The 85,652-nt window shown below is 73.2% G+C and carries 85 protein-coding genes and 1 other RNA gene; 35 read left to right on the top strand and 51 right to left on the bottom strand.

Annotated elements, in window-relative coordinates; translation table 11 throughout:
* Positions 1–444 precede the first annotated feature (444 nt).
* From ABH937_RS30590 to ABH937_RS30580, 3 genes are all read right to left on the bottom strand, one after another.
* Positions 445–1,263, bottom strand: a complete 819-nt coding sequence (locus tag ABH937_RS30590; protein ID WP_280687298.1) for an SAM-dependent methyltransferase — start codon at positions 1,261–1,263, stop codon at positions 445–447.
* A 152-nt stretch (positions 1,264–1,415) separates the two neighbouring features.
* A complete protein-coding gene (locus ABH937_RS30585) occupies positions 1,416–1,643 on the bottom strand; it encodes a DUF397 domain-containing protein (RefSeq protein ID WP_280686797.1) in 228 nt (75 codons plus the stop codon).
* Between the two features lie 3 nt (positions 1,644–1,646).
* A complete protein-coding gene (locus ABH937_RS30580; protein ID WP_280686798.1) occupies positions 1,647–2,507 on the bottom strand; it encodes a DUF5753 domain-containing protein in 861 nt (286 codons plus the stop codon).
* A gap of 255 nt (positions 2,508–2,762) precedes the next feature.
* Between ABH937_RS30580 and ABH937_RS30575 the strand changes: the two genes are divergently transcribed.
* The 3 genes from ABH937_RS30575 (at position 2,763) to ABH937_RS30565 (ending at position 4,121) form a co-directional block, all read left to right on the top strand.
* Complete coding sequence (locus ABH937_RS30575) at positions 2,763–3,191, top strand: ATP-binding protein (RefSeq protein ID WP_280686799.1); 429 nt, start codon at positions 2,763–2,765, stop codon at positions 3,189–3,191.
* Positions 3,192–3,241: 50 nt separating this feature from the next.
* Entirely contained in the window at positions 3,242–3,529 is a 288-nt protein-coding gene (locus ABH937_RS30570) for a hypothetical protein (RefSeq protein ID WP_280686800.1), read from the top strand.
* 358 nt (positions 3,530–3,887) lie between these two features.
* A complete protein-coding gene (locus ABH937_RS30565; RefSeq protein ID WP_370220123.1) occupies positions 3,888–4,121 on the top strand; it encodes a hypothetical protein in 234 nt (77 codons plus the stop codon).
* Positions 4,122–4,266: 145 nt separating this feature from the next.
* Here the strand turns inward: ABH937_RS30565 and ABH937_RS30560 are convergent, their stop codons facing one another.
* A complete protein-coding gene (locus tag ABH937_RS30560) occupies positions 4,267–4,935 on the bottom strand; it encodes a lytic transglycosylase domain-containing protein (protein WP_370220122.1) in 669 nt (222 codons plus the stop codon).
* 443 nt (positions 4,936–5,378) lie between these two features.
* On the opposite strand from ABH937_RS30560, the gene ABH937_RS30555 reads away from it, so the two are divergent.
* On the top strand, positions 5,379–5,639 hold the full coding sequence (locus ABH937_RS30555) for a hypothetical protein (RefSeq protein WP_280686803.1): 261 nt from the start codon (positions 5,379–5,381) through the stop codon (positions 5,637–5,639).
* A 57-nt stretch (positions 5,640–5,696) separates the two neighbouring features.
* Here the strand turns inward: ABH937_RS30555 and ABH937_RS30550 are convergent, their stop codons facing one another.
* Positions 5,697–6,401, bottom strand: coding sequence for an SDR family oxidoreductase (locus ABH937_RS30550; RefSeq protein WP_370220121.1), 705 nt, complete (start codon positions 6,399–6,401; stop codon positions 5,697–5,699).
* A 198-nt stretch (positions 6,402–6,599) separates the two neighbouring features.
* Between ABH937_RS30550 and ABH937_RS30545 the strand changes: the two genes are divergently transcribed.
* The 3 genes from ABH937_RS30545 to ABH937_RS30535 all read left to right on the top strand — a co-directional run bounded on the left by ABH937_RS30545 (position 6,600) and on the right by ABH937_RS30535 (position 8,813).
* A complete protein-coding gene (locus ABH937_RS30545) occupies positions 6,600–7,559 on the top strand; it encodes a zinc-binding dehydrogenase (protein ID WP_370220120.1) in 960 nt (319 codons plus the stop codon).
* Complete coding sequence (locus ABH937_RS30540) at positions 7,559–8,203, top strand: uridine kinase (protein ID WP_370220119.1); 645 nt, start codon at positions 7,559–7,561, stop codon at positions 8,201–8,203. Before ABH937_RS30545 ends, ABH937_RS30540 begins: the two co-directional genes overlap by 1 nt.
* Positions 8,204–8,315: 112 nt before the next feature.
* Positions 8,316–8,813: a hypothetical protein gene (locus ABH937_RS30535; RefSeq protein ID WP_280686807.1), complete on the top strand. Its 498-nt coding sequence runs from the start codon at positions 8,316–8,318 to the stop codon at positions 8,811–8,813.
* A 120-nt stretch (positions 8,814–8,933) separates the two neighbouring features.
* Here the strand turns inward: ABH937_RS30535 and ABH937_RS30530 are convergent, their stop codons facing one another.
* The 3 genes from ABH937_RS30530 to ABH937_RS30520 all read right to left on the bottom strand — a co-directional run bounded on the left by ABH937_RS30530 (position 8,934) and on the right by ABH937_RS30520 (position 11,703).
* The gene (locus ABH937_RS30530; protein WP_370220118.1) at positions 8,934–9,434 is read right to left on the bottom strand and encodes a hypothetical protein; all 501 of its coding nucleotides are present in this window, start codon (positions 9,432–9,434) and stop codon (positions 8,934–8,936) included.
* 173 nt (positions 9,435–9,607) lie between these two features.
* On the bottom strand, positions 9,608–10,855 hold the full coding sequence (kynU, locus tag ABH937_RS30525) for a kynureninase (RefSeq protein ID WP_370220117.1): 1,248 nt from the start codon (positions 10,853–10,855) through the stop codon (positions 9,608–9,610).
* Positions 10,852–11,703, bottom strand: a complete 852-nt coding sequence (locus ABH937_RS30520) for a tryptophan 2,3-dioxygenase (RefSeq protein WP_370220116.1) — start codon at positions 11,701–11,703, stop codon at positions 10,852–10,854. The genes kynU and ABH937_RS30520 overlap by 4 nt, the downstream gene beginning before the upstream one ends.
* Positions 11,704–11,858: 155 nt before the next feature.
* Here ABH937_RS30520 and ABH937_RS30515 point away from each other — a divergent pair, with 155 nt between their 5' ends.
* A complete protein-coding gene (locus ABH937_RS30515) occupies positions 11,859–12,299 on the top strand; it encodes an Lrp/AsnC family transcriptional regulator (RefSeq protein ID WP_280686811.1) in 441 nt (146 codons plus the stop codon).
* 13 nt (positions 12,300–12,312) lie between these two features.
* On the opposite strand, the gene ABH937_RS30510 is transcribed toward ABH937_RS30515, so the two are convergent.
* Positions 12,313–12,954: a MarC family protein gene (locus ABH937_RS30510; RefSeq protein ID WP_280686812.1), complete on the bottom strand. Its 642-nt coding sequence runs from the start codon at positions 12,952–12,954 to the stop codon at positions 12,313–12,315.
* 52 nt (positions 12,955–13,006) lie between these two features.
* Positions 13,007–13,279 (bottom strand): barstar family protein, encoded by a 273-nt coding sequence (locus ABH937_RS30505; protein WP_280686813.1) that lies wholly within the window; start codon positions 13,277–13,279, stop codon positions 13,007–13,009.
* Positions 13,280–13,394: 115 nt separating this feature from the next.
* Between ABH937_RS30505 and ABH937_RS30500 the strand changes: the two genes are divergently transcribed.
* The 3 genes from ABH937_RS30500 to ABH937_RS30490 all read left to right on the top strand — a co-directional run bounded on the left by ABH937_RS30500 (position 13,395) and on the right by ABH937_RS30490 (position 15,755).
* Positions 13,395–13,937 (top strand): DoxX family protein, encoded by a 543-nt coding sequence (locus ABH937_RS30500; RefSeq protein ID WP_280686814.1) that lies wholly within the window; start codon positions 13,395–13,397, stop codon positions 13,935–13,937.
* A 164-nt stretch (positions 13,938–14,101) separates the two neighbouring features.
* The gene (locus tag ABH937_RS30495; protein ID WP_280686815.1) at positions 14,102–15,013 is read left to right on the top strand and encodes an undecaprenyl-diphosphate phosphatase; all 912 of its coding nucleotides are present in this window, start codon (positions 14,102–14,104) and stop codon (positions 15,011–15,013) included.
* Positions 15,014–15,110: 97 nt separating this feature from the next.
* Positions 15,111–15,755 (top strand): hypothetical protein, encoded by a 645-nt coding sequence (locus ABH937_RS30490; protein WP_370220115.1) that lies wholly within the window; start codon positions 15,111–15,113, stop codon positions 15,753–15,755.
* Positions 15,756–15,767: 12 nt separating this feature from the next.
* Here ABH937_RS30490 and ABH937_RS30485 read toward each other — a convergent pair whose 3' ends face one another.
* The 5 genes from ABH937_RS30485 to ABH937_RS30465 are packed head-to-tail and all read right to left on the bottom strand — an operon-like array spanning position 15,768 to position 20,673.
* On the bottom strand, positions 15,768–16,865 hold the full coding sequence (locus ABH937_RS30485; protein WP_370220114.1) for a low specificity L-threonine aldolase: 1,098 nt from the start codon (positions 16,863–16,865) through the stop codon (positions 15,768–15,770).
* A gap of 17 nt (positions 16,866–16,882) precedes the next feature.
* The gene (locus tag ABH937_RS30480; RefSeq protein WP_280686818.1) at positions 16,883–17,551 is read right to left on the bottom strand and encodes a response regulator transcription factor; all 669 of its coding nucleotides are present in this window, start codon (positions 17,549–17,551) and stop codon (positions 16,883–16,885) included.
* Positions 17,551–18,858 carry a sensor histidine kinase gene (locus ABH937_RS30475; protein ID WP_280686819.1) on the bottom strand — a complete coding sequence of 436 codons (1,308 nt, stop codon included), beginning with the start codon at positions 18,856–18,858 and terminating at the stop codon, positions 17,551–17,553. Before ABH937_RS30475 ends, ABH937_RS30480 begins: the two co-directional genes overlap by 1 nt.
* A 43-nt stretch (positions 18,859–18,901) precedes the next feature.
* Complete coding sequence (locus ABH937_RS30470; protein ID WP_370220113.1) at positions 18,902–19,732, bottom strand: ABC transporter permease; 831 nt, start codon at positions 19,730–19,732, stop codon at positions 18,902–18,904.
* Positions 19,729–20,673 carry an ATP-binding cassette domain-containing protein gene (locus ABH937_RS30465; protein ID WP_280686821.1) on the bottom strand — a complete coding sequence of 315 codons (945 nt, stop codon included), beginning with the start codon at positions 20,671–20,673 and terminating at the stop codon, positions 19,729–19,731. Before ABH937_RS30465 ends, ABH937_RS30470 begins: the two co-directional genes overlap by 4 nt.
* 468 nt (positions 20,674–21,141) lie before the next feature.
* Between ABH937_RS30465 and ABH937_RS30460 the strand changes: the two genes are divergently transcribed.
* Positions 21,142–22,956, top strand: a complete 1,815-nt coding sequence (locus tag ABH937_RS30460) for a glycosyl hydrolase family 18 protein (protein WP_280686822.1) — start codon at positions 21,142–21,144, stop codon at positions 22,954–22,956.
* Between the two features lie 86 nt (positions 22,957–23,042).
* On the opposite strand, the gene ABH937_RS30455 is transcribed toward ABH937_RS30460, so the two are convergent.
* The gene (locus tag ABH937_RS30455) at positions 23,043–23,825 is read right to left on the bottom strand and encodes a VOC family protein (protein ID WP_280686823.1); all 783 of its coding nucleotides are present in this window, start codon (positions 23,823–23,825) and stop codon (positions 23,043–23,045) included.
* 87 nt (positions 23,826–23,912) lie between these two features.
* Entirely contained in the window at positions 23,913–24,443 is a 531-nt protein-coding gene (locus ABH937_RS30450; protein WP_280686824.1) for a MarR family winged helix-turn-helix transcriptional regulator, read from the bottom strand.
* Between the two features lie 114 nt (positions 24,444–24,557).
* Between ABH937_RS30450 and ABH937_RS30445 the strand changes: the two genes are divergently transcribed.
* From ABH937_RS30445 to ABH937_RS30430, 4 genes are all read left to right on the top strand, one after another.
* Positions 24,558–25,844, top strand: a complete 1,287-nt coding sequence (locus ABH937_RS30445; RefSeq protein WP_280686825.1) for an MFS transporter — start codon at positions 24,558–24,560, stop codon at positions 25,842–25,844.
* 73 nt (positions 25,845–25,917) lie between these two features.
* Positions 25,918–27,480, top strand: coding sequence for a dolichyl-phosphate-mannose--protein mannosyltransferase (locus tag ABH937_RS30440; RefSeq protein WP_280686826.1), 1,563 nt, complete (start codon positions 25,918–25,920; stop codon positions 27,478–27,480).
* 71 nt (positions 27,481–27,551) lie between these two features.
* On the top strand, positions 27,552–28,271 hold the full coding sequence (locus ABH937_RS30435; protein ID WP_280687299.1) for an ABC transporter permease: 720 nt from the start codon (positions 27,552–27,554) through the stop codon (positions 28,269–28,271).
* A 189-nt stretch (positions 28,272–28,460) separates the two neighbouring features.
* Positions 28,461–29,045: a TMEM165/GDT1 family protein gene (locus ABH937_RS30430; protein ID WP_280687300.1), complete on the top strand. Its 585-nt coding sequence runs from the start codon at positions 28,461–28,463 to the stop codon at positions 29,043–29,045.
* Positions 29,046–29,052: 7 nt separating this feature from the next.
* Here the strand turns inward: ABH937_RS30430 and ABH937_RS30425 are convergent, their stop codons facing one another.
* On the bottom strand, positions 29,053–29,988 hold the full coding sequence (locus ABH937_RS30425; RefSeq protein ID WP_280686827.1) for a peptidoglycan-binding protein: 936 nt from the start codon (positions 29,986–29,988) through the stop codon (positions 29,053–29,055).
* Between the two features lie 194 nt (positions 29,989–30,182).
* Here ABH937_RS30425 and ABH937_RS30420 point away from each other — a divergent pair, with 194 nt between their 5' ends.
* Positions 30,183–32,246 (top strand): MFS transporter, encoded by a 2,064-nt coding sequence (locus ABH937_RS30420; protein ID WP_280686828.1) that lies wholly within the window; start codon positions 30,183–30,185, stop codon positions 32,244–32,246.
* 67 nt (positions 32,247–32,313) lie between these two features.
* On the top strand, positions 32,314–32,634 hold the full coding sequence (locus ABH937_RS30415; protein ID WP_370220112.1) for an antibiotic biosynthesis monooxygenase: 321 nt from the start codon (positions 32,314–32,316) through the stop codon (positions 32,632–32,634).
* 18 nt (positions 32,635–32,652) lie between these two features.
* On the opposite strand, the gene ABH937_RS30410 is transcribed toward ABH937_RS30415, so the two are convergent.
* From ABH937_RS30410 to ABH937_RS30390, 5 genes are all read right to left on the bottom strand, one after another.
* Positions 32,653–33,480, bottom strand: coding sequence for an ECF transporter S component (locus ABH937_RS30410; protein WP_280686830.1), 828 nt, complete (start codon positions 33,478–33,480; stop codon positions 32,653–32,655).
* The gene (locus tag ABH937_RS30405; RefSeq protein ID WP_280686831.1) at positions 33,477–35,090 is read right to left on the bottom strand and encodes an ABC transporter ATP-binding protein; all 1,614 of its coding nucleotides are present in this window, start codon (positions 35,088–35,090) and stop codon (positions 33,477–33,479) included. The genes ABH937_RS30410 and ABH937_RS30405 overlap by 4 nt, the downstream gene beginning before the upstream one ends.
* Positions 35,087–36,202: an energy-coupling factor transporter transmembrane protein EcfT gene (locus ABH937_RS30400; RefSeq protein ID WP_280686832.1), complete on the bottom strand. Its 1,116-nt coding sequence runs from the start codon at positions 36,200–36,202 to the stop codon at positions 35,087–35,089. The genes ABH937_RS30405 and ABH937_RS30400 overlap by 4 nt, the downstream gene beginning before the upstream one ends.
* Positions 36,199–36,852, bottom strand: a complete 654-nt coding sequence (locus ABH937_RS30395; protein ID WP_280686833.1) for an SCO2322 family protein — start codon at positions 36,850–36,852, stop codon at positions 36,199–36,201. The genes ABH937_RS30400 and ABH937_RS30395 overlap by 4 nt, the downstream gene beginning before the upstream one ends.
* Before the next feature lie 158 nt (positions 36,853–37,010).
* On the bottom strand, positions 37,011–38,270 hold the full coding sequence (locus ABH937_RS30390) for a terpene cyclase/mutase family protein (protein ID WP_280686834.1): 1,260 nt from the start codon (positions 38,268–38,270) through the stop codon (positions 37,011–37,013).
* 318 nt (positions 38,271–38,588) lie between these two features.
* Between ABH937_RS30390 and ABH937_RS30385 the strand changes: the two genes are divergently transcribed.
* The 3 genes from ABH937_RS30385 (at position 38,589) to ABH937_RS30375 (ending at position 41,861) form a co-directional block, all read left to right on the top strand.
* Positions 38,589–39,920 carry a glycosyltransferase family 4 protein gene (locus ABH937_RS30385; protein ID WP_280686835.1) on the top strand — a complete coding sequence of 444 codons (1,332 nt, stop codon included), beginning with the start codon at positions 38,589–38,591 and terminating at the stop codon, positions 39,918–39,920.
* A gap of 121 nt (positions 39,921–40,041) precedes the next feature.
* Positions 40,042–40,776, top strand: a complete 735-nt coding sequence (locus ABH937_RS30380; protein ID WP_280686836.1) for a class I SAM-dependent methyltransferase — start codon at positions 40,042–40,044, stop codon at positions 40,774–40,776.
* Positions 40,777–40,823: 47 nt separating this feature from the next.
* Entirely contained in the window at positions 40,824–41,861 is a 1,038-nt protein-coding gene (locus tag ABH937_RS30375) for a prenyltransferase/squalene oxidase repeat-containing protein (RefSeq protein ID WP_370146074.1), read from the top strand.
* A 71-nt stretch (positions 41,862–41,932) separates the two neighbouring features.
* Here ABH937_RS30375 and ABH937_RS30370 read toward each other — a convergent pair whose 3' ends face one another.
* From ABH937_RS30370 to lanL, 10 genes are all read right to left on the bottom strand, one after another.
* A complete protein-coding gene (locus tag ABH937_RS30370; protein WP_280686837.1) occupies positions 41,933–43,027 on the bottom strand; it encodes a hypothetical protein in 1,095 nt (364 codons plus the stop codon).
* Between the two features lie 87 nt (positions 43,028–43,114).
* Complete coding sequence (locus ABH937_RS30365) at positions 43,115–44,032, bottom strand: N-acetylmuramoyl-L-alanine amidase (protein ID WP_280686838.1); 918 nt, start codon at positions 44,030–44,032, stop codon at positions 43,115–43,117.
* Between the two features lie 6 nt (positions 44,033–44,038).
* A complete protein-coding gene (locus ABH937_RS30360) occupies positions 44,039–45,451 on the bottom strand; it encodes a hypothetical protein (RefSeq protein WP_370220111.1) in 1,413 nt (470 codons plus the stop codon).
* 239 nt (positions 45,452–45,690) lie between these two features.
* The gene (locus ABH937_RS30355) at positions 45,691–46,344 is read right to left on the bottom strand and encodes a class I SAM-dependent methyltransferase (RefSeq protein ID WP_280686840.1); all 654 of its coding nucleotides are present in this window, start codon (positions 46,342–46,344) and stop codon (positions 45,691–45,693) included.
* A gap of 249 nt (positions 46,345–46,593) precedes the next feature.
* Entirely contained in the window at positions 46,594–46,749 is a 156-nt protein-coding gene (locus ABH937_RS30350) for a hypothetical protein (protein WP_280686841.1), read from the bottom strand.
* A gap of 186 nt (positions 46,750–46,935) precedes the next feature.
* Positions 46,936–48,783 (bottom strand): ATP-binding cassette domain-containing protein, encoded by a 1,848-nt coding sequence (locus tag ABH937_RS30345; protein WP_370220110.1) that lies wholly within the window; start codon positions 48,781–48,783, stop codon positions 46,936–46,938.
* Positions 48,783–50,423, bottom strand: a complete 1,641-nt coding sequence (locus ABH937_RS30340; RefSeq protein ID WP_370220109.1) for an ATP-binding cassette domain-containing protein — start codon at positions 50,421–50,423, stop codon at positions 48,783–48,785. The genes ABH937_RS30345 and ABH937_RS30340 overlap by 1 nt, the downstream gene beginning before the upstream one ends.
* A 134-nt stretch (positions 50,424–50,557) precedes the next feature.
* Positions 50,558–50,692 (bottom strand): VenA family class IV lanthipeptide, encoded by a 135-nt coding sequence (locus ABH937_RS30335; protein WP_280686844.1) that lies wholly within the window; start codon positions 50,690–50,692, stop codon positions 50,558–50,560.
* Positions 50,693–50,863: 171 nt separating this feature from the next.
* Positions 50,864–52,864: an alpha/beta hydrolase family protein gene (locus tag ABH937_RS30330; protein WP_370220108.1), complete on the bottom strand. Its 2,001-nt coding sequence runs from the start codon at positions 52,862–52,864 to the stop codon at positions 50,864–50,866.
* Positions 52,861–55,734 carry a class IV lanthionine synthetase LanL gene (lanL, locus tag ABH937_RS30325; RefSeq protein ID WP_370220107.1) on the bottom strand — a complete coding sequence of 958 codons (2,874 nt, stop codon included), beginning with the start codon at positions 55,732–55,734 and terminating at the stop codon, positions 52,861–52,863. Before lanL ends, ABH937_RS30330 begins: the two co-directional genes overlap by 4 nt.
* A 339-nt stretch (positions 55,735–56,073) precedes the next feature.
* Between lanL and ABH937_RS30320 the strand changes: the two genes are divergently transcribed.
* The 3 genes from ABH937_RS30320 to ABH937_RS30310 are packed head-to-tail and all read left to right on the top strand — an operon-like array spanning position 56,074 to position 58,946.
* A complete protein-coding gene (locus tag ABH937_RS30320) occupies positions 56,074–56,964 on the top strand; it encodes a Nif3-like dinuclear metal center hexameric protein (RefSeq protein ID WP_280686847.1) in 891 nt (296 codons plus the stop codon).
* Positions 56,965–57,021: 57 nt separating this feature from the next.
* The gene (locus tag ABH937_RS30315; protein ID WP_280686848.1) at positions 57,022–57,765 is read left to right on the top strand and encodes a zinc ribbon domain-containing protein; all 744 of its coding nucleotides are present in this window, start codon (positions 57,022–57,024) and stop codon (positions 57,763–57,765) included.
* Between the two features lie 2 nt (positions 57,766–57,767).
* On the top strand, positions 57,768–58,946 hold the full coding sequence (locus tag ABH937_RS30310) for a bifunctional RNase H/acid phosphatase (RefSeq protein ID WP_370220106.1): 1,179 nt from the start codon (positions 57,768–57,770) through the stop codon (positions 58,944–58,946).
* 64 nt (positions 58,947–59,010) lie between these two features.
* Here the strand turns inward: ABH937_RS30310 and yaaA are convergent, their stop codons facing one another.
* Positions 59,011–59,802, bottom strand: a complete 792-nt coding sequence (gene yaaA / locus ABH937_RS30305; RefSeq protein ID WP_370220105.1) for a peroxide stress protein YaaA — start codon at positions 59,800–59,802, stop codon at positions 59,011–59,013.
* 212 nt (positions 59,803–60,014) lie between these two features.
* Here yaaA and ABH937_RS30300 point away from each other — a divergent pair, with 212 nt between their 5' ends.
* Both ABH937_RS30300 and rnpB read left to right on the top strand, forming a co-directional pair.
* Positions 60,015–61,490 carry an MFS transporter gene (locus ABH937_RS30300; protein WP_370220104.1) on the top strand — a complete coding sequence of 492 codons (1,476 nt, stop codon included), beginning with the start codon at positions 60,015–60,017 and terminating at the stop codon, positions 61,488–61,490.
* Between the two features lie 13 nt (positions 61,491–61,503).
* Positions 61,504–61,903: RNase P RNA component class A (rnpB, locus tag ABH937_RS30295), an RNA gene on the top strand.
* A 158-nt stretch (positions 61,904–62,061) separates the two neighbouring features.
* On the opposite strand, the gene ABH937_RS30290 is transcribed toward rnpB, so the two are convergent.
* Complete coding sequence (locus ABH937_RS30290; protein ID WP_280686852.1) at positions 62,062–62,541, bottom strand: macro domain-containing protein; 480 nt, start codon at positions 62,539–62,541, stop codon at positions 62,062–62,064.
* Between the two features lie 114 nt (positions 62,542–62,655).
* Between ABH937_RS30290 and ABH937_RS30285 the strand changes: the two genes are divergently transcribed.
* Positions 62,656–63,513: an ATP-grasp domain-containing protein gene (locus tag ABH937_RS30285; protein WP_370220103.1), complete on the top strand. Its 858-nt coding sequence runs from the start codon at positions 62,656–62,658 to the stop codon at positions 63,511–63,513.
* Here the strand turns inward: ABH937_RS30285 and ABH937_RS30280 are convergent.
* The 4 genes from ABH937_RS30280 to ABH937_RS30265 form a co-directional block, all read right to left on the bottom strand.
* On the bottom strand, positions 63,507–63,767 hold the full coding sequence (locus ABH937_RS30280) for a Txe/YoeB family addiction module toxin (protein ID WP_280686854.1): 261 nt from the start codon (positions 63,765–63,767) through the stop codon (positions 63,507–63,509). The two genes, ABH937_RS30285 and ABH937_RS30280, sit on opposite strands and share 7 nt — an antisense overlap.
* Positions 63,764–64,036, bottom strand: coding sequence for a type II toxin-antitoxin system prevent-host-death family antitoxin (locus tag ABH937_RS30275; protein ID WP_280686855.1), 273 nt, complete (start codon positions 64,034–64,036; stop codon positions 63,764–63,766). Before ABH937_RS30275 ends, ABH937_RS30280 begins: the two co-directional genes overlap by 4 nt.
* A gap of 144 nt (positions 64,037–64,180) precedes the next feature.
* Complete coding sequence (locus ABH937_RS30270; RefSeq protein ID WP_370220102.1) at positions 64,181–65,215, bottom strand: NAD(P)-dependent oxidoreductase; 1,035 nt, start codon at positions 65,213–65,215, stop codon at positions 64,181–64,183.
* 62 nt (positions 65,216–65,277) lie between these two features.
* Complete coding sequence (locus ABH937_RS30265) at positions 65,278–65,793, bottom strand: hypothetical protein (RefSeq protein WP_370220101.1); 516 nt, start codon at positions 65,791–65,793, stop codon at positions 65,278–65,280.
* Between the two features lie 110 nt (positions 65,794–65,903).
* Between ABH937_RS30265 and ABH937_RS30260 the strand changes: the two genes are divergently transcribed.
* Positions 65,904–66,530: a DinB family protein gene (locus tag ABH937_RS30260; RefSeq protein ID WP_280686858.1), complete on the top strand. Its 627-nt coding sequence runs from the start codon at positions 65,904–65,906 to the stop codon at positions 66,528–66,530.
* 359 nt (positions 66,531–66,889) lie between these two features.
* Positions 66,890–67,057: a hypothetical protein gene (locus tag ABH937_RS30255; RefSeq protein WP_370220100.1), complete on the top strand. Its 168-nt coding sequence runs from the start codon at positions 66,890–66,892 to the stop codon at positions 67,055–67,057.
* Positions 67,058–67,069: 12 nt separating this feature from the next.
* On the opposite strand, the gene hemC is transcribed toward ABH937_RS30255, so the two are convergent.
* The 5 genes from hemC to ABH937_RS30230 all read right to left on the bottom strand — a co-directional run bounded on the left by hemC (position 67,070) and on the right by ABH937_RS30230 (position 72,693).
* The gene (gene hemC, locus ABH937_RS30250) at positions 67,070–68,014 is read right to left on the bottom strand and encodes a hydroxymethylbilane synthase (protein ID WP_280686861.1); all 945 of its coding nucleotides are present in this window, start codon (positions 68,012–68,014) and stop codon (positions 67,070–67,072) included.
* Positions 68,015–68,150: 136 nt separating this feature from the next.
* Positions 68,151–69,227 (bottom strand): lytic transglycosylase domain-containing protein, encoded by a 1,077-nt coding sequence (locus tag ABH937_RS30245; protein ID WP_280686862.1) that lies wholly within the window; start codon positions 69,225–69,227, stop codon positions 68,151–68,153.
* Positions 69,228–69,313: 86 nt separating this feature from the next.
* A complete protein-coding gene (locus ABH937_RS30240; protein ID WP_280686863.1) occupies positions 69,314–69,712 on the bottom strand; it encodes an ACT domain-containing protein in 399 nt (132 codons plus the stop codon).
* 53 nt (positions 69,713–69,765) lie between these two features.
* Positions 69,766–70,224: a helix-turn-helix transcriptional regulator gene (locus tag ABH937_RS30235; protein ID WP_370220099.1), complete on the bottom strand. Its 459-nt coding sequence runs from the start codon at positions 70,222–70,224 to the stop codon at positions 69,766–69,768.
* 69 nt (positions 70,225–70,293) lie between these two features.
* The gene (locus ABH937_RS30230; RefSeq protein ID WP_280686865.1) at positions 70,294–72,693 is read right to left on the bottom strand and encodes an excinuclease ABC subunit UvrA; all 2,400 of its coding nucleotides are present in this window, start codon (positions 72,691–72,693) and stop codon (positions 70,294–70,296) included.
* 281 nt (positions 72,694–72,974) lie between these two features.
* On the opposite strand from ABH937_RS30230, the gene ABH937_RS30225 reads away from it, so the two are divergent.
* Positions 72,975–73,622: a PadR family transcriptional regulator gene (locus tag ABH937_RS30225; RefSeq protein WP_370220098.1), complete on the top strand. Its 648-nt coding sequence runs from the start codon at positions 72,975–72,977 to the stop codon at positions 73,620–73,622.
* A 1-nt stretch (position 73,623) separates the two neighbouring features.
* Here the strand turns inward: ABH937_RS30225 and ABH937_RS30220 are convergent, their stop codons facing one another.
* Complete coding sequence (locus tag ABH937_RS30220; protein WP_280686867.1) at positions 73,624–73,896, bottom strand: hypothetical protein; 273 nt, start codon at positions 73,894–73,896, stop codon at positions 73,624–73,626.
* A gap of 312 nt (positions 73,897–74,208) precedes the next feature.
* Between ABH937_RS30220 and ABH937_RS30215 the strand changes: the two genes are divergently transcribed.
* On the top strand, positions 74,209–74,916 hold the full coding sequence (locus tag ABH937_RS30215; protein WP_370220097.1) for a bifunctional DNA primase/polymerase: 708 nt from the start codon (positions 74,209–74,211) through the stop codon (positions 74,914–74,916).
* A gap of 37 nt (positions 74,917–74,953) precedes the next feature.
* Here the strand turns inward: ABH937_RS30215 and map are convergent, their stop codons facing one another.
* On the bottom strand, positions 74,954–75,802 hold the full coding sequence (gene map / locus ABH937_RS30210; protein WP_370146057.1) for a type I methionyl aminopeptidase: 849 nt from the start codon (positions 75,800–75,802) through the stop codon (positions 74,954–74,956).
* A gap of 93 nt (positions 75,803–75,895) precedes the next feature.
* Here map and ABH937_RS30205 point away from each other — a divergent pair, with 93 nt between their 5' ends.
* On the top strand, positions 75,896–76,129 hold the full coding sequence (locus ABH937_RS30205) for a hypothetical protein (RefSeq protein WP_280686869.1): 234 nt from the start codon (positions 75,896–75,898) through the stop codon (positions 76,127–76,129).
* A gap of 7 nt (positions 76,130–76,136) precedes the next feature.
* Here the strand turns inward: ABH937_RS30205 and ABH937_RS30200 are convergent, their stop codons facing one another.
* Positions 76,137–77,489 carry an MFS transporter gene (locus ABH937_RS30200; protein WP_280686870.1) on the bottom strand — a complete coding sequence of 451 codons (1,353 nt, stop codon included), beginning with the start codon at positions 77,487–77,489 and terminating at the stop codon, positions 76,137–76,139.
* A 71-nt stretch (positions 77,490–77,560) separates the two neighbouring features.
* Positions 77,561–78,166, bottom strand: coding sequence for a hypothetical protein (locus tag ABH937_RS30195; RefSeq protein WP_370220096.1), 606 nt, complete (start codon positions 78,164–78,166; stop codon positions 77,561–77,563).
* A gap of 45 nt (positions 78,167–78,211) precedes the next feature.
* Here ABH937_RS30195 and npdG point away from each other — a divergent pair, with 45 nt between their 5' ends.
* On the top strand, positions 78,212–78,901 hold the full coding sequence (gene npdG / locus ABH937_RS30190; RefSeq protein WP_370220095.1) for an NADPH-dependent F420 reductase: 690 nt from the start codon (positions 78,212–78,214) through the stop codon (positions 78,899–78,901).
* 161 nt (positions 78,902–79,062) lie between these two features.
* Positions 79,063–79,248, top strand: a complete 186-nt coding sequence (locus ABH937_RS30185) for a hypothetical protein (RefSeq protein WP_280686873.1) — start codon at positions 79,063–79,065, stop codon at positions 79,246–79,248.
* Between the two features lie 22 nt (positions 79,249–79,270).
* Here ABH937_RS30185 and ABH937_RS30180 read toward each other — a convergent pair whose 3' ends face one another.
* Positions 79,271–80,050 (bottom strand): site-2 protease family protein, encoded by a 780-nt coding sequence (locus ABH937_RS30180; protein WP_280686874.1) that lies wholly within the window; start codon positions 80,048–80,050, stop codon positions 79,271–79,273.
* 198 nt (positions 80,051–80,248) lie between these two features.
* On the opposite strand from ABH937_RS30180, the gene ABH937_RS30175 reads away from it, so the two are divergent.
* Positions 80,249–83,599: a BTAD domain-containing putative transcriptional regulator gene (locus tag ABH937_RS30175; protein ID WP_370220094.1), complete on the top strand. Its 3,351-nt coding sequence runs from the start codon at positions 80,249–80,251 to the stop codon at positions 83,597–83,599.
* Positions 83,600–83,625: 26 nt separating this feature from the next.
* On the opposite strand, the gene ABH937_RS30170 is transcribed toward ABH937_RS30175, so the two are convergent.
* Both ABH937_RS30170 and ABH937_RS30165 read right to left on the bottom strand, forming a co-directional pair.
* Complete coding sequence (locus tag ABH937_RS30170; protein WP_280686876.1) at positions 83,626–84,450, bottom strand: ABC transporter permease; 825 nt, start codon at positions 84,448–84,450, stop codon at positions 83,626–83,628.
* The gene (locus ABH937_RS30165) at positions 84,447–85,496 is read right to left on the bottom strand and encodes an ATP-binding cassette domain-containing protein (protein WP_280686877.1); all 1,050 of its coding nucleotides are present in this window, start codon (positions 85,494–85,496) and stop codon (positions 84,447–84,449) included. The genes ABH937_RS30170 and ABH937_RS30165 overlap by 4 nt, the downstream gene beginning before the upstream one ends.
* Between the last annotated feature and the right edge of the window lie 156 nt (positions 85,497–85,652).

Raw genomic sequence — 85,652 nt, 5'->3', positions numbered from 1 at the left:
CACCTACCGACGATCACGCCTCCGACCCGCACGAGCACCCCAGCCCCGACCCACACCAGCCCCGCGACCAGCGACTTCAGGATGAAAACTGCTCACTGGGGTCGGAGCAGGTCTCGGCCTCGCCACCGCGCGTGAGTACTGTCCCCGTGGTGATATGGCCGTTCAGGCCGTGATCCAAGGTCATGATCGTGACCCTACCGATCAGGTATGACAGGAGCAGCGCGCGCGAGCACGCTGTCGCCGCCGAGCGCGCGCAACGGCCTCAAGCTCGTCGTGAGGGCACTGTGCTCATCGTGGACGGAACCTCGTCCCCACCCGCTGGCGTTCGGCGCCTGAAGCAGTGGTGGGGCCCGGCCGCCAGATACGACAAGAGCGCCGTGTCTACCGAGCAGCCGCCACCCTCGCCCCACTCCTCCTGTGGGCCTGATCCTTTGACGACACTGCCTAGGGCTTGCGGCCCACCGCGGCCCAGATCCCGGTGAAGGCGTCATCCTCCTGCTCCGGCCGCTCGGGCCGCCAGAGCGGGGCGGTGACGATCCCCGGCTCGACCAGCTCCAAGCCGTCGAAGAACCGTGAGACCTGCTCCCTGCTGCGCAGCGTGAGCCGCTCGGTGGCAGCGCAGTAGACGGCAGGGCCGCGGCCGGCCTGCGCAGGGCTGATGAAGTCGGCCGTACCGTGCGAGAGCGCCAGGTAGCTGCCCGAGGGCAGCGCGTCGACCAGGGTGCGCACGATGCCGTACGGGTCGGACTCGTCGTCCACGAAGTGCAGGATCGCGAAGAGCAACAGCGCCACCGGCTGCCCGAGGTCCAGCAGTTCGTGGACCCGCGGCTCGGCCAGGATCCCCGCCGGGTCCCGCAGATCGGCCTGCACCACGGTCGCGCTGCCGTGGCTGGCCCCGGCCAGCAGCGCGCGGCTGTGCACCAGCACGATCGGGTCGTTGTCCAGGTACGCCACCCGGGCGTCGGGATGGACCTGCTGGGCGATCTCGTGGGTGTTGCCGGCGGTCGGGATCCCGGTGCCGATGTCCAGGAACTGCTTGACACCCTGCTCTGCCAGGTACCGCACGGCCCGCTGCAGGTACGCCCGGTTCGCCTGTGCGCTGAGCCGCACCCGCGGGCTGATCGCCATGACCTTCTCGGCGGCGGCCCGGTCGGCGGGGAAATTGTCCTTGCCACCCAGGTAGTAGTCGTACATCCGAGCCGGGTGGGGCACGTCTGGCCGCAGGTCGGTGGGCTCCTGGCCGTCCTCCTCGGAGGCGGACATCCAGTCCAGGGCGATCTCCTGATCATCAGTCACGCGGCGAAGCATATAGTCCGGTCAACGGCCTGGGGAGGGGCGGCGACCGTGCAGGTGGGAGACGCAGCGGCCCCACCAGGGTTCTCCCTGGTGGGGCCGCTGAGCTGAGTGACTGTGGGTCAGAAGGCGATGGGCAGTGCTGCCGTCTGCACGCCGGTGACGAAGGCCTGCCAGGCCTCGGCTCGGAAGACCAGCGCGGGACCGTGCGGGTCCTTGGAGTCCCGGACGGCCATGCCGCCGGTGACCACGCGCCCGGTTTCCACGCAATCGCTCTGGGCGCCTGAGTAGGAGGATTTGTACCAGGCAAGCCGGGCTGCAGCTGAGGACGGGGGGAGGTTGCTCGTCATGATCTAGACCATTCCTTTTGCGATGCGCTCGATCAGCGCGATTGACTCGGTGCGTGGCAGCGATTCGGCAAGAGCACGGCGGAACAGGTTGGAGTACTTGAACACCTCGTCCGGCTCTTCGATGTAGAGCGTGCTGAGCAGGCTGTCCACATAGGCCACGTCCGTCTCCGTCGTCTCCGGGAAGCTCAGGATGACAACCGGCCCGAACAGAGCGGCGTGCACGTCCGAGGCTTCTGGCAAGACCTGGATATTGATGTTCGGGTTGTCGGAGGCCGAAGTAAGGAAATCGAGCTGACCGCGCATCACCGACGGGCCGCCGATCTGATGCTTGAGCACGGACTCCGAGAGAACCACCCACAGGCGCAGAGGTGCGTTCCGCGTCAGCACCGAGCGGCGTTCCTGGCGGACTTTGGTAAGGGTCTCAACCTGCTGGGGCGTCGCATCCTCTATCTGGGCACGGACCACGGCCCGCGTGTAGTCCTCGGTCTGCAAGAGCCCGGGCACGAGAAGGGTCTGGATGCTGTACGCGTCCGAAGCGTCAGCTTCCAGCGCGATGTAGTCGGCATAAAGCGGAGAGAGCGTCTCGGAGTACCGGTCCCACCAGCCGCGCAGCCGCCCCTCGCGGGACAGTGCCTCCAGTCCTGCTCGCGTGCCTGAGTCATGAACGTCATAAAGATCGAGGAGCAGGCGCAGGTCGACAAGTCGGACCCCTGACTGTGCCGCCTCGATCCGGCTGATCTTGCTCTCGGCGCAGGCAAGCTGCTGCGCTGCCTGGGCAAGAGTCATCCGCTTGGCCGTCCGTAGCTCCTTGAGCGTTCGCGCGAGCCGCCGCTGACGGACAGTCGGATTCCTGTTCACCGGCACGTTGGACCTCCCCTCGGGTGTGGCTCGTAAGTCTGCCCTCCTCCGAGCGGGACAACAATCTTTAACGGCTTCCAAAGTGGGGACTTGCACCATAGGAACATCCAGGAGGATGCTACGGGGAGTGGAGAACTCCACGACAGACCGTGATCATGACGGTTCGTCACCGGGCATCCCTGTGCCCGCGCCGGCCGTCACCCCAGGGCGCGTCATCCCGCGCCGCTTCCTCAACCAGCCGCGCCGCAAGGGAGCTTCGCCATGCCCGAACCGCTCACCACCCCGCCCGCCCCCAGCGGGCGCGATCACTGCTGGCTGCCGCGCAGCCCCCGTTCCCCGGCCCTGGCGCGGCACCTGCTGCGCGAGTTCCTGTCGCGTGTCCCGAGCGGCGAACGCTTCGTGGAGGATGGGGTGTTGGTGCTCACCGAATTGGTCGGCAATGCCTTCCGTCACGGCACCCCGCGCGGCAACCTGATCAAGATGGGCCTCGAAACCGACGGCGAGCTGCTCTGGCTCTGGGTCGAGGACGTGTCCCGCAAAGCGCCGCAGCTGCGCGTCACGGCCGACGGCGAAGCCGGACGCGGCCTGCTCCTGGTCGACAAGCTCTCCCACAAGTGGGGCTGGGGCCCGCGCGGCGGGCACGGCAAGCGCGTCTGGGCAGTCATCGAGCCCGGACCGGCGGTGGCGTAGTGGGCCCGGATCCCGTGGTGGAAGGCAGTCTTGAGACTGAAGAGCAGTGCATGGCACGCGAGCTGCGCGAGTGGGCGGAAGCCGCCCTCGACCAGCTCGACGACGCCTTCAAGGTGGCCGAACTGCCGCCCCTGCTGGGCGTCCGGATCACCACCCTGATGCGCGAGGGCGTTCATGTCGAGCTGGGCGGCTGCAACATCCGCACTGTTCAAGCGCTTACGGCCTTCGTCCTGGCGCACGCGCGGTGCCTGGGCCGGGTCCAGCGAGGTGAGATCGTGCCCACTGGGCTGGCCCAGCTGCCCCGTGTGCGCGGTGAGATGAGACCCGGCGATGAGTAGCCGCGCGTCGGCCGGGCCGATCCCGTTGCCGCCCCGGCACCAGTGGCGACTCGGACGGTGCGCCTGCTGCGATCGGCACACCTTGGTCGCCCCTGGGCCGCAAATCACCGTTGACGACGCCAAGTTGATCACCCTGCCGTACTGCGTCGACGGCTTCGAGCGAGCATCACGCTACGTCCACCGGATGAGGATGCGCGCGATGCTCCGCCAGGACCAGGGGGCCCCGTGAACCCCCACTCGCGCACGGCGTTCCTGGCCCGCACGGCCCGCACGGCCCGCACGGCCCGCGCGTCGGCCATCGACATCCCAGCTGAACGGAGCACCTGAAGTGCCCAGTGAGCCCCCCACCCTTGCCGCCATGATCGAGCTGCCCAGCACCGAGCCGAGTGACGGGCCCCGCGGCAGCCTCGACCGCCCGTTCGACCGACTCGAAGCGCTCGCCGGCCTTGCCGCGCTCGGTCGGCAGCTCGACCATCAGGCGACTCGTCCAGGGGGCGCCACGGTCGCCGAGTTGGACACCACGCTCACCGTGATGCGCGCCGTTCACGGCCGGATCGTGGCCGAGCTGGGCGCGGCGCTGAAGATCAGCTGACCGAGGGCGCTCACCGTTCGCCAGGACCTGCGCACCCGCGCGCCGGCCGCCGCGTCACCGGAGGGGTCCTTCGAGTCGCGGACGGGCAGGGTGTCGGAGAACCCGCCCGCGACCTCATGGAAGGCGCGATAGCTTGAAGATCAAGCTAGTACGCGTGGTGGACCTGCCAGAACGACCAGGCGTCACACGGACTGCCGTAGGTGGTGTTCATGTAGCCCAGGCCCCACTTGATCTGGGTCGCAGGGTTGGTCTGCCAGTCCGAGCCGACCGAGGCCATCTTGGAACCGGGCAGTGCCTGCACCAGGCCGTACGCGCCGGAGGAGGGGTTGCGGGCGGTGACGTCCCAGCCGCTCTCGCGCGTGACGATGTTGCTGAAGCACTGGAACTGGGTGCTGTCCATCATCCCGGCCGCGATCGACTGCGGCGAGCCCCCGGTGGACGAGCCGACGGGCGGCGCGGAGTTCGTGGTGGCGAGCTGCGACGTGGCCGCGGCGCGGGCGGCAGCCTGCTGAGCGGCGGCGGCAGCGTCGGCCTTGGCCTTCGCGTCGGCGGCGGCCTTCTGCGCCGCGGCGGCGTCGGCGGCCGCCTTGTCGGCGTCGGCCTTGGCCTTCGCGTCGGCGGCGGCCTTCAGCCGGGCGGTCTCCTGCGCGGCCTTCTGCGTGGCGAGGTCGGCCGCCTGCTGCTGAGCCGAGGACTGGACGGCGAAGTTGTCGCTGATGGTCTGCGCCTGGGTGGCCGACGGCACGTCCGCGAGCAGGGTGGACCCCGCGACGTCGACCGACTGAGCGGGCGCGGCCTCGCTGCTCGACGACACACCCACGACGGCACCGACTGCGGTGACTGCGGTGGCGGAGGCCACAGCAACTCCCCGGACCGAGATCCGAGTCACATGGTTTCCTTCCAGCGTCGACCCCGCGTGACCGTGAGGACGCAACATGCCCTGGTCACTGGCCTCCACCTGGTACTGGTCACGGGAGACACTGGCCCGGCGCCCGAGTGCCGGACGAGCCGGTGCGGGCAAGGAATTCGGGCGGCGTACGGACCATCGGTATTCAGTTGACGCCCAACACACGGGCCGTACGCGGGGCCTGACAGAAGTTTCACCATGCCGCAACCGGGCAAGGGTACGCAATTCCCGGCTGCGTGGCGAAGCTCACACCAGCCCCGAAGTGAAGATCGGTCGCACGGCCGCGAGCGGGACCATCGCGACCCTCTGCCAGGGGTGTAACGGCGCAGGTACCAAGGAACACTGACCGCATGAGCGATGACGAGCAGGAGCCATCAAGCCCGGGATTCGTCCAGTTCCGCATGCAGTGCCCCAACTGCAGCCAAGGGGTTCGCACGCGGGCCCGGATGGGGATCAGGTCCTCCGTCCGCCACGAGGGAGAGAACATCGTCGCGGTCGGCACGAGCTTCGTACCGGAGACGTGCGCCGACTGCGACGGCGACGGCTGGCTGCCGCTCGGGTCGGGGGAGTGGAAGCGGCGGCCCAAGTCGGCACCCGACACTGCCTCCTGATCAGCCCGGCCCTGCTCGAAACAGCTGGACTCCTGTGGTTTCCGGGCGGGGGAACGGTCAGCGCTCCTGCCCGATCGGCCGGACGATCACCGTGTTGACGTCCACCCCCTGCGGCTGCCCGAGCGCCCACACGATCGAGGACGCGACCTGGTCCTCCGTCAGCAGCGAGGTGGCCGGCGTCCCGCCTTCGCGCTGGTCCCAGAACGCCGTCTCCACCCGTCCGGGGGCGATCAGGGTGACGCCCACGCCCGAGTCGGTCACCATCAGCCGGGTGTTCTCGGCCAGGCCGCGCACCGCCCACTTGGTGACGCCGTAGAGGTTGCCGGGCGAGTTGATGAAGCCGGCGACGCTGCCGACCAGCACGATCCGCCCGCGCGACCGCGTCAGTTCGGGCAGCGCGGCCTGGACCAGCAGGGCCGGCCCGAGCACGTTGGTGAGCACCATCTCGCGCCAGCCGGCCGGGTCGCCGTCGGCCAGCGTGTCGTGGGTGGAGAAACCGGCGTTGGCCACGGCATGGTCCAGCCGGCCGAACCGTTCGACGGTGGCCGCCACTGCCGCGCGCACGGCGGCGGGGTCGGCGGCGTCACCGGTGATCGTCAGCAGCGCCGCCGGTTGCCCGACCTCCTCGGCGAACCGGCGCAGCCGCTCCTCACCGCGTGCCGTCACCGCCACCCGGTGCCCCAGCTTGAGCAACTGCCGGGCCGCCGCGGCGCCGATGCCGCTGCTGCCGCCGGTGATCAGGGTGACTGGAGAGTCCGTCATCTTCATCAGCTCCTGCGTGTGCGTGTACGTGTGCGTGTGCTTGTGAAAGCCCGTCAGGAGTTCGAGTCCACCACTTGAAGTGCACTCCATGTCAACCGCCGCGCCGCCGACCGGCCCGCGCCATGCGTGCCTTGACCTCAAGCGGGCTTGATGAGCGAGGATGCTGACGAGAGCTCGAGTCGATCAAGGAGCGTCAGCATGCGCGCAGTCTGGTTGAAGCGGTTCGGTGACCCCTCCGTCCTCGTCCCCGGCGAGGCACCCGACCCTGTCCCCGGCCCGGGCCAGGTGCTGATCGACGTCGCGTACGCCAACATCACCTTCGTGGAGACCCAGTTCCGGGCCACCGGCGCGGGCCCGCTCCGCGCCACGCCGCCGCTGATCCCCGGCAACGGCGTCGGTGGCACGGTCGGCGCGCTCGGGGACGGTGTCGACCCGGCGCTGCTCGGTCGGCAGGTGGTGACCGGAACCGGGGGCTCCGGTGGCTATGCCGAGCAGGCCGCCGTCCCCGCCGAGGGGCTCTTCGCCGTCCCCGACGGCCTGGCGCTGGACGTGGCGGTCGCGTTGCTGGCCGACGGGCGCACGGCCGTGATGCAGCTGCGGGCCGCCGAGGTGGGCCCCGGGGACCGGGTGCTGGTCGAGGCGGCCGGGGGTGGGGTCGGCAGCCTGCTGGTCCAGCTCGCCAAGGCGGCCGGCGCCACGGTGGTCGCGGCGGCCGGTGGTGCCCGCAAGCTGGAGCTGGCCCGCGAGTTGGGCGCGGATCATGCCTTCGACTACCGCGAGTCCGACTGGGTCGAGCGGATCGAGCGGGAGGTGGGCGGCGTGGACATGGTCTTCGACGGCGTGGGTGGCGCGATCGGGCGGGCCGCCTTCGGGTTGCTGCGGCCGGGCGGCCGGATGGACAGCTTCGGCCTGGCCGGCGGCGAGTGGTCGGCGATCCCCGAGGAGAGGGCCGCCGCCCGTGGGGTGCGCCTGGTCGGCGCCGACCGCAGCCCCGAGCAGCTGCGCGCCTGCACCGAGTACGCCTTCGCCGAGGCCGCCGCCGGCCGGCTGCGCCCGGTGATCGGCCAGCGCTTCCCGCTGGAGCGGGCCGCCGAGGCGCACGCGGCGATCGAGTCCCGGGCCACCCTGGGCAAGACCCTGCTGGAGACGGGCCGCTGATGGCCGGCACCCGACTGCACCCGATCAGCCGGGCCCGGCTGACCACTGAACTCGCTGACCGGATCGAAGGGTTGAGCCCGGCGGACGGCGGCGTCTGGCCCCGGATCGCGGTGGACGGCGCGCCGGCGACCAGTCCCGGGCAGCTGGCCGACGCCCTCGCCGAGGAGCTGATGCTGCGCGGTCGGCCGGTGCTGCGGGTGCGGTCGCGCTCGTTCCTGCGCCCCGCCTCGCTGCGGCTGGAGTACGGGCATCAGGACGCCGACGCCTACCTCGATCTCTGGCTGGACGACAACGCGCTCTTCCGCGAGGTCTTCACCCCGCTGGACCCGGGCGGCACCGGCCGGGTGCTGCCCGATCTGCGCGACCCGGAGACCGACCGCGCCACGCGCAGCCCGTATGTCGAACTCGCGCCCGGCACAGCATTGCTGATGGACGGTCAGTTCCTGCTCGGACGCTGGTTCCCGTTCGACCTGGTGGTGCACCTGCGGATGTCCGAGGCGGCGCTGCGGCGACGCACCCCGCAGGAGGAGCAGTGGACGCTACCGGCCTTCGTCCGCTACGAGGAGGAGGTGCGCCCGGAGGAGGCGGCCGAAGTCCTGGTCCGGTCCGATGATCCGGCCCACCTGGCGTGGAACCAGGGCTGACCGGGGGCGAGTTGGTGGGACGGCTGCGAACCATCACTCCTGTGGGTGATGGTCGTGGCCGAACTGTCATGCCACGCTGGATGCCTGAGCCACACCGCTGAAGGGACGTCACATGTTTCTCGGCAAAACCATGTCCGGCCTCGGCCTCACCCTGCTGACCGTGACCCTCACCGCGTTCGCGACGATCATGCCGGCCGCCGCCGCGAGCGGCCCGGCCGCCCGGCCCATGCCCCGCGCAGCCGGCGCGGTCCTGACCGGCGCCAGCGTCAGCTTCCACTCCGACCACGACCAGAAGGACCGTGACACGCTGGTCACCGTCACGGTTCGCGACATCAACGGCACCACCGACGCCCGGATCTCCAGCACCTTCGGCCAGTTCGACCAGTACAGCGACGTCGGTCCGTTCCAGCTCACCGTGCTCAACCACGGCTCGTGGGAGTCGCTCAAGGGCTCCGCCACCACCCTGCGGATCGACCCGCACGGCAACAACCACTGGGAGCCGAGCCTCTACGTCGACCTGGTCTTCAGCGACGGCTCCCACCTCTCCTCCGACTGCCCGTTCCTCGACCTCGACCAGGAGTCGCGCCAGGTGTCCTGCGGCATCTCCTGAGCCATGAGCCATGAGCCCTGACTGACGATTCGTCAGATCTGCCACTCGATGGGAACTCGGCCGGGCGCGTCACCAGGGGAGCGGCCGGCCGGGGCCGGTGGCAGCGAAGCTGACGGTTCGTCAGGCGTGCGTGGTCGAGCCGGGACGCAGCACCATCAGCACCGTCACCACGGCCCAGAGCAGCGCGAACAGCCCGGTGCTCATGGTCAGCAGCTTCAGGCCGCCGAACGCGCGGACCGGATCGGCGTCCGCCTCGCCCGCGAGCGCGCTGACCACCGCCTCCTGCCGGGGCAGCACCAGGACCATCAGCACCAGGGCGGCGATCGCCGTGAGCACCAGCGAGGTGATCAGCCAGGGGCTGCCCATGACCCCCATCACCTGCGCCGTGCCGATCCCGAGCACCGGCACCGCGAGCCCGATCACCGCGTAGACCTGGGTGATCCGGTACAGCAGCCGTACCGACGCCGCCGCCTCCGGATCGGCCGCGGCGGCGGTCCCGCCGTCCTCGGCCACCGCCAGGGCGGCCTTCGCCTTGCGTGGGAACATGCTCGCCGCCACCGTCACCGGACCGATCGCGATGATCGCGGCCAGGACGTGCAGGCTCAACAGAAACTTGGCCATGGTGATCGACAGCCTTCGTGCTTTTTCCCGAGCGGCGGGCGGAGCCCGGGGGCCACGAGTCGCGGCGGCCCCGCCCGGCACGCTAACACCCGCCCGCTCGGCCTCGGACGGGCGGTCCACTTGAACGCTGTGCCGACCCGACCAGTCCGCACGCACCGGTCGGGCCGCTCGGCTCAGGTCACCGCACCGCGCACGCTGAACCGCTCGGCTCGCCACTCGCCGCTCGCCAGCACCTCGCGCAGCGCCTGCGCCGCGTCCCAGACCTCGGTGTAGGAGAGGTACAGCGGGGTGAAGCCGAACCGCATCAGGTCCGGCGCCCGGAAGTCGCCGATCACCCCGCGCTCGATCAGTGCCTGGACCACCGGGAACGCCTCGGGGTGCCGGACCGCCACCTGGCTGCCGCGCAGCTCCGGCTGACCCGGCGTCACCACCTCCAGCCCGTCGGCCCGGCACTGCTCGATGAAGAGCCCGGTCAGCGCCAGGCTCTTGGCCCGCACCAGCTCCAGGTCGACCCTGTCCCAGATCTCCAGGGTGGCCCGCAGCCCGGCCAGCGCGAGCAGCGACGGGAAACTGGTGAGGAACCGCCCGATCCCCTGGGTGGGCCGGTAGCCGCTCTCGAAGGCGAACGGCGCCGCGTGCGAGAACCAGCCGGTCAGCGGCTGCTCGACGGTGTCGTGGTGGCGCGCCGCCGCGTACAGGAAGCCCGGCGCGCACGGCCCGGCGTTCAGGTACTTGTAGGTGCAGCCGACCGCGAAGTCCACCTCGCAGGCCGTCAGGTCGATCGGCAGCGCGCCCGCCGAGTGGCACAGGTCCCAGATCATCAGCGCGCCGGCCCGGTGCACCTTGGCGGTGATCGCGGCCATGTCCAGCAGTCGCCCGGTGCGGTAGTCCACCTGGGAGAGCACCACGACGGCGACGTCGTCGTCCAGGTGCGCGTCCAGGTCGTCCACCGAGGGCAGCAGCACGCTGCGGCCGCCCTCGAAGAGCCCGGTGACCCCCTCGGCGATGTACAGGTCGGTCGGGAACGAGTCCCGCTCGCCGAGCACGGTGCGCCGCCCGGGGCGTAGCCGCAGTGCGGCCGTCAGCAGCTTGAACAGGTTGACCGAGACGCTGTCGCAGACCACCACCTCGCCCGCGCCGGCGCCGACCAGCGGTGCGATCCGGTCGCCGAGCCGGTAGGGCAGGTCGATCCAGCTGTGCTTGTTCCAGCTGGTGATCAGGTCCTTGCCCCACTCCTCCTCGACGGTCCGCCGGACCACCTCGGGAGTGCGTACGGGCAGCACGCCGAGCGAATTTCCGTCCAGGTAGGTCCCGTTGGCCGGGAGCGTGTACTCGGCGCGGAAGGCCGCCAGCGGGTCGGCCGCGTCCAGCGCCAGGCACTGCTCGCGCGAGCTCGGGATCGTCGCCAGGTCAACGCTCACAACTCACCTCGTACGGTCCACAGTTCCGGGAAGACATCCTGATCGGCCGCGGCCTTGAGCCAACTCAGGCCGCTGGAACCGCCGCTGCCGGGCTTGGCGCCCATCGAGCGCTTCACCGAGGCGTAGTGGCGCTGCCGCCACCGGGTGACCCGCTCGGCGGTGTCGAGCAGGGCCTCCGCCAGCACCACGAGTTCGGCGTGCGCGGGGTCGGTGTAGACGGTGCGCCAGGCGGCCTCCAGCTGCGGGCTCGCGGTGTACCGCTCGGGGCCCACGTTCGGCGCGACGGCGAAGCCGCGGCGGGCCAGCAGCGCCACCACGTCGTCGTACAGTCCGGGTCGGGCCAGCGCGTCGGACAGCTCCCGGTGCGTCTCGGGTGCGCCCTGGTACATGGCCAGCAGCCGGTCGGACTTGTTGCCGAGCAGGAACTCCAGCCGCAGGTAGGCGGAGGACTGGAAGCCCGAGGCCTCGCCGAGCAGCGGGCGGAAGGCGCTGAACTCGACCGGGGTGAGCGTGGCCAGCAGGTCCCAGGAGCTGTTCAGCACGTCCTGCGCGTTGGCCCCGCGGCGCAGCGCGGCCAGCGCGCCCGGCAGGTCGTCGGCCCGCAGCGCGCGCTGGGCCAGCTCCCACTCGTGCCGCAGCAGGTCGAAGAGCAGCTCCATGACCTGGGTGGTGACGATGAACGACAGCTCGGCGTCCACGGTGCTGCGCGGCTGCTGCAGGGTGTGCAGCACGTCCAGCCGGGCGTATCGCTCGTACGGTGTCGCGCCGCTGGTCAGCGGGTCGGCGATGGCGTCCTCGCGGACGGGGTCGAACGCCAGGTTCGGCGTCTGGACGGTGGACCGGGACATGATCGTGCTCCCCCTCGATGGCAGGTGGGGACTATTGTGCGGCGGGCCACCGCGGCTCTTGAATGGGCGACGGAGACCCGATCGGTGAGTCGGCCTTGCGTTCGCAAGGTCTTTTCTCCGTCGGCCTGCCGCTCGGAAAGGAACCCGGAAACATCATGGCCCTGGATGCCCTGGACCGCCGCCTGCTCGCCGAGCTGCAGGCCGACGCGCGGCTCTCCTACAACGAATTGTCCCGCCGGGTGAGCCTCTCCGCCCCGGCCGTCGCCGAGCGGGTACGCCGACTGGAGGCGGAGGGCGTGATCGACGGCTACCACGCGCACGTCGACCTGGCCCGGGCCGGACTGCCGATCACCGCGCTGGTGCAGGTGCAGTGCTACGGCCCGCGCTGTCTGCTGCGCGATCCCTCGGTCGCCGCCTGGCCCGAGGTGCTCCAGCTGCACCGGGTGACCGGCGGGGCCTGCTGCGTGCTGCTGGTGGCGGTGGCGGAGATGGCGAGCTTCGAGGAACTGGTCGACCGGCTGGCGGCCTACGGGCAGCCGAGCAGCTCGATGATCCTCTCCAGCCCGGTGCCCTGGCGCCCGGTCACCGCGCCCTGAGCCACCTGAGCCATCAGTGCCCGCCGGAGGTGGGCAGGTGCACCCCCAGCCCCTGCAGCCCGTTCAGGAACAGCTCCACGCCGACCGCCGCGAGCAGCAGCCCGAGCAGTCGGGAGAGCACCTCCAGCGAGGTCCGGTGGGTGAGCCGCAGCAGCGGGGCCAGCGCCAGCACGCAGACGGTGTTGATCGCCACCACCGCCAGGTAGGCGCCCGCCACGGTGAACCGCCAGCCCCAGTCCTCCTTGGTCAGCGACTCCACCAGCACCGCCGTCATCGCCAGCGGGCTCGCCACGTACGGCAGCAGCAGCTCGCGCACCCCGTCGGCCATCGGGTTGTTCAGCGTCTCGTCGTCATCATCGCTCGCACCGCCCAGGTGCAGGCCGAGGACCAGCCCGACCGCGTAGAGGAAGAAGATCACCCCACCGGCCAGCTGCAGCGACTCGTCGCTGATGTGGAAGAAGTTGGTGAGCGCGTCCGCGCAGAACGCCATCAGCACCCCGACCAGCGCCGCCAGCAGGGAGCTGAGCACCACCAGCTTGCGCATCTCCGACACGCTGCGGGTGCGGGTCAGCTCGGCGTAGGCCAGCAGCACCTTGGGCGGGCCGACCACGGCGAAGAAGGTGACGAACGTGCTGCTCAGATCCAGGGTCGACATTCCCCCAGGATGCTCGAGACCCGCCGCGCCGCACCGGCGCCGCACCGGCGGGTCAGCGCAGCCGGACCGTGACGCCCGTCTCACCGAGCAGCTCGACCACCGCCCACGCGTACCCGGGCGGCAGCTGCGGCGAGTGCTCGGCCGTCGCCCAGTCGTGCCAGACCAGGGTGAACGGCGGCACCGGGCCGAAGCCGCCGCGCAGGCAGTCGGCGAGAGCGTCCAGGTTGCTCCCGTAGTAGCCGTCCGGACCGTTCAGTGCCGTGCCGAGCGCCGTGTACAGCCCGGACCGGTCGGTGGCGGTGGCGCCGTCCAGGTGGAACTCCATCGCTGACTCCCTCGGGTGCTCTGCTCCAGCGTCCCCCGGATGGCCTGCCCCGGTCGAGGAGCCGTGCCGGGTCGGCTGGGATGGAAGGCGGGGGCTGAGAGATGAGGACACCACCATGGGCTGCGTCAACCGCACGGACCTCGGGCTGCTCGCCCTGCGCACCGCCGTGGGCGGTGTGCTCTTCGCACACGGTACCCAGAAGTTGTTCGGCTGGTTCGGCGGCGGAGGCCTGGAGGGCACCGCGGCCGGCATGGAGGCGATGGGGTTCAAGCCGGGCGGGCAGAGCGCGCTGGCGGCCGGCCTCGGTGAGGCGGGCGGCGGCGCGCTGCTGTTCGCCGGGCTGGCCACGCCGGTGGCCGGGCCGATCGTGGCCGGCACCATGCTCGGCGCCAGCGTGGTGCACTTCCCGCACGGCTTCTTCGCCGTCAAGGGCGGCTACGAGTACCCGGCGCTGCTCGGCGTCTGCGGCCTGGCACTCGGCCTCGCGGGCCCGGGCCGGCTCTCCCTGGACCACCTCACCGGCCACCGGCTGAACCGGCCGTGGCTGGGCGCGGTCGCCTTCGCCGCGGCCGCGGCGGGCGCCTTCCAGGTGGTCTGCAAGCGCGAGCGCGGCATCCGCGAGTCGGCGGCGCGGGCGATGGAGGGCGAGCCCGAATAGCGGTGCGAGCACCGCAGATGACCAGCAAGTGAATTCGGGCCCCTGCCCGCTTGGCGTCTACAGATCTGTAGTACGTTCTCGCGGGGAGGGGCTTGAGGCGCTCTACGCACGCCTCGGTACGCTGTCGCCCTCCGACGATTCCGTACCAGTGCTGAAGGTGTGCGATGTCCCTGACCTACCCGGAATCGATCGGCGTGGGGCTGCTGCAAGGCGTCACCGAACTCTTCCCGGTCTCCAGCCTGGGACACAGCATCCTGATCCCCGCGCTGATCGGCGGCAGCGTCCAGAAGGACCTGAACGTCACGACCGCCACCTCGCCGTACCTGTCGGTGCTGGTCGGCCTGCACCTGGCGACCGCGCTGGCGCTGGTGCTCTTCTTCCGCAAGGACTGGGCCCGGGTGATCCGCGGGCTGTTCACCTCCATACGCGAGCGCCGAATAGAGACCTCCGAGCAGCGGCTGGCCTGGCTGCTGATCGTCGGCACCATCCCGGTCGGCCTGGTGGGCCTGGTCGCCGAGAAGGCACTGCGCGACGCGCTCGGCAAGCCGGTGGTCGCGGCGGTCTTCCTGGCACTGAACGGTTTCGTCCTGCTCGGCGCCGACCGGCTGCGCCGCGGCGGCGGCGGGCGCCGCCGGGCCGGCGCGCAGGGCGCGCACACGCCGGGCGTCGACCCGGCCATCGAGTCGGACCGCCGGCTGGCCCGGCTGAGCTTCCGCGAGGGCATCTGGATCGGCGCCGCGCAGATCATCGCGCTGCTGCCGGGCATCAGCCGCTCCGGCGTCACGATGAGCACCGGCATCCTGCGAGGCCTCAACCACGAGGACGCGGCCCGCTTCTCCTTCCTGCTGGCCACCCCCGTGATCGGCGCGGCCGCCGTGCTCAAGATGCCCGAGCTGCTCAAGCCGGAGAACGCCGGGATCCGTGGGCCGCTGCTGGTCGGCTCGATCTGCGCCTTCGTGGCCGGCTACATCTCGGTGAAGTTCCTGACCAAGTACTTCGAGAACCGCAGCCTGACCCCGTTCGCGATCTACTGCCTGCTGGCGGGCGTCGGCAGCGCGGTCTACCTGAGCATCTGACGCCCTCAGCGGGTGACGGCGAGTCGCGGCTGACGGTGTGTCACCTGGATGCGTCCGCCCGCTGGCGGCGGGCCGGGTCGGCGCCGAAGGTGAGGCCATGGACCACCGCCACACTCCGCCGCTGCGCCAGCTCGCCCCCCGCCGTCCGCGCGCCCGTCGGGCACATCTCGCCCCGATCACCCTGGTGATCGGGGCGGCGCTGTGCGTGGGCGGCGCGCTGGCCGGCTGCTCCTCCAGCTCCAGCAAGCCGGCCACCTCGACCGTCTCCGCCGCCGCCAGCGCGGCCCAGTCGCTCGCCTCGCAGGCCGCCTCCGCGGCGCAGTCGATCGCCTCCCAGGCCGGCTCGGCCGGCAGTTCCGTCTTCTCCCAGGGCGCCTCCGCGGCCAGCAGCCTGGCCACCGCCGGATCCTCCGCGCTCGCCTCCGCCCAGTCCGCTGCCGCCTCCGCGCTGGGCAGCGCCACCGGCGGCTTCGACGCGAGCGGCGACGTCTCGCTCGGCCAGGTCACCGTCGACTCCGCCAGCCGTGCCCAGGTCCCGGTCACCGTCGTCAACCACCAGTCCCAGGCTGAGCGTTACACGATCCTGATCAACTTCAAAGACGCCACCGGCACCCTGCTGGACACCGTGCCGGTCAACGTCGGCCCCGTTCAGCCGGGCGCCACCGCGGCTGTGACGGCGACCAGCGTCCAGGTGGTCTCGGGCACCGTGACGGCGAGCGTGGGGAGCGCGCTGCGGTACTGAGACGCGGCCTGCTCAGCACCGCTCCACCAGCGCCAGGAACCGCCGCCCCGTCCGCGTGACGTCCGCGGCGGTCCACTCCAGCGCCTCGGCGGCGATCATGACCTCGGACATGGCCAGCCCCGGGGCGCGGTCCTCCCAGTAGTCGACGAACCAGAGGCCCTCGGTCTCCGCGAGGGTGAGGGCGGCCCGGTTCAGGGCGGCCGCCGGGTGGGGGAGCCAGAGCTGGAACTCGTGGGTGTGCGGGCGCTCGGGGTTGATCCGGGCGCCGGGGAGCTCGGCCAGCGCGGCGGCGACCGTGCCCGCGTGGCGGACCTGGTCGGGCAGCCGGGGCAGCTCGCGGTCCAGGCCGTCCAGCGCGGCGAGGGCGGCGGGCCACTGCTGGTAGAGGTTGCCGCCGTGGCGGTGACGCCAGGCGCGGGCGTAGGCGGTCAGCTCGGTGTCCCCGGCCAGTGCCGCGCCGCTCAGGCCGCGCAGGGTCTTGTAGAAGGAGACGTAGACGCTGTCGGCGAGTGTCGATATCTCGTCAAGTCCCTTGCCGAAGTGGCTGGTCGACTCCCAGAGCCGGGCTCCGTCGAGGTGCACGCGGGCGCCGGCGGCCCGGGCCGCCCCGGCCAGTGCGACCAGCTCGTCCCAGCTCGGCAGCAGGTAACCGGCGTCGCGCAGCGGGAGTTCGACCGCCAGGGTGCCGAACGGCTCGCCCAGCGCGGTGAGTTCCTCGGCGGTGAAGTGGCGCGGTTCGCTGGTCGGCCACAGTCCGCGCAGCCCGGTCAGCTGGCTGTAGGCCTGGCGCTCCCAGCGCTCCAGGTGGGCCAGCGGGTGCAGTGCGACGGCTCGGCGTCCGGTCAGCTCGGCGCCGTGGCGCAGCGCGATCTGCTGGGCCATCGTGCCGGTCGGGAAGAAGACGGCGTCCGGCTTGCCGAGCAGCGCGGCGACCCGCTCCTCCAACCGCCGGACCGGGCCGTCGCCGTAGAAGTCCGGCTGGTCGTCCAGACCCTCCAGCGCGCCCAGTGCCGCCAGCCGCTCGCGCATGGTGGCCGGCCGGGTGCCGGAGAGGATGCGGCGGCTGGCGCGTCGGGCGGCCAGGCGGCGGGCCCCGAGATCGTCGTTCATCCGCCGATTGTCGGTGGTCAGGTCGGGCGGACCAAGCGGTTTTCGTAGGCGAAGACCACCGCCTGGACCCGGTCCCGCAGGCCGAGCTTGAGCAGGATCCGGCTCACATGGGTCTTCACCGTGGCCTCGGCGAGGAAGAGTTCGGCGGCCACCTCGGCGTTCGACAGGCCGCGGGCGACCTGGACCAGCACGCTGCGCTCGCGGGTGGTCAGCGCCTCGATGGCGCTCTCGGCGCGGTCCGGCGAGCCGCCGTCGGCGGGCAGTTGGGAGGCGAAGGTGTCCAGCAGCCGGCGGGTGATCCGGGGCGCCACCACCGCGTCGCCCGCCGCCACGCTGCGGATCGCGCTGAGCAGTTCGGCCGGCTGGGCGTTCTTCAGCAGGAAGCCGGAGGCGCCGGCCCGCAGGCCGGCGAAGGCGTACTCGTCCAGATCGAAGGTGGTCATGATGAGCACCTTGGTGTCGGGGGAGTCCTCGACGATCCGGCGGGTGGCCTCGATGCCGTCCATCCCGGGCATCCGGACGTCCATCAGCACCACGTCCGGGCCCTGCTCCAGGGTCAGGCGCACCGCCTCGGCGCCGTCCGCGGCCTCGCCGACCACCGTCATGTCCGGCTGCGAGTCGAGGACCAGGGTGAAGGCGACGCGCAGCAGCGGCTGGTCGTCCACCAGCAGGACGCGGATGGTCATCAGGTGGCTTCCTGGAGGTCGGGGACGGTGTCGGCGGCCGGGTGCGGATCGGGGCCGAGGTCGAGCGTGGCGGCCACCTGCCAGCCGCCCTGCGGCAGCGGCCCGGCCAGCAGGCCGCCACCGTACGCGGCGACCCGCTCGCGCATCCCGGACAGGCCGTGCCCCGGCTCGCCGAGCAGCTCGGCCGGTCCGAAGGGGGCGCCGGGCGGGCGCAGCGCGATGCCGTCGTCGCGCACCTCCACCGTCACCAGGTCCGTCGTGCAGTCCACGGTGACCTGGGCCCGGGCGCCGGGCGCGGCGTGCTTGAGGGTGTTGGTGAGCGACTCCTGGACCAGCCGGTAGACGGTCAGTTGGGCGCCGGGGGAGAGGCCGGCGGCCTCGCCGGTCAGCCGCAGCTCGGTGGGCAGGCCGGCGGCCCGGACCTGGGCGGCCAGTGCGGCGAGCTGGCCCAGGCCCGGCTGCGGGTGGCGCAGCGCGTCGGGCTCGTCGGCCCGCAGCACGCCCAGGAACCGGCGCATGTCGGTGAGCGCCTGGCGTCCGGTCTCGGCTGACTGGCGCATCGCGGCGGTGGCCTTCTCCGGGGCGATCGGGTTGGCGTAGACGGCGCCGTCGGCGAGCGCGACCATCACCGAGAGGTTGTGCGTGACGATGTCGTGCATCTCGCGGGCGATCCGGGAGCGCTCCTCGGCGACCGCGAGGGCGGCCTGCTGGTCGCGCTGGCGCTCCAGCTCGCGGGCCCGGGCGCGCAGCGCGCGCAGCTGGGACCTGCGGGCCCGGACGTTGAGGCCGAGCACGGCGGCGGCCGTGGTGGCGCCGGAGAGCATGAAGGCGGCCTTGAGCCAGGTCTCCACCGGGTCGACCAGGGTGACCGCGTGGCGCAGGTCGGAGACCGCCAGCAGCACGCCGAGCTCGGCGATCAGATACCCGAGCACCGTGCGGCGACGGGTGCAGTGCGCCGCCACGCTGTAGAGCGCGAGCAGCACCGCGATGTCGGCGGGCATCGGCTGGTAGACCAGCCACTGGAGGAAGGCGACCCCGGCGATCACCCCGAAGACCGTCAGCGGGGCCCGGCGGCGGAAGGCGAGCGGCAGGATCAGCGCGAGCTGCAGGATCCAGACCCACGGATGGACCCGCAGCTCCCGTCCGTGCGCCGCGCTGGCCAGCGCCAGCACGGCCAGCGCGAAGGCGAGGTCGACGGCGATCGGGTAGCGCTCGTCGAGCATCCAGCCCCGCAACGCGGCCAGCCCTCGGGCGGCGCCGGGAAAGCGCCGCCCGAGGGCTGCCGGGAGCTGGTCGAGCGAAGTCATCGCGTCATTGTGCAACGGATGCGGCCCGGCCTGTCGTGCGTGGTCACGCGTCGCGCCGCTTGAGCACCGTGGCAGCCCCGATCAGGGCGAGGACCACGTAGATCCAGAGCACGCCGTAGCCGGTCCACGGCGCGAGCGTGCCCGGGTCCGGGTTGAGCGTGGCGACCGCCTGGCCGGCCGCGCCGGGCAGGTACGGGCTGATGTGGCTGCTCCAGTTGGACGGCAGCACCTCGACCAGGGTGGGCAGCACCAGCAGCATGCCGAAGATCGAGGCGATGCCGCCGGCGGTGTTGCGGATCATCGTGCCGACCGCGACCGCGAAGATGCCGATCGCGGTGAGGTACAGCGAAGTGCCGACGACGGTGCGGGCCACCCCGGCGGCCGACAGCGAGGTCTGCACGTTGTGGCTGGAGAGCACCGCCTGGCCGCCGAAGAAGGCGACGAACGCGGTGATCAGGGTCACCACGAAGGTCACCGCTCCGAAGACGCCCGCCTTGGCCCAGAGCACCGGCAGGCGGCGCGGCACGGCGGACACCGAGGCACGGATCATGCCGGTGCTGTACTCGCCGCTGACCACCAGCACGCCGAGCACGCCGACGGCCAGCTGGGCCGCCAGGTAGCCGCGCAGGCTGCGGTCGGCGGCGTTGATCGAGAAGCCGTGGTCGCGCACGTCGGGGTGGTTCAGGTGGTCGATCGCGCCGTAGCAGGCGAGCAGGCCGAAACCGACCATGAAGACCACCGCGGCCAGCAGCGTGAAGTAGCTCGAGCGCAGCGTACGGAACTTGATCCACTCGGAGTGGAGCACCCGCGGCAGCGTGACCGGGCCGCCGACCGACGGGCGGGCCTGGACGGCGGTGGGGGTGGCGGTGCTCATGCTGCGTGCTCCTCGACCAGCGTGCGGGGGGCGACCACGGCGTCGTACTCGACGGCGTCCTTGGTCATTTCCATGAAGGCCTCCTCCAGCGAGGCCTTCTGCGGCGTCAGCTCGAAGAGCGTCAGGCCGTGTTCGGCGGCCAGCCGGCCGACCCGCTCGCTGTCGACGCCGTCCACGGTCAGCACCTGGACGTCCTCGCCGTCGGTCACGCTCACGCCGGGCAGCTCACCCAGCAGTTCGGCCAGCCGCACCGAGTCGGGGGTGCGCACCAGCACACCGCCGCGCGAGGCGCGCTCGGTGAAGTCGGCCACCGAGGTGTCCGCGATCAGCTGCCCGCGGCCGATCACGATCAGGTGCTCGGCGGTCAGCGCCATCTCGCTCATCAGGTGCGACGAGACCAGCACCGTGCGGCCTTCGACCGCAAGGGACTTGAGCAGGTTGCGGATCCACAGGATGCCCTCGGGGTCGAGGCCGTTGACCGGCTCGTCGAGGATCAGCGTGGCCGGGTCGCCGAGCAGCGCGGAGGCGATGCCCAGCCGCTGGCCCATGCCGAGCGAGAAGCCGCCGGCCCGCTTCTTGGCGACCTGGCGCAGCCCGACCAGGTCGATCACCTCGTCCACCCGGGAGCGCGGGATGCCGTGGGTGGCGGCCAGCGACAGCAGGTGGTTGAAGGCGGAGCGCCCGGTGTGGATCGCGCGGGCCTCCAGCATCGCGCCGACCTCGCGCAGCGGCGCGGCGTGGTCGGCGTAGCGGCGGCCGTTGATGGTGGCGTGGCCGGCGCTCGGGGTGTCGAGGCCGAGCAGCATCCGCATGGTGGTGGACTTGCCGGCCCCGTTGGGGCCGAGGAAGCCGGTCACGATGCCGGGGCGGACCGTGAAACTCAGGTCCTGGACGGCGGTTTTGGGGCCGTAGCGCTTGGTGAGGCCGACGGCTTCGATCATTTTGATCCTCGTGCGAGGGGGCGGACAGGCGACGCTGTCCACGCTAGGCGGCCGAACCGGCGGCCACGAGCCGCGCAGGGAGGAGTCGAACGGCGCAGGGTTGCGACGCCAGATGCAGCGCGACTACATCTCAAGACGGACCTTGCTCCGGATACGGACGTCAGACCGGCCGGTCTTCGTCGCAGGCCGCGCGGCCGTGCAGCGGCCCGGTGTGCGGAACCTTAACGGCAGCTCAAGGGCGGTGGTCGACCCTTGACGTCGCGGTTGGTCTAGTCCATTTTAATCGACAGGTGCAGGGAGCTCCTGAGTCACCGTCAGAGCCCTGAATCTCTGGCGGTGGCCCTGGGGCGCTCTGCGCCCGCCCGGTTCCGCGCACGACCCCATGTCATGCCCATGGCGGAGCGGTCCCACCCGCCCCGCCGACCCCCACGGGCCTGACGGTCCCCCACAACCAGGAGTCACGCACCCATGTTGACCCGCACACTCGCCCGGGGAGCCGAGAGCTCGCCGGCCGGCCGCCGCCGCCCCCGGGGCCTGGCGGCGCTCGCCCTCGGCGCCGGTGCCTCGTTGCTGCTCGGCGCGACCCTCTCGCTGAGCGCCGGCGCCACCGCCCAGGCCGCCGCCACCAACACCACCGGCGCGGCCGCCACCAGCGGCGGCCTCAAGGTCGCCTACTTCGACCAGTGGTCGGTCTACGCCAACGGCTACTACCCGAAGACCATCCAGGACACCGGCGTGGCCGGGAAACTGGACTACCTGATCTACGACTTCGAGAACATCGACCCGACCAGCGGGAAGTGCTTCGAGGCCACCAAGGCCGCCTCGCAGGACGACAACAACCCGAACGCCGGTGACGGCGCGGGCGACGCCTTCGCCGACTACGAGAAGTCCTACGACGCCGGCACCAGCGTCAGCGGCACCGCGGACACCTGGAACCAGCCGATCGCGGGCAACTTCAACCAGCTCAAGGAGCTGAAGGCGAAGAACCCGAACCTCAAGATCCTGCTGTCGATCGGCGGTTGGACCTACTCCAAGTACTTCTCCGACGTGGCGGCCAGTGACGCCTCGCGCAAGGCCTTCGCCTCCTCCTGCATCGACATGTTCATCAAGGGCAACCTGCCCACCGACGCCGGCTTCGGCGGACCGGGCTCGGCGGCCGGCATCTTCGACGGGTTCGACATCGACTGGGAGTACCCCGGCGGTGGGGGCCACACCGGCAACCACGCCGCCCCGGCCGACAAGCAGAACTACACCGCCCTGCTCGCCGAGTTGCGCTCCGAGCTGGACGCCCAGGGCAAGGCGGACGGGAGGACCTACGCGCTGAGCGCGGCGGTCGGCGCGGGCCAGGACAAGATCCAGAACTACGAGACCGACAGGATCGGCCAGTCGCTGACCTTCCTGGACCTGATGAGCTACGACATGCACGGCGCCTGGGACGCGCAGGGCCCGACCAACCACCAGGCCGCGCTCTACTCGGACCCGAACGACCCGATGACCCCGGTCGCACCCGGCACCGCCAAGTACTCGATCGACGAGGCGGTCAAGGCCTGGACGGCCGGCGATCCGCAGTACGGGATCAAGGGCGGCTTCCCGGCCGGCAAGATCAACATGGGGGTCCCGTTCTACTACCGCGGCTGGACCGGAGTACCGGCCGGTGGCGGCAACGGCCTGTTCCAGACCGCGACCGGCCCCGCGACCGGGGCCGCGATGTCCGGCAACGTGAACGGCATCCGGATGTACAAGGAGCTGAACGGCGTCGTCGACAACCCGGCCGACACCTTCTGGGACCCGGTGGCGCAGGCCGCGTACTTCTACGACGGCAGCAACTTCTGGTCCGGTGAGGACGCCCGGTCGATCCAGGCCAAGGCCGACTACCTGCACTGCAACGGCCTGGGCGGGTCCTTCGCCTTCTCGCTGTACGACCTGGGCACCCAGACCGGGCTCTTCGACAAGATGGTGGACGCGACCAACGGCTCCGCCGCGAACTGCCCGGCGCCGCCGACCTCGGCGAGCCCGACCACGGCCGGCCCGAGCGCGTCGAGCAGCGCGAGCCCGACCTCCTCGGCCACCGGCAGCCCGACCACCCTGCCGACCAGCACCGCCAGCGTCACCCCCACCGGCGCCTGCACCGCGCCCGGCTGGTCGGCATCGGCGGTCTACGCCACGGCCGGCACCAAGGTCTCCTGGAAGGGCCACGCCTACACCAACAAGTGGTGGACCACCGGCGACGACCCGACCCTGAGCGGCGCCTGGGGCGCCTGGACCGACAACGGCCCCTGCTGACCGCCGCGCCACCCCGAAAAGCACCGCGGCCCGGACCCGATCACATGATCGGTCCGGGCCGCGGCCCATGCTGTAGGCCCTGAGTCCTACTGCGGCGCCTTCGGCGCGATCACCGAGAAGATCGCGCCCTGCGGGTCCTTGATCGCCGCGATCCGGCCCACCGGCGTGTCCATCGCCGGCACCAGCACGTCGGAGCCCTTGCGGACGGCCGCGTCCACGATGCTGTCCACGTCGTCCACCGCGAAGTAGGTGCCCCAGTGCGAGGGCGTGCCGGGCGGGTGGTTCTGCAGCCCCTGCGCGCCGCCGACGTCCTTGCCGCCGACCTTGAGCATCTGGTAGTCCGGCATCTCCGGCGCCGGGGTGAGCTCGATGCCGAGGGCCTTCTGGTAGAAGCCGGCCGCGGCCTTCAGGTCGGAGGTGGACAGCTCGTTCCAGATCACCGCGCCGGGCTCGTTGACGATCTCCGCGCCGCCGAACTCCACCGTCTGCCAGATGCCGAAGACCGCGCCGGTCGGGTCGGCGGCGGCCGTCATCCGGCCGATCGAGCCGACGTCCATCACCGGGAAGAGCAGCGAGCCGCCGTTCGCGGTGATCTTCGCCGCGGTGGCGTCCGCGTCGGCGGTGGCGAAGTAGGTGGTCCAGACGGTGGGCGGCGGCGGGTTGTCGTCCATCGCCATGGCCGTCATGATGCCGGCCACCGGCTTGTCCTTCAGGGTGAGGACCGCGTAGCCGCCGAACTCCTCGGGGCCCGGCTGGCCCTGCCAGCCGAACAGGTCGCGGTAGAAGTCGATGGCGGCCTGCTGGTCGGGGGCCATCAGGTCGACCCAGCACGGGGTGCCGGGCGGGTACGGGGTGCTGACCACGGGCATGGTTGTCGCCTCCGGGGCGCAGAGTGTGGTGGGGTCCCTCCCGGGTCTCACCTTCACTCCTGACGGAGGCTCGCGCCACTCAACGCGCTAGGGGTTGGTCTGCTCGATCCGGGTCAGCATCCGCAGCAGCAGCTCGGAGAGCACCGTGCGCTCCTCGGGACCGACGTCCTGGAGCAGTTCCTCCTCGAAACCGGCGGCCATCCGCATCGACTCCAGCCACTTGTCGCGGCCGTTCTCGGTGAGCTCGATGATCACCCTTACCCGGTTGGCCTCGTCGCGCTCCCGGGTGACCAGGTCCTCGGCCACCATCCGGTCGATCCGGTGGGTCATCGCCGCCGGGGTCAGCCCGAGCCGCTTGGCCAGCTCGCCGGGTCCCAGCTGGTACGGGCTGCCCGCCACCACCAGCGCCTTGAGCACCTCCCACTCGGCGCTGGTGATTCCGAGCACAGTCAGCTGGCGGCCGTAGGCGGTGCCCAGCCGCCGGGCGACCCGGGACAGCGAGGACACGATGGTCTCCACCTGCGGGTCGACAGTGGGGAACTCCCGCTGATAGACGGCCACTTGCTCGGCGATGTCCAGCTCGGTGCGGGCCTGTGGCGCGGGCCTCGGTGCGCTCATGGCCCCAGTCTCCCATGCTCGGCTGCCTCAGTTAAGCCTTTGACACGACACTCTTCCAGATCTTAGAGTTTAGCTCTGAAATCTTGCAGCCTAAAAGTTCTAAGGGGTGTCTCCATGAAGCAGCAGAAGTACGGCGCGGGTGGCACCCTGCGCCGGGTCCAGCTCGGCAACGCGCTCAGCGCCTTCGGCAGCGGGTTCACCATGCCGTACATGTTCGTGTACGTGGACCAGGTGCGCGGGCTCGGTTCGCTGGCCGCCGGTCTGGTCTTCACCGTCTTCGCGCTGGCCGCGCTCGTGGTGCTGCCGTTCGCGGGGCGCGGCATCGACAAGTACGGGCCGCGTCCGGTGCTGCTGGCCGGCTGCGCGCTGGCGGCCACCGGCGCCTTCTCCTTCGGGCAGGCGAGCGGCACCACCGGGCTGCTGATCGCCTCCTTCCTGTTCGGCGGCGGCGTCACCACCTGCCAGCCCGCGCTGGCCACCATGATCGTGCGCTGCTCCACCGCGAAGACCCGCTCGCACGCCTTCGCGCTGCAGTTCACCCTGGTCAACCTGGGCATGGGCATCGGCGCGCTGGTCGGCGGGCAGATCGTCAACGTGGCCGACCCGGCCAGCCTGACCCGGCTCTTCACCATCGAGGCGCTGACCTTCCTGGGCCTGGCCGCCGTCACGGGCTTCGCAAAGATCCCGGGCCCGGCGCCGATCCTGGTCGCCGACGCCGGGCAGCCGCAGCGCTCCGGGCTGCGCGCGCTGACCGCGGACAAGGCGATGCTGCGGCTCTGCCTGCTGGCCGGGCTGATCTTCTTCACCTGCTACGGCCAGTTCGAGTCGGGCGTGGCGGCCTTCGCCACCGACACGGTCAAGACCGCTCCGGCCACCCTCGGCATGGCGATCGGCGCCAACGCGTTGACCATCGTGGTGCTGCAGATGTTCATGGTGCGGATCACCGCGCGCCGTCGGCGCACCACCGCGATGGCCGCCACCGGCGTGGTCTGGCTCGGCGCCTGGGGCGCGGCGCTGCTGGCGGGGCTGATCCGCGGCGAGGCCGCGGCCGCCACCGTCGCGATCGTCTCGATCTACGTGCTGTTCGGCGTCGGCGAGTCGATGCTGGCCCCGACCCTGGGCCCGATCGTTGCCGACCTGGCCCCGGCCCGGCTGCTGGGTACCTACAACTCGGCCTTCGCGCTGGTCAAGCAGACCGCGATCGCGGTCGGCCCGGCGGTCGGCGTGCTGCTGGTCGGCTCCGGCACCTGGCCGCTCTACCTGGCCGCGATGACCGCCTGCACGCTGCTGATCATCGTCCTCGCGCTGCGGCTGCGTCCGCACCTGACCCCGGCCCAGGACAACGCCGAGGCGCCCGCTCCGGTGACCGTGCCGGTCCGCGAGCTCCAGACGGCGGCATGAGAGGGTGACGGGTGAGACCGCCACACCCTAAGGTCGTCGGCGATCAGGTCATCCAGTCGACAGCGGTGGGGTCATGGCACAGACGGCAGTCACCGAGCGGCCGGCGGCGCGGGAAGCGCCGCCGGCCCGTCCGTCCCTGCTGCTCGAACTGACCGCCCGGGTGCCCTGGGCGGTTCGCCACGCGGGCTGGCTCGGCCCGATCGCGGTGGCGCTCTTCGCCGGCGTGCTGCGGTTCTGGAACCTCGGCCACCCGCGCGCCTTCGTCTTCGACGAGACGTACTACCCCAAGGACGCCTGGTCGCTGCTCCACCAGGGCTACGAGGGCGTCTGGTCGCCCACCGCCAACGACCTGATCCTGGCCCACCCGCCGACCATCCCGCTCGACTCGACGCCCGCGTTCGTCGCCCATCCGCCGCTCGGCAAGTGGGTGATCGCGCTCGGCGAGGCGGCCTTCGGGCTGAACCCGTTCGGCTGGCGGGTGATGGTCGCGCTGCTCGGCACCCTCTCGGTGCTGATGCTGGCCCGGATCGGGCGCCGTCTCTTCGGCTCCACCCTGATCGGCTGCACCGCCGCGCTGCTGATGTCGGTGGACGGCCTGCAGTTCGTGATGAGCCGCACCGGGCTGCTGGACGGCGTGCTGATGTTCTTCGTGCTGGCCGCCTTCGGCTGCCTGCTGATCGACCGCGACCGGACCAGGGCCAGGCTCGCCGTGCCGGGAGTGGACGGCGACCGGCTGCGGCTGGGCCTGCGGCCCTGGCGGCTGGCCGCCGGGCTGCTGCTCGGCGCGGCCTGCTCGGTGAAGTGGAACGGCGCGCAGATCCTGGCCGCCTTCGGCCTGCTCACCGTGCTCTGGGACCAGGCGGGCCGCCGGGCGGCCGGCGCCCGCTACCCGATGCGCAGCATGCTGCGGCGTGACGCGCTGCCGGCCTTCGGCTCACTGGTGGTGGTCGGCGCGCTGACCTACCTGGCCTCCTGGTCCGGCTGGTTCGCCACCTCGGGCGGCTACGACCGGCACTGGGCGGACGGCCGGTCCGGCCTGCTGCCCGCGCCGCTGCGCAGCTGGTGGCACTACCAGTCCGAGATGTGGCACTTCAACACCACGCTGACCACCCCGCACATGTACCAGTCCAACCCGTGGAGCTGGCTGGTCCAGGGCCGCCCGGTCAGCATGTACTGGCAGCAGGTGCCGGTCGGCCAGCAGGGCTGCACCGCCTCGGGCGGCTGCACCACCCAGATCCTGGCGCTCGGCACCCCGCTGCTCTGGTGGACCGCCTGCTTCGCGCTGGCCTACCTGCTGTACCGCTGGTTCTTCCGGCGGGACTGGCGTTCGGGCGCGGTGCTCTGCGCGGTGGCCGCGATCTACCTGCCCTGGTTCCAGTTCCAGCAGCGCACCATCTTCTCCTTCTACATGGTCGTGCTGGTGCCGTTCCTGTGCCTGGCGGTGGCCCAGATGCTCGGGGCGATGCTCGGCCCCGCCGGCAGCACGGTGGTGCGACGGGCGGTGGGCGGCGCCGCCGCGGGCGGCATCGTGCTGGCGATCATGGGGTGCTTCCTCTACTTCCTGCCGCTCTACACCGCCCAGGTGATCCCGATGAGCGACTGGCAGGACCGCATGTGGTTCACCAGTTGGATCTGATCGGGCTGGCTTCGGGGGGATCGTCCGGCTCGAGCCAGCTGCTGCCGGTCACCCCGCTGCTCGGGGTGGCCATGGCCGTGCTGCTGCTGGCCGCGATCGCGGTGGCCGGGTGGGGGCGGCTCGGGCACGGCAGGGCGGTGCTGCGGGCCGGGGTGCGGGCGGTGGTGCAGCTCGCGGCGGTCGCCTTCGTGATCACCTGGGTGGTCCACTCGCTCTGGCTGACCGCGCTCTTCGTGCTGGTGATGTTCACCGTGGCGGTGCGCACCGCCGGACGCCGGATGACCGACGCGCCCGGCTGGAGCTGGGCCTGGGCGGCGGCGCCGATCGGCGCGGGCGTGCTGCCGGTGCTGGTGCTGCTGCTCGGCAGCGGGCTGCTGCCGCTCAAGGGACTCTCCATCGTGCCGGTGGCCGGGATCATGATCGGCGGCGCGCTCAGTGCCACCTCGCTGGCCGGCCGCCGGGCGCTGGACGAGCTGACCCAGCGGCACGGCGAGGTGGAGGCGGCGCTGGCGCTCGGCCTCGAGGACCGGGACGCCCGTCTGGAGATCTGCCGCACGGCCGCCGCCACCTCGCTGGTCCCGGCCCTCGACCAGACCCGCACGGTCGGCCTGGTCACGCTGCCCGGTGCCTTCGTCGGCATGCTGCTGGGCGGCTCCTCGCCGGTGGCGGCGGGGGCGGTGCAGCTCTTCGTGCTGGTCGCGCTGCTCGCGGTGGAGGCGGTGGCGATCGTGGTGGTGCTGGAGCTGGTCGGGCGGGGACTGGTGCGGCGTCCGCTAGAGTGGAGGCGTTGAAGGGGAGTAGCCCTCCACCGGACCGTCGACATACCGGCTCGCTCGCACAGGAGCCCGGCGCCCGGGACACCACGTGTGTCGGCGAGACCTTCGGCCGCAGTGCTGTGCTTCGAGACCAGTGCTGTCAGGCCGGGGTCTCTTTTTTTCGAGGCCGCGCGGCCGGGCAGCCCGACCGTGGGGATATCGATCCTGATGAGCCTGACCGTCTTCGCCGTCGCCTTCGGCATCATCTTCCTGGCAGAGCTGCCGGACAAGACCGCCCTGGCCGCGCTGATGCTCGGCACCCGTTACCGCGCGGCCTACGTCTTCGCCGGCGTCGCGGCGGCGATGGCCGTCCAGGTCGGCCTCGCGCTGGCGGCCGGCAGCCTGCTGGCGCTGCTGCCGCACCGCTGGGTGGAGGGGATCAGCGGGGCGCTCTTCCTGGCGGGCGCGGTGATGCTGCTGCTGCACAAGCCCGAGGAGGAGGGGCACGAGGCGAAGGCGCCGTCCTCCACCGGCTTCTGGAAGGTGGCCGGGGCCAGCTTCCTGGTGGTGGCGGTGGCCGAGTTCGGCGACCTGACCCAGATCATGACCGCCAACCTGGCCGCCAAGTACGCCGATCCGCTCTCGGTGGGCCTGGGTGCCTGGCTGGCCCTCTGCGCGGTGGGCGGCCTGGCGATCGTGGGCGGCCAGAAGCTGCTGAAGCACGTGCCGATGAAGGTGATCATCCGGGTCGCGGCGGCGGCGATGCTGGTGCTAGCGGCGATCAGCCTGGTGGGGGCGGTGACCGGCTGATCGAGGCTCAGCAGGTGGCGCCGGCGTTGAGCGCGTCGGCGGTCTGCTGGTCGTAGACACCCCAGGTGGACTGCCAGAGCATGTTGTTGTTCTGGAAGTTCCCGACCGCGTACTCGGTCGCCTTGTCGAAGTAGCCCGGGGTGAAGCTGTTGCTGAAGCAGTTCGCGGCCGAGAGCTGCTGCTGGAGGGCGGCGACGTCCGCGCCGGACATCCGGTAGCGCAGGGTGCGGAAGGTGGCGCTCGGCGACGGGCTGGCCGGGGCGCTGGTGCTCGGCGCGGCGCTGGTCGGGGGTGCCGAGTTGGTGGCCGGTGCGGTGCTGGGCCGCGGAGCCTGGGTGCTGGCCGGCACGGGCGCGGCCGGGGCCTGGGTGGTGGGCGCGACGGTCGTCGCCGAGGAGCGGGGCGAGGCGGACGTCGGCCGGGCCGACGTCGCGGACGCGCTGCCCGCCGCACTGCTCGCGGCGGCCGTGGTCGGCGCGGACTGCGGGGGACCGGTCGGGGACGGGACGGGGTCCGGCACGCTGGTGGGCAGCACCGGCAGCGTCTCGTGGCTGGTCTGCGAGCCGGGGGAGAGCGCGAGGGCCAGGCCCACGCCGAGCGCGACCACGCCCGCGCCCGCCGCCACGCCCACGCCGCGTCTGCGGTGCTTGGCCCGTCTGGAGGCGGCCCGGCCGCCCTGCGGGCCCGGCGCGGTGGCGATCGGGAAGAGCCCGAGCTCACGTGGGGGAGCCGAGGGCTGGGCCGGGGGCAGCAGCGGCGGGACCGGCGGCAGCACGGTGGTGCTGAAGACGTCGTCAGCGACCAGCACATCGGTCACCGGCACCGCCGGTATGTACGGGCGGACCAGCGGTGGCCCCTCCAGATGCGGCAGCACGGCGGTCTCGGTGACATCGGGGTCCGGGGCGGGACTCGAGCCGGGGCCTGGGTGGGCGTATCCCGGCATGGGCCAGTCCTCCTGGAACGTCGACGGTGTGGAATGCGCCCGATTATGCAGGACGGGTCCCGTGGCCAACAGGGGCGCCGGGCTTACGAATGGCGCAACCGTTCCCGGCAAATCAGGACACATCTGACACGATGAAGGCGAGAAGTCGGACTAACCGTCAGATAAGCGGCAAACAGCACCGAGGAGGACCCGCCATGGCGGAACCGGCCACCGAGCCCGAGCCGCTGATCTCCCAGGAGGCCGGGGTCCACAACCTCTGGGTCCCGATCAGCGCCCTGCTGTTGGCCCTGCTGCTCGCCGCGCTCGACCAGACCATCGTCTCCACCGCGCTGCCCACCATCGTCAGCGACCTCGGCGGCCTCGAACACCTCTCCTGGGTGGTCACCGCCTACCTGCTGGCCTCCACCGCCGCCACCCCGCTCTGGGGCAAGCTCGGCGACATGTACGGCCGGAAGCGGTTCTTCCAGGCCTCCATCGTGATCTTCCTGATCGGCTCCGCGCTCTGCGGCGTGGCCCAGAACATGGGCGAGCTGATCGCCTTCCGCGCCCTGCAGGGTCTGGGCGGCGGCGGCCTGATCGTGCTGACCCAGGCGATCGTCGGCGACCTGGTGCCGCCGCGCGACCGCGGCAAGTACCAGGGACTGTTCGGCGCGGTCTTCGGCGCCACCAGCGTGCTCGGCCCGCTGCTCGGCGGCTTCTTCGTCGACCAGCTCTCCTGGCGCTGGGTCTTCTACATCAACCTGCCGATCGGTGTGGTCGCGCTGGTGGTGATCGCCGTCGTGCTGCACAGCGTCGAGGTCAAGCGCAAGCACCGGATCGACTACCTCGGCATCGTGCTGATCGCCTCGGTCGCCACCTGCCTGGTGCTGATGACCTCGCTCGGCGGGGTGACCTACCCGTGGGGCTCCTGGCAGATCATCGGCCTGGGCGTGCTCGGGGTGGTGCTGCTGATCGCCTTCGTCCAGGTAGAGCGCACCGCCGAGGAAGCCGTGCTGCCGCCCCGGCTCTTCGCCTCGCGCACCTTCAGCCTGGTCTCGGTGATCTCCTTCGTGGTCGGCTTCGCGATGTTCGGCGCGCTCACCTACCTGCCGACCTTCCTCCAGGTGGTGCAGGGCGTCTCGCCGACCCTGTCGGGCGTGCACATGCTGCCGATGGTGCTCGGCATGCTGGTCACCTCGATCGGCTCCGGCCAGATCGTCGCGCGAACCGGCCGCTACCGGGTCTTCCCGATCGCCGGCACAGCGGTGGTGACGGTGGGTCTGATCCTGCTCTCCAGGCTCACCGAGTCCACCTCGACCACCGTGATGAGCCTGTACTTCCTGGTCTTCGGCCTGGGCCTGGGCCTGGTGCTGCAGGTACTGGTGCTGATCGTGCAGAACTCCGTCGGCTACCAGGACCTGGGCTCGGCCACCGCCGCCGCCACCTTCTTCCGGTCGATCGGCGCCTCCTTCGGCGTCTCGATCTTCGGCACCATCTTCACCACCAGCCTGACCCACAAGCTGAACGACGCGTTGCGCGGCGTCCCCCTGCCGGCCGGCTTCCACCCGTCGTCGATCACCGCCGACCCACACGTCATCAAGTCCCTGCCACCGGCCGTCGCACACAGCGTGCTGCACGCCTACGCCACCGCCATCGCGGAGGTCTTCCTCTACGCCGCGCCGGTGGCGTTCGTCGCCTTCATCTTCTCGCTCTTCGTCCAGGAACAGCCGCTGCGCGCCTCGGTCACCGCGCCCGACCTCGGCGAGTCGATCGGGATGAACCCGGTGGAGCGCTCCTCGGTGGACGAGATCGCCCGCGCGCTGACCGTGCTCAACTCCCGCGAAGCGCGCCGCGATCTGTATCGACGGATCACCGCCGAGGCCGGCCTGGACCTGCAACCGGCCGCCAGCTGGCTGCTGTTGCAGATGCACCACCAGGGCTCGGTCGAGCCCGCCGAGCTGGCCGAGCACCGGATCATCCCGCCCCAGATCGTGGAGGCGGCCGCGCGCGAGGTGGAGGGCAAGGGCCTGGCGCTGCGCAACGGGCTGCCGATGCGGCTGACCGAGGCGGGCCAGCAGGTGGCGCTCAAGCTGGTCGCCGCCCGGCGCACCCAACTGTCCCGGCTGTGCGGCGACTGGGACGAGAAGCAGTTCGCCGACCTGGCCGACCTGCTCACCCGCCTCAGCGGTGCGCTGACCGGCGACCAGCACGACCGCCCGGACCGGGCGGACCGGAGCACCGGCGAGCACGTCCCGCACAACGAGGGGCGCACGCTCTGACGGTCCGTCCGGTCCCGGCGGTGGTGGCGGCGCACCGGATGGGTGTGAGGTGCGGCAGGATGGGGGGATGAGCGTAGTCAAGATCAATGTGCTGACCGTTCCCGCCGAGCAGCGGGAGGTGCTGGAGCAGCGGTTCGCGTCGCGGGCCGGGGCTGTGGAGAACTCGGACGGGTTCGAGTGGTTCGAGTTGCTGCGGCCGGTGGAGGGGACCGACCAGTACCTGGTGTACACCCGGTGGGCGTCGGAGGAGGCGTTTCAGGCGTGGATGAGCGGGCCGATGCAGGCCGCGCACCGGCCGGCCGGTGCGGCGGGGCGGCGGCCGGCTGCGGCGGGGTCGACGCTCTGGTCGTTCGAGGTGGTGCAGTCGACCGGGCCCAAGGCGGGCTGAGCCGGTCGGGCGGTGGGGTCAGGGGGTGCGGGTGCCGGGCTGCTCGGCCGGGTGGAAGGCGACCGGGGCGTCGAAGGCGGCCCGGCGGGTGGCGCGGCGCAGCGCGCGCAGCACCGGGGTGCCGACGGTGAGGCTCAGGACGGCGGTCAGGGCGGCCCGTGGCAGGTCCCAACCCATCGAGGTGGTCAGGCAGTAGACCGCGAACCGGGGGAGGTTCGCGGTCAGCGGGCCGCCGGGGACGAAGGCGATGGAGCTGCTCAGGCCGCCGATGTACGGCCAGCCCTGCAGGTTCATGATGGTGCCGTAGAGGACGGCCGCGCCGGCGCCGTAGCCCGCCAGCAGCAGCAGTTCGCGGCGGCCGCGCAGGGTGGCCCGCCCCGGCAGCAGGCCGGCGCCCAGGCAGACCCAGCCCATGCTGAGCATCTGGAACGGCAGCCAGGGCCCGACGCCGCCGGTGAGCAGCGCGGAGGCCAGCATGGTGATCGCGCCCAGCACGAAGCCGGTGCCCGGGCCGAGCACCCGCCCGGCCAGCACCATCAGGAAGAACATCGGCTCCAGGCCCGCGGTGCCCGCGCCGAGCGGGCGCAGCGCGGCGCCGGCGGCGGCCAGCACGCCGAGCAGCGCGACCGTCTTCGGGTCCAGGCCGCCCTCGCCGAGCTGGGCGACCAGCACGGCCAGCAGCAGCGGCAGCAGCAAGGTGAACAGCCAAGGGGCGTCGGCCGCGTGGCCGACCAGGGCGGAGGAGGGCGCGGCGAGCAGCGGCCAGCCGAAGGCGACCAGGCCCACCAGCGAGGTCAGGGTGAGCGCGGTGATCGAGCGCGGGCCGAGCGGGACGGGGCGGGTCATCGGCGTGGGTGCCCGATCGCGTCGGCCACCTGACGGACCGTCAGCCAGGGCTCGGGGGCGAGCACTTTGGCCACCTGCGGGGCGTAGACCGGGGAGGCCAGCACCACTTCGGCCGACGGCCCGTCGGCGACCAGCTCGCCGTCGGCCAGCACCAGGGTGCGGTGGGCGACTTCGGCGGCCAGCTCCACGTCGTGGGTGGCCAGCAGGATCGCGTGGCCGTCGGCGGCCAGGGCGGTGAGGATCTCGACCAGGCGCTGTTTGGCCGGGTAGTCCAGGCCGCGGGTGGGCTCGTCGAGCAGCAGCAGGGCGGGGCGGGCGGCCAGCACCACGGCGAGGGCGAGGGTGAGGCGCTGGCCCTCGGAGAGGTCGCGCGGGTGGGTGTCGTCGGCCAGGCCGGGCGCCAGGCGTTCCAGCAGGGCGCGGCAACTGCCGGGCGTGGCACCGCAGTCCTGTTCGGCGGCGGCGCACTCGGCGGCCACGGTCGCGGCGCAGAGCAGGTCGCGCGGGTCCTGCGGGACCAGGCCGACCTGGCGGACCAGCTCCTGCGGGCGGGCCCGGTGCGGGGTGAGGCCGCCGACCCGGACCGAGCCGTTCGCGGGGGCGTGCAGGCCGGCCAGGGCGCCGAGCAGGGTGGACTTGCCGGCGCCGTTGCGGCCCATCAGGGCGGTGACCTGGCGGGCGTACAGGGTGAGCGAGAGGTCGCGGACGGCCGGGATCGAGCCGCGCCGGACGGTGAGGCGGGCGGCCTCGGCGACCGGGGTGCCGGTGGGCGGTGGGGCGGCGACCGGCGGGGTCTGCGCGAGGCGCCCGCGCAGCGGGGCCGCGAGCCGGCGGGCGTCGCGCACCGAGAGCGGCAGCGGGTGCCAGCCGGCCAGCTTCCCCAGGCCGACCACCGGCGGGTTGACGGGGGACTGGGCCAGGACCGCGGCGGGCTCGCCCAGCACGGCGGGCCGCCCGTCGCCCGGCAGCAGCAGTACCTGGTCCGCGTACTGCACCACCCGTTCCAGGCGGTGCTCGGCCATCAGCACGGTGGTGCCCAGGTCGTGCACCAGCCGCTGCACCACGGCCAGTACCTCCTCGGCCGCGCCGGGGTCGAGCGCGGAGGTCGGCTCGTCCAGCACCAGGACCTTCGGATGTACCGTCAGCACCGAGCCGATCGCCACCCGCTGCCGCTGGCCGCCGGAAAGGGTGCCGAGCGGGCGGTCGCGCAGCTCGGCCAGCCCCAGCAGGTCCAGTGTCTCCTCGACCCGGCGTCGCATCACCGCTGGTGCCACGCCCAACGACTCCATGCCGTAGGCGAGTTCGTCCTCCACCGTGTCGGTGACGAAGTGTGCGCCGACATCCTGGCCCACCGTGCCCACCAGGTCGGCGAGTTCGCGCGGCCGGTGGTCGCGGGTGTCGCGCCCGCCGACGGTGACCCGGCCGTGCAGCACGCCGCCGGTGAAGTGCGGGACCAGTCCGTTGACGGTGCCCAGCAGGGTGGACTTGCCGACCCCGGACGGGCCGACCAGCAGGCAGAGTTCGCCCTCCGGGACGGTCAGGTCGAGGCCGCTGAGCGCGGGCGCGGGCGCGTCCGGGTAGTGCACCGAGACCTGCTCGAAGGTGATCACGGGTTTCGGTCCTTCCGGGTGGCGGGCAGGCGGAAGCCGGGTGGCCGGGGCGCGGCGAGGGCCGGCAGCAGCGCGAGCAGGATCGCCAGGGCGGCGGCGAGCGGGAGTTCGGGGGCGGTCGGCGGGACCACGGACGGGGAGAAGGCGGCGGGGTCGCGGGTGGCCAGCAAGCTCAGCACGGCGGCGGTGGCCAGGCCCGAGCCGGCCGTCAGCCACTCCGGCAGTGCCCAGCGGTCCGGGCGGTAGCGGGTGCGCACGGTCCGCCGGCCGCCGAGCGCCAGGCCCGTCGCGCTCGCGGCCACGCCGAGCAGCAGCGCGGGCGGCGCCCAGCTCGCGCCGTCCGTGCCGAGCAGCCCGTAGGCCGCCGCGCAGAGCGCGAGCAGTCCGAGCAGGGTGAGCGCGGCGGTGGCCCGGGCGAGGGCGCGGGGCACCGGTGCGGTGCGCCCGAAACCGCGGCTGTCCATCGCGGCGGCCAGCGCCACCGAGTGCTCCAACGCGCTCTCCAGCACCGGCAGTCCGACGCTGAGCACGGAGCCGATGCCGCGGTCCGGGCGGCCGCGCAACCGGCGGGCGGCGCGCAGCCGGCCGACGTCCGCCACCAGGTTCGGCGCGAAGGACATCGCCACCACCACGGCCACGCCCACCTCGTAGAGCGCGCCGGGCAGCAGGCGCAGCAGCCGGGCCGGGGAGGCCAGCGCGTTGGCGGCGCCGACGCAGATCAGCAGGGTGGCCAGCCGCAGGCCGTCGTAGAGGGTGAAGAGCAGCGACTCCAGGCTCACCCGGCCGCCGATCCGCACGCCCTGGGCCCAAGTGGGCAGCGGGAGTTGCGGGAGGGTCAGCAGGGTGTGGGTGCCGGCGATCGGGGAGCCGAGCAGCACGGTGAAGAGCAGTCGGAGCAGCAGCACGGCCAGGCCCAGCCGCAGGAAGGTGCCGTACGAGCGCGACCAGGGCGCCTCGGTGCGGCGGGCGGCGACCACGTAGCCGGCCACCGCGATGATCAGCAGCAGGAGCAGCGGGTTGCTGGTGCGGGTGGCCGCCGCGGCCAGGCCGAGCGCCCAGAGCCACCAGGCGCCGGGGTGCAGCTGGCGGGAGTTCTGCCTCAGCGGGCTCATGGGCGACGGCGTCGGCGGGCCTGCCACCAGGCGCCCGCGCCGAGCAGCAGGATCAGCGCGCCGCCCACCGTCAGGCCCAGGTCGGGGCCCGAGCTCTTGGCGGTGGGGGCGGCGGCCGTCGGGGCGGTGACGGCCTCGCCGCAGCCGGTGGCCGGGTAGCCGGCGATGGCGCAGAGGACCCCGTTGCTGTCGTAGCGCAGCGGTGGGGCGAGCGTGGCGAGCACCTCGGCCGAGCTGGCGTCCGGGCGCACCTGGGCGCAGCCCGTACGAGCCGCCGGGGGGACGGCTGTTGACGATGCGTCAGCCGAGGTGCCGAAGTCCAGCACCACGCCGACCCGCTTCAGCCCGGGCCGTGCCGGGGTATTGGCGCACAGGGCGGCGAAGTCGGGGGCGCCGCCCGGCCGGGCGGCGTGTTGCCCGCCGTCGGGGCTGAGTGCGAAGCGCCAGCCGTCCACGCTGCCGTCGGCGGGCAGGTAGCCGACCGGGCCCTGCGTCTGGTAGCTCCAACTGCCGTCGGTGCCACGCCAGAACGACCAGTAGCGGTAGGTGGCCGCCGCGGCGGGGGTGCTGAGCGCGAGGGCGCTGAGCAGGGCCAGCACGGCGGCGGTGAGGATCCGGGCCGCGCCGACCCAGCTAGGGCGCGTCTTCAAAGTCCCGCCGGGTCCGCGACGCCGGGCATCCCGCCTGGACACACGCCCGGATCGCCCAAGTACGACCCAGTACGAGGACGACCCGGGCGCACGCCCAGCCGGGCGCCCAACGCCGCGGACCGATCCGACGCGACTTTGAAGACGCGCCCTCGGCCGGGTCACAGCGAGCGCTTGCGGTTCATGCTGAGGAACAGGCCACCGCCGATGCCCGCGAGCAGGCCCACGCCCACCAGCCAGAGCGGGGAGAAGCCGCCGCTCTTCGACTTGGCGCTCGGCGCGGCGGAATCGCCCGTCGCGGCCTGCGCCGCCGGGCCGGCGTCGGCGAGCTGCTTGACCAGGTCGGTGCCGGCGAAGGCGTGCGGGTCGTGCCCGGCGGCCTCGGCGGCCAGGATCAGCGTGGCGGTGGCGGCCGGGTCGGTGCCCGCAGCGCCCTTGGTCCAGGGGCCCGCGTTGGCGTTCAGCCAGTCGGCGGCGGGCGTGGCCTGCTGGGGGTGCCCGGCCCGTACCAGGCTCAGCACGGCCCAGGCGGTGGAGCCGAAGTCGGGGCTGGGCGCGGCGCCCGGCGTGCTGAGCATCAGGTGCTGCCCGCTCGCGGCCAGCGTGGTGCTGAGGTAGGAGGAGGCGCCCTCGGCGGAGACGCCGGCGGCGGTGGCCGGGCAGTCCAGCGGCTTGGGTGCGGCCCCGGTCGGGCTGCCGGCCGCGACCGGCAGCGAACCGCCGGCTGCCGCGAGCGTGGCCTGCGCGGTGGCCAGCGCGTTGGCGCTCGCCGGCTGCCCGGCGCTCGCCGCCTGGTAGGCGAAGGCGCCGCGCTGGTCGGCCGGGGCGGCGCAGCCCAACTGCAGTGCGCCGAGCGCGTCCAGGCCGGTCTTGCCGGACTTGGCCACCGCCGTCGGGTCGCCGCCGGCGGCCCGCAGCGCGCTCAGCACCAGGCCGGTCGAGTCGGCGTCACCCTGGCCGCCCGGGTTGTAGGACCAGCTGCCGTCCGCGTTCTGAACGGTCTTCAGCCAGCCGACGCCCTTGTCCACGGCCGCCTGGTGCCCGCCCAGCGCGACCAGCGCCTGCACCGCCATCGCGGTGGCGTTGCTGTCCTCGGTGGCCGCCGTGCAGGCCGCGCCGGTGTCGGCGCGGAAGGACGGCCAGCCGCCGTCGGCGCACTGCTGCGCGGTCAGCCAGTCGACCGCCGAGGCGGCCGGGGTCACCTTCGCGGTGTGCAGCGCGGTCAGCGCGAGCGACTGCCGCCAGACGCCGTCGTAGGTCGGGTCGCCCTTGCCGTAGACGGCGGCGGGCGGTGCCACCGGTGCGGGCGAGGCGCTGGGCGCCGCGGCCGGGGAGGCGTCGGCCAGCGCGGGGCCCGCGGCGAGGCCCGCCAGCAGCGTGGCGGTCAGGACGGCGGCGCCGGTACGGGCGGGCGAGAGCATGGCGGTGCGGAGGCCTTTCGGTGGACGTCGGGCGGTCCGCTCTCCCGGCCGACGGCTCTGGTCGGCGCCGGTTGCGGCCCATACGACTCTAACCGGCCCGCGAATGGCCACCGACCGCCCCACCGACCGCCCCACCGACGGCCGCCGACCGCCCCGTCGGGGCCCGCCCGCCGACGGCCCGTCGAGGCCCGCCCGCCACGTGCGTCGGCGTGGCCTGCGGGGCAGCGTGGCGTGAATCACCTTCCCCGCCTGGGATGCCGAAGCTACGGGCCGGTATCTTCGAGGTCTCTCACTGTTCACAGGTTCAAGGGGTTGACCATGACGGGGCAGCCACCCTCCACGGCCGACCGCCGGCCGCTGCGGATCGCGCTGCTCTCCTACCGCGGCGACCCGTTCTGCGGCGGCCAGGGCGTCTATGTCCGGCACCTCTCCCGGGAGTTGGCCCGGCTCGGCCATCACGTAGAGGTGATCGGCGCGCAGCCCTACCCGGTGCTGGACGAGGTCGAGGGCCCCGGCTCGGTGCGCCTGGTCGAGCTGCCCAGCCTGGATCTGTACCGCGCCGACGACCCGTTCCGCACGCCCGCGTTGGCGGAGCTGCGCGGGGTGGTCGACGCGCTGGAGGTCGCCACCATGTGGACCGGCGGCTTCCCCGAGCCGCTCACCTTCTCGCTGCGGGCCCGCCAGTTCCTGGCCCGGCACCGCGGCCGTTACGACGTGGTGCACGACAACCAGACCCTCGGCTACGGCCTGCTCGGCCTGGCCCGGCACGGCTTCCCGCTGGTCACCACGATCCACCACCCGGTCACCGTGGACCGCCGCCTGGAGCTGGAGGCGGCCGGCACCCCGCTGCGGCGCCTGTCGCTGCGCCGCTGGTACGCCTTCACCCGGATGCAGCGCCGGGTCACCGCGCGGCTCGACCAGATCATCACGGTCTCCGGCAGCTCCAAGGCCGAGATCGTCCGGCACCTGGGGGCCACGGCCGACAGCGTCTCGGTGGTGCCGATCGGCGCCGACACCCGGCTCTGGTCCCCGTCCGCAGAGGTCCCGGTGGTGCCCGGGCGGATCGTCGCCACCTCCAGCGCGGACGTGCCGCTCAAGGGCCTGGTCCACCTGGTCGAGGCACTCGCCAAGGTCCGCACCGAGCGGGACGCGCACCTGGTGGTGGTCTGCAAGAAGCAGGGCGAGGGCCCGGTGGCGGACGCGGTGCGGCGGTTCGGCCTGGAACGGCACATCGAGTTCCGCACCGGCCTGACCGACCAGGAACTGGTCGACCTCTACCGCTCGGCCGAAGTGGCCTGCGTGCCCTCGCTCTACGAGGGGTTCTCGCTGCCCGCGGCCGAGGCGATGGCCACCGGCACCCCGCTGGTGGCCACCACCGGCGGCGCGATCCCCGAGGTGGCGGGACCGGACGGGCAGACCTGCCTGGCCGTGCCGCCGGGCGACGCGGGTGCGCTGGCCGGCGCGCTGGGCCGGCTGCTGGACGACGCCGAGCTGCGGGCGCGGCTCGGCGCGGCCGGTCGGGAGCGGGTGCTCGCCCACTTCACCTGGGAGCGCGCGGCCGAACTGACCGCCGAGCGCTACCGCGTGGCCGTCGCCAGCGGCGTCGGGCAGCGCGGCCGCTCCGGCGCGGGCTGGCGCTACGTCGCCTGACGGCGTGCCGCTGCGGCGTGCGTGGCCGCAGCATGTATGGCCGCAGCGTGCACGACCGCAGCGTGCGTGGCCTGAAAGTGCGTTACCAGATCGTCCGTGTACCGAATGGGAGCTCCACACCGTGCTGACCGTCGATTTCTCCCGCTTCCCGCTCGCCCCCGGTGATCGGGTGCTCGATCTGGGGTGCGGCGGGGGCCGGCACGCGTTCGAGTGCTACCGCCGCGGCGCCAACGTGGTGGCGCTGGACCAGAACGCCGAGGAGATCGCCGAGGTCAAGCGCTGGTTCGACGCGATGGCGGCGGCCGGCGAGGCGCCGGCAGGGTCGAGCGCGGTGGCGATGGAGGGCAACGCGCTGGCGCTGCCGTTCGAGGACGAGTCCTTCGACAAGATCATCATCTCCGAGGTGATGGAGCACATCCCGGACGACAAGGGCGTGCTCAACGAGATGTTCCGGGTGCTCAAGCCCGGCGGCCTGCTCGCGGTGACCGTGCCGCGCTGGCTGCCGGAGAAGATCTGCTGGGCGCTCTCCGACGAGTACCACGAGGTCGAGGGCGGCCACATCCGGATCTACCGGGGCGACGAGCTGCTCGACAAGCTCCGCGAGGCCGGCCTGAACCCGTACGGCACCCACCACGCGCACGCGCTGCACTCGCCGTACTGGTGGATCAAGTGCGCGGTCGGCGTGAACAACGACAAGGCGCTGCCGGTCAAGGCCTACCACCAGCTGCTGGTCTGGGACATCGTCGGCACCCCGGTGATCAGCAAGCTCACCAAGGCCGCCGAGGCCGCGCTCAACCCGGTGCTCGGCAAGAGCTTCGTCGCCTACGCCAGCAAGCCCAACCGGGCCGGCGAGTGACGCCGCACGAGGGGGTGGCCAGCCCCCGCACGCTGCTGCTGCCCGGGGTGCTGGACGCCGAGCAGGCGGCCGCCACCGTGCGCGGCATCCTGGCGGAGCAGCGGCCGGACGGGGCCATCCCGTGGTTCGCCGGCGGTCACCTGGACCCCTGGGACCACACCGAGGCCGCGATGGCGCTGGACGTGGCCGGCGAGCACGCCGCCGCCGAACGCGCCTACCGCTGGCTGGCGGAGTGTCAGAACCCGGACGGCTCCTGGTACGCGGGCTACTTCGGCGACGGTGCACCCGGCGTCAGCAACCGGGCGGTGGAGACCAACTTCTGCGCCTACCTGGCGGTCGGCGTCTGGCACCACCACCTGACCACCGGCGACGACGCGTTCCTGAGCCGGATGTGGCCGGTGGTGCGCCGCGCGCTGGACTTCACCGTCGGCCTGCAGCTGGCCGACGGCGCGATCGCCTGGCGGCTGGACGAGGACGGCACGCCCGTCCAGGAGGCGCTGCTCACCGGCTCGGCCAGCATCCTGCACGCCCTGCGGTGCGGTCTGGCGATCGCCGACCAGCTCGAAGACCCGCAGCCGGACTGGGAGTTGGCCACCGGCCGACTGCAGCACGCGGTCGCCGAGCACCCCGAGCGGTTCCTCGACAAGGGCCGCTACTCGATGGACTGGTACTACCCGGTGCTCGGCAGCGCGCTGCGCGGCCCGGCGGCCCGGCAGCGGATCGAGGCGGACTGGGACCGCTTCGTGGTGCCCGGCCTCGGGGTCCGCTGCGTCAGCGACCGGCCCTGGGTGACCGGCGGCGAGAGTGCCGAACTCGCGCTCGCGCTCTGGGCGTTGGGAGACTCCGAGGGGGCGGTGGAGATCCTGCGCTGGATCCAGCACCTGCGTCACGAGGACGGCTCCTACTGGACCGGCTACGTCTTCGAGGACGACGCCATCTGGCCCGAGGAGCGCACTACTTGGACGGCCGGCGCGCTGCTGCTCGCGGTCGCGGCGCTGGGCGGCGATCCGGCGACGGTCGCCGTCTTCGGGGCCGAACGGCTGCCGAACGGGCTTGCCGTGCAAGGGTGTTGCCGAGCGAGCTGAGACGACTGCGCGAAGGGGCCGGCGGGAGATTCCCGCCGGCCCCTTCGCGCGTGCTCGGATCGTGGCCGAGGTCAGCCGCGCTGGATGCCCGTGCTGTCGGGCAGCAGGCCCTGGCTGCCGTCCTGCAGCTGGGCGATCAGGGCGCTGCCGCGCTGGTCCACCGCCAGGTACCAGGTGCCGGGCAGCAGCTCGCCGACCGGCGGACCGGCCGAGCCGTCCTTCGGGGCCAGCCGGCGCGGCTCCGGCACCGCGAACCAGAACGGCGCGAAGTCGGCGGCGGGGGCCTGGGCGGCCGGGGTCGGCTCGGGGGCCGGTGCCTGGGCGGCGACCGGAGCGCTCTGCGCGGCGGCGGGAGCCGGGGCCGGGGCGGCCTGCGCGGCGGCCGGGGCGAAGGCGCCGGCGTCCTGCGGCTGGGCGGCGGCGGGGTTGGGCTGGCCGTAGCCGAAGTCCGGGGTGGGCTGGCCGAGACCCGGCTGGCCGGGCAGCGGCTGACCGGGCTGGCCGGCGCCCGGGGCGGGGAAGCCGTAGCCGCCCTGCTGCTGCGGCTGGCCGCCGCCGAAGGTCATCCCCGGACCCTGCTGGCCGGGCAGCGGCTGGCCGGGCTGGCCGGGCTGGCCGACACCCGGGGCCGGGAAGCCGTAGCCGCCCTGCTGCGGGTATCCCTGGCCGGCGCCCGGGTAGCCGCCGACCGCCGGCTGGTAGCCCTGCGGCGCGGCCGGCTTGTCCGTCAGCAGCGGCGCCTGCAGCGCGGGCACCAGCGGCCCGGCCGCGGCGGCGCCGGCCAGCACCAGCACCGCGAGCACCCCGAGGTAGGCACCCCAGGAGTGGTTCGAGCCGGCGACCAGCGACCACAGCGCGGTCCACAGCGCGACCACCGAGAAGGAGACGCCCCACTGGTCGAGCCGCAGCCCCAGGATCTGGCGGGTCCTGGCCGCCTCCCCCTGGAAGCGCTGCAGCAGGATCAGCGCGGCGGCGACGATGCCCAGCAGGTAGACCGAGGGCAGGATCGGGAACAGGTTGCTGTTCCAGACGCTGGAGGAGCAGCTCGCCGACGACACGTACCGGGGGCAGTCGATTGACCAGTACGGAAGGAAGGACGAGATGAGCAGGAGCGCGGCCGCGCCTGCGACGGCGGCATCTCCCCTGGTGAGAGCGCGCAAGTTCACTGATCGGTCCCCTCGGTGGTGTGTCCTGTCGGCGTGACGCCGTGCGATTCTACTAACCCGGCGCCGGGGTGGTCAGCCAGTGGTGGTTCAGCCGGTGGTGGTGAGGAAGCCGGTGAACGCGTCGGCGATGCCCTGGGCGGCCCGCTGGCGCCACTGCGGGTCGGTCATCCGTGCCGCGTCCCCGCTGTTGCGCATGTTGCCGCACTCGATGAACACCTTCGGCACGGTCGACAGATTCAGACCACCGAGATCGCTGCGGGTGTCCAGGCCCTGGTCGGCGACGTAGTCGGCGTAGGGCTCCCCGGTGGCGGTGTGGAAGCTGTCGCGGACCAGCAGTCCCAGCCGGTGCGAGGGGTCGACGATCGCGCTGGTGTCGGCCTTCCCGGCCACCACCTTGGCGGGCATGATCACGTGGAAGCCGCTGCCGGAGGCCGGACCGCCGTCGCCGTGGACCGAGATCGCCGCGTCCGCGTGGGCGGTGTTGCCGATCGCCGCCCGCTCGTCCACGCACGGTCCCCAGGCGCGGTTGCCGTCCTGGGTGAGGATCACGGTGGCTCCCAGGCTCTGCAGCAGGTCGCGGATCCGGTGCGAGACGTCGAGGGTGTAGGCGGCCTCGGTGTAGCCGGCGTCGGTCTCGGTGCCGGTGGTGTCGCACTCCTTGTGACCGTTGCCCACGTCCACCTGCTGGTTGATCTCGGTGGCGTGGCTGAAATTGCCCGGATTGTGGCCCGGGTCGATCACGACGGTCTTACCGGCGAGCGGCTTGGCGCCGGTCGTGGTGGAGGCCGACGGCGCGGTGCTGGACGGCGCGGGCGAGGCGGCAGGGGAGCCGGTGCCTGACGGGGACGGGGACGCGGACGGCGGGGCGACGGTGACCTCGCTCGGTACGGGGCCGGCTGCTCGGGTGGCGGCCGTGCTGGTGCCGCAGGCGCTCAGGGCGAGCAGCGTGAGCAGGCCGAGCGGGGCGGCGAGCGCGCGAGAGGCGGTGCGGGAGGCGTGGTTCACGGAGAGTCAGATCCTGTCCCAGGTGCGGGGCGTCAGGCCGTAGGTGGTGGCCAGGGCGTTCCACTTCGTCACGAAGTCCTGCTTGGCTTGGGTCGCCTGCGGGTTCAGCGCGTCCGCGTGCTGCTTGTCCGGCGTGGACGGCGCGGTCCTGCCGCCGCCGCAGCCCTGCGCGCTGATGGTCCGGGCCCAGGCCGCGTACGAGCGGTCGATCTCGCCGGACTCCTGCCAGGCCGTCTTCAGGCCGGCGGCCGCGTCCGCACCGCCGGGCAGGTCGGCGAGGTTGAGCTTGGCCAGGTCGGCGAGCAACTGGTCGCGCTGCTGGGCGGCGGAGTCGAAGGTCTGCGCGGCGCTGTCGATGTCGGCCTTGGCCGGGCAGCTCTGCACCTGGGCGACCGCGCTGCCGATCGGGGACTTGGCGGCCTCGCCCCGGGTCAGCAGGGCGTCCATCGCCTGGGCCTCGGCCAGCGCGTTCGCCCCTGCCGAGCCGCTGGCGGACGGGCTCGCGCTCGCTCCCGCCGAGCCGGACGGCGCGCCCGAGGTGGTCGGTGCGGCCGCCGGCGCGCCGGTGGGGGAGGCCGTGGCCGTGGGCGGGGCGGCCTTCGCCGTCTTGGCCGGGCTGCCCGAGCCCTGCAAGGCGAAGACGGTGCCGCCGCCGATCGCCAGCAGCAGCACCACGCCGATGCCGACCAGCAGCGGGCCGCGGCGACGCGGGCGGTCGTCCTGCTCGGGGCCCTCGGGCTGGTACTCCTCGTAGCGGCCGGGCAGGTTGATGCCGGCAGGGGCCGGGTGGGGCGGGTAGCCGATCGGGGCCTGCTGCGGAGGCGGGTAGCCGCCCGGGGCCTGCTGCGGAGGCGGGGGCGGGTAGCCGCCCGGGGTCGGGGGCTGGTAGCTCGGGACGGGTGGCCGGAGCTGGTAGCTGGTGAGCTCCTGCGGCGGGACGGGCGGCAGCGCCTGGGTGGCGTCGAACGCACCGGCACCGGGGGCGCTGAACGGGCCCGGCTGCTGCTGCGGCCCGGCGTGGCCCGGGAAGCCGGTCGGCGGTTGCGGGGGCGCCGGGGGGACGGCCGGGGCGGGTCGGCTGAAGGGGGCGCTGCCCTGTTGCGGCGCGACGTGACCAGGAAAGCCACCGGGGGCCGGGGGTGGTGTGACGTGACCGGGAAAGCCGCCCGGGGCCGGGGGCGGCGCAGCGTGGTCGGGGAACGCGCCGGGGGCCGGGGCCTGGCCCGCCAGGTACGGGCGGGCGGCCAGCGGGGGCCCCTGGTCGCCGACCGCGCCGGTCGCGGGGGGCGGCGCCAGCGGCGAGCCGGGGCCGGCCGCTCCCTGCGGCGCGTCGGCCGGTCGGGGCCGGACCCAGCCACCGGCGCCGCCGCGCGCGGTGGGATCCCAGACCGCCGGTGTCGTGTCGCCCTGGTCCGTCATCGTGTGGCCCCGCCTTCAGGTCCTGCCCCGCAGGTGCTGGGTCTCGCCGGTGCGTTCTCGGTATCGGTGCGCGCCCGTCGTCACCGTACCGGCACCGTACCGGCCGATCGCCGCTTCCCGTGCGGTGGCTCCCGGAAAAGGGCGTGCCGCGGACCGGTTCGGCCGACATGTCCGTTCCGGGTGCCGACCGGTCGGGTGTTGGGCCCGGGGGGCGGGTCGGCGCGCCCGGCCGCGATCGGTCACACCACCGGGCGCCGCAGCACCCGCAGCGACCCGGTGACCGAGATCTCCTCGAAACCCTCGTCGAGGGCGCGCAGGTAGACCCGGTACGGGGCCTGGCCGCCGTCCGCCGGGTCCGGGAAGACGTCGTGCACGACCAGCAGGCCGTCCGCCGCCAGATGCGGCACCCAGCCCGCGTAGTCGCCGCTCGCGTGCTCGTCGGTGTGGCCGCCGTCGATGAAGACCAGCCCGAGCCGGCCGCCCCAGACCGCCGCGACCTGCGGCGAGCGTCCGACCAGCGCGATCACGTGCTGTTCCAGGCCGGCCGCGTGCAGGGTGCGGCGGAACCGGGGCAGCGTGTCCATCAGGCCGACCTCGGGGTCCACCAGCGAGGCGTCGTGGTACTCCCAGCCGGGCTGCTGCTCCTCGGAGCCGCGGTGGTGGTCCACGGTCAGCGCCACCGTGCCGGTGCGCCGGGCGGCGTCGGCCAGCAGGATCGCCGAGCGGCCGCAGTAGGTGCCGATCTCCAGCACCGGCAGCCCGGTGCGCGTCGCGGCCTCGACGGCGGCGGCGTACAGCGCGAGGCCCTCGTCGAGGGGCATGAAGCCGTCCGCCGCGGTGAAGGCGGCGAGCACCTCGGGTGCGGGGCCGGTCTGCTCCCGGGTGTCGTTCATGGTGCCGCTGCTCCCTCTGTCCGGTACGACCGCGTGTGCCTGACGACGGCGTGTGCGTGACGACCGCACTCGCGTGACGACCGCATGCGCGTGTCCCCGGGACCCTACTCGATCGGGTCGGCGCGCCGGTTACCGGTCGGTAGCGGGGCGGACAGGCCGAAGGCCCGGTGCGCGGGTTGCGCACCGGGCCTTCGGACGGCGGATCGGTCGGGCCGCCGGCGGTCGGCCGCGCGGTCGGACCGGGGCGGTTCAGTTGCTGGCCGCGTCCAGCCGGTGGCGGCCGTGCGGGTCGGCCTCGTTGGTGTCGTCCGGGGCGGAAACGCCTCGGTGGCGGCCGTGCACGGCGTCCTCCGAGGTGGCCTCGTCGGCGCCGAGGTCGGTGGTGTCGGTGAGGTTTTCGGACATCAGCTTCGTCTTCCGTGCGAGGGTGCAGGTATCTGTGGTGCCGCACGGCACCGCCGGCCGTGACCGGGCCGGGTGCGGGGAAGTCGCGTCCGGCGTGGCGCGAATTCCCCGCGACACACCAGGACGTTCACGCCCCACTGGTCCGTCACCCTAACGGCCGGGTGGGACAACAGACTATCGAGCCGGTCATGACTGCAGGACGGTCGGCAAGGCCGCGCTGGTTGCGTCAGGTGTGTCCGCTGGGGTGTTGGGCGTGGCCGACGGCGTGTCACCTCCTGGTGGACGGTGGCCCGACACGCCGGAATCCAGCCAGTGGCCGACCAGCTCCCGGTAGAGCGGGGAGAGGACCTGTAGGTCGCCGTGGAGCGCGGTGAGCGCCGTGCCGCCGTCCAGCAGCAGCACCCGGTCGGCGCGCAGTGCGGAGGCGATCCGGTGCGCGATCACCACCAGGGACCCCGGGCGAGCCGCGAAGGCCGCCTCCACCCGGGCCTCGGCGGCCGGATCCAGGTGGCAGCCGGCCTCGTCCAGCAGCACCACCGGGGCGGGGGAGAGGTAGCTGCGGACCAGGGTGAGCAGCTGGCGCTCGCCGGCGGAGAGCGCGTCCGGGTCCGCCAGTTCGGCGTCCAGCCCGCCGAGTCGGGCGACCAGCGGGGCGGCACCGAGCAGCTCGATCGCCGGGGTGGGGTCGACGCCGGGGTTCAGCCAGTCAAGGTTCTCCCGGACGGTGCCGGCGAAGAGGTAGGCCTGCTGCGGCACCAGCGCCACCCGGGCCGCGCGGTCGGCGGCGGCGAGGGTGTGCAGCGGGACGCCGCTCAGGGTGACCGTGCCGTGGTCCGGGGTGATCAGCCCGGCCAGCAGGCTCGCCAGGGTCGACTTGCCCGCACCGCTGGCGCCGACCACCGCGAGGTGCTCGCCGGGCCCGAGGGTGAGGTCGAGGCCGGTCAACACGGGTGCGGCGGCCGGACCGTGGGCGTAGCACAGGCCCTGGGCCCGCAGGGTGCCCGCCTGCTCGGCTCCGCCCGCCTGCTCTGCGCTGGCGGCCGGCTCGGCCGGGTGGCGGGGCTCGGGCCCGGTCGCCGTGGCGGCCAGCCGGTCGACGGTGACGGCGAGTTGCGGCAGCCAGCCGCCGGCGGCGCCGGAGAGCGTGCGCACGGCCGGCTCCAACTGCTGTGTCAGATAGGCCAGCACGCCCAGCACCTCACCGGCCGTCAGCCAGTGGTGCGTCACCAGCCAGGGTGCCGCCGCGACCACCAGCAGCACCGGCAGGCGCCCGCCGAGCGCCACCGCGAGCGAGCGCAGCGCGGTGGCCCGGCCGAGCGCGCGAGCGGCCTCGCCCTGGGCCAGGACGGCCTCGCCGACGGCCGCCGCCACCCGGGGGCCGGCCGCGCAGGCCGCGATGTCGCGGACCCCGGCGAGCGCCTGCGCCGCCTCGGCGGCTACCCGTTCCTCGGCCAGCACCAGGGCTCGCCGGCGCCGCACCAGCGGGCGCAGCAGCCGGGCGAAGAGCAGCCCGCCCGCCGCCAGCGGCAGCAGCACCAGGGGCAGTACGGCGGGTGCCAGCAGTGCCAGCCCGAGCAGCGCGCCGACCAGGCTGACCCCGACCCCGCGCAGCGTGCGCAGCAGGGTGGCGGTCAACTGCCGTACCGACTCGACCTGTTCGGTGAGCCGGGCGACCTCGGCGGGATCGGCGACCGGGCGGCTCAGGGCCGCCTCGACCACCTGCCGGACCAAGGCGTCGCGCAGCGGTTCGACCACCGCCGCGACGTGCGGGAAGGCCGCCCGGGCGGCCCAGCCGCGGAGCAGCAGCGCCAGGCCGAGCAGCGTGAGCCAGCCGCAGCCGGCCAGCGGGCGGCCGACCAGGAAGCCGTGGTCGGCGGCGGTGGCCAGCAGCAGCCCGGAGAGCAGCGGCGGTACGGCCTCGACCGCGGCCCAGCCGAGGATCCGCAGCAACGGGGTGCGCGAGCCGCGCAACTGGGCGCGGAGCAGTGGGAGCAGCGGGAGCAGCGCCGACGGGTGGTCGCGGTGGCGTCCCATCAGCTCGCCGTTCCGGTTGCCGCCAGCACCGCGCGGTACTCGGGGTCGGCGAGCAGGGCGGCGTGCGGGGCCAGGGCACGCAGCCGGCCCCGGTCGAGCCAGGCGACCAGGTCGGCCTGGGCCGCGACCCGGGCGCGGTGGGCCACCACCAAGCGGGTGCGTCCCGCGGTGGCCTGGTCGAGCGCGCGGGTCACCTGGTACTCCGTCACCAGGTCCAGGCTGGAGGTGGCGTCGTCCAGCACCGCGATCCGGGCCTGTTGGGCCAGCATCCGGGCCAGTCCGAGGCGCTGCAGCTCGCCGCCGGAGAGCCGCAACTCGCCGGGGGCGGTGGCCGGTCCTGCGGGCAGCCGGGCCAGGAAGCCGTCGGCCTGCGCGGCCCGCAGGTGCTCGGGGCCGGCTCCCTCCAGCGCCTCGGCGACCGTGCGTCCCACCAGGACCGGCTGTTCGAAGGCATAGCCGACGGCGGCCCGCAGGGCGTCCGGGGCGAGTTCGGTGACCGGGACACCGTCGATCAGCACCTCGCCCTGGTCCGGCTCGCGCAGCCGGCCGGCCAGCGCGGCGAGCAGTGACTTGCCCGAGCCCGAGCGGCCGACCAGGGCCACCGTGCTGCCACCCGCGATGGTGAGGTCGAGCGGCCCGAGCAGCGGCCGGACGGCGGACTCGCCCTGGACCACGACCTGACGGAACATCAACTCACCGGTTCCCGGCGGCAGTGGGGCCCGACCGACGGCGGGGGCGGGGATGGCGAACAGCTCGTCGAGCCGCAGCTGTCCGGCCCGCGCGTGGGCCAGCCCGGCGAGGGCCTCCACCTGCTCGAAGAACCCGACGCCCAGGGCCGACCAGCCCGCCGCGGCGGCCAGCGCGCCGGGTGGCAGGGCGTGTTGGGCGACCAGGGTGCCGGCGGTGCTCAGGACGGCCAGCTCGACCGCCGCGATCAGCAGCATCGCCTGCCAGACCGTGCGGCGCTGGGTGTGCCACAACGCGTGTCCCGCGTCGGACAGTTCGGGCAGCGGCGTGAGGATCCGGGCGGCCTCGCGGGCTTCCGCGCCGGCGGCGTGGATGCTGCGCAGGCCGGCCAGCGCGCCGGTCAGCCGCGCGGCGAGCGCGGACTGGGCGCGCTGGTAGCGGACGAACCCGGCGCCGGCCTGGCGTCCGAACAGCCGCACCAGCAGCACGCCCGGGACCACCCCGCCGAGAAAGGCCAGCGCCAGCCAGGGCGACAGCACGCCGAGTCCGATGATCGCGCCGAGCGAGCTCAGCAGCGCGGTGGCGGTGCCGACGGCGGCGGGGAGCCGGTTGCCCGCGTCCGCGGTGGCGCTCACCAGCCGGGCGGTCAGATCGCCGGCCGGCCGGCTGATCCGCTGCGGGCCGAGCGCCAGCAGGTGTCCGAGGAAGCGCTCGCGCAGCGCGGCGGTGGCCTCCGCCGAGCAGGCGGGGCCGGCGAGCGCGAGCACGGCGCTGGTGGCCGCGCCCGCCAGCAGCGTGGCGGCGAGCAGCGCGAAGGCGGTGGTGGAGCCACTGCCGGCGGGGCGGGCGAGGACCGCGTCGGCGGCGCCCGCGATCGCGGCGGGCAGCGCCAGGGTGACGGCGGCGTCGAGCGGCGCCGCGACCAGCAGCGCGGGCGTCCAGGGTCGCGGCATCGGTAGGGCCTTCCAGGGGCGGTGACGAATATCGGTGGTGCCGGATATCGGTGGCGCCGGTCCGGGCCGCCGACCGTGTGGCGGCGGCAGCCCGGACCTCACCGGGGCCGATCAGCCCCGGACCATCGCGGTGATCAGGCGATGGTGAAGATCAGGCAGGTCAGGATCAGGCAGGTGTACTGGCACCCGCTGCCGTGCCCGGTCAGCTCGGCCGACTCCGTCTCCGGCAGGTCCTGCAGCGCGGCGAGGTCGGTCTCGAAGCTGGTCATGTTCTCCATGGTGGGTTCCTCCCCTTGGTTGCGCGCAGCGCGAACTCGCCCCGCGCGCTTCGGTGTGTGATGGCTGCCGTGCGGCCGCTCCGTTCGCGGCCACCGGCGTTTCTCCTCAACCAGCTTGCTGAGCAAGCAAGCTGAGGAAGTCTCAGATGTTCGGCGGGCGGGCTAGCGGCCCCGCAGGAATCCCGCCAGCAGCTCGTGCAGCATGGCCGCGCCCTCCTCGGCGAGCACCTCGTGCCCCGCGCCGGCCACCTCCAGGTAGCGCAGGTCGCTGCCCTCGGCCCAGCCGATCCGCAGCAACTCATGCCGCAGCGAACGGGATTGGCCCACCGGAACCACCTCGTCCCGGTCGCCGTGGACGACCAGCAGCGGCGCGGTCAGGCGGTGCGCCAGCTGCAGCACGTCACGCGGTCCGTAGGCGTCGTCGATCGGGTCGGCGCCGCCGAGGCGGGTGGTCAGCGCTCGGACCGGCGGCCCGGCCTCGGCCAGCAGCCGGGCGCCGGACATGAACGGGGCGACCACCGCGCACCGCCCCAACTGCCCGCTGGGGGCGTGGGCGCTGGCCAGCAGGGCCAGGAACGCGCCGTAGCTGACCCCGAACAGCGCGGGCGGTGCCAGTCCCAGGGTGGTGCGCCGGTCGGCCACGTCCGCGAGCAGCGCGAGGACGTCGGCCAGGTCGGGCCCGCCCCAGGCGCCGCGGATCGCCATCGCGTGGGCGGGCCCGTAGCCGGTGCTGCCGCGCTGGTTGGGCGCGAGCACCGCCAGACCCTCGGCGGCCATCCGCTGCAGCGTCGGGTCGAACTCCAGCCGCCAGGCGTCGGCCGGGCCGCCGTGCAGCGCGATCACCAGGTGCGGGCTGGTCAGCCAGGCCTCGCCGCCGTAGACCACGGCCTCGATCGGCCCGGCCGGACCGGTCAGTCGCCGGCTGTGCGCGCCGTGCCAATGGTTGCCACCGCTGGGCGCGGCGCTGCCGTCCAGCCGCCAGCCGGGTCCGGCCGCGCTGGACCGGAGTGCGAGCACCGGGGAGTCCGCACAAGGGAGTTCGGCCGGCCGACCGCCGGCGCCCAGCGGCGCGACCGTCCCCACCCCCGCCAGCAGGTCGACGTCCAGCGTGGCCAGTGCGGCCGGATGGTCCGGCGCCGAGTACGGCATCCGCAACCCGCCGGACCTCGACCAGGACCCGATCGCCCCGAGCCGGCCCGGCGGCACCGGCAGTGGCTCCAGCCGGGCGTCCCCGGGTCGCCAGAGCGCCAGCGCCGACGAGGCGCCGTGGTCCAGCTGCACCACCACCCGACTGCGCGCGGCCTCTCCCGCCCCGGGCTCGACCACCACGGGCCGCGGGAACAGCCCGGGCAGGTGCAGGCTCTGCGGGAACCGGACGGGCTCCGCGCCGTCGAGCACGCCCCAGCCGAGCCGGTCCTCGCCGGGGGCGTCGCTGCGCAGCAGCAGGAACCGGGTGTCGGGGTCGAAGAGCAGTAGCCGGTCGTTGCTGCGCTCGGCGATCTCCAGCAGCGGAGTCACCGTGCCCAGCCACAGGTCGAGCGCGACACTCTTGACCACCCCGGCGCGGACCCGGTCCAGGCTGAGCAGCCGACCGGTCCGGTCCAGCCAGACCCCGCCGCCGTGTAGCCCGGGGAGTTCGGCGACCTGGCTCGGCGGTCGGCCGTCGGCGTACACCAGCCAGGCGGTGGTGGTCGCGGCCGTGCCCTCGGCGCCGGCCCGGGTGCGGGTGTCCGTCCCCAGGGCCACGGCCACCGCTGGGCCGGCGGGTGTGGGCCCGTCCGCGCTCGATGTCAGCGGCGACAGCGACTGTGGCATCGGCAGCAGCCGCAGCCCCGCCATCCGCAGGGTGGCCACCGACCGCTCCTCGGTCAGCCCGTCCTCCTCGGCCAGCAGCACCAGATCGTGCCGCTCGCCGTCGTGCCGGCAGACCAGCACCCGGCCGTCCGGCAGCGCGACCAGCTGCGAGCGCAGGCTCTCCGAGCGGCCGCCCGCCAGTGGCAGCGGCCGCGGTCGCGCGGGCTCGCCGTCGGCCAGTCGCCAGCTCTCCGCGTACCAGCCCCGGTCCGCGCCGGCGGCCAGGCAGGCGGCGTGCGAGCCGTCGGCGGCGAAGGTGAAGCTCAGCCGGCGCAGGGCTGGCGCGGCGGTCTGCAGGGCGGCGGTCATCGTGCTTCCCCTGACGATGCTTCCGCTGAGGGTGTTTCCACTGACGGTGTTTCCGCTGGGACGGCCGGGCGGATCCCCGACACCGGGTCGACCCAGAGGCGCGGCCCGCCGTGCCGCAACCGCAGCAGGAAGCCGAGCGGCCCTGCGGTGCCCGTCCCGTACCCGGCCGCGCAGCCGGTGCCGGTCTCGTCGGGCAGCACCAGTAGCCCGTCCTGGAGCGCGGCCCTGGCCGTGATCAGTTGGGCCAACTCCCGGGCACCGTCCTGGAATCGCGGTTCGCCGGTGGCCTGGGCCAGGTCCAGCAGGTACTCGCCGTCCCCGGCCAGGCCGTGGCAGGCGCTGGTGCCGCTGTGCCACCGGTTGTCCAGCACGGCGGCCCCCGCCGCCGCAGCCAGCTCGCGCAGCGCCGGATCGCCGTTGACCTGCCAGAGCCGCACCAGGAAGCTCCCGACCCCGGAGGAGCCGCTGCACCAGTGGGTGAGTCGCACACCCGGCGGGTCGCCGGCGCTCTGCGGCCACCAGGCCGCCTCGCCCTGCCACCGCGCGGTCGCCGCCAGGGTCCGCGCGGCGCGCTCGGCGCCGGCCAGTGACCCGGCGTCGCCGGTGGCCTGGTGGACGGCGAGCAGGAAGGCGCCGACGCCGGCCACGCCGTGCCCGTACCCGAGGTGGGTGATCCCGGCCAGGCTGGAGTCGAAGTCCTCGGGCACCGGCCAGACCGTCCCGTACGGCTCCTGCACGGCCGCCGCCAGCAGGCTGCGGGCGGTGGCCAGCGCGCTCTCCCGCTCACCCAGCCGCAGTCGCAGGAAGCCGGCCCCGGCCGCGCCGTGACAGACGTCGGGGTTGGGCCAGTGGACCGGGACGGGCGCGGCCAGCTGGCGGGCCCGGGTGGCCAACTCCCGGTCGGCGAGCGCCTCGGCGGCCTCCAGCAGCGCCCAGGCCGCCCCGGCACGTCCGAAGTGCAGGCCGGGCAGCACCATCGGCTCGGCGGCGCACCGCCGTTCGATCCACCGGGTGGCCTGACGCACCGTCAATTCGACCTCGGCGTGGGCCGAGCTGCCCAGCAGGTCGGGCGTCGCCAGGGCGCGGGCCAGCACCGCGAGCACGCCGGCCGCGCCGTGCTGGACGTTGCACGGGTCGGTGCGCTGCCCGGCCGGCACGGTGGGCCAGAGCCGGTCGGGGCGCAGCGGAGTGGCGGTCCGGGCCAGTTGCCGCAGCCCGTCCAGCAGGACCCGGTCGAGCACGCCGTCCGGAACCGTGCCCGGCCCGCGCGCACCCTGGTCCGCTGGTCCGGCCGTCGCCAGCGCCGTCCGGACCCGGGCCGCCGACCACCGCTCGCCGGGCGACTGGGCCCGCAGTCCGAGCACCACCGCCGCCAGCCGCCGGGCCGTCGACCCCTCGCGCGCGGCCAGCGCCAGCCAGCGCCCGAGCCGCTCGGGCACCGGACGGGCCCTCGGCAGATCCTGCGGCAGCAGCGGATCGTGCCCGGTGGCGAGCAGGAAGAACAGCCCGCCGAGCGCGAACAGGTCGGCCGCCGGATCGGCCCGCAGCGAGCCGGCCTCCTGCTCGGGCGCCCGGTAGCCGGGAGTCCCCGCCGTGCCGGCCACCGTCCCTGCCGGGCAGGCGAGTTCGAGGTCGATCAGGCGCAGCGACCCGTCCGGGCGGACCAGCACGTTGCCGGGGGACAGGTCGCGCAGCACCAGTCCGGTCGCGTGCACCCGCTCCAGCAGCTCGACCAGCGCGAGCGCCATCGGCCCGGCCTGTTCCCACGGCACGTCGGGCGCGCCGTCGCCGGTCAGCCGGGCCGCCACCCAACTGCCCAGCGGCTGGCCCGGGATGTGCTCCTGCACCAGCAGCACCGAGTCGGCTTGCTCGATCAGCTCCAGCGGCCGCGCGGTGAGCTCCAGCTCAGCCAACTCGGCGAGCAGCAGCGCCTCGTGGCGCAGCGCGGCGCGGGCGTCCAGGCCCGCCCGGTCGACCTCGATGTACGCCCTGGCCTGCTTGACCACCACGTTCCCGCCGCCCTGGGTGTCGGTGCCCAGGAACACCCCGCCCTTGCTGCCGTGCCGCAGCGCCGCCGTCAGCAGATACCGGTCTCCGATCAGCACCGCACCGCCCTTTCGGTCCGCGCTCGCCGGCCGCCGGTCCGCGCCCTGTGGCCGCGCCGTGCGGGTCGCGTCCGACCCCCTCCCCTCGACGGGGTCGACCACCCACGACGGGCGGCGGTAGCCCGCCCCTCGCACGTCCTCCACCCGCCGCCCGCCCGGGCCGTGCAGCAGCGAGCGGTACCCGCCGTCGTTGCCCAGCTCGGCCCGCCGGGCGATCACGCCGTACCGGTAGTGCACCCGGCTGTCCGGCACGTACGGCCGGTCGGAGAGCACCACCGGGCCCGGCAGGCCCTCGGTGGCCCGGTGCAGCGCCTCGACCAGCCGCTCGAACTGCGCCTCGACCAGCGGGTAGACGGTGATGAACTTGCCGGCCGAACCGCGCTCGCTGTTGCGCGAGTTGATCTGGTGCAGGCGCTCCCGGTCGGCGGCGAACTTGAAGACGCACGGGTCCTCGGCCACCGCTGTGGCCACCGCCGAGAGCACCTCGGCGGCGACCGCGCTCGCCGCGCTGACGTGGATCTTCCAGCCCTGCTCCGGCAGCAGCTCGGGACGGGCCAGCAGCTCGGGCGGCCGCACCGTGCACCAGAAGCCGTCGAAGGCGGCCCTCCAGCCGCCCGCGACCCGCCCCGGCTGCTCCTCCTCGGTGCCGGCCACGGCCGCCCGGGCCACCTCGACCAGCGTGTCGTCCGCGGGTGCTCCGGTCCGCCACGTCCGGTCCACCGACTCCGGCCCCCCGGCCAGTCGCAGCGGTATGCCTGCCGCCATCCGCGCCCACCCCCTCTGTCCCGTCCGGTTGTCGGTGTCCCCCTGGAACGGCAACTTCCGTTCACACCAGAGAAGTTACTTTCGGTGCTGGAGGTGCTCAACGCGTCCGGGGTCACTTCACTCGTACGGGTGATCCGGATTCGTTTTCGCCTGCGGACCCCCGTCCCGTTCTGTCAAGGCACGGCCCGGCCCACACCGGCTCCGCCCGGGCCGTCCGGCTCCGGCGGGCCGGCGAGTGCTCTCGCGCGCCGGTTGACGCACACGGCCCGACCTGGTCGAACGGTGCCGCGCGCGGCCCCACGGCCCCGGCCGCGCCCCGGCGCGCGGTAGTCTCAACGGGTGCCGAAACTGTCCGACGTCATCAACGCGCTCGACGAGCTCTACCCGCCCCGGTGGGCGGAGTCCTGGGATGCCGTCGGCCTGGTCTGCGGCGATCCGGACGAGCAGGTGCGCCGGGTGCTGTTCGCCGTCGACCCCGTGCAGGCCGTCGTCGAGGAGGCGGTGGCCTGGGGCGCCGACCTGCTGGTCACCCACCACCCCCTCTACTTGCGCGGCACCACCAGCGTGGCCGCGACCTCCTTCAAGGGGCGCGCGGTGCACACCCTGATCCGCGCCGGCATCGCGCTGCACGTCGCGCACACCAACGCCGACCAGGCCGCCCCGGGCGTCTCGGACGCGCTGGCCGAGGCGATCGGCCTGACCGTGCTGGCCCCGCTGGTCCCGGACCCGAGCGACCCGGCGGGCCGCCGGGGCATCGGGCGGATCTGCCAGCTGCCCGCGCCGCTGCCACTGGCCGAGTTCGCCGCCCAGGTGGCGGCCGGCCTGCCCGCGACCGCCACCGGCGTGCGGGTCTCCGGCGACCCGAAGCGCCCGATCCACCGGGTCGCGGTCAGCGGCGGCTCGGGGGACGGCTTCTTCGCCGAGGTCCGGGCGGCGGGCGTGGACGCCTACGTCACCGCGGACCTGCGCCACCACCCGGCCTCCGAGGCCACCGAGGCCTCCGCCGTCGCGCTGGTGGACGCCGCGCACTGGGCCACCGAGTGGCCCTGGCTGAACCTCGCCGCCCGTTCGCTCGAAGCGGCCGCCGCCGAGCACGGCTGGGAGCTGGCGACCCGGGTCTCCACCCTGGTCACCGACCCCTGGACGGCCCACGCGCCGATGCCCGACGCTCATTCGTCGATGCCCGACGCCCAGGCACAGCCGTCCGCCGACGCACCGTCAGCCGGCTGACCCCGGCGCCCCCGTACTTCCCACCCGCTCGACCTCGTCATCACAGGAGCCCCCCGCTTGAACGCCGCGCCCGCCGACCAGATCCGCCTCCTCGACCTCCAGGCCATCGACTCCAAGCTCGACCAGCTGGCCCACCGGCGCCGCACCCTGCCCGAGCACGCGGAGATCGAGAAGGCCACCGCCGACCAGACCGCGCTCAAGGACCTGGTGGTCGCGGCCCAGGCCCAGCAGGGCGACACCGCCCGCGAACTGACCAAGGCCGAGCAGGACGTCGAGCAGGTCCGCGCCCGGGCCGCCCGCAACCAGCAGCGGATGGACGCCGGCACCGTCACTTCCGCCAAGGACCTGGAGAACCTCCAGCACGAGATCGGCTCGCTGGCCAAGCGCCAGTCCGACCTGGAGGACGTGGTCCTCGAGGTGATGGAGCGCACCGAGACGGCCCAGACCCGGGTCACTGAGCTGACCGCCCGGCTGCAGCACGCCGACGTGGTGCTCGCGGACGCGCTCACCCGTCGCGACGCCGCCTTCGCCGAGATCGACGCCGAGGTCGCCAAGGTCGCCCGCGACCGCGAGGCCGTGGCCCAGGTGATCCCGGCCGACCTGATCAAGCTCTACACCCGGCTGCGCGAGCAGCAGGGCGGGGTCGGCGCGGCCCGCCTCTTCCAGCGCCGCTGCGAGGGCTGCCGGGTCGAGTTCGCGGTCTCCGACCTGAACGCGATCAAGGCCGAGCCCAAGGACGCCGTGGTGCGCTGCGAGAACTGCGGTCGGATCCTGGTCCGGACCGCCGATTCGGGCATCTGACCGTGCCGGCCCGCAGGTTCATCGTCGAGGCGGACGGCGGCTCCCGGGGCAACCCGGGACCGGCCGGCTACGGCGCGGTGGTCCGCGACGGCGACACCGGCCAGATCATCGCCGAAGCCGCCGAGTACATCGGCCGGGCGACCAACAACGTCGCCGAGTACAAGGGGCTGATCGCCGGCCTGCGGGCCGCCCACGAGATCGACCCGAGCGCCACGGTGGACGTCCGGATGGACTCCAAGCTGGTGGTCGAGCAGATGTCGGGGCGCTGGAAGATCAAGCACCCCGACATGCAGCCGCTGGCCGCCGAGGCCCGCACCGTCTTCCCGCGCGGTCAGGTCGACTACAGCTGGATCCCACGCGAGCGGAACAAGGACGCCGACCGGCTGGCCAACGAGGCGATGGACGCGGGCAAGGCGGGCAGGCAGTGGGAGCCCAAGGTCCGCCCGGCCGCGCCCGAGCTCTCGGTCGCGGAGTCGGCTCCTGAGCCGCTGACGCCTGAGCCGTTGACGACCGAGTCGGCGGCGCCCAAGGCCGGCTGGGCCTCGGCCGCGGACCTCGGCACCCCCACCACCCTGGTGCTGCTGCGGCACGGCGAGACCGCGCTCACCCCGCAGAAGCGGTTCTCCGGCAGCACCGGGAGCGACCCCGAGCTGTCCGAGAAGGGCCGCTGGCAGGCCGAGCGGGCCGCCGAGGCGCTGGTCGCGCGCGGCACCGTCCAGGCCGTGGTCAGCTCGCCGATGCTGCGCGCCCGGCAGACCGCCGAGGCGGTGGCGGTCCGGCTCGGTCTGCCGGTGCGGATCGAGGAGGGCCTGCGCGAGCTGGACTTCGGCGCCTGGGAGGGCCTGACCTTCGCCGAGGCGCAGGAGCGCCATCCCGAGGACCTGAGCGCCTGGTTGGGCTCCACCAAGGTCAAGCCGACCGGCAGCGCCGAGAGTTTCGCCACGCTGGCCCAGCGGGTCGCGGTGGCGCGGGACAAGGTGCTGGCCCGCTACCCGGGCAAGACGGTGCTGGTGGTCTCGCACGTCGGCCCGATCAAGAGCCTGGTCCGCCTCGCTCTCGGGGCGCCACCGGACGCGGTCTACAAGATGGAGCTGTCCGCCGCCTCGCTCTGCGCGGTGCAGTACTACAGCGACGGCAACGCCTCGCTGCGGCTGCTCAACGACACCGGTCACCTGCGCTGAGCCACCGTCAGGGACCTTGTCGGCCAAGGCCCTTGACGGTCGATCAGGCGAATGTTCGGGCGGATCAGTGGATCTCGGTGACCACCACGTCCAGCTGCCACGGCTTGCGGGCGGTGCCCTGGGCCGCGACCTCCACCTGGTAGCCGAGCCCGCGCAGCGCGTCCAGCAGCTCGCCCGGCGTGCCCGGTTCGGCGCCCGAGTTCAGCAGGTCGCGCACCAGGCGTCCCTTGGTGGCCTTGTTGAAGTGGCTCACCACCGTGCGCTTGCCGTCCTTCTCCTGCAGCACCCGCACGGTGGCCGTGCGGGCGACGACCTCCCCGGCCGGCTTCCACGAGGCCGCGTACGCCGAACTGCGCAGGTCCAGCACCAGCCGGTCCGCCTCACCGGGCAGCACCTGCGCCATCTCCCGGCGCCAGTACGCCCCGAGCGCGCCCAGCGGCGGCAGCTTCACGCCGCCCGAGCACCGGTAGGCGGGGATCCGGTCGCCGATCCGCACCGCGCCCCACAGCCCGGAGAAGACCAGCAGCGAGCGCTCGGCCCGCGCGTAGGCGGCCGCGTCCAGCTTGCCGAGCCCGAGCGCGTCGTAGAGCACGCCGGTGTACAGCTCGCCGGCCGGCAGCGTGCCCGCCGTGCGCAGCGTGGCGTTGCGGGCGATCTCGCCGCGCAGTCCCTTGCTCAGCCCGAGCACCTCGGCGGCCGTCTCCTGGTCGCCGGTGCACAGCTCGACCAGCGCGTCCAGCACCCGGGTCCGGGCCTCGGTCAGCGCGGGCAGCGAGAGCGAGGAGAGCGCGAGCGGCGCGCTGTCGGGCGCCTCGGCCTTGCCCTCGGACGGCGGCAGCAGGACCAGGAACGGCATGCGCGGCTTCCCCTCACGACTGGAGTCACGACAGGGGTCGCGACCCCGCGGCGACACGTTTTGTTGAACGAGCTGAGACCTGAGCAATCTACCTGCTACCGGTGGCCGGCCTGAAGGCGTACTGCGAGGCCCTGGCGGCGACGCGCTGAGCCGGCTTGTCCAGCATTCGGTGGCCGGTCGGATTCATCCCATGAATTGCTTAGGATGAACGGGTGACCGATCCGACCACCCTGACCCGACGCCGCCGCCTGCTGATCCTGGCGATCTGCTGCCTGAGCCTGCTGATCGTCGGGCTCGACAACACCATCGTCAACATCGCGCTGCCGTCCATCCAGCGCGATCTGCACGCGCCGGCCTCCGGTCTGCAGTGGGTGATCGCCGCCTACACCCTGGTGCTCGCCTCGCTGCTGATCCTCTCCGGCTCGGTGGCCGACCGGGTCGGGCGCCGCCGGATCTTCCAACTCGGTCTGCTGTTCTTCGTGCTCGGCTCGGTGCTCTGCAGCATCGCACCAAGCCTGGGCTGGCTGATCGCCTTCCGCGCCGTGCAGGCGATCGGCGGCTCGATGCTCAACCCGGTGGCCATGTCGATCATCACCAACGTCTTCACCGACCCGCGCGAACGGGCCCAGGCGATCGGCGTCTGGGGTGGCGTGGTGGGCATCAGCATGGCTCTCGGCCCGCTGGTCGGCGGGCTGCTGGTGGACAGCTTCGGCTGGCCGTCGATCTTCCTGATCAACGTCCCGATCGGCCTGGTCGCCATCGCGCTGGCCGCCCGCTACGTCCCCGAGTCCCGGGCGCCGAAGCCGCGCCGCCTCGATCCGGTCGGCCAGCTGCTGGCCGTCGCCGCGCTCGCGGCCGGCACCGCCGTGATCATCGAGGGCCCGGGCCACGGCTGGACCTCGCCGGGCATCCTGGCGCTGGCCGCCCTCGCGCTGGGCGCGCTCGTCGCTTTCCCGCTCTGGGAGCGCCGCCACCGCGAGCCGCTGCTCGACCTGCGGTTCTTCCGCAGCGCGCCGTTCTCGGGGGCGACCGTGATCGCGGTCTGTGCCTTCGCCTCGCTCGGCGGCTTCCTCTTCCTCAACACCCTCTACCTGCAGGACGTGCGCCACTACTCCCCGGTCGAGGCGGGCCTGTGGACGCTGCCGATCGCCGCCTTCACCCTGGTCTGCGCCCCGATCTCCGGCCGGATCGTCGGCTCCCGCGGTCCCCGGCTGCCGCTCCTGGTGGCCGGCCCCGCGCTGGCCGCCAGCGGCCTGCTGCTCACCCGGCTGACCGCCACCTCCTCGCCCGCCCTGCTGCTGACCGCCTACAGCCTCTTCGGCCTCGGCTTCGGCCTGGTGAACGCCCCGATCACCAACGCGGCCGTCAGCGGCATGCCGCGCGCCCAGGCCGGGGTCGCGGCGGCGGTGGCCTCGACCAGCCGTCAGGTCGGCCAGTCGCTGGGTGTCGCGGTGATCGGCACCGTGGTCACCGCCGCCGTGGTCGCCCCGCTGGCCACCGGCTTCGCCCCCGCCAGCCACGCCGGCTGGTGGATCATCGCGTGCCTCGGCCTGGTCATCACGCTGCTCGGCCTGATCACCACCACCGCCTGGGCCCGCGACACCGCCGACCGCGTCGCCGCCCGCCTGGACGCGCCCGCCGCCCCGGCCCCCGCTGTCCGGAAGCCCCGCGTCGACCGGCTACCATGACCAGTACGGCGGACGAGCCGGCCGGGCGGTCGCGACGGGTCCTCAACAGGCCCGCCGAGGAACGTCCGGGCTCCACAGAGCAGGGTGGTGGGTAACGCCCACCCGGGGTGACCCGCGGGACAGTGCCACAGAAAACAGACCGCCGACGGCTCCGGCCGCCGGTAAGGGTGAAACGGTGGTGTAAGAGACCACCAGCGACCGAGGTGACTCGGCCGGCTCGGTAAACCCCACCTGGAGCAAGGTCAAGATCGGTGCCCTCGGGCACCGTGCGCGGGTGTTCGAGGGCTGCTCGCCCGAGCTCGCGGGTAGACCGCACGAGGCTGTCGGCAACGGCAGCCCTAGATGGATGGCCGTCGCCTGGGCCCGCGCAAGCAACCCAGGAACAGAACCCGGCGTACAGGCCGGCTCGTCCGCCGCTAGCTCGGCTTTACCTCGGAAAGGGCCTCTGACCTGTGTCGGAGGCCCTTTCCGATCTTCCAGGGGGCAGCCGCGTCAGCCGGTGAAACGTCCCTCGAAAGTCCCTCGGACCGAGTGACGGACGCCTGTCATGAGACCGATACCTGGCAGTAGGTCAGTCGTGGTCGTACACGGTCACGGCGATGCCGCGGTCCGCCAGCCGTGCGAGGACCAGCGGTTCGACCCGCTCCCATCGGCCGCCGGCCAGCCCGCAGCCGATGCGGGGCATATGGACGGACGCGGCGAGCTCGACCACGCGTTCGGCGAGGGTGTCCAGAGCGGTGTCGATGGCTTCGTAGCGCACGGGGACGCCCTTGCTGCCGGTGCGTGTTCCGTGCTGGCCGATCATGTTGGCGACCCACAGCAGCCGGTTGACCTGCACCACCTGCACGGCGCCGAGGCCGAAGTCGTTGCCCGCCCGCTCACGGTGCCATCGCCGGTACGCCGTCTCGGGCTCGGGCCAGCGTCGGGAGACGGCCAGGACGAAGCCCTTGCCCCAGCCGCCCAGGTCGTTGCAGACATGCGCGATCACTTTCGGGCCCTTGCCCAGCGGCGTGGTCGCGTCGCCCCGTACGTACTCGATCCCCGTTGCCATGCCGTGCACCGTAGCGGGCGGCACTGACGAACGAGGCTACGGATATCCACTCGTCCTCGGTTCGGGACGGCCACTACGGTGGGCAGTCGATCAGCTGAACGAAGGAGGGCAACGATGCCCCTGACGCGTTACCCAGTTCGTCAGACGGGTGCTGAGATCCTCCTGACGTCGGCGCAGCTGACCAGCACGAGCCGGCTGCTCGCCGAAGCCGCCGAGCGCCGTGGCCTCGAGGTCATGACGCTGGACGGCCCGCTGGCCCCGGGGGAGCTGACGGGCCGGATCGTGCACTGGTACGGCGGTCCGCTGCTGGCCGACCGGATCGCCGGTCGGCTGGACCTGGCGTTGCTGGAGCCCGCCGACGACTGGCTCACCGGCCTGCCCGAGGAGTTCACCGGCCGCCGCATCGAGTTGACCACGCTGTCGGAGGCATGGACCGCACGTCGCCCACTCTTTGTGAAGCCGCCGAGTGACAAGCAGTTCCCCGCAGCGGTCTACGCCGACGGCAGTCGGCTTCCCCGCGAGGGCGAGCGGATCGGCCCCGATACGGCGGTGCTGCTCTCCGAGGTGGTGACTTTCGCTGTCGAGTTCCGGTTGTTCGTGCTGGACGGGCAGCTCGTCACCGGCAGCCGCTATGCCCGTTACGGACGTCTGGACACCGCGCCGTTGGACGGGAACCGTGACGAGGCGGCGGTGCGTGCTTTCGCGCAGAGGCTACTGGCGGCGGAGCGTGGTTCGCTGCCGAGCGCGGTGGCCGTCGATGTCGGCCTTGTCCAGGACCCGGACACCGGTCGCGAGCAGTGGGCGGTCGTCGAAGCGAACATGCCGTGGTTCGCCCACAGTTATGCCGCCGATCCGGACGCCGTCCTCGACGTCGTCCTGCGCGCGACCGGGCCATGCGGCGAGGTCGCCCCGACTGACCAGCGGTTCCTGAGGGGACAGGCCTCCGTGGAGCCGGCGCGCCACTCTTACTGATAGTGGTAGCGAGCCTTGAGGATCTTCACTTCCTTCTCGTCGGCTCGGTACACCAGGCGGTGTTCGTCATCGATTCGGCGTGACCAGTAGCCGGCCAGGTCGCCCTTCAGCGGCTCGGGCTTTCCGATCCCGTTGAACGGGTCGCGTTGGATCTCGCCGATCAGGCGGGTGATCCGCTGAGCCATCTTCCGGTTCGATCCGAGCCAGAACAGGAAGTCCTCCCAGACGTCCGGATCGAAGTGGATGCTCCTCACACCTCACCGGCCAGGGCTTCCAGCTCTTCCATGGTCTTGGTGGCGCCGGGGTGGCCGACCCTGTCGCGGGCGACGGCCTCCATGAGCCGCTGGGCATTGGCGGGGGAGCGCAGGAGATAGATCGTCTCCTGCCACGAGTCGTAGTCCTCGGCGGACATGAGGACTGCGTCCCCGCTCTTGGAGGTGATCCTTACCGGGGTGTGGTCATCGTTGACCTTTTTGATCAACGGGAAGAGCTGCGTGCGTGCCTCGCTCGCGCTGATCGCCATCGGCGTGCCTTCCGCGTAAAAAGCAAGTTTCCGTACTGTAATGGTACGAGTTTCTGGTACCAGACGCCACTCGCCTCACTCCTTGCGACGATCGGTGTGCACGCCGGGCAGGCGACCGACCCGCCCGGAAGTGGTGACGCTCCGTCAGTTCACGGTCGGGATACCCTCCGCCCGCCCGGCGAGCAAGGCCGCGAGGTGGTCCGCGCAGCGTAGTGCGGCCGTGGTCATCGCGGTCCTGGTCATGCCGGCGACGTGTGGGGTGAGCAGCGCGTTCGGCAGGCCGAAGAGGGGGGAGGCGAAGGCGGCGTGCTCGTGCTCGAAGGTGTCCACGGCGGCGGCCGCGAGCGGGTGTTGCGGCTCGCTCAGCGCGTCGGCCAGGGCGCGCTCGTCGACGATGCCGCCGCGTGCGGTGTTCAGCAGGATCGCGCCAGGTGGCAGCAGCGCCAACTCGGCCTCGCCGATCAGGTGGTGGGTCCGCGCGGTGAGCGGCAGGTGCAGCGAGATCACCTGACTGACCGTCAGCAGCTCTCGCAGGTCGCCGTCGCGACCGATGCCGTGGACCGTCATGCCGAGCGCCGCGGCCTTGCTCGCCAGGGTTCGCCCGATCAGGCCCAGGCCGACGATCCCGAGTGTCAGTTCCGACAGCTCCGCCACCGGAGTCACGCTCGGCGGCCAACTTCCTTGGTGTGAAGCCCGGTTGTGCGAGGCGAGCCGCCGGTTGAGGGTGAGCAGCTGGGCCAGCGCGAACTCGGCGACCCCGGTGGCGTTGGAGCCCGGGGTGTGGGTGACGGTGATGCCGTGCGCGGTGGCGGCGGACAGGTCGACGTGGTCGGTGCCCGCCCCGGCGCGGCCGATCACCCGCAGCGGATGGGCCAGCGCCGGATCGGTCGCCGCCGCCAGGAAGGCTGCGCGCAACGGTGGCCCGGAGCGGGACTTGACGGCGTCGTGGCCGAGGCCGGACGCGACGGTCGCGGTGATCAGCTCCCGCTCGTCGAAGGCGTCGAAATCGGTGAACGCCACCCGTCCGTCCCACGCCGCCCGCGCCGCCGGGCGCTCGGCGGTGGGCACCCGGCGCAGGTTCAGGGTGGGGGAGAGACCGTGGTCGAGCAGCCGGGCCAACTCCCGGTCCAGCAGCGGGCCCGGTGCCGCGTCGATGAGCAGGACGCGCGTCTGTGCCATGCAGCCCCCTCGGCCGTTGTCGTCCCAGTCTGTCGGTGTGCCCGGCTGCCCGGCTGCCCGGCTCAGATACCGTACTCGGCCAGCCAGCCCAGCAGTTCGCCGCGCTCGGCCCGGGCCAGCCGGCCGCCGGTGAAGCGCGGGTCCGTGGTCACCTCCGCGACGGCCGCCACGGGTGGGCGGAAGGCGTGGGCCGCCTCGTCGCTGTCGAACTCGGCCTCGGCGAGCACCAGTCCGCGCAGCGGGCCGTCGAAGACGTCGATGCCCAGCGGCGGCACGCCGAGCCGGGTCTTGTCGAGGGTGGCCGCGGGGAGGGCCGCGAGGACCTCGTACTCGGCCCGGGTCAGATAGGTGTTGGTGATCAATCCCTGGACGGGGCCGGGGTGTTCGGCCGGGATCTTCTGGGTGAGCTTGTAGATCGGCGCCGCGTCGTCCGGCTCGACCATCATCCGTAGCCGCAGCCGGGTGCCGTCGAGATAGCGGTCGGCGATCCGGCGGGTCGCGGTGACGGCGGCGGGTGGGGGCGGGGCGGCGAGCAGGAAGCGGCGCTCCCGCTCCACGCGTGCGTACTTGTCGGACATGCCTCCACCTTGGCGTCCCGCACCCCACTCCGGGAAATCGGAAGCGCCGGTGGATCGGCTGTGGCAGGGTGCGGACGGTCACGTCAGTACGGCCGACCCAGGAGTGTTCGATGGCGCTGCCCGCCCGACTGGTCCCGCTGCTCGCGGAGTTCGACTTCGGCTGCGAACGCCTGACTCACCGGATGGCGGGCCCCGGGGTCGACAGCGGCAACGGCACCGAGGTCGCCGTCAGCCCGATGACCGACGCCGAGTACCGCTGGGAGCCGGTGCCTGACTGCTGGTCGATCCGCCGCCGCTCGGACGGACCCGGCTCGCGGGCGACGCTGCTGGTCGGCGCGGGCGACTGGGGGCGCGACTCGGCGCCGAGCCCGCATCCGGTGCCGCCACCGTTCACCACCATCGCGTGGCGCCTGGGCCACCTCGCCGAGATGCTCACCCTCCGCGCCGACCACACCAACGGCAGCCGCGCCCTGACCCGGGACGAGTACCGATTCCACGGCGACGCCGCCGGCGCGGTCGCCGCCTTCACGGCCGGCGCCGCGGCCTGGCGCGCGGCGCTGCTCGACGCCGACGACGCCGCGCTCGACGAGGTCGGGCGCAGCCGCTACCCGTACGGCGGCGACCCGGAGGAGCGGTTCCTGGACGTGGTCTGGTGGGTCAACCAGGAGGTCGTCCACCACGGCGCCGAGATCGCCCTGCTCCGCGACCTCTATCTGCACCGCGCCCAGCTGCGCTGACCCGCCGTGAGTCGTGACCGCAGAAGTCGGCCCGGTCGACTTCCAGCTCCTCGACTCGCCCCGCTCGATCACGGCCGGCAGGCTGCCGTGCACCCCGTGGTCGAGGACCAGCCGCCCGCCGGGGCGCAGGTCGACCCTGGTGAGCGGGCCGCTGCCGAACGTTCGATGGCGTCGGTGAGCATGTGGCAGTTTTCCCTCCCGTGGATGCGCGGCTAAATGCGCTACCTGAGGGCTGCACATGGAGTCCCTCGTGTGCAACCGGTTAGTTGCACGTCAGGGAGTGGCTGGGCTGCGGACCCGGACCCCCGAACGGGTGACACCGCGCGCGAGCCGGTTGCTGTCGGTGTGCCATGGGAGCCATGGCACACCGACAGCACTGGCTGATCCGCTTCACCGACGAGCTGATGACGCTGACCGACGATCTGACCCAGGAGCAGGCCGCCGACTTCGTCCGGCGGGTCTACGTGGCCGGGCACGAGGCGGGCGTGGCCGAGGCGGCGGAGGAGAACCGGCGCGAGCGGGAGTGAGTCCGGCGCGGCTCAGTGCGGGATGCTGTCGATCAGCTCCCGCGCCCCTTGCCGCAGCAGTGCCACCGCCACCGAGGTGCCCAGTGTCGCCGGGTCCAGCGGGCCGGCCCACTCGTGGGCGTCCAGCACCGTCTTGCCGTCGGGGGTGAAGACCCGGCCGCGCAACGAGAGCCGGCCGTCCCGCTCGGCGCGCGCGTAGCCGGCGATCGGGCTGTTGCAGTGGCCCTGGAGGACGTGCAGGAACATCCGCTCGGCGGTCGTCTCGCGCCAGGCCGCCTCGTCGTTCAGGCCGCGCACCGCCTCGATGGTGGCCGCGTCCTCCTCGCGGCACTGCAGGGCGAGCACGCCGGCGCCGATCGGCGGGCACATCGTCTCCAGGCTCAGCACCTCGCTGATCTGCTGCTGCTCGCCGATCCGGGCCAGCCCGGAGGCGGCCAGCAGCAGGGCGTCGGCCTCGCCGGCGGCCAGTTTCGCCAGCCGGCTGTTGGCGTTGCCGCGCATCGGCACGCAGCTGAGATGCGGGTGGCTGACGGCCAGTTGGGCAACCCGGCGGACCGAGGAGGTGCCGATCCGGCTGCCCGGCGCCAGCTGATCGAGGGTCAGGCCGTCGGGGTGCACCAGGGCGTCGCGCAGGTCGTCGCGGCGCAGCACGGCGGCGAAGACGGTGCCGGCGGGCAGCGGCCGGTCGGCGGGCACGTCCTTGACGCAGTGCACCGCGACGTCCGCCTCGCCGGCCAGCAGCGCGGCGTCCACCTCCTTGGTGAACGCGCCCTTGCCGCCGAGCGCCGCGAGCGAGCCGGTCCAGCGGTCGCCGGCGGTGGTCACGGGGACCACCTCGGTGCGGATCTCGGGGTGCAGGACGGCCAGTTCGGCCCGGAACCGCTCGACCTGGGCGAGTGCCATCGGAGAGGAGCGAGAGACGATCCGCAGCACATCGGGGAGGGAAGACGAGTCCATGCCGACCAGCCTAGCCGGGGGTCATGCTCCGATCGAAGGAAGCCGACGACGATTCCCGCACGCCGCCCGCGCGTTCGAAACCGCCCGGGCTACGGTGAAGTGTTTCGCGGTGCGCCGCCGCCAGGCCCTGCCGGCCTCAGTGACCCATGCACGGGCAGGTGGTCATCAGCGCCTCGACGGCGGCGACGTACCCCGGGTTGGGGATCACCGAACTGCCTGTGGTGACGCCGGTGCTCGGGTCGGTGACGGTGTTGTAGTGCACGTTGCCCGCGCCCGCGTTGTAGGCGGCGATCACCAGGTCGAGCAGCGGGTTCTTGCCGGTGGTCGGGTCGGGCGTCAGGTCGTACGTGCCGCCGAAGTCGGAGTCGCCGTAGTACGCGACCAGTTCGTCCAGCAGCTCGGCACCGAGGTCGGTGTTGCCGGCCAGGGTCTGCACGTCGTTCTTGGTGCCGAACTTGCCGTTCATCCAGGGCGCGGTGGCCGGCATGATCTGCATCGTGCCGATCCCGCCGTCGCAGGCCAGGATGGTCGACTGCCAGCCGCTCTCCTGCCAGGCGACCGCCTTGACCAGGTTGACCGGCAGGGCCGGCATCCGGTCGGTGCCGCCACTGCCCAGGGTCAGCGTGCGGGCCTTGCCGGCGGCGGCGGTCAGCGCGGCGGCGACATCGGCGTCGGCGGCGTTGGTGCCGGTGTAGGACGGCTTGCAGCTGCTCTGCAGCGGCGGGACCCCTGGGGCGGCCGCCGGCGGCGGGGGTGCGACCGGGCCGGGCTTGGTGGTCGGCGCGGGTGCGGGTGCCTGCGGCTTGGCCGGGGGTGCGGCGCTGGTGGCGGGCGCGGCGTTGTTCTGGGCGCCGCTCGGCGTGGTGGCGCGGGAGGCGCTCGGCGCGGGGCTGTGCGAGGCGCCGCGCGAGGGGCCGGCCGAACTCGTGGCGCTGGGCGAGGCGGTGAGGGAGGCGCTCGCGGACGGGCTGGGTGCGGCCGGGTCGCTCGCGGACGCGCTGGCGGTGGGCGAGGCGGTGAGGGAGGCGCTCGCGGACGGCCCGTCCGCGACGGTCACCGTGCCGGCGGTGGCCGTGCGGTGCCCGTGCCCCGAGCCGGTGATCCCGTATGCCGTCAACGCTCCCGCCGCGGTCACCGCTATCAGGCCCGCCGCGACCTTCTGTCTGTTGCCGATCCGCATCTTCCCCGCCCCCGTCGCCTGTCCTACGGTCAAAGAAGCCGTAGCGTACCGCCGGGTGGCGCCACTCCCGAGGGTGGGGCCGGGCAGGCGTGGTAGCGGGGTGCGGTGGGGTGCGTCGGTCAGGCGCTCTCGGCCGCGAGGCGTCGCAGCGCGTCGACGGCGCGCTCGGCCTCGCCGGCCGGCACGAAGAGGTGGTCGTGGTGGAAGCCGGCCACCACGTTGCAGCTGATCCCGTGCTCGGTCAGCCGCCCGGCCACCGCCGCGGTGAGGCCGACCGCGGCGAGCGCCGAGTGGATCCGCAGCGTGATCCAGGCGGCCACGAAGTCGTAGGGCAGGCCCAGCGCGTCGGCCTCCTGCTGCTCCACCACCGCCGTCATCCCCTCGGCCTCGGCCACCGTCACGACGGGCCGCAGCCCGGTGGGCACCCGCCCGCCGAAGGTGCAGAAGACGAACCGTCCCGGGTTCAGCACGGGGCGCATGTCAGCGAGCAGCTTCTGGAGATCCGTTTCACCAGCCATGCCCGCCACCGTAGCGGCCGCCGCCTGGCCGACCGGGCAGCTGGGCCCCGAACTCACCCGGTTGAGCCGTGATCAGTGGACGCCGCGGCACCGCCGCGATTCCTGATCGGTCTGGTCACCTGTTTCGCCACGCACGACGGCAGCCCGGCCGTCGTGCGCGCCGCGTCGCTGCGGTAGGCGCTGGGCGGCACGCCGACCAGCTCGGTGAAGCGGGTGCTGAAGGTACCCAGCGACGAGCAGCCGACCGCGAAGCAGACCTCGGTGACGCTGAGGTCGCCGCGACGCAGCAGCGCCATCGCGCGCTCGATCCGCCGCGTCATCAGGTAGCCGTACGGCGACTCGCCGTACGCGAGCCGGAACTGGCGGCTGAGGTGCCCGGCCGACATGTGCACGCCGCGGGCGAGTGCCTCGACGTCCAGCGGCTGCTCGTACTCCCGGTCGATCCGGTCGCGCACGCGGCGCAGCCGCGCGAGGTCGCGCAGTTGCTGCGCCGCGTCCGGTCTGCTCGTCACCCGTCCGATCGTGCCACAGAACGGCCGAGGGCAGCGGGCAGCACCGCGCGGTGTCCGCGAGGGCCCAGGTCAGGCGCCGACGTAGGCCGCGAGGTGCTCGCCGGTGAGGGTGGAGCGGGCGGCGACGAGGTCGGCGGGCGTGCCCTCGAAGACGATCCGGCCGCCGTCGTGGCCGGCGCCGGGGCCCAGGTCGATGATCCAGTCGGCGTGCGCCATGACCGCCTGGTGGTGCTCGATGACGATGACGGACTTTCCGGAGTCGACGATCCGGTCGAGCAGGCCGAGCAACTGCTCGACGTCGGCGAGGTGCAGGCCGGTGGTCGGCTCGTCGAGGACGTAGACGCCGCCCTTCTCGGACAGGTGGGTGGCCAGCTTGAGCCGCTGCCGCTCGCCGCCGGACAGCGTGGTGAGCGGCTGGCCGAGCGTGAGGTAGCCGAGCCCGACGTCGGCGAGCCGGTCCAGGATGCGGTGCGCGGCCGGCGTGTGCGCCTCACCGGTGCCGAAGAACTCCTCGGCCTCGTTCACCGACATCGCGAGCACCTCGCTGATGTCGCGGCCGCCGAGGTGGTAGTCCAGCACCGAGGCCTCGAACCGCTTCCCCTCGCACTCCTCGCAGGTGGTGGCGACGCCGGCCATCATCGCCAGGTCGGTGTAGATGACGCCGGCGCCGTTGCAATTGGGGCAGGCACCCTCGGAGTTGGCGCTGAACAGCGCCGGCTTCACGCCGTTGGCCTTCGCGAACGCCTTGCGGATCGGGTCGAGCAGGCCGGTGTACGTCGCCGGATTGCTCCGCCGTGAGCCGCGGATCGCGCCCTGGTCGATCGAGACCACACCCTCGCCAGGGGTCCCCGAACCGTTGACCAGCGACCCGTGGATGAGCGAGCTCTTGCCGGAGCCCGCGACACCGGTGACGACGGCGAGCACGCCGAGCGGGATGTCGACGTCGACGTCGCGCAGGTTGTGCGTCGTCGCACCGCGGATCGCCAGCGTGCCGGTGGGCTCGCGCACCGTCTCCTTGAGGGTGGCCCGGTCGTCGAGATGGCGGCCGGTGAGGGTGCCGCCGGCCCGCAGCCCCTCGACGGTGCCCTCGAAGCAGACGGTGCCGCCCGCCGTACCGGCGCCGGGGCCGAGGTCGACGACGTGGTCGGCGATCGCGATCGTCTCCGGCTTGTGCTCCACGACGAGCACCGTGTTGCCCTTGTCCCGCAGCCGCAGCAGCAGGCCGTTCATCCGCTGGATGTCATGGGGGTGCAGGCCGACGGTGGGCTCGTCGAAGACGTAGGTGGTGTCGGTCAGCGAGGAGCCGAGGTGGCGGATCATCTTGACCCGCTGCGCCTCGCCGCCCGACAGCGTGCCCGAGGACCGGTCGAGCGAGAGGTAGCCGAGCCCGATCTCCACGAACGAGTCGAGGGTCTGCCGCAGCGTGGCGAGCAGCGGCGCCACCGACGGCTCGTCGAGGCCGCGGACCCAATCGGCCAGGTCGCTGATCTGCATCGCGCAGGCGTCGGCGATGCTGATCCTGCCGATCCGGGAGGACCTGGCCGCCTCGCTCAGCCGGGTGCCGCCGCACTCGGGGCAGACGGTGAAGGTGACCGCCCGGTCCACGAACGCCCGGATGTGCGGCTGCATCCCCTCCCGGTCCTTGGCGAGGTAGGACTTCTGGATCCGCGGGATCAGACCCTCGTAGGTCATGTTGATGCCCGCGATCTTCATCCGCTCCGGCTCGTGGTGGAGGAAGTCGTGCAGCTCCTTCTTGGTGTACTTGCGGATCGGCTTCTGCGGATCGTAGAAGCCCGACTCGCTGTAGAGCCGGTAGTTCCAGCCGCCCGGCGTGTAGCCGGGGATGGTGAGCGCGCCCTCGGCGAGGGACTTGGAGTCGTCGAAGAGCTGGGTGAGGTCGATGTCGGAGACCGCGCCCCGCCCCTCGCAGCGCGGACACATGCCGCCGGTGATGCTGAAGCTGCGCCGCTCCTTCACGGTCTTCCCGCCGCGCTCGAGAGTGACCGCACCCGCCCCGCTGATGGACGGGACGTTGAAGGAGAAGGCCTTGGGCGAGCCGATGTGCGGCCGCCCGAGCCGGCTGAAGAGGATCCGGAGCATCGCGTTGGCGTCCGTGGCGGTGCCGACCGTGGAGCGCGGGTCGGCGCCCATCCGTTGCTGGTCGACGATGATCGCGGTGGTCAGCCCGTCGAGGACGTCGACCTCGGGCCGGGCCAGCGTCGGCATGAAGCCCTGCACGAAGGCGCTGTAGGTCTCGTTGATCAGCCGCTGCGACTCCGCGGCGATCGTGTCGAACACCAGCGAGCTCTTGCCCGAGCCGGACACCCCGGTGAACACCGTCAGCCGGCGCTTGGGGATCTCGATGCTGACGTCCTTGAGGTTGTTCACGCGCGCACCGTGCACGCGGATCAGGTCGTGGCTGTCGGCGACATGCGGCGCGGGCGACGTGCTGTCCGTCCTCGTGGCCATGCTTCGGGTCTCCATCTGTCGGGCGGGGCCGCCTTCGCGGCAACGGTCCACGGCGGCCACGCTACTTGCGGCCCGGTGACGACGCTTCTCGATTCCTGATCGGTCCGGTCATCGGTCCGGTGACCCTCCTCGCCATCCGGGACGGCAGCAGGCCGCGCCATGCGCAAAAACGTTGACGAGCGATAGTTACCGATATATCGTCGAAGCATCGAGATCGTACGAAGGTAGCTCGCGAAACCTCGTGAGTGCTTCGTCGGCCGATGAGAGAGGTGGTGCGCGTCATGCGCAGGCAGAGGATGAGCGGCGGTCGTGGCCGTCGCGACGGTGGTCGGCCGTTCGACCGGATCCCCGGTGAGTTCGCCGAGCAGCGCGGGGCCTACGGTCCGTCGTTCCCGCCGGGTGGTGGCCCCTTCGGCGGGCCGTTCCGCGGTGGGTTCGGCGGTGGGTTCGGCGGTCATGGCGGCCGGGGGCGCGGGCGGCACGGTGGCCGGGCCCGGCGGGGGGATGTGCGGGCCTCGCTGCTGGCGCTGCTCAAGGAGCGGCCGATGCACGGCTACGAGATGATCACCGAGATCGGTGAGCGGACCTCGGGGGCCTGGCGGCCCAGCCCGGGTTCGGTGTACCCGACCCTCCAGCTGCTGGAGGAGGAGGGTCTGATCGAGGCTCAGGAGACCGGCGGCAAGCGGCTGTTCACGCTGTCCGAGACCGGTCGCACGGAGGCGGAGGCGGGGGCCGCCGAGCCCTGGCAGGAGGCCGGGCGCGGGATCGACTGGGAGGCGGTGCACGAGGTCGGCCAGGCGCTGGCCTCGGTGGAGCAGGCGATCCGCCAGGTGATGGCGACCGGCACCGAGGAGCAGCGGACCAAGGGGCTCGCGGTGCTGGTCGAGGCCAGGAAGAAGCTCTACCTGATCCTGGCCGAGGAGGGGTGAGTCACTCGGCGCCCGGCTCCGACCGGTCGGGCTGCTCCGGCTCGGCGTCGGGTCGCTCCGACTCCGGCACCTGGTACTCGTACACCCAGCGTGCCCGCCCCTTCGAGCTGTACCGCTTGGCCCGGACGTACACCAGCGTCCGGGCCGGCTCCTCGCCGTGCGCGGGCACCGGCACGGAGTAGCGCTTGGGCACCGCGTTGAACGGACTCAGGTAGACCGGCAGCACCCGGCCGTCCAGCGGCCCCCCGATGAATTCCGTATCCGCGCTCCTCATTCGGCCAGCTTCGCACCATCCGACCGGTCGACCCAAACACCCGGCTCGAACGCCGTGGCCCGGACACCCCCGGTCCGGGCGACCCCGATACTCCCTTATCCTGCTCAGTACGCCCTCGGGCCCGACCCGGGTCGGCGGCCCGTCACGGGCCGGCTACGGCGCGCGTCGACGCGCCCGACCGCGCCCGACCGCCGCCGCCGAGGAGCGGCGCTCCGGTGACCCCGGGAAGCCGTGGGCAGCGCCGGGCGTTTGCGTCCGTAGTTGCGTCGAACACTGTGCCGCAACACGTCACAGCCGTGCGAAAGGGGCCCGATGGAAGCCAGCAGCAGGTGGACGACGTGGTGGCAGCGACGCGATCGGCCGCGCACCGGGTCGGACGCAGGCGGCGCGGCTTCCCCCGCGGACCGGCTCGAACTGTTGCTGGGCGCGGTCCAGGCCGGCTTCCCGCTCGCCCCGGCCGCGCATCCGGCGGGTCACCGCTGTTCCTGCGACCGGGTCGGCTGTCCGGCCCCGGCGCAGCACCCGGTCTCGTTCGCCTGGCAGTCGCAGGCCACCACCGACGCCGAGCAGTTGACCCGCTGGCTCTCCCGCGACCCGCTGGCCAACTTCATCACCGCCACCGGCCGCGCCCACGACGTGCTCGACGTCCCCGCCGAGGCCGGCCGGCTCGCGCTGGAGCGGCTCACCGCGCTCGGCGTGGAGGGACCGGTCGCCGCCGTCGGCGAGGAGCGCTACCTCTTCTTCACCACCACCAGGGGCACCCCGGAGGACGAGGACGAGTGGTGGTCGAGCGCGCTGGACACCCACCCGGACACCGTGTCCGAGCACCCGGGTCTGCGCTGGCACTGCCGCGGCTCCTACACCCTGCTGCCCCCGGCCGCGCTGCCCGACGGCTCGCAGGTCCGCTGGCTGCGCGGGCCCGAGCAGCCGCTGCCGGACCCGCTGCGGGTGCTGGACGTGCTCACCGACGCGTGCACCGAGGTGGGCGCCGTCGCCGAGGAGCAGTGGCTGATCGGCTGAGGCGCCGCCCGCTCCGGCGGGCGGCCACAGCGGGGCGTCACGGCAGGGTGAGGATCTCCGCCCCGTCCGCCGTGACGAGCAGCGTGTGCTCGAACTGGGCGGTCCGCTTGCGGTCCTTGGTGACCACCGTCCAGCCGTCCGGCCAGATCTCGTAGTCATAGGTGCCCAGGGTGAGCATCGGTTCGATGGTGAAGGTCATCCCCGGCTTGATCACCTGGGTGGCCCGGTCGCTGTCGTAGTGCGGGATGATCAGGCCGGAGTGGAACGAGGTGTTGATCCCGTGGCCGGTGAAGTCGCGCACCACGCCGTAGTCGAAGCGCTTGGCGTAGGACTCGATCACCCGGCCGATCACGTTGATCTGACGCCCCGGCTTGACCGCCTTGATCGCCCGGGCGAGCGACTCCCGGGTCCGCTCGACCAGCAGCCGTGACTCCTCGGCCACGTCGCCGCACAGGTAGGTGGCGTTCAGGTCGCCGTGCACCCCGTGGATGTAGGCGGTGGCGTCGATGTTGACGATGTCGCCGTCCCGCAGCACCGTCGAGTCCGGGATCCCGTGGCAGATCACCTCGTTGATCGAGGTGCAGACCGACTTCGGGAAGCCCCGGTAGCCCAGGTCGGACGGGTAGGCGTCGTGGTCGCACATGTACTCGTGGGCTACCGCGTCCAGCTGATCGGTCGTCACCCCGGGCGCGATCAGCTCGGCGGCCGCCGCCATCGCCCGGGCGGCGATCCGACCGGCGATCCGCATCTTCTCGATGGTCTCCGCGTCCTGCACCTCGGGCCCGGTGTACGGCGTCGGGCCGGGCTTGCCGACGTACTCCGGCCGGGCGATGTGCGCCGGGACCTTGCGAGTGGGGGACTGGATACCGGGAACGAGGTGAGCCATGGCCGCGATTCTAGCGCCCGGTTCCCGGCGTCCCGGCTGTGTGTGCGAAGGCGCCGACGGGCATGATCAGCAGTAGCGGACGAGGAGGAACTCATGGCGCTGTTCAAGCGGGGCACCGTCGGGAAACCGGGCGAGTGGTACTACTGCCTCAAGCACCAGAAGGTCGAGGAGGGGCCGGAGTGCCCGGCCAAGGACCGGCTCGGCCCGTACGCCAGCCGCGAGGAGGCGGGGCACGCGCTGGAGACCGCGCGGGAGCGCAACGAGGAGTGGGCCACCGACCCGCGCTGGAGCGACAGCGACGTGCGGCCCGAGGACGACAAGAGCTGACCTGCCATCAGGCGGGCGCTGTCGCCGCCGCGTTCGCCGCGGTCGCGTTCGCCGCCTGCTCGCGCGCCGCGCGGGCCGCCGCCACGTGCGGGTCGGTCCGCGCGTCGTAGGCGAGCAGCTTGGGCAGCACCGCCGCCAGCCCGCCCACGCTCAGCACGCAGGCCAGCCCGCCCAGCCAGACCGAGCCGCGGGCGCCGACCAGCGCGGCCGTGCCGCCGGCCCGCACCTGGCCCAGGTTCGGGCCCACCGAGTAGCTGAGCAGCTCCACCCCGGCCAGGCGGCCGCGCAGTTCGTCGGGGATGGACTGGTTCCACATGGTGGAGCGGCCCATCCCGCTGATCATGTCCGCACCGCCGGCCGCCGCCAGGCAGAGCAGGACCAGCCAGACGTTCCCCGCCAGCCCGGCCAGGGTCATCGCCGCGCCCCAGCCCAGCGCGGCCAGCAGCACCATCCGGCCGTGCCGATGGACGCTCGAGGCCCAGCCGCTGGTGACGGAGACGAGCAGCGCGCCCACCGCCGTGGCGCCGTACATCAGCCCGAGCGCCCAGCCGGCGTGCAGGTCGTCGGCCAGGAACGGAAAAATCGCGTTCGGGAAGGCGAAGAGCATCGCGGCGATGTCCACCAGGTAGGTCCCGAGCAGCTCGGGACGGCTCCAGGCGTACCGGACACCGGCCATGATCGCCGCCACCGAGGGCTTGGCGGCCCCGGTCGGCGGGGGCACCGCGCGCAGCCGGACGAGCAGCAGCAGCGAGACGGCGAAGGTCGCCACGTCCAGCGCGTAGGCGGTGGCCGGGCCGCCGGCGTACGCGACGACGACGCCGGCCAGCGCGGGGCCGGCGATGGTGCTGGTGTTGCGGTAGATCGAGATCAGCGCGAAGGCGGCGGTCAGCTGCTCGTGCGCCACGATCCGCGGCACCAGCGTGTCCAGTGCCGGGCGCTGCAGGCCGTCCACGGCCGCGACCAGCCCGGCCACCAGGTAGATCGGCCAGAGCAGTGGGTGCGGCAGCAGGGCGTCGAGCAGCAGCAATCCGCTCAGCAGGCCGAGCCCGGCCTCGGCGCAGAGCACCAGCTTGCGGCGGTCCAGCGCGTCGGCCAGCGCGCCGCCCCAGAGGCCGAAGACGATCAGTGGCAGCAGTTCGACCGCGCCGATCGAGCCGACCGCGAGGTAGGAGCCGGTCAACTGCTTGATCTGCAGCGGGACGGCGACGTAGGTGAGGAAGCTGCCGAAACTGGAGACGCAGCCCGAGCCCCAGAGCAGCCGGAAGTCCCGGGAGGTGCGCATCGGTGCCAGGTCGGGGCGCAGGCGGCGCAGCAGGCTCGGGTGGGGCGGCTCGGGTTCGGCGGGGCCGGCTTCGGTCATGAGCGGCCATCCTGCGTGGTCCGACCCGCGGTCGCAACGGGTTTATCCGGTGGGGGAGTCCGGCCCGCGGGTCACCAGCGGTCGACCGGCTCGGCGGTGAACCGCCGCACCACCCGGGCCAGGCCGGCCGGCCCCGCCAGCCGTGACCAGGGCCGGGGCCGCTCGCCGGCCGCCGCGCCGACCAGGTGCTGCACCAGGTCGAAGCCCGGCTCGTCGGGGCTCTCCACCGTCAGGCTCTCGTGCGCCAGTTCGGCCAGTTCGGGGGCGTCCGCCGCCAGCGCGAGCACGGTCGCGCCGCCTCGGCGCGCGTCGTGCACCCGCTCCAGCAGCGCGTCGCCAGGGGCCTGCGGGGTGACCACCAGCACCGTCTCGCCGCGCCCGGCCGCCGCCAGTCGCCGCAGGTCGTGCCGCAGCTGCGGCGGTGCGTTGGCCGTGCCTGGCACCTGGTGGCGGATCAAGGTCGGTGCCAGGCTGGGCACTTGGGACCAGCCCGCCTCGTCGTCCAGGTGCGCCGCCAGATGCCACGGCTCGTAGTCAGGGCTGCCGACCAGCAGCAGGCCGCAGGCCGAGCGCCGGGTCACAGCGCGCCGCAGCGAGCCGGCGAAGCTCCTGGTCGAGTCCAGCAGCGGCGACCCGGACAGGACCTCGCGCAGCGCGCTCACTCTCGTCACGTCCATGGCGCCAGGATGGAGGCGGGCTCGCGGCTTTGGCAGGATCTCGGTATGACTTCCCTCGAATCAGCGAACCCCGCACCCCAGCTGCCCGACGTCACGCAGCTGGTGGTCGGTGTCCTCGGCGGCACCGGCGACCAGGGCCGCGGCCTGGCCTACCGGCTGGCCAAGGCCGGCCAGCAGGTGATCATCGGCTCGCGCAGCGCCGAGCGCGCCGAGTCCGCCGCCGCCGAACTCGGACTCGGCGTGCGCGGCATGGACAACGCGAGCACCGCCCGGCAGAGCGACATCGTGATCATCGCGGTGCCGTGGGACGGGCACGGCGAGCTGCTGGCCGCCCTGGCCGGCGAGCTGGCCGGCAAGATCGTGGTGGACTGCGTCAACCCGTTGGGCTTCGACAAGCAGGGCGCCTACGCGCTCACCCCGGAGGAGGGCAGCGCCGCCCAGCAGGCCGCCGCGCTGCTGCCGGACTCCCGGGTCACCGCCGCGTTCCACCACCTGTCCGCCGTGCTGCTGCAGGACCCGCAGATCGCCACGATCGACACCGACGTGCTGGTCCTCGGCGACGAGCGGGCGGCCACCGACGTGGTCCAGACGCTGACCGACCGGATCCCCGGCATGCGCGGCATCTACGCGGGCCGGCTGCGCAACGCCCACCAGGTCGAGTCGCTGGTGGCGAACCTGATCTCGGTCAACCGTCGCTACAAGGCGCACGCGGGGCTGCGGGTCACCGACGTCTGACAGCGGTGGGCGGCAGCGCCCGAAAGATGACGCACTGTCGTCCGCTTGTGGCGATCGCGTGACGATACCGAAGGTCCGGCCCCACCCGGCTGCGGGCGGGTCCGGACCTTCCGGGAGAATGGGGTACGCAAACCCACCCGATCTGCCTGGAGCCGGCCGCCATGCCCCGCAACGCCCTGTACGCCTCGATCGTCTTCGTCCTCGCGGTCTGTGCCGCCGTGGTCTCCTTCGTGGAGGGCAACTGGCTGGGCGTGATCTGGGTGCTGATGGCGGGCGTGGCCAGCAACATCGCCTGGTACTACCTGCGCAAGGAGAAGCTGGAGCGGGCGGCCGGCCAGAACGGCTAGGGCCTCCGGCTCGCCGGAACGGCTAGTGCGTCCAGAACCGGAACAGGTCGGAGCCCACCCAGGCGTAGTACCGGTCGACGCCGAAGAGCTCGATGATGTCGTAGACCAGGTTGAAGAACCAGACGTTCACCTGCGACTGCCACAGCACGATGAAGACCGCCAGCATCCCGTACGGCGCGAACGGCGCGACCGCGCGGCGGGTCTGCAGCGAGAGCCAGGGCTCGATGATCCCGTAGCCGTCCAGACCGGGGATCGGGAGCAGGTTCAGCAGCGCCGCGCTGATCTGCAGCATGCCGAGGAAGGACAGCGCCGCCAGGAAGTCCGGTGCCACCCCGTCCAGCAGGCCGGTGCCCACCGGCAGCAGCAGCACCGCCCCGAAGACCAGGTTGACCAGCGGCCCGGCCGCCGAGATCAGGCTGTGCTTGAGCCGCCCCTGGATCCGGCTGCGCTCGATGAAGACCGCGCCACCGGGCAGGCCGATGCCGCCCAGCACCACGAAGACCACCGGCAGCACGAAGCTGGTGACCGAGTTGGCGTACTTGAAGGGGTTGAGGGTCAGGTAGCCCTTGGCGCCCACCGTGATGTCCCCGCCGTGCAGCGCGGTGCGGGCGTGCGCGTACTCGTGCAGGCAGAGCGAGACCATCCAGCCGGCCACCACGAAGAGGAAGACCCCGAAGCGGGTCGATCCGTAGCCGGTCCACACCGCCCAGCCCGAGGTGACCAGGGTCGCCAGCAGCACCCAGAACACCGGGCTGATCCGGCGCTCCTCGCTCTTGGGGCCGCGTGTGGTGGCAAAGCTCATGGGAACGGGTCTCCGTCAGGGGATGGCATGGTGGCGAATGGAGGGGCAGGCGCCACCGATCATGCCGGTCGGCCCGCGCCATCGACAAGTGAACGTCCCATCGGCCCGCCCCGTTCCGCCCACCAGCCGGCCCCGCTGCGTCCGCTCTGTTGGGCCCGGCCCGCCCTGTTGGGCTCGGCGCGCGGCCGAAGCAGCAGAATGGTCCCCGTGCACTACGGCATCCTCGGCACCACGACCGCCCATCACGACGACGGCACCCCGGTTCCGCTCGGCGGTGCCCGGCTGCGCGCGCTGCTCGCGGCGCTGGTGCTGCGCCAGGGCCGCCCGGTGCCGGCCGAGGCGCTGGTGGCGGAGGTCTGGGACGGTGAGCTGCCGCAGGACTCGGCCGCCGCGCTGCAGACTCTGGTCGGCCGGCTGCGCCGCACCATCGGCCGCGCGGAGATCGAATCAGGGCCCGCCGGCTACTGGCTGACGACGGGTCAGAGCGACCTGACCCGGTTCCAGCGGCTGGCCGAGCAGGGGCAGCGGGCGCTGGCGGCCGGTGACGCGCACGCGGCCGCCGAGCACCTGCGCGAGGCGTTGGCGCTGTGGCGCGGCCCGGCCCTGGCCGACCTGCCGGACCGGGCGGGCCGAGCGGTGCGGCTGGAGGCCCAGCGCGACGAGGCGCGCCGGGCCAGGATCGGCGCCGACCTGGCGCTCGGGCGGGCCGTCGAGGTGGCCGCCGAACTCGCCGGGCTCTGCGCGGACCACCCGCTGGACGAGCCGCTGCACGTGCTGTGGATCCGCGCGCTGCACCGCTGCGGGCGCACCGCCGAGGCGCTGGAGCGATACGAGCGGCTGCGCCGGGCGCTGGCCGAGAAGCTGGGCGCCGACCCGGGCGCCGAGCTGCGCGCCGTCCACCAGGAACTGCTCCAGCAGGCCCCGACACCTGCACCTGCACCTGTACCTGCAACGGCGCCGGCACCCGCGCCCGCACCCGTGATGCTCGCCGGCGGCAACCTGCGCCCCCGGCTGACCAGCTTCGTCGGCCGTGAGCACGACCTGACGGCGCTCGCCGAGCTGATCGGTTCGGCCCGGCTGGTCACCCTCACCGGGCCCGGCGGCTCCGGCAAGACCCGTCTCTCGGTGGAGGCCGGCCAGGCCGCCCAGGCAGGCGGGCGCTGGCCCGACGGCGTCTGGCAGGCCGAACTCGCGCCGTTGGAGAGCCCGAGCGCCGTCCCGGACGCGGTGCTCTCCGCGCTCGGCCTGCGCGCCACCGTGCTGCACCAGTCGATGACCGACACCCGCCAGGACGACCCGGTGCGCCGGATCGTCGAGCACTGCGGCCGGTCCCGGATGCTGCTGCTGCTCGACAACTGCGAGCACCTGATCCAGCCCGCCGCCGAGCTGGCCGACCGGCTGCTCGCCGAGTGCCCGCACCTGAGCATCCTGGCCACCAGCCGCGAGCCGCTCGGCGTGCCGGGCGAGACGGTACTGCCGGTCGAGCCGCTGCCGGACCCGGTCGCGCTGCGCCTGCTGGCCGAGCGGGGCGCGGCCGCCCGGGCCGGCTTCTCGGTCGCCGACGATCCGGCCGCGGCCGCCGAGATCTGCCGCCGGCTGGACGGCCTGCCGCTGGCCATCGAGCTGGCCGCCGCCCGGCTGCGCGGCCTGACGCCCCGCCAGCTGGCGGACCGGCTGGACCAGCGGTTCGCCCTGCTCACCGGCGGCAGCCGGGTGCTGCTGCCCCGGCAGCAGACGCTGCGCGCGGTGGTGGACTGGAGCTGGGAGCTGCTGGACGAGCGCGAGCGGGCGGTGCTGCGCCGGCTCGCCGTGTTCGCCGGCGGTGCCACCCTGGCGGACGCCGAACTGGTCTGCGCCGACGGCGAGTCGGTCGCCACCGGCGAGGTGGCCGAGCTGCTGCTCTCGCTGGTCGACAAGTCGCTGCTGGTCGCGGGGCTGGATCCGGACGGCCCGCCGCGCTACCGGATGCTGGAGACGATCCACGAGTACGGCGTCGAGAAGCTCGCCGAGTCCGGCGAGCACCGCGCGGTGGCCGACCGGCACCTGGCCGCCTTCCGCGAACTGGTCCGCACGGCCGAGCCGAACCTGCACGGCCACCAGCAGATGCACTGGCTCGGCGTGCTGGAGCGCGAGCAGGACAACGTCAGGGCCGCGCTGCGCCACGCGCTGGACACCCGCGCCGAGCCGGACGCGCTCAGCCTGGTGCTGGGGATGCTCTGGTTCTGGCTGCTGCGCGACTACCGCACCGAGTCCCGCGACTGGCTCGACCAGGTCTGCGCGCTCAGCTCCGACCCGTTCGCGGACGACGCCCCCGCGCCCGAGCCGCTGGAGCTCGGGCCGCTCCAGCACCCGTTGCCCTGGCCGCCGGCGATGCTGGCCGAGGCCCGCCGGCAGGCCTGGATCTACCAGCTGATCTCCCGCTTCGACGGCGACATGGACGTGATCGGCGACCACGCGCTGGTCGAGCGCGCGCCGCGGATCCTCCGGGCCTACCACCCCGACCTGCCGCAGTCCTACTCCTACCCCGCGCTGCTGCGGATCTTCGCCTGCTTCCTGGCCGGCCAGGCCGAGGAGATGCTCACCCTGATCGACCAGGCGGTCGAGGGCTGCCGCCGGTACGGGCGGGAGAGCGAGCTGGCCTGGACCCTGCAACTGCGCGCCAAGATGTCCAACGACAGGGCTGCCGGCCTGGCGCAGGCCCGCCAGGACGGCGACGAGGCGATGGCGATCTACTCCCGGCTCGGCGACCGCTGGGGCATGACGGAGACGCTCGCGGCGCAGGCCGAGACGGCCGGCTACGCGGGTGATTCGGCCACCGCGGTCGCCGCCTACCGGCAGGCGATCGAACTGGCCCAGGAGCTCGGCGCTCCGCAGGATGTGCCGCAGCTGCGGGTGCGGCTCGGCGAGGCGGTGCTGGAGCGCGACCAGGTGGAGGGCGAACGGTTGATCCGCCAGGGCATCGAGGGCGCCCTGGCCGGTGGGCAGCACGCCGACGGCGCCCTGGTCTACGGCCACACCCTGCTCAGCGGGCTCTACACGCATCGCGGTGACTTCGCCGCCGCCCGCGAGGAACTGCGCCGGCTGCGTGCGACACAGGCCCGCTTCGGTCCCGGACTGCCGGGGATCACGGAGGGCCTGGTGTCCTGCGCCGAGGGCCTGGTGCTGGCCCGCTGCGGCCAGGTGGACGAGGCGGTGGCCCAACTGCGGGCCGGGCTGCGCGGGCTGCGCGAGGTGTCGGCGGCGGCGCTGGTCTTCGCGCAGCACGTCACCCTGCTGCTGCTCCCGGCGGTGGTCGGCATCCTGGCGGCCCGGGCCGAGCGTGACCGGGACCGCGAACTCGCCCGCCAGGCCGGCCTGCTGAGCGGGGTGCACGGCGGCCGGCTCGGTGCGCAGGGCTCGTTCCTGGAGCGGATCGAGCGGGAGACCCGGGAGTCGGTGCTGATCGGGCTGCTGGGCGAGGCGGGATTCCAGGACGCGTGCGAGCAGGGCCGCGCGTTCTCCTGGGCGGAGACCACGGCCCTGCTGGACCAGCTGGTGGCCGAACTCTGATCCGTCCGACCGGGTCTGACGGTCCGTCAGACCCGCTTGCGGAACCGGTTCACGGCCAGTGGCGCGGTGATCGCGGTGATCGCCACCGACCAGAGCAGCACCATGCTCACCGAGTGGGCCACCGGTCCGCCGTTGATCAGGGCGCGGCAGGCGTCGGCCAGGTTGGAGAGCGGGTTGACCTTGGTGAACTCGTGCAGCCAGCCCGGCATGGTGCTGGTCGGGGCGAAGATCGAGCTGCCGAACTGCAGCGGCATCACCACTAGCATGCCGACCCCCTGGACCGCCTGCGCGCTCTTCATCGTCAGGCCGAGCAGCATGGAGATCCAGACCAGCGACATCCCGAAGACCAGCGCGAGTCCGACCGCCCCGAGCACCCCGGGCAGGCCGGTCTTCAACTGCAGCCCGAGGATCAGCGCGAAGACGATCAGGACGGTGAAGGAGACCAGCCCGCGGCAGGCCTCGGCCAGCATCTTGCCGATCAGCACCGAGGAGCGGGCGATCGGCAGCGAGCGGAACCGGTCCATCACCCCGGTCTGCAGGTCGCTGTTGAGGCCGGTGCCCACCGCCATCGCCAGGTTGAGCCCGGTGCCGCCGAGCAGGCCGGGGATCAGGTACTGCTTGTAGGCCTGCTGGTTGCCGGAGACCGCGCCGCCGAAGACGTAGACGAAGAGCAGCGTGAAGATGATCGGCATCAGCAGCACGTCGAACAGCGACTCCGGATCGGCCTTGATCCGCATCAGGTTGCGCCGGGTCAGCGCGCCGATGTGCCGCAGGTGGTCGCGCGGTGTGGTGCGGCTGTCGGCGACCGCAGTGGCGGTGGGACGGGGCAGGGTGGCGGTGGCGGCGCTCATCGCTGGGTCTCCTCGATGACGGCGGTCGAATCGGTGGACGTCTTGCCGGTGATGGCGAGGAAGACCTCGTCCAGGCTGGGTACGACGGTGTCGATGCCGGCGATGCCGAAGCCCCGGCCGCCGAGCACCCCGATCACGGCGGTCAACTGCTCGTCCCCGCCGATCGGCACGCTGAGCAGCTCGCCGTCCGGCGTGGCGGTGGCCCCGAGGACCCCGGCGTCGGTCAGGCAGCGGACCATCTCGGCCAGTTCGCCCGGGCGGGCCGGGCGCACCCGCAGCGTCCGGCCGCCGACCTCCCGCTTGAGGCCGTCCACCGTGCCGTTGGCGATCACCCGGCCGCGGTCGATCACCGTGAGGTCGGTGGCCAACTGCTCGGCCTCCTCCATGTACTGGGTGGTGAGCAGCACGGTGGAGCCCTCGGCCACCATCCGGCGCACCTCCTCCCAGACCTCGTTGCGGGTGCGCGGGTCCAGACCGGTGGTGGGCTCGTCCAGGTAGAGCACCCGCGGGCGGCCGATCATGCTGGCGGCGAGGTCGAGGCGGCGGCGCATCCCGCCGGAGTAGGTCTTGGCCGGCCGTCCGGCCGCCTCGGTCAGCGAGAAGCGCTCCAGCAGCTCGACGGCGCGGGCCTTGGCGTCCCTGCGGGAGAGGTCGAGCAGCCGGCCGATCAGGTAGAGGTTCTCGGAGCCGGAGAGGTACTCGTCCACCGAGGCGTACTGCCCGGTCAGGCCGATGGTGCGGCGCAGCTGCTTGGGCTGGCGCAGCACGTCGTAGCCGCCGACGGTCGCGCTGCCGGCGTCCGGCCTGATCAGCGTGGAGAGCACCCGGATCAGCGTGGTCTTGCCGGCCCCGTTGGGGCCCAGCACGCCGAGCACGGTGCCCTGGCGGACCGTCAGGTCGACGCCGTCCAGGGCCTTCGTCGCACCGTAGTGCTTGACGATCCCTCGCGCCTCGACGGCGTTGGCCGGTTCGGCGCCGACCTGCGCGGTGGTGCGGAGAGTGAAGCGGTGCCCCTGGTCGTTCGGGGCGGCGGTCGTCGTTGTCATGCCGTCAGACTGTCCGGCGCCGCTGCCAGACCGCTCTCAGCCCGCTGTCACGGCGGTGGGGGCCGCCGGCGGGGGGGCCCCCACCCGGGCGGCCCCCCCCCCCCGCGAGGTTGTTGGTGGGGGACGGGTATGGTTGGGAGCCCCCCCCCGGGGCGG

Origin of the sequence: Kitasatospora sp. GAS1066B, from assembly GCF_041262605.1 — a bacterium.
GTDB lineage: Bacteria > Actinomycetota > Actinomycetes > Streptomycetales > Streptomycetaceae > Kitasatospora.
This window is presented reverse-complemented; position numbering and strand designations above follow the sequence as displayed.

Bases quoted from the DNA above. Each gene is read 5' to 3' on its own strand.
- ABH937_RS30485 (WP_370220114.1), bottom strand. From the start codon at position 16,865: ATGAACGACGATCTCGGGGCCCGCCGCCTGGCCGCCCGACGCGCCAGC.
- ABH937_RS30495 (WP_280686815.1), top strand. From the start codon at position 14,102: ATGTCCCTGACCTACCCGGAATCGATCGGCGTGGGGCTGCTGCAAGGC.
- ABH937_RS30435 (WP_280687299.1), top strand. From the start codon at position 27,552: ATGGCCGTGCTGCTGCTGGCCGCGATCGCGGTGGCCGGGTGGGGGCGG.
- ABH937_RS30575 (WP_280686799.1), top strand. From the start codon at position 2,763: ATGCCCGAACCGCTCACCACCCCGCCCGCCCCCAGCGGGCGCGATCAC.
- ABH937_RS30385 (WP_280686835.1), top strand. From the start codon at position 38,589: ATGACGGGGCAGCCACCCTCCACGGCCGACCGCCGGCCGCTGCGGATC.
- map (WP_370146057.1), bottom strand. From the start codon at position 75,802: ATGGCTCACCTCGTTCCCGGTATCCAGTCCCCCACTCGCAAGGTCCCG.
- ABH937_RS30400 (WP_280686832.1), bottom strand. From the start codon at position 36,202: ATGAGCCCGCTGAGGCAGAACTCCCGCCAGCTGCACCCCGGCGCCTGG.
- ABH937_RS30270 (WP_370220102.1), bottom strand. From the start codon at position 65,215: ATGGCACAGACGCGCGTCCTGCTCATCGACGCGGCACCGGGCCCGCTG.
- ABH937_RS30255 (WP_370220100.1), top strand. From the start codon at position 66,890: ATGGCACACCGACAGCACTGGCTGATCCGCTTCACCGACGAGCTGATG.
- ABH937_RS30510 (WP_280686812.1), bottom strand. From the start codon at position 12,954: ATGTCGACCCTGGATCTGAGCAGCACGTTCGTCACCTTCTTCGCCGTG.
- ABH937_RS30530 (WP_370220118.1), bottom strand. From the start codon at position 9,434: ATGGCCAAGTTTCTGTTGAGCCTGCACGTCCTGGCCGCGATCATCGCG.
- ABH937_RS30415 (WP_370220112.1), top strand. From the start codon at position 32,314: ATGAGCGTAGTCAAGATCAATGTGCTGACCGTTCCCGCCGAGCAGCGG.
- ABH937_RS30350 (WP_280686841.1), bottom strand. From the start codon at position 46,749: ATGTCCGAAAACCTCACCGACACCACCGACCTCGGCGCCGACGAGGCC.
- ABH937_RS30275 (WP_280686855.1), bottom strand. From the start codon at position 64,036: ATGGCGATCAGCGCGAGCGAGGCACGCACGCAGCTCTTCCCGTTGATC.
- ABH937_RS30500 (WP_280686814.1), top strand. From the start codon at position 13,395: ATGGGCTGCGTCAACCGCACGGACCTCGGGCTGCTCGCCCTGCGCACC.
- ABH937_RS30220 (WP_280686867.1), bottom strand. From the start codon at position 73,896: ATGAGGAGCGCGGATACGGAATTCATCGGGGGGCCGCTGGACGGCCGG.
- lanL (WP_370220107.1), bottom strand. From the start codon at position 55,734: ATGGCGGCAGGCATACCGCTGCGACTGGCCGGGGGGCCGGAGTCGGTG.
- ABH937_RS30585 (WP_280686797.1), bottom strand. From the start codon at position 1,643: ATGACGAGCAACCTCCCCCCGTCCTCAGCTGCAGCCCGGCTTGCCTGG.
- ABH937_RS30330 (WP_370220108.1), bottom strand. From the start codon at position 52,864: ATGACCGCCGCCCTGCAGACCGCCGCGCCAGCCCTGCGCCGGCTGAGC.
- ABH937_RS30175 (WP_370220094.1), top strand. From the start codon at position 80,249: ATGGTCCCCGTGCACTACGGCATCCTCGGCACCACGACCGCCCATCAC.
- ABH937_RS30230 (WP_280686865.1), bottom strand. From the start codon at position 72,693: ATGGCCACGAGGACGGACAGCACGTCGCCCGCGCCGCATGTCGCCGAC.
- yaaA (WP_370220105.1), bottom strand. From the start codon at position 59,802: ATGCCGTTCCTGGTCCTGCTGCCGCCGTCCGAGGGCAAGGCCGAGGCG.
- npdG (WP_370220095.1), top strand. From the start codon at position 78,212: ATGACTTCCCTCGAATCAGCGAACCCCGCACCCCAGCTGCCCGACGTC.
- ABH937_RS30555 (WP_280686803.1), top strand. From the start codon at position 5,379: ATGAGCGATGACGAGCAGGAGCCATCAAGCCCGGGATTCGTCCAGTTC.
- ABH937_RS30570 (WP_280686800.1), top strand. From the start codon at position 3,242: ATGGCACGCGAGCTGCGCGAGTGGGCGGAAGCCGCCCTCGACCAGCTC.
- ABH937_RS30265 (WP_370220101.1), bottom strand. From the start codon at position 65,793: ATGTCCGACAAGTACGCACGCGTGGAGCGGGAGCGCCGCTTCCTGCTC.
- ABH937_RS30335 (WP_280686844.1), bottom strand. From the start codon at position 50,692: ATGACCAGCTTCGAGACCGACCTCGCCGCGCTGCAGGACCTGCCGGAG.
- ABH937_RS30470 (WP_370220113.1), bottom strand. From the start codon at position 19,732: ATGAGCACCGCCACCCCCACCGCCGTCCAGGCCCGCCCGTCGGTCGGC.
- ABH937_RS30285 (WP_370220103.1), top strand. From the start codon at position 62,656: ATGCCCCTGACGCGTTACCCAGTTCGTCAGACGGGTGCTGAGATCCTC.
- ABH937_RS30260 (WP_280686858.1), top strand. From the start codon at position 65,904: ATGGCGCTGCCCGCCCGACTGGTCCCGCTGCTCGCGGAGTTCGACTTC.
- ABH937_RS30180 (WP_280686874.1), bottom strand. From the start codon at position 80,050: ATGAGCTTTGCCACCACACGCGGCCCCAAGAGCGAGGAGCGCCGGATC.
- ABH937_RS30290 (WP_280686852.1), bottom strand. From the start codon at position 62,541: ATGGCAACGGGGATCGAGTACGTACGGGGCGACGCGACCACGCCGCTG.
- ABH937_RS30360 (WP_370220111.1), bottom strand. From the start codon at position 45,451: ATGACGGACCAGGGCGACACGACACCGGCGGTCTGGGATCCCACCGCG.
- ABH937_RS30520 (WP_370220116.1), bottom strand. From the start codon at position 11,703: ATGTCCCGGTCCACCGTCCAGACGCCGAACCTGGCGTTCGACCCCGTC.
- ABH937_RS30460 (WP_280686822.1), top strand. From the start codon at position 21,142: ATGTTGACCCGCACACTCGCCCGGGGAGCCGAGAGCTCGCCGGCCGGC.
- ABH937_RS30410 (WP_280686830.1), bottom strand. From the start codon at position 33,480: ATGACCCGCCCCGTCCCGCTCGGCCCGCGCTCGATCACCGCGCTCACC.
- ABH937_RS30420 (WP_280686828.1), top strand. From the start codon at position 30,183: ATGGCGGAACCGGCCACCGAGCCCGAGCCGCTGATCTCCCAGGAGGCC.
- ABH937_RS30550 (WP_370220121.1), bottom strand. From the start codon at position 6,401: ATGACGGACTCTCCAGTCACCCTGATCACCGGCGGCAGCAGCGGCATC.
- ABH937_RS30540 (WP_370220119.1), top strand. From the start codon at position 7,559: ATGGCCGGCACCCGACTGCACCCGATCAGCCGGGCCCGGCTGACCACT.
- ABH937_RS30455 (WP_280686823.1), bottom strand. From the start codon at position 23,825: ATGCCCGTGGTCAGCACCCCGTACCCGCCCGGCACCCCGTGCTGGGTC.
- ABH937_RS30355 (WP_280686840.1), bottom strand. From the start codon at position 46,344: ATGAACGACACCCGGGAGCAGACCGGCCCCGCACCCGAGGTGCTCGCC.
- ABH937_RS30345 (WP_370220110.1), bottom strand. From the start codon at position 48,783: ATGGGACGCCACCGCGACCACCCGTCGGCGCTGCTCCCGCTGCTCCCA.
- ABH937_RS30340 (WP_370220109.1), bottom strand. From the start codon at position 50,423: ATGCCGCGACCCTGGACGCCCGCGCTGCTGGTCGCGGCGCCGCTCGAC.
- ABH937_RS30490 (WP_370220115.1), top strand. From the start codon at position 15,111: ATGGACCACCGCCACACTCCGCCGCTGCGCCAGCTCGCCCCCCGCCGT.
- ABH937_RS30225 (WP_370220098.1), top strand. From the start codon at position 72,975: ATGCGCAGGCAGAGGATGAGCGGCGGTCGTGGCCGTCGCGACGGTGGT.
- ABH937_RS30505 (WP_280686813.1), bottom strand. From the start codon at position 13,279: ATGGAGTTCCACCTGGACGGCGCCACCGCCACCGACCGGTCCGGGCTG.
- ABH937_RS30535 (WP_280686807.1), top strand. From the start codon at position 8,316: ATGTTTCTCGGCAAAACCATGTCCGGCCTCGGCCTCACCCTGCTGACC.
- ABH937_RS30215 (WP_370220097.1), top strand. From the start codon at position 74,209: ATGGAAGCCAGCAGCAGGTGGACGACGTGGTGGCAGCGACGCGATCGG.
- ABH937_RS30200 (WP_280686870.1), bottom strand. From the start codon at position 77,489: ATGACCGAAGCCGGCCCCGCCGAACCCGAGCCGCCCCACCCGAGCCTG.
- ABH937_RS30195 (WP_370220096.1), bottom strand. From the start codon at position 78,166: ATGGACGTGACGAGAGTGAGCGCGCTGCGCGAGGTCCTGTCCGGGTCG.
- ABH937_RS30565 (WP_370220123.1), top strand. From the start codon at position 3,888: ATGATCGAGCTGCCCAGCACCGAGCCGAGTGACGGGCCCCGCGGCAGC.
- ABH937_RS30170 (WP_280686876.1), bottom strand. From the start codon at position 84,450: ATGAGCGCCGCCACCGCCACCCTGCCCCGTCCCACCGCCACTGCGGTC.
- ABH937_RS30590 (WP_280687298.1), bottom strand. From the start codon at position 1,263: ATGTCCGCCTCCGAGGAGGACGGCCAGGAGCCCACCGACCTGCGGCCA.
- ABH937_RS30450 (WP_280686824.1), bottom strand. From the start codon at position 24,443: ATGAGCGCACCGAGGCCCGCGCCACAGGCCCGCACCGAGCTGGACATC.
- ABH937_RS30445 (WP_280686825.1), top strand. From the start codon at position 24,558: ATGAAGCAGCAGAAGTACGGCGCGGGTGGCACCCTGCGCCGGGTCCAG.
- ABH937_RS30185 (WP_280686873.1), top strand. From the start codon at position 79,063: ATGCCCCGCAACGCCCTGTACGCCTCGATCGTCTTCGTCCTCGCGGTC.
- ABH937_RS30475 (WP_280686819.1), bottom strand. From the start codon at position 18,858: ATGACTTCGCTCGACCAGCTCCCGGCAGCCCTCGGGCGGCGCTTTCCC.
- ABH937_RS30465 (WP_280686821.1), bottom strand. From the start codon at position 20,673: ATGATCGAAGCCGTCGGCCTCACCAAGCGCTACGGCCCCAAAACCGCC.
- ABH937_RS30425 (WP_280686827.1), bottom strand. From the start codon at position 29,988: ATGCCGGGATACGCCCACCCAGGCCCCGGCTCGAGTCCCGCCCCGGAC.
- ABH937_RS30390 (WP_280686834.1), bottom strand. From the start codon at position 38,270: ATGCTCTCGCCCGCCCGTACCGGCGCCGCCGTCCTGACCGCCACGCTG.
- ABH937_RS30480 (WP_280686818.1), bottom strand. From the start codon at position 17,551: ATGACCATCCGCGTCCTGCTGGTGGACGACCAGCCGCTGCTGCGCGTC.
- ABH937_RS30440 (WP_280686826.1), top strand. From the start codon at position 25,918: ATGGCACAGACGGCAGTCACCGAGCGGCCGGCGGCGCGGGAAGCGCCG.
- ABH937_RS30205 (WP_280686869.1), top strand. From the start codon at position 75,896: ATGGCGCTGTTCAAGCGGGGCACCGTCGGGAAACCGGGCGAGTGGTAC.
- ABH937_RS30515 (WP_280686811.1), top strand. From the start codon at position 11,859: ATGGCCCTGGATGCCCTGGACCGCCGCCTGCTCGCCGAGCTGCAGGCC.
- hemC (WP_280686861.1), bottom strand. From the start codon at position 68,014: ATGGACTCGTCTTCCCTCCCCGATGTGCTGCGGATCGTCTCTCGCTCC.
- ABH937_RS30165 (WP_280686877.1), bottom strand. From the start codon at position 85,496: ATGACAACGACGACCGCCGCCCCGAACGACCAGGGGCACCGCTTCACT.
- ABH937_RS30545 (WP_370220120.1), top strand. From the start codon at position 6,600: ATGCGCGCAGTCTGGTTGAAGCGGTTCGGTGACCCCTCCGTCCTCGTC.
- ABH937_RS30240 (WP_280686863.1), bottom strand. From the start codon at position 69,712: ATGGCTGGTGAAACGGATCTCCAGAAGCTGCTCGCTGACATGCGCCCC.